The 109,718-nt window shown below is 73.2% G+C and carries 116 protein-coding genes, 4 tRNA genes and 6 pseudogenes (1 of these 126 running past the window's edge); 83 read left to right on the top strand and 43 right to left on the bottom strand.

Annotated elements, in window-relative coordinates; all coding sequences use genetic code 11:
* Window positions 1-557 precede the first annotated feature (557 nt).
* The 3 genes from ACIWVC_RS01190 to ACIWVC_RS01200 all read left to right on the top strand — a co-directional run bounded on the left by ACIWVC_RS01190 (window position 558) and on the right by ACIWVC_RS01200 (window position 2,449).
* A tRNA-Glu gene (locus tag ACIWVC_RS01190) sits at window positions 558-630 on the top strand.
* 117 nt (window positions 631-747) lie between these two features.
* Window positions 748-1,770 carry an NAD(P)-dependent alcohol dehydrogenase gene (locus ACIWVC_RS01195; RefSeq protein ID WP_396452496.1) on the top strand — a complete coding sequence of 341 codons (1,023 nt, stop codon included), beginning with the start codon at window positions 748-750 and terminating at the stop codon, window positions 1,768-1,770.
* A 37-nt stretch (window positions 1,771-1,807) separates the two neighbouring features.
* Window positions 1,808-2,449 carry a phosphatase PAP2 family protein gene (locus tag ACIWVC_RS01200; RefSeq protein ID WP_396452498.1) on the top strand — a complete coding sequence of 214 codons (642 nt, stop codon included), beginning with the start codon at window positions 1,808-1,810 and terminating at the stop codon, window positions 2,447-2,449.
* Here the strand turns inward: ACIWVC_RS01200 and ACIWVC_RS01205 are convergent.
* Window positions 2,424-3,254: a DUF6416 domain-containing protein gene (locus ACIWVC_RS01205; protein ID WP_396452500.1), complete on the bottom strand. Its 831-nt coding sequence runs from the start codon at window positions 3,252-3,254 to the stop codon at window positions 2,424-2,426. The genes ACIWVC_RS01200 and ACIWVC_RS01205 overlap by 26 nt on opposite strands.
* A 99-nt stretch (window positions 3,255-3,353) precedes the next feature.
* Window positions 3,354-3,986 (bottom strand): hypothetical protein, encoded by a 633-nt coding sequence (locus ACIWVC_RS01210; RefSeq protein ID WP_396452502.1) that lies wholly within the window; start codon window positions 3,984-3,986, stop codon window positions 3,354-3,356.
* Window positions 3,987-4,146: 160 nt separating this feature from the next.
* On the opposite strand from ACIWVC_RS01210, the gene ACIWVC_RS01215 reads away from it, so the two are divergent.
* Complete coding sequence (locus ACIWVC_RS01215; RefSeq protein ID WP_396452504.1) at window positions 4,147-4,608, top strand: hypothetical protein; 462 nt, start codon at window positions 4,147-4,149, stop codon at window positions 4,606-4,608.
* Between the two features lie 34 nt (window positions 4,609-4,642).
* Here the strand turns inward: ACIWVC_RS01215 and ACIWVC_RS01220 are convergent, their stop codons facing one another.
* The 3 genes and pseudogenes from ACIWVC_RS01220 to ACIWVC_RS01230 form a co-directional block, all read right to left on the bottom strand.
* A complete protein-coding gene (locus ACIWVC_RS01220; RefSeq protein ID WP_396452506.1) occupies window positions 4,643-4,846 on the bottom strand; it encodes a helix-turn-helix transcriptional regulator in 204 nt (67 codons plus the stop codon).
* A 181-nt stretch (window positions 4,847-5,027) separates the two neighbouring features.
* Window positions 5,028-5,126 (bottom strand): annotated as a pseudogene (locus ACIWVC_RS01225) (DNA-binding response regulator); the annotation flags it as partial.
* Window positions 5,105-5,320: a hypothetical protein gene (locus ACIWVC_RS01230; protein ID WP_396445837.1), complete on the bottom strand. Its 216-nt coding sequence runs from the start codon at window positions 5,318-5,320 to the stop codon at window positions 5,105-5,107. The pseudogene ACIWVC_RS01225 and the gene ACIWVC_RS01230, both read right to left, overlap by 22 nt.
* Window positions 5,321-5,430: 110 nt before the next feature.
* Between ACIWVC_RS01230 and ACIWVC_RS01235 the strand changes: the two genes are divergently transcribed.
* The 9 genes from ACIWVC_RS01235 (at window position 5,431) to ACIWVC_RS01275 (ending at window position 13,150) form a co-directional block, all read left to right on the top strand.
* The gene (locus ACIWVC_RS01235; RefSeq protein ID WP_396445838.1) at window positions 5,431-5,739 is read left to right on the top strand and encodes a hypothetical protein; all 309 of its coding nucleotides are present in this window, start codon (window positions 5,431-5,433) and stop codon (window positions 5,737-5,739) included.
* A gap of 63 nt (window positions 5,740-5,802) precedes the next feature.
* Window positions 5,803-6,147: an NADH-quinone oxidoreductase subunit A gene (locus tag ACIWVC_RS01240; RefSeq protein WP_396445839.1), complete on the top strand. Its 345-nt coding sequence runs from the start codon at window positions 5,803-5,805 to the stop codon at window positions 6,145-6,147.
* A complete protein-coding gene (locus tag ACIWVC_RS01245; RefSeq protein ID WP_396445840.1) occupies window positions 6,138-6,950 on the top strand; it encodes a hypothetical protein in 813 nt (270 codons plus the stop codon). Before ACIWVC_RS01240 ends, ACIWVC_RS01245 begins: the two co-directional genes overlap by 10 nt.
* Entirely contained in the window at window positions 6,943-7,806 is an 864-nt protein-coding gene (locus ACIWVC_RS01250; protein ID WP_396445841.1) for a complex I subunit 1 family protein, read from the top strand. The genes ACIWVC_RS01245 and ACIWVC_RS01250 overlap by 8 nt, the downstream gene beginning before the upstream one ends.
* A gap of 13 nt (window positions 7,807-7,819) precedes the next feature.
* Window positions 7,820-8,326 carry an NADH-quinone oxidoreductase subunit J gene (locus tag ACIWVC_RS01255; RefSeq protein WP_396445842.1) on the top strand — a complete coding sequence of 169 codons (507 nt, stop codon included), beginning with the start codon at window positions 7,820-7,822 and terminating at the stop codon, window positions 8,324-8,326.
* A complete protein-coding gene (gene nuoK / locus ACIWVC_RS01260) occupies window positions 8,316-8,621 on the top strand; it encodes an NADH-quinone oxidoreductase subunit NuoK (protein ID WP_396445843.1) in 306 nt (101 codons plus the stop codon). The genes ACIWVC_RS01255 and nuoK overlap by 11 nt, the downstream gene beginning before the upstream one ends.
* Before the next feature lie 52 nt (window positions 8,622-8,673).
* Window positions 8,674-10,290, top strand: coding sequence for a proton-conducting transporter membrane subunit (locus tag ACIWVC_RS01265; RefSeq protein WP_396445844.1), 1,617 nt, complete (start codon window positions 8,674-8,676; stop codon window positions 10,288-10,290).
* Between the two features lie 5 nt (window positions 10,291-10,295).
* The gene (locus ACIWVC_RS01270) at window positions 10,296-11,777 is read left to right on the top strand and encodes a NuoM family protein (protein WP_396445959.1); all 1,482 of its coding nucleotides are present in this window, start codon (window positions 10,296-10,298) and stop codon (window positions 11,775-11,777) included.
* Window positions 11,777-13,150 carry an NADH-quinone oxidoreductase subunit N gene (locus tag ACIWVC_RS01275; protein ID WP_396445845.1) on the top strand — a complete coding sequence of 458 codons (1,374 nt, stop codon included), beginning with the start codon at window positions 11,777-11,779 and terminating at the stop codon, window positions 13,148-13,150. The genes ACIWVC_RS01270 and ACIWVC_RS01275 overlap by 1 nt, the downstream gene beginning before the upstream one ends.
* On the opposite strand, the gene ACIWVC_RS01280 is transcribed toward ACIWVC_RS01275, so the two are convergent.
* On the bottom strand, window positions 13,140-13,541 hold the full coding sequence (locus ACIWVC_RS01280; RefSeq protein ID WP_396445846.1) for an NUDIX domain-containing protein: 402 nt from the start codon (window positions 13,539-13,541) through the stop codon (window positions 13,140-13,142). The two genes, ACIWVC_RS01275 and ACIWVC_RS01280, sit on opposite strands and share 11 nt — an antisense overlap.
* A gap of 5 nt (window positions 13,542-13,546) precedes the next feature.
* Entirely contained in the window at window positions 13,547-14,368 is an 822-nt protein-coding gene (locus ACIWVC_RS01285; RefSeq protein WP_396445847.1) for an S-adenosyl-l-methionine hydroxide adenosyltransferase family protein, read from the bottom strand.
* A gap of 39 nt (window positions 14,369-14,407) precedes the next feature.
* On the opposite strand from ACIWVC_RS01285, the gene ACIWVC_RS01290 reads away from it, so the two are divergent.
* The gene (locus tag ACIWVC_RS01290) at window positions 14,408-15,319 is read left to right on the top strand and encodes a LysR family transcriptional regulator (protein WP_396445848.1); all 912 of its coding nucleotides are present in this window, start codon (window positions 14,408-14,410) and stop codon (window positions 15,317-15,319) included.
* Between the two features lie 17 nt (window positions 15,320-15,336).
* Here ACIWVC_RS01290 and ACIWVC_RS01295 read toward each other — a convergent pair whose 3' ends face one another.
* The 6 genes and pseudogenes from ACIWVC_RS01295 to ACIWVC_RS01320 all read right to left on the bottom strand — a co-directional run bounded on the left by ACIWVC_RS01295 (window position 15,337) and on the right by ACIWVC_RS01320 (window position 19,557).
* On the bottom strand, window positions 15,337-16,563 hold the full coding sequence (locus ACIWVC_RS01295) for an NAD(P)-binding domain-containing protein (RefSeq protein WP_396445849.1): 1,227 nt from the start codon (window positions 16,561-16,563) through the stop codon (window positions 15,337-15,339).
* Window positions 16,564-16,642: 79 nt separating this feature from the next.
* Entirely contained in the window at window positions 16,643-16,948 is a 306-nt protein-coding gene (locus tag ACIWVC_RS01300) for a DUF202 domain-containing protein (RefSeq protein ID WP_396445850.1), read from the bottom strand.
* A complete protein-coding gene (locus ACIWVC_RS01305; protein ID WP_396445851.1) occupies window positions 16,945-17,331 on the bottom strand; it encodes a YidH family protein in 387 nt (128 codons plus the stop codon). The genes ACIWVC_RS01300 and ACIWVC_RS01305 overlap by 4 nt, the downstream gene beginning before the upstream one ends.
* A 98-nt stretch (window positions 17,332-17,429) precedes the next feature.
* Window positions 17,430-18,077 carry a MerR family transcriptional regulator gene (locus ACIWVC_RS01310; RefSeq protein WP_396445852.1) on the bottom strand — a complete coding sequence of 216 codons (648 nt, stop codon included), beginning with the start codon at window positions 18,075-18,077 and terminating at the stop codon, window positions 17,430-17,432.
* Window positions 18,078-18,246: 169 nt separating this feature from the next.
* A pseudogene (locus tag ACIWVC_RS01315) lies at window positions 18,247-18,822 on the bottom strand (glycoside hydrolase family 3 protein); the annotation flags it as partial.
* Window positions 18,823-18,837: 15 nt separating this feature from the next.
* Window positions 18,838-19,557 (bottom strand): IclR family transcriptional regulator, encoded by a 720-nt coding sequence (locus tag ACIWVC_RS01320; protein WP_396445853.1) that lies wholly within the window; start codon window positions 19,555-19,557, stop codon window positions 18,838-18,840.
* Window positions 19,558-19,655: 98 nt separating this feature from the next.
* Between ACIWVC_RS01320 and leuC the strand changes: the two genes are divergently transcribed.
* The 4 genes from leuC to ACIWVC_RS01340 all read left to right on the top strand — a co-directional run bounded on the left by leuC (window position 19,656) and on the right by ACIWVC_RS01340 (window position 22,426).
* Window positions 19,656-21,053, top strand: coding sequence for a 3-isopropylmalate dehydratase large subunit (leuC, locus tag ACIWVC_RS01325; RefSeq protein ID WP_396445854.1), 1,398 nt, complete (start codon window positions 19,656-19,658; stop codon window positions 21,051-21,053).
* Between the two features lie 14 nt (window positions 21,054-21,067).
* Window positions 21,068-21,655 (top strand): 3-isopropylmalate dehydratase small subunit, encoded by a 588-nt coding sequence (leuD, locus tag ACIWVC_RS01330; protein ID WP_396445855.1) that lies wholly within the window; start codon window positions 21,068-21,070, stop codon window positions 21,653-21,655.
* A gap of 146 nt (window positions 21,656-21,801) precedes the next feature.
* Window positions 21,802-21,990 (top strand): hypothetical protein, encoded by a 189-nt coding sequence (locus ACIWVC_RS01335; protein WP_396445856.1) that lies wholly within the window; start codon window positions 21,802-21,804, stop codon window positions 21,988-21,990.
* A gap of 157 nt (window positions 21,991-22,147) precedes the next feature.
* A complete protein-coding gene (locus ACIWVC_RS01340) occupies window positions 22,148-22,426 on the top strand; it encodes an HU family DNA-binding protein (RefSeq protein WP_026403810.1) in 279 nt (92 codons plus the stop codon).
* A 50-nt stretch (window positions 22,427-22,476) separates the two neighbouring features.
* Here ACIWVC_RS01340 and ACIWVC_RS01345 read toward each other — a convergent pair whose 3' ends face one another.
* A complete protein-coding gene (locus ACIWVC_RS01345; RefSeq protein ID WP_396445857.1) occupies window positions 22,477-22,716 on the bottom strand; it encodes a hypothetical protein in 240 nt (79 codons plus the stop codon).
* A 10-nt stretch (window positions 22,717-22,726) separates the two neighbouring features.
* Window positions 22,727-23,404 (bottom strand): 2-phospho-L-lactate guanylyltransferase, encoded by a 678-nt coding sequence (cofC, locus tag ACIWVC_RS01350; RefSeq protein WP_396445858.1) that lies wholly within the window; start codon window positions 23,402-23,404, stop codon window positions 22,727-22,729.
* 101 nt (window positions 23,405-23,505) lie between these two features.
* Here cofC and ACIWVC_RS01355 point away from each other — a divergent pair, with 101 nt between their 5' ends.
* The 3 genes from ACIWVC_RS01355 to ACIWVC_RS01365 all read left to right on the top strand — a co-directional run bounded on the left by ACIWVC_RS01355 (window position 23,506) and on the right by ACIWVC_RS01365 (window position 26,546).
* Window positions 23,506-24,354: a lysophospholipid acyltransferase family protein gene (locus tag ACIWVC_RS01355; RefSeq protein ID WP_396445859.1), complete on the top strand. Its 849-nt coding sequence runs from the start codon at window positions 23,506-23,508 to the stop codon at window positions 24,352-24,354.
* A 17-nt stretch (window positions 24,355-24,371) separates the two neighbouring features.
* The gene (locus ACIWVC_RS01360) at window positions 24,372-25,361 is read left to right on the top strand and encodes an NAD(P)H-dependent glycerol-3-phosphate dehydrogenase (protein ID WP_396445960.1); all 990 of its coding nucleotides are present in this window, start codon (window positions 24,372-24,374) and stop codon (window positions 25,359-25,361) included.
* Between the two features lie 63 nt (window positions 25,362-25,424).
* Window positions 25,425-26,546: a D-alanine--D-alanine ligase family protein gene (locus ACIWVC_RS01365; protein ID WP_396445860.1), complete on the top strand. Its 1,122-nt coding sequence runs from the start codon at window positions 25,425-25,427 to the stop codon at window positions 26,544-26,546.
* A gap of 31 nt (window positions 26,547-26,577) precedes the next feature.
* Here the strand turns inward: ACIWVC_RS01365 and ACIWVC_RS01370 are convergent.
* Window positions 26,578-27,090, bottom strand: a pseudogene (locus ACIWVC_RS01370) (beta-propeller domain-containing protein); the annotation flags it as partial.
* Window positions 27,091-27,106: 16 nt separating this feature from the next.
* Window positions 27,107-27,511 (bottom strand): beta-propeller domain-containing protein, encoded by a 405-nt coding sequence (locus ACIWVC_RS01375; RefSeq protein ID WP_396445861.1) that lies wholly within the window; start codon window positions 27,509-27,511, stop codon window positions 27,107-27,109.
* A 153-nt stretch (window positions 27,512-27,664) separates the two neighbouring features.
* Between ACIWVC_RS01375 and ACIWVC_RS01380 the strand changes: the two genes are divergently transcribed.
* The gene (locus ACIWVC_RS01380) at window positions 27,665-28,228 is read left to right on the top strand and encodes an acetamidase/formamidase family protein (RefSeq protein WP_396445862.1); all 564 of its coding nucleotides are present in this window, start codon (window positions 27,665-27,667) and stop codon (window positions 28,226-28,228) included.
* On the opposite strand, the gene ACIWVC_RS01385 is transcribed toward ACIWVC_RS01380, so the two are convergent.
* From ACIWVC_RS01385 to ACIWVC_RS01400, 4 genes are read right to left on the bottom strand one after another with little or no spacing between them, the layout of a single operon-like run.
* Window positions 28,225-28,632 carry a carboxymuconolactone decarboxylase family protein gene (locus ACIWVC_RS01385; protein WP_396445863.1) on the bottom strand — a complete coding sequence of 136 codons (408 nt, stop codon included), beginning with the start codon at window positions 28,630-28,632 and terminating at the stop codon, window positions 28,225-28,227. The genes ACIWVC_RS01380 and ACIWVC_RS01385 overlap by 4 nt on opposite strands.
* Window positions 28,625-29,464, bottom strand: a complete 840-nt coding sequence (locus tag ACIWVC_RS01390; RefSeq protein ID WP_396445864.1) for an NAD(P)-dependent oxidoreductase — start codon at window positions 29,462-29,464, stop codon at window positions 28,625-28,627. Before ACIWVC_RS01390 ends, ACIWVC_RS01385 begins: the two co-directional genes overlap by 8 nt.
* Window positions 29,461-30,195: an SDR family oxidoreductase gene (locus ACIWVC_RS01395; protein ID WP_396445865.1), complete on the bottom strand. Its 735-nt coding sequence runs from the start codon at window positions 30,193-30,195 to the stop codon at window positions 29,461-29,463. The genes ACIWVC_RS01390 and ACIWVC_RS01395 overlap by 4 nt, the downstream gene beginning before the upstream one ends.
* A complete protein-coding gene (locus ACIWVC_RS01400; RefSeq protein WP_396445866.1) occupies window positions 30,192-31,652 on the bottom strand; it encodes an aldehyde dehydrogenase in 1,461 nt (486 codons plus the stop codon). Before ACIWVC_RS01400 ends, ACIWVC_RS01395 begins: the two co-directional genes overlap by 4 nt.
* A gap of 130 nt (window positions 31,653-31,782) precedes the next feature.
* Here ACIWVC_RS01400 and ACIWVC_RS01405 point away from each other — a divergent pair.
* The 9 genes from ACIWVC_RS01405 (at window position 31,783) to ACIWVC_RS01445 (ending at window position 36,782) form a co-directional block, all read left to right on the top strand.
* Window positions 31,783-31,856 (top strand) — tRNA-Leu (locus ACIWVC_RS01405).
* Between the two features lie 5 nt (window positions 31,857-31,861).
* A tRNA-Leu gene (locus tag ACIWVC_RS01410) sits at window positions 31,862-31,934 on the top strand.
* A gap of 6 nt (window positions 31,935-31,940) precedes the next feature.
* Window positions 31,941-32,024, top strand: a tRNA-Tyr gene (locus tag ACIWVC_RS01415).
* 104 nt (window positions 32,025-32,128) lie between these two features.
* Complete coding sequence (locus ACIWVC_RS01420) at window positions 32,129-32,716, top strand: TetR/AcrR family transcriptional regulator (RefSeq protein ID WP_396445867.1); 588 nt, start codon at window positions 32,129-32,131, stop codon at window positions 32,714-32,716.
* A 10-nt stretch (window positions 32,717-32,726) separates the two neighbouring features.
* Entirely contained in the window at window positions 32,727-33,923 is a 1,197-nt protein-coding gene (locus ACIWVC_RS01425) for a cytochrome P450 (protein WP_396445868.1), read from the top strand.
* Window positions 33,924-34,703, top strand: coding sequence for an SDR family oxidoreductase (locus tag ACIWVC_RS01430; protein ID WP_396445869.1), 780 nt, complete (start codon window positions 33,924-33,926; stop codon window positions 34,701-34,703). It begins immediately after the preceding gene.
* Complete coding sequence (locus tag ACIWVC_RS01435; RefSeq protein WP_396445870.1) at window positions 34,700-36,040, top strand: cytochrome P450; 1,341 nt, start codon at window positions 34,700-34,702, stop codon at window positions 36,038-36,040. The genes ACIWVC_RS01430 and ACIWVC_RS01435 overlap by 4 nt, the downstream gene beginning before the upstream one ends.
* A complete protein-coding gene (locus ACIWVC_RS01440) occupies window positions 36,037-36,231 on the top strand; it encodes a ferredoxin (RefSeq protein ID WP_396445872.1) in 195 nt (64 codons plus the stop codon). The genes ACIWVC_RS01435 and ACIWVC_RS01440 overlap by 4 nt, the downstream gene beginning before the upstream one ends.
* Window positions 36,231-36,782: a nuclear transport factor 2 family protein gene (locus ACIWVC_RS01445; protein ID WP_396445873.1), complete on the top strand. Its 552-nt coding sequence runs from the start codon at window positions 36,231-36,233 to the stop codon at window positions 36,780-36,782. Before ACIWVC_RS01440 ends, ACIWVC_RS01445 begins: the two co-directional genes overlap by 1 nt.
* Here the strand turns inward: ACIWVC_RS01445 and ACIWVC_RS01450 are convergent, their stop codons facing one another.
* Window positions 36,783-37,268 carry a DUF3515 domain-containing protein gene (locus tag ACIWVC_RS01450; protein WP_396445874.1) on the bottom strand — a complete coding sequence of 162 codons (486 nt, stop codon included), beginning with the start codon at window positions 37,266-37,268 and terminating at the stop codon, window positions 36,783-36,785.
* 7 nt (window positions 37,269-37,275) lie between these two features.
* Entirely contained in the window at window positions 37,276-37,509 is a 234-nt protein-coding gene (locus ACIWVC_RS01455) for an Lrp/AsnC ligand binding domain-containing protein (protein ID WP_396445875.1), read from the bottom strand.
* Between the two features lie 135 nt (window positions 37,510-37,644).
* On the opposite strand from ACIWVC_RS01455, the gene ACIWVC_RS01460 reads away from it, so the two are divergent.
* From ACIWVC_RS01460 to thiD, 3 genes are all read left to right on the top strand, one after another.
* On the top strand, window positions 37,645-38,559 hold the full coding sequence (locus ACIWVC_RS01460; RefSeq protein WP_396445876.1) for a thiamine-phosphate kinase: 915 nt from the start codon (window positions 37,645-37,647) through the stop codon (window positions 38,557-38,559).
* A gap of 101 nt (window positions 38,560-38,660) precedes the next feature.
* Window positions 38,661-39,524: a cellulose binding domain-containing protein gene (locus tag ACIWVC_RS01465; RefSeq protein ID WP_396445877.1), complete on the top strand. Its 864-nt coding sequence runs from the start codon at window positions 38,661-38,663 to the stop codon at window positions 39,522-39,524.
* Window positions 39,525-39,567: 43 nt separating this feature from the next.
* Window positions 39,568-40,380, top strand: coding sequence for a bifunctional hydroxymethylpyrimidine kinase/phosphomethylpyrimidine kinase (gene thiD / locus ACIWVC_RS01470; protein WP_396445878.1), 813 nt, complete (start codon window positions 39,568-39,570; stop codon window positions 40,378-40,380).
* A gap of 123 nt (window positions 40,381-40,503) precedes the next feature.
* Here thiD and rpmB read toward each other — a convergent pair whose 3' ends face one another.
* A complete protein-coding gene (gene rpmB / locus ACIWVC_RS01475; RefSeq protein ID WP_030164391.1) occupies window positions 40,504-40,698 on the bottom strand; it encodes a 50S ribosomal protein L28 in 195 nt (64 codons plus the stop codon).
* 180 nt (window positions 40,699-40,878) lie between these two features.
* On the opposite strand from rpmB, the gene ACIWVC_RS01480 reads away from it, so the two are divergent.
* From ACIWVC_RS01480 to ACIWVC_RS01625, 30 genes and pseudogenes are all read left to right on the top strand, one after another.
* Window positions 40,879-42,462: a DAK2 domain-containing protein gene (locus tag ACIWVC_RS01480; RefSeq protein WP_396453727.1), complete on the top strand. Its 1,584-nt coding sequence runs from the start codon at window positions 40,879-40,881 to the stop codon at window positions 42,460-42,462.
* Window positions 42,463-42,495: 33 nt separating this feature from the next.
* Window positions 42,496-44,685 (top strand): ATP-dependent DNA helicase RecG, encoded by a 2,190-nt coding sequence (gene recG / locus ACIWVC_RS01485; protein ID WP_396445881.1) that lies wholly within the window; start codon window positions 42,496-42,498, stop codon window positions 44,683-44,685.
* A gap of 180 nt (window positions 44,686-44,865) precedes the next feature.
* Window positions 44,866-45,432, top strand: coding sequence for a 16S rRNA (guanine(966)-N(2))-methyltransferase RsmD (rsmD, locus tag ACIWVC_RS01490; protein WP_396445882.1), 567 nt, complete (start codon window positions 44,866-44,868; stop codon window positions 45,430-45,432).
* Window positions 45,433-45,531: 99 nt separating this feature from the next.
* Window positions 45,532-45,753 (top strand): annotated as a pseudogene (locus tag ACIWVC_RS01495) (hypothetical protein); the annotation flags it as partial.
* Between the two features lie 194 nt (window positions 45,754-45,947).
* Window positions 45,948-46,913 carry a penicillin-binding transpeptidase domain-containing protein gene (locus ACIWVC_RS01500; RefSeq protein WP_396453728.1) on the top strand — a complete coding sequence of 322 codons (966 nt, stop codon included), beginning with the start codon at window positions 45,948-45,950 and terminating at the stop codon, window positions 46,911-46,913.
* A 132-nt stretch (window positions 46,914-47,045) separates the two neighbouring features.
* Window positions 47,046-47,528 (top strand): pantetheine-phosphate adenylyltransferase, encoded by a 483-nt coding sequence (gene coaD / locus ACIWVC_RS01505; RefSeq protein ID WP_396445884.1) that lies wholly within the window; start codon window positions 47,046-47,048, stop codon window positions 47,526-47,528.
* Window positions 47,529-47,617: 89 nt separating this feature from the next.
* A complete protein-coding gene (locus ACIWVC_RS01510) occupies window positions 47,618-48,262 on the top strand; it encodes a YceD family protein (RefSeq protein WP_396445885.1) in 645 nt (214 codons plus the stop codon).
* 1 nt (window position 48,263) lies between these two features.
* Window positions 48,264-48,443, top strand: a complete 180-nt coding sequence (gene rpmF / locus ACIWVC_RS01515; protein ID WP_396445886.1) for a 50S ribosomal protein L32 — start codon at window positions 48,264-48,266, stop codon at window positions 48,441-48,443.
* A gap of 280 nt (window positions 48,444-48,723) precedes the next feature.
* On the top strand, window positions 48,724-49,488 hold the full coding sequence (gene rnc, locus ACIWVC_RS01520; RefSeq protein ID WP_396445888.1) for a ribonuclease III: 765 nt from the start codon (window positions 48,724-48,726) through the stop codon (window positions 49,486-49,488).
* The gene (gene mutM, locus ACIWVC_RS01525; RefSeq protein WP_396445890.1) at window positions 49,481-50,359 is read left to right on the top strand and encodes a bifunctional DNA-formamidopyrimidine glycosylase/DNA-(apurinic or apyrimidinic site) lyase; all 879 of its coding nucleotides are present in this window, start codon (window positions 49,481-49,483) and stop codon (window positions 50,357-50,359) included. The genes rnc and mutM overlap by 8 nt, the downstream gene beginning before the upstream one ends.
* 13 nt (window positions 50,360-50,372) lie before the next feature.
* The gene (locus ACIWVC_RS01530; protein ID WP_396453734.1) at window positions 50,373-50,684 is read left to right on the top strand and encodes an acylphosphatase; all 312 of its coding nucleotides are present in this window, start codon (window positions 50,373-50,375) and stop codon (window positions 50,682-50,684) included.
* Window positions 50,685-50,862: 178 nt separating this feature from the next.
* A complete protein-coding gene (locus ACIWVC_RS01535) occupies window positions 50,863-51,060 on the top strand; it encodes a hypothetical protein (protein ID WP_021598747.1) in 198 nt (65 codons plus the stop codon).
* 798 nt (window positions 51,061-51,858) lie between these two features.
* Window positions 51,859-55,515, top strand: a complete 3,657-nt coding sequence (smc, locus tag ACIWVC_RS01540) for a chromosome segregation protein SMC (protein ID WP_396445891.1) — start codon at window positions 51,859-51,861, stop codon at window positions 55,513-55,515.
* Between the two features lie 327 nt (window positions 55,516-55,842).
* Complete coding sequence (locus ACIWVC_RS01545) at window positions 55,843-56,256, top strand: globin domain-containing protein (protein ID WP_396453729.1); 414 nt, start codon at window positions 55,843-55,845, stop codon at window positions 56,254-56,256.
* 6 nt (window positions 56,257-56,262) lie between these two features.
* Window positions 56,263-57,408 (top strand): globin domain-containing protein, encoded by a 1,146-nt coding sequence (locus tag ACIWVC_RS01550; protein WP_396445893.1) that lies wholly within the window; start codon window positions 56,263-56,265, stop codon window positions 57,406-57,408.
* Window positions 57,409-57,413: 5 nt separating this feature from the next.
* Window positions 57,414-58,070: a DivIVA domain-containing protein gene (locus tag ACIWVC_RS01555; RefSeq protein ID WP_396445894.1), complete on the top strand. Its 657-nt coding sequence runs from the start codon at window positions 57,414-57,416 to the stop codon at window positions 58,068-58,070.
* A 59-nt stretch (window positions 58,071-58,129) separates the two neighbouring features.
* A complete protein-coding gene (ftsY, locus tag ACIWVC_RS01560; protein WP_396445895.1) occupies window positions 58,130-59,284 on the top strand; it encodes a signal recognition particle-docking protein FtsY in 1,155 nt (384 codons plus the stop codon).
* Between the two features lie 300 nt (window positions 59,285-59,584).
* Complete coding sequence (locus ACIWVC_RS01565; protein WP_396445896.1) at window positions 59,585-60,916, top strand: ammonium transporter; 1,332 nt, start codon at window positions 59,585-59,587, stop codon at window positions 60,914-60,916.
* 2 nt (window positions 60,917-60,918) lie between these two features.
* On the top strand, window positions 60,919-61,257 hold the full coding sequence (locus ACIWVC_RS01570) for a P-II family nitrogen regulator (protein WP_396445962.1): 339 nt from the start codon (window positions 60,919-60,921) through the stop codon (window positions 61,255-61,257).
* A gap of 8 nt (window positions 61,258-61,265) precedes the next feature.
* Complete coding sequence (locus ACIWVC_RS01575; protein WP_396445897.1) at window positions 61,266-63,638, top strand: [protein-PII] uridylyltransferase; 2,373 nt, start codon at window positions 61,266-61,268, stop codon at window positions 63,636-63,638.
* 130 nt (window positions 63,639-63,768) lie between these two features.
* Window positions 63,769-65,349 carry a signal recognition particle protein gene (gene ffh / locus ACIWVC_RS01580; RefSeq protein WP_396445898.1) on the top strand — a complete coding sequence of 527 codons (1,581 nt, stop codon included), beginning with the start codon at window positions 63,769-63,771 and terminating at the stop codon, window positions 65,347-65,349.
* Window positions 65,350-65,580: 231 nt separating this feature from the next.
* Complete coding sequence (rpsP, locus tag ACIWVC_RS01585; RefSeq protein WP_396445899.1) at window positions 65,581-66,030, top strand: 30S ribosomal protein S16; 450 nt, start codon at window positions 65,581-65,583, stop codon at window positions 66,028-66,030.
* 2 nt (window positions 66,031-66,032) lie between these two features.
* On the top strand, window positions 66,033-66,275 hold the full coding sequence (locus tag ACIWVC_RS01590; protein ID WP_067632131.1) for an RNA-binding protein: 243 nt from the start codon (window positions 66,033-66,035) through the stop codon (window positions 66,273-66,275).
* Window positions 66,276-66,286: 11 nt separating this feature from the next.
* Window positions 66,287-66,799, top strand: a complete 513-nt coding sequence (gene rimM, locus ACIWVC_RS01595) for a ribosome maturation factor RimM (RefSeq protein ID WP_396445900.1) — start codon at window positions 66,287-66,289, stop codon at window positions 66,797-66,799.
* A 92-nt stretch (window positions 66,800-66,891) separates the two neighbouring features.
* Window positions 66,892-67,017 (top strand): annotated as a pseudogene (locus ACIWVC_RS01600) (tRNA (guanosine(37)-N1)-methyltransferase TrmD); the annotation flags it as partial.
* A 261-nt stretch (window positions 67,018-67,278) separates the two neighbouring features.
* A pseudogene (locus ACIWVC_RS01605) lies at window positions 67,279-67,935 on the top strand (tRNA (guanine(37)-N(1))-methyltransferase); the annotation flags it as partial.
* A gap of 118 nt (window positions 67,936-68,053) precedes the next feature.
* Entirely contained in the window at window positions 68,054-68,404 is a 351-nt protein-coding gene (gene rplS, locus ACIWVC_RS01610; protein WP_396445901.1) for a 50S ribosomal protein L19, read from the top strand.
* Window positions 68,405-68,572: 168 nt separating this feature from the next.
* Window positions 68,573-69,442, top strand: coding sequence for a signal peptidase I (lepB, locus tag ACIWVC_RS01615; protein ID WP_396453730.1), 870 nt, complete (start codon window positions 68,573-68,575; stop codon window positions 69,440-69,442).
* Window positions 69,443-69,844: 402 nt separating this feature from the next.
* On the top strand, window positions 69,845-70,570 hold the full coding sequence (locus ACIWVC_RS01620) for a ribonuclease HII (protein WP_396445903.1): 726 nt from the start codon (window positions 69,845-69,847) through the stop codon (window positions 70,568-70,570).
* Complete coding sequence (locus ACIWVC_RS01625) at window positions 70,567-70,881, top strand: DUF2469 domain-containing protein (protein ID WP_396445904.1); 315 nt, start codon at window positions 70,567-70,569, stop codon at window positions 70,879-70,881. Before ACIWVC_RS01620 ends, ACIWVC_RS01625 begins: the two co-directional genes overlap by 4 nt.
* Before the next feature lie 91 nt (window positions 70,882-70,972).
* Here the strand turns inward: ACIWVC_RS01625 and dprA are convergent, their stop codons facing one another.
* The 3 genes from dprA to ACIWVC_RS01640 are packed head-to-tail and all read right to left on the bottom strand — an operon-like array spanning window position 70,973 to window position 74,066.
* Window positions 70,973-72,163, bottom strand: coding sequence for a DNA-processing protein DprA (gene dprA / locus ACIWVC_RS01630; protein WP_396445905.1), 1,191 nt, complete (start codon window positions 72,161-72,163; stop codon window positions 70,973-70,975).
* Entirely contained in the window at window positions 72,160-73,713 is a 1,554-nt protein-coding gene (locus ACIWVC_RS01635) for a YifB family Mg chelatase-like AAA ATPase (RefSeq protein ID WP_396445906.1), read from the bottom strand. Before ACIWVC_RS01635 ends, dprA begins: the two co-directional genes overlap by 4 nt.
* Complete coding sequence (locus ACIWVC_RS01640; protein ID WP_396445907.1) at window positions 73,713-74,066, bottom strand: YraN family protein; 354 nt, start codon at window positions 74,064-74,066, stop codon at window positions 73,713-73,715. Before ACIWVC_RS01640 ends, ACIWVC_RS01635 begins: the two co-directional genes overlap by 1 nt.
* 147 nt (window positions 74,067-74,213) lie before the next feature.
* Here ACIWVC_RS01640 and ACIWVC_RS01645 point away from each other — a divergent pair, with 147 nt between their 5' ends.
* Complete coding sequence (locus ACIWVC_RS01645; protein ID WP_396445908.1) at window positions 74,214-75,134, top strand: tyrosine recombinase XerC; 921 nt, start codon at window positions 74,214-74,216, stop codon at window positions 75,132-75,134.
* Between the two features lie 225 nt (window positions 75,135-75,359).
* On the opposite strand, the gene ACIWVC_RS01650 is transcribed toward ACIWVC_RS01645, so the two are convergent.
* Window positions 75,360-76,040 (bottom strand): murein hydrolase activator EnvC family protein, encoded by a 681-nt coding sequence (locus ACIWVC_RS01650; protein WP_396445909.1) that lies wholly within the window; start codon window positions 76,038-76,040, stop codon window positions 75,360-75,362.
* Between the two features lie 383 nt (window positions 76,041-76,423).
* Here ACIWVC_RS01650 and rpsB point away from each other — a divergent pair, with 383 nt between their 5' ends.
* From rpsB to ACIWVC_RS01675, 5 genes are all read left to right on the top strand, one after another.
* Complete coding sequence (gene rpsB / locus ACIWVC_RS01655; protein ID WP_396445910.1) at window positions 76,424-77,323, top strand: 30S ribosomal protein S2; 900 nt, start codon at window positions 76,424-76,426, stop codon at window positions 77,321-77,323.
* Window positions 77,324-77,406: 83 nt separating this feature from the next.
* The gene (gene tsf, locus ACIWVC_RS01660; RefSeq protein ID WP_396445911.1) at window positions 77,407-78,243 is read left to right on the top strand and encodes a translation elongation factor Ts; all 837 of its coding nucleotides are present in this window, start codon (window positions 77,407-77,409) and stop codon (window positions 78,241-78,243) included.
* A 150-nt stretch (window positions 78,244-78,393) separates the two neighbouring features.
* The gene (pyrH, locus tag ACIWVC_RS01665) at window positions 78,394-79,095 is read left to right on the top strand and encodes a UMP kinase (protein ID WP_396445912.1); all 702 of its coding nucleotides are present in this window, start codon (window positions 78,394-78,396) and stop codon (window positions 79,093-79,095) included.
* A gap of 74 nt (window positions 79,096-79,169) precedes the next feature.
* Window positions 79,170-79,727: a ribosome recycling factor gene (gene frr, locus ACIWVC_RS01670; RefSeq protein ID WP_396445913.1), complete on the top strand. Its 558-nt coding sequence runs from the start codon at window positions 79,170-79,172 to the stop codon at window positions 79,725-79,727.
* Window positions 79,727-80,776 carry a phosphatidate cytidylyltransferase gene (locus tag ACIWVC_RS01675; protein ID WP_396445914.1) on the top strand — a complete coding sequence of 350 codons (1,050 nt, stop codon included), beginning with the start codon at window positions 79,727-79,729 and terminating at the stop codon, window positions 80,774-80,776. The genes frr and ACIWVC_RS01675 overlap by 1 nt, the downstream gene beginning before the upstream one ends.
* Here the strand turns inward: ACIWVC_RS01675 and ACIWVC_RS01680 are convergent.
* Complete coding sequence (locus ACIWVC_RS01680) at window positions 80,773-81,918, bottom strand: suppressor of fused domain protein (protein ID WP_396445915.1); 1,146 nt, start codon at window positions 81,916-81,918, stop codon at window positions 80,773-80,775. The two genes, ACIWVC_RS01675 and ACIWVC_RS01680, sit on opposite strands and share 4 nt — an antisense overlap.
* Window positions 81,919-82,033: 115 nt before the next feature.
* On the opposite strand from ACIWVC_RS01680, the gene rlmN reads away from it, so the two are divergent.
* From rlmN to ACIWVC_RS01695, 3 genes are read left to right on the top strand one after another with little or no spacing between them, the layout of a single operon-like run.
* The gene (rlmN, locus tag ACIWVC_RS01685) at window positions 82,034-83,170 is read left to right on the top strand and encodes a 23S rRNA (adenine(2503)-C(2))-methyltransferase RlmN (protein WP_396445916.1); all 1,137 of its coding nucleotides are present in this window, start codon (window positions 82,034-82,036) and stop codon (window positions 83,168-83,170) included.
* A 44-nt stretch (window positions 83,171-83,214) separates the two neighbouring features.
* Entirely contained in the window at window positions 83,215-83,718 is a 504-nt protein-coding gene (locus ACIWVC_RS01690; protein ID WP_396445917.1) for a DivIVA domain-containing protein, read from the top strand.
* Window positions 83,719-83,777: 59 nt separating this feature from the next.
* Entirely contained in the window at window positions 83,778-84,593 is an 816-nt protein-coding gene (locus ACIWVC_RS01695; RefSeq protein WP_396445919.1) for a DUF1963 domain-containing protein, read from the top strand.
* A 19-nt stretch (window positions 84,594-84,612) separates the two neighbouring features.
* Here ACIWVC_RS01695 and ACIWVC_RS01700 read toward each other — a convergent pair whose 3' ends face one another.
* Together ACIWVC_RS01700 and ACIWVC_RS01705 are read right to left on the bottom strand one after the other, a co-directional pair.
* Complete coding sequence (locus tag ACIWVC_RS01700; RefSeq protein WP_396445920.1) at window positions 84,613-85,302, bottom strand: hypothetical protein; 690 nt, start codon at window positions 85,300-85,302, stop codon at window positions 84,613-84,615.
* A complete protein-coding gene (locus tag ACIWVC_RS01705) occupies window positions 85,299-86,021 on the bottom strand; it encodes an ATP-binding cassette domain-containing protein (protein WP_396445921.1) in 723 nt (240 codons plus the stop codon). The genes ACIWVC_RS01700 and ACIWVC_RS01705 overlap by 4 nt, the downstream gene beginning before the upstream one ends.
* A 157-nt stretch (window positions 86,022-86,178) precedes the next feature.
* Here ACIWVC_RS01705 and ACIWVC_RS01710 point away from each other — a divergent pair, with 157 nt between their 5' ends.
* Window positions 86,179-86,610, top strand: coding sequence for an HIT family protein (locus ACIWVC_RS01710; RefSeq protein WP_396445922.1), 432 nt, complete (start codon window positions 86,179-86,181; stop codon window positions 86,608-86,610).
* Between the two features lie 77 nt (window positions 86,611-86,687).
* Here ACIWVC_RS01710 and ACIWVC_RS01715 read toward each other — a convergent pair whose 3' ends face one another.
* Window positions 86,688-86,948 (bottom strand): DUF1778 domain-containing protein, encoded by a 261-nt coding sequence (locus ACIWVC_RS01715; protein WP_396445923.1) that lies wholly within the window; start codon window positions 86,946-86,948, stop codon window positions 86,688-86,690.
* A gap of 95 nt (window positions 86,949-87,043) precedes the next feature.
* On the bottom strand, window positions 87,044-87,505 hold the full coding sequence (locus ACIWVC_RS01720) for an Lrp/AsnC family transcriptional regulator (RefSeq protein WP_396445924.1): 462 nt from the start codon (window positions 87,503-87,505) through the stop codon (window positions 87,044-87,046).
* 166 nt (window positions 87,506-87,671) lie between these two features.
* Between ACIWVC_RS01720 and ACIWVC_RS01725 the strand changes: the two genes are divergently transcribed.
* The 6 genes from ACIWVC_RS01725 to ACIWVC_RS01750 are packed head-to-tail and all read left to right on the top strand — an operon-like array spanning window position 87,672 to window position 94,656.
* Window positions 87,672-89,105 carry a gamma-aminobutyraldehyde dehydrogenase gene (locus ACIWVC_RS01725; protein WP_396445925.1) on the top strand — a complete coding sequence of 478 codons (1,434 nt, stop codon included), beginning with the start codon at window positions 87,672-87,674 and terminating at the stop codon, window positions 89,103-89,105.
* A gap of 35 nt (window positions 89,106-89,140) precedes the next feature.
* Window positions 89,141-90,292, top strand: coding sequence for an ABC transporter ATP-binding protein (locus tag ACIWVC_RS01730; RefSeq protein WP_396445926.1), 1,152 nt, complete (start codon window positions 89,141-89,143; stop codon window positions 90,290-90,292).
* Window positions 90,289-91,533 (top strand): spermidine/putrescine ABC transporter substrate-binding protein, encoded by a 1,245-nt coding sequence (locus tag ACIWVC_RS01735; protein ID WP_396445927.1) that lies wholly within the window; start codon window positions 90,289-90,291, stop codon window positions 91,531-91,533. Before ACIWVC_RS01730 ends, ACIWVC_RS01735 begins: the two co-directional genes overlap by 4 nt.
* A complete protein-coding gene (locus ACIWVC_RS01740) occupies window positions 91,533-92,393 on the top strand; it encodes an ABC transporter permease (RefSeq protein WP_396445928.1) in 861 nt (286 codons plus the stop codon). Before ACIWVC_RS01735 ends, ACIWVC_RS01740 begins: the two co-directional genes overlap by 1 nt.
* Entirely contained in the window at window positions 92,390-93,217 is an 828-nt protein-coding gene (locus tag ACIWVC_RS01745; protein WP_396445929.1) for an ABC transporter permease, read from the top strand. The genes ACIWVC_RS01740 and ACIWVC_RS01745 overlap by 4 nt, the downstream gene beginning before the upstream one ends.
* A gap of 26 nt (window positions 93,218-93,243) precedes the next feature.
* Window positions 93,244-94,656: an NAD(P)/FAD-dependent oxidoreductase gene (locus ACIWVC_RS01750; protein ID WP_396445930.1), complete on the top strand. Its 1,413-nt coding sequence runs from the start codon at window positions 93,244-93,246 to the stop codon at window positions 94,654-94,656.
* A 16-nt stretch (window positions 94,657-94,672) separates the two neighbouring features.
* Here ACIWVC_RS01750 and ACIWVC_RS01755 read toward each other — a convergent pair whose 3' ends face one another.
* Entirely contained in the window at window positions 94,673-95,191 is a 519-nt protein-coding gene (locus ACIWVC_RS01755; RefSeq protein WP_396445932.1) for a PH domain-containing protein, read from the bottom strand.
* A gap of 136 nt (window positions 95,192-95,327) precedes the next feature.
* Between ACIWVC_RS01755 and ACIWVC_RS01760 the strand changes: the two genes are divergently transcribed.
* Window positions 95,328-95,915 carry a hypothetical protein gene (locus ACIWVC_RS01760; RefSeq protein WP_396445933.1) on the top strand — a complete coding sequence of 196 codons (588 nt, stop codon included), beginning with the start codon at window positions 95,328-95,330 and terminating at the stop codon, window positions 95,913-95,915.
* Here ACIWVC_RS01760 and ACIWVC_RS01765 read toward each other — a convergent pair.
* The 8 genes from ACIWVC_RS01765 to ACIWVC_RS01800 form a co-directional block, all read right to left on the bottom strand.
* Complete coding sequence (locus tag ACIWVC_RS01765; protein ID WP_396445934.1) at window positions 95,879-97,066, bottom strand: hypothetical protein; 1,188 nt, start codon at window positions 97,064-97,066, stop codon at window positions 95,879-95,881. The genes ACIWVC_RS01760 and ACIWVC_RS01765 overlap by 37 nt on opposite strands.
* A gap of 173 nt (window positions 97,067-97,239) precedes the next feature.
* A complete protein-coding gene (locus ACIWVC_RS01770; RefSeq protein WP_396445935.1) occupies window positions 97,240-98,091 on the bottom strand; it encodes a glutamate ABC transporter substrate-binding protein in 852 nt (283 codons plus the stop codon).
* Window positions 98,079-99,602 (bottom strand): hypothetical protein, encoded by a 1,524-nt coding sequence (locus ACIWVC_RS01775; protein WP_396445937.1) that lies wholly within the window; start codon window positions 99,600-99,602, stop codon window positions 98,079-98,081. Before ACIWVC_RS01775 ends, ACIWVC_RS01770 begins: the two co-directional genes overlap by 13 nt.
* On the bottom strand, window positions 99,599-100,432 hold the full coding sequence (locus tag ACIWVC_RS01780) for an FHA domain-containing protein (protein WP_396445938.1): 834 nt from the start codon (window positions 100,430-100,432) through the stop codon (window positions 99,599-99,601). Before ACIWVC_RS01780 ends, ACIWVC_RS01775 begins: the two co-directional genes overlap by 4 nt.
* A gap of 2 nt (window positions 100,433-100,434) precedes the next feature.
* Complete coding sequence (locus ACIWVC_RS01785; RefSeq protein WP_396445940.1) at window positions 100,435-101,769, bottom strand: VWA domain-containing protein; 1,335 nt, start codon at window positions 101,767-101,769, stop codon at window positions 100,435-100,437.
* Entirely contained in the window at window positions 101,766-103,034 is a 1,269-nt protein-coding gene (locus ACIWVC_RS01790; RefSeq protein ID WP_396445941.1) for a protein phosphatase 2C domain-containing protein, read from the bottom strand. Before ACIWVC_RS01790 ends, ACIWVC_RS01785 begins: the two co-directional genes overlap by 4 nt.
* Window positions 103,031-105,448 (bottom strand): tetratricopeptide repeat protein, encoded by a 2,418-nt coding sequence (locus ACIWVC_RS01795; protein ID WP_396445943.1) that lies wholly within the window; start codon window positions 105,446-105,448, stop codon window positions 103,031-103,033. The genes ACIWVC_RS01790 and ACIWVC_RS01795 overlap by 4 nt, the downstream gene beginning before the upstream one ends.
* Window positions 105,445-106,662 (bottom strand): hypothetical protein, encoded by a 1,218-nt coding sequence (locus ACIWVC_RS01800; protein WP_396445944.1) that lies wholly within the window; start codon window positions 106,660-106,662, stop codon window positions 105,445-105,447. The genes ACIWVC_RS01795 and ACIWVC_RS01800 overlap by 4 nt, the downstream gene beginning before the upstream one ends.
* Before the next feature lie 205 nt (window positions 106,663-106,867).
* Between ACIWVC_RS01800 and ACIWVC_RS01805 the strand changes: the two genes are divergently transcribed.
* Window positions 106,868-107,344: a helix-turn-helix transcriptional regulator gene (locus ACIWVC_RS01805; protein ID WP_396445945.1), complete on the top strand. Its 477-nt coding sequence runs from the start codon at window positions 106,868-106,870 to the stop codon at window positions 107,342-107,344.
* Between the two features lie 292 nt (window positions 107,345-107,636).
* Here the strand turns inward: ACIWVC_RS01805 and ACIWVC_RS01810 are convergent, their stop codons facing one another.
* Window positions 107,637-108,764: a glutamate--cysteine ligase gene (locus ACIWVC_RS01810; protein WP_396445946.1), complete on the bottom strand. Its 1,128-nt coding sequence runs from the start codon at window positions 108,762-108,764 to the stop codon at window positions 107,637-107,639.
* A 112-nt stretch (window positions 108,765-108,876) separates the two neighbouring features.
* Here ACIWVC_RS01810 and ACIWVC_RS01815 point away from each other — a divergent pair, with 112 nt between their 5' ends.
* Window positions 108,877-109,718, top strand: the 5' portion of a protein-coding gene (locus ACIWVC_RS01815; RefSeq protein ID WP_396445948.1) for a hypothetical protein. Its footprint extends 103 nt past the window's final position; 842 of the gene's 945 nt are visible here — the first part of the coding sequence; the start codon lies at window positions 108,877-108,879; its stop codon lies beyond the right edge, outside the window.

Here is a 109,718-nt window from a genome sequence, read left to right on the forward strand (position 1 = left end):
TTGGCCCGCAGTGTCTTCCCAGGGGGGCGACCCCCTGGAACCCCCGATGGCGGGCCCGCATGCTCGGTGCCTTCCGGCACCTTCGCCTTGGCCCGCAGTGTCTTCCCAGGGGGGCGACCCCCTGGAACCCCCGATGGCGGGCTCCCCTGCTCGGTGCCTTCCGGCACCTTCGCCTTGGCCCGCAGTGTCTTTCCAGGGGGCGACCCCCTGGAACCCCCGGTGTTCGGGCTTCGCCCGAACCTTTGGCTGGGGCGTACGCGCAGAGTCTTTGGGTGCGACGTCCAAGAGACTTCACCCGCATCCAGGCGCGCACGGAGATCGTTGCAGCAGCCTTTGGGTGCAAGACCATGCCTTGATATCCGACTCGTCGGCTGTGCGCGCCAGCGGCTTTTTTCGTGGGGCCGGGCATGGACCATGTCACGCGCGGAACCATCGGCGGTCAGTGGTGCCTGGGGTGGGCTGCTCGGCGGTCGTGGGCGGGGGCGAAACTGGTTCGAGGTGGGGGTGGGAGTCCGGTAGGCTTGGCGAGGTCCGGGCGGAGATCGCTCGGATGTCCGGCCCCCGTCGTCTAGTGGCCTAGGACGCCGCCCTCTCAAGGCGGTAACGGCGGTTCGAATCCGCTCGGGGGTACACGCGGCCGCAGATCCTGGGATCTGCGGTTTTTGTTTTGCGGCCGAAGCGCCGAACAGGCCCGCCGTTCGTGGGTATGGGCTCCGTCGACGAATCCCCGTCCACGAGGAGCACCTGATGCGAGCTGTGCAGGTCGTCGGATACGGCCAGGATCTGCGGATGGCGGACGTTCCGATCCCCGGGGTGGACGGGCCGCTGGACGTCGTCGTCCGGATCGGCGGAGCCGGGGTGTGCCGGACGGATCTGCACATCCTCGAAGGGCAGTGGGCCGAGATGTCCGGCGTCGAACTGCCCTACACGATCGGGCACGAGAACGCCGGGTGGGTCGAGGCCGTCGGGCCGGCGGTGACGAACGTCGCCGAGGGCGACAAGGTGATCCTGCATCCCCTCGTCACGTGCGGGCTGTGCCGGGCCTGCCGGTCCGGGGACGACGTCCACTGCGAGAACAGCAGGTTCCCCGGCATCGACTCCAACGGCGGGTACGCGGACTACCTGAAGACGTCCGCGCGGAGCGTCGTGAAACTCGACGAGTCGCTGGAGCCCGCGGACGTGGCGGCGTTCGCCGACGCCGGGCTCACCGCCTACCACGCGGCGGCGAAGGCGGCGCGGCGGCTGACACCGCGGGACCGGTGCGTGGTGATCGGGGCCGGCGGGCTCGGGCACATCGGCGTGCAGGTGCTCAAGGCGATCAGCCCGGCCGAGCTCATCGTCGTCGACCGCAAGGCGGACGCCGTGGAGCTGGCGTCCGAGATCGGCGCGGACCACGGAGTCGTCGCCGACGGGGAGCACGTCGGGAAGGTGCTCGACCTCACCGGTGGCGGCGCGGAGGTCGTCGTCGACTTCGTCGGCGAGGGCGGCACGACCGCGGAAGGGCTGCGGATGCTGCGGCAGGCCGGCGACTACCACGTCGTGGGGTACGGGGAGAACATCGACGTCCCCACGATCGACATCATCTCCGCGGAGATCAACATCATCGGAAACCTCGTCGGGTCCTACAACGACCTGTGCGACCTGATGGCCCTCGCCGCCCGCGGCGCGGTGACGCTGCACACGAAGAATTACGGGCTGGACGACTTCCAGTCCGCGATCGACGACCTGGACGCCGGACGGGTCCGGGGGCGCGCCATCCTCACCCCCTGACGTGTGGGAAACCCCGCGGACGGGGAATGCCGCACGCGTGCGGTGGGGGTCGAGGGGCTGGTACGCGCTGCTGTTCGCGGTCATGGTGCTGGTCACCGCCGACGTGCTGCTCGACGGCCCGCTCCGGCGGCTCGACTGGATCATCCACGAGTTCTGCGACGCGCACGTCCGGGACGGGACGCTGGCCGCCGTGCACACGATCACCAAGCTCGGTCAGCGCGGCGTCCTGGTGGCGATCATCGCGCCGCTGTCCGCCGCCGCGGCGGTCCGCCGCCGTTCGCTGCGGTACCCGGCCATGAGTCTGGCCATCGTCGTGCTGCTGTCGCTGCTGCAGTCCGGGTTGAAGGCGGCCGTACCCCGGCGGTTTCCCGCCGGCGGGACCGACACGCTGTTCACCTACGGGACGGCCTATCCGTCGGGGCACACGCTCAACGCGTTCGTCCTGGACTGGGTGATCCTCGAACTGCTGGTCGTCGCGCTGCCCGAGGTCCGGTGCCGCCTGCCGCAGCGCCGGCGGCGCGACATCGCCCTCGTCACCGGGACCGCCGCCGCCGTCGCCTTGACGGTGGCGGACGAGCATTGGCTCACCGACGTGCTGTTCAGTCTCGCCCTGGGGCCCGTCCTGCTCGCCGGACTCATCGCCGCGGCGCCGTTCAATCGTGGGGACGAACCTCGCTGAGGGGTCCGTGCGTCCACTCCTGCCACGAGTACTCGTCGTCGACGAGGGCCAGCGTGAACCAGCCGCCGCCGAGGCAGTACGGCCCGCCGCGGAGGGTCCCGGTGAGCTCGCGCCACACGTCGTAGTCCTCGTGCCTGAGCAGCCGGCAGGCGTCGGTGACGACGATGCATTGCCGCAGCGAGGCCGGGCGCTCGCCGAGATGTCCAAGGAACTCCGTCCAGCCCTGGGCGGCCGGGTAGGGGAGCTGCAGAGCGGCGACGAACTGCTGGACGGCCTTGAGCGCGGTCGTGCATGCGGAGCCCAGCACCATCCGCACGTCCGCACCGTCGAGTACGTGGTCCAGGCGCTGGACGAGCGGCCCCACCTCTTCGGCGGACGCGGTCAATGCGACCAGTCCGCCGCGAGATTCCACCACATGGGCGGCCTTCAGCGCGATATTGAAAATGCGGGCGGTCTCCGGCTTGACACCGTATGAGGCGCCGCCGTCCCCCTCCCGCCACGAGAAGGGATAGCGGCGGCCCGCCGCCTTGTTCCCCTCGCTCATGCTCGTGAGGGAGCCCGCCATCACGTTCGCCGGATTCTTCGTCCCTTCCGGATCGAGGCGGAGTTCCTTCACCAGCTCCGTGTGATGGATTTCGCGGCCCGGGTGCCGGATGAGGTAGCGCAGGATGTCGCGGCCCTTGCCGTCCAGCGCCTCCCAATAGCGAAGCGCCCGGTCCTCATCGCCCGGCACCCATTCGGGGTCGTAGTGGCCTGAACCGCCGCTGCGCTGCCGCCACCGCGGATCGTCGTCGCTGAGGTGCATGAACGGGAATCTCCTTGACCAGGGGGTGCCGCCGCCCATGCTGGCGGACGCCCGGCTCGCACCGCCCGGGAATCCGGGATGTGGCAAAAGGCGGCCTGCCTAGAAGAGGGCGGGGATGACGATCGCGGCCAGCGAGGCGACGAGCCCGGCGAGTCCGGCGGTGTCCCAGAAGTCGGCGGCGCCGGCCGCGCGTTCCCGCCGGGTGTCGCGGACGTCTCCGGCCGACTGCCGCAACCGGTCCGCGGCGGCGGTGACGGCATCGGCGGGAACCGCGAGAAGGTGGGCCTTCACGGCGATCGGCCCGCCGTACTGATCCGTGCTCGCCCGGATGACGAATCTGGCCAGCCCCCGCCGCCCCTCCAGAGCTTCGGCCGGTTCGGCCGTCCGCACGATCAGGTTCGGCTTTCCCGAGCCCTTGACGTTGGTGTCGACGTCCACCTCGGTCACCTGGGACCAGGGAATGAACAGTTCGACCTGGTGCCAGGTGATGCCGTCGGCGTCCAGCGTCAGGCCGCGCCGGGTCCGCAGCGCCATCACCAGCCCGCTGACGAGGAACAAAAGCGTTCCCGCCACCCAGACGACAGATGAGAAAGAGGAGGCGAAGGACGCCGCCCCGAAGAACCGGCTGCCGAGGATCACGACGATGAGCAGCACATTCCACCATATGCCGTAATCCCGATAACGGACGCGGAGGGTCGCTTCGCTAGAGCCGTCAATCCGTGCGGAATCCACTCGCCGTTCTCCCTCGGTGCCGTCCAAAAAGACGCTGAACTCTATGGGGAATCAGAGCGCCCTGACCACCCCTTTACCGAGCGGACCGCCCGGCACGCCCTTCCACCGGGTGCATGTCCTTGGCTGATGAGCCCGGATGTGGTCAACTAAAATCACTGACATGGGGAGGGGCATGATGCGTGAGCAGGTGGGCGGGATCTCGCCGGGGGCGTCACTGGCCGAGAAGGTCGAGTGGCTGATCCGCAACCTGTGGCCGGCGGACGCGGAGCCGCCGCGCAACAACGTCGAGACTGCCGCGGCCATCTCGCGCGCCACCGGGGAGGACATCTCCTCCACCACCGTCTGGAAGCTGCGCACCGGACGGCAGGAGAACCCGCAGCTCAAGACGCTGACCGCGCTCGCCACCTTCTTCGGCGTGCCGATCGGGTTCTTCGGCTTCGCCGGGGAGTCCGCGCCGATCGGCGACGACCTGACGATCAAGGCGCTGCAGCGGGACGTCGAGCAGGGCATCATCCGCCCGGAGGTGCTGCGCGCGCTGGTCGACCTGTCGCCGCGCGCCCGCTGGGTCGTCGACGAGATGATCCTCGCCGCCGCCGCGGCCGACCGCGAACGCAAGCCCTAGCACGACACGCAAGCCCTAGCACCACTCGCGAGCCTCAGCGCGACATGTAGGCGAGCACGGCCAGCACGCGGCGGTGCCGGTCCGCGTCGTCGGCGATGCCCCGCTTCTGGAAGATGCCGCGCATGTGGGTCTCGACGGTCCGTTCCGCGAGGTGGAGCCGGGCGACCACGCCCGCGTTGGTGTGCCCTTCGGCGACCAGGGCGGGGACGTCGTGCTCCCGCGCGGTGAGGCAGGCCAAGGGGGTCCCGCCGCCCGGCGGGGGCGAGGAGCGCCCCGACGACCTCCGGGTCGAGCGCCGAGCCGCCGGCGGCGACCCGGTCCAGCGCGTCCAGGAAGTCGTCGACGCGCAGCACCCGGTCCTTGAGCGGGTAGCCGAAGCCGCCGGAGGAGACCAGCGCCACGGAGTGCCGCGTCTCCACATGCTGCGACAGCAGGATCATCGGCAGGCCCGGCGTGGTCTGCCGCAGCCGCCGCGCGGCGCGGGCGCCGTCGTCGGTCATCTCCGGGGGCATCCGCACGTCGATGACGGCGAGGTCCGGGCGGTGGTCCGCGACGCCGGCCTCCAGCGCGTCCGCGTCGCCGCGAGCACCGGCGCGGGGTCGCCCTGCTCCGGACGCGCCGACAGCGCGACCTGCAGCGCGGCACCGAGGACGAACACGCCGGCGGGCAGGGCCACGCGGGGGCGCAGCGCGGTGCCGGCGCGGACGGGCATCCCGCCATCATGCGGCGTGGCAGGGCGTTCGCGCATCCGTGCCAGCACGTGCTTCTTCTCCAGGGCCCGCCTGGATGTGCGGATCCGCCGGGACGTCCACGCTGAGCGGCATGGAACTCATCGTCATGCTGCTGGTGCCCCTCCCGCTCGGCTACCTGGTCCGGGACCGGGTCGCCGCCTACCTCGCCTACGTCGCCGTCCACTCGTTCGTCTTCACCTTCCAGACCATGACCCTGACCAGGGCGTGGGTCGGCGGCGAAACCGGGGCGTTCGGGAAGGACGCCGACGCCGTCCCGTGGAGCTACGCGGCGGTCAACGCCGCCATCTACGCGGTCGGGCTGGGCCTGGTCACCCTCGGGGCGAGGCTGCGCCGCCGGCGCGCCGCCGCGCGGCGGGAGGGGGTGGACATCTCGGGCTGAGGAGATGTTTCGGGGGCGTCGTGATCAGGTAAAGGCGGACTAGCCGTCCGATCGGGAGCCGCCATGCCGCCCTACGCCGTGGTCCTGTCGGTGCTCGGGCTGGTCGGGGCGGCCGTCGCCGCCGTGTACGCGGTGTCGTTCGCGGTCGCGCCGCGGGCGTTCGAGGCCGGGCCGTTCCTGTCGGGGGCCCGCCCGGCCGAGCACGCGCTGTCCCGGTTCCACGTGCGCTGGTACGCGGTGTCGATGGTGTTCCTCGCCTTCGACATGGAGATGGTCTTCATGTACCCGTGGGCGCTCGTCGTCGCGTCCGTGGGCGTGAAGGCCGTGGTGGAGATGTTCGCCTTCCTGGCGCTGCTGCTGGTCGGCGTCCTCTACGCGTGGCGGGAGGGGGCGCTGGGATGGGCCTGAGAGGCGACCCGCGCCCGTTCGTCGTGTCCGCGGCCGACGGGACGCCGGACAGGCTCGCGGTGGAGGCCGAGCTGCGGCGGCGCCGGTGGCGGCCCGCGCTGTCCCCCGCGGAGACGGGCATGCTCGTCGTCTGTGGGACACCGGGGCCGGCGCTGGCGGAGGCCATCGAGACCGTGTGGCGGGACATGCCCGAGCCGCGCGTCCGCGGGCTGGACGGCGAAAGGGGAGGCGGCGAGCGGCCCGCGCTGCGGCTCGACGCGGAGATGGCCGGCCGGGGGGACGACCGGGACGGCCTGCGGCTGGACGTCCTGCACGTGCCGCTCGGCCCGGTGCTGCCGTACTGGCCCGCCGGGCTGCGCGTCGATCTGACATTGCAGGGGGACGTCGTCCAGGCGGCGGAGGTCTCCGTCGTCGATCGTGCGGACGGGACGTTCTGGACGGACGGCAGACGGGTCCCGGCCCGGCTCGACAGCCTCTCGCGGTTCCTGCGCATCGCCGGGTGGGAGGCGGCGGGGGAGCGGGCCGCCGTGCTCCGCGACGAGGTCCTGGCGGGCGCGGCGGGGGCGCGGCCGGGGGCGTTCGTCCGGAGGGTCCGGCGGTCGCCCGCCCTGCGGTGGATGACGCGCGGCGTCGGCGGCGTGCGGGCGCGGGTCGAGGGGTGGCTCCGCGAGATCGAGGGGGCGGAAGGGAGGCCGCCGGAGCCGCTCGAAGCTCTGCCGTCGCTTCTGGAGGGGGCCGGGCTCGCCGAGGCGCGGCTGATCGTGGCGAGCTTCGATCCCGACCTCGGGGCGATCGATGGTTGAGGTCGTCGTCCTCGGCGTGCTCGCGGTCGCGGCGGCGGTGCTGAGCGGGGCCTTCGCCGGGCGTCCCGCGGCGCCGTTCCAGGAGGCCGTGCGGCTGCTGACCCTGCAGCGGCGCGTGACGCCCGCGTCCGACCGGCCGCTGACGAAGATCGGCGTCGTCTCGCTGCCGGTGGCGGCGGCGCTCGCGGCGCTGGTCGTGCCGCTCGGCGGCCGGGCGGCGGTCGGGTCGGACGTCGGCGTCGTCTGGTTCAACGCGATGGAGGTCGTCGCATGGGGGTCGGTGTGGCTGGCGGGGTGGGGCGTCAACTCCGCGTACGCGCTGGCCGGCGGCTACCGGTACCTCGCGCAGGGCCTCGCCTACGAGCTGCCGCACATGTTCGCGCTGATCACCGCCGCGCTGGGCGCGCACTCGCTGGACCTGCGGGTCATCGCGGCGGCGCAGGACGGGCTGTGGTTCGCGGTCTGGATGCCGGTCGCGTTCGCCGTGTACCTGGTCTCGGCGGCGGCGATGGCGTTCTGGGGGCCGTTCGGCCATCCGGTGGGCGGCGACCTGGCCGGGGGAGCGGCGGCCGAACTGTCCGGGCCCGACCGGCTCGTCTTCCTGGCGGGGCGGTACGGGCTGCTCACGGTGGCGTCGGCCGCCGCCGTCCCGCTGTTCCTCGGGGGCGGCGCGGGGCCGCTGCTGCCGGACCGGGTGTGGTCGCTGGTGAAGGCGTGCGCCGTCCTCGCCCTCCTCGTGTGGACGCGGGGGCGGGTGCCGACGCTGCGCATGGACCGGTTCATGACGGCGGCGTGGACGGTGCTGATCCCGGCCGTGCTGCTGCAGATGCTCGTCGTCGGGATCGTCGTCGTCTGAAGGAGGGGGAGCCGTGCAGGCCGCCGCGTTCTGGGTGCTCGCCGCCGCCGCGGTCGGGTCCGGCATCGCCGTCTTCACCGTGGACTCGATGGCGCGGGCGACGTTCTCGCTGCTCGCGTCCTTCCTGTGCGTCGGGGGCGAGCTGCTGCTCGTCGGCCTGCACTACCTCGGCGTCCTGGTCATCCTGATGATGATCATGGAGATGCTGGTGATGGCGGTGTTCATGATCATGTACATGATGAACCCGGCCGGGCTGATGCCGATGTCGATGCTGCACAACAGGCGCGGCGCGCTCGCCATCTCGGGCGCGGTGTTCGCGGCGCTCGCGGCCGGGATCGTCGCGATCCCGTGGCCCGAGCGCGCGGGCCGCCCGCCCCGCGATCCCGCGTTCGCGCTCGGCGAGTCGATCATGGGGCCGAAGATGCCGGTCATGATGGTGATCGGCATCGCGATCCTGGCCACCATGATCGCGACCGTGGTGCTGGCGACGCACCGGGGGCGGTACGGCCATGACGCTTGAGGCGTTCCTGCTGCTCGCCGCCGCGCTGTTCTGCGTCGGCCTGTTCGGGGCGCTGTCCCAGCAGTCGATCGTGATGCTGATGATGGGCCTCGAACTCATGATCAACGGCGTGGTGGTCGCGGCGGCCGGGTTCTGGTACTGGGTGTCGCCCGCCTTGCCGGACGGGCAGGTCCTCATCCTCGTCGCGATCACCGCGATGGCGCTGGAGATGGCGATGGGCTTCGCCGTGGTCACCGCGCTGTTCCGCGCCCGGGAGGTCGACACGACCGACGACGCGGGGGAGCTCAAGGGATGAGCGGCGCGGGCGGGGCGGTGCGGGCGGCCGCCCCCGGGCGGGGGGCGGCCGGATGATCCGGCTGGCCGGGCCGGCGGTGGACGGGCTGTCCGCCGTGCTGCTGGTGACCCTGGCCGCCGTCCTCGCGGCCGTCCTCCTCTTCGCCGCCGGGGAGCGGTACGGCGCCCGCTTCCACGGGCTGATGCTGCTGTTCGCCGCGGCGATGGCGGTCACCGTCACCGCGACCGACCTGCTCATGCTGCTGATGGGCTGGGAGGTCATGGGCGCGATGTCCTACGCGCTGATCGCCTACGTGTGGCCGGACGCGGACCGGGTCCGGTCGGCGGGCGTCGCGTTCCTGACCACGCGGGCCGCCGACATGGGGCTCTACGCCGCCGCCGGGTTCGCGCTCGCCGGAGCGGGCTCGCTGCGGCTCGACGCGCTGGCGCGGGCGGACGGCCCCTGGCGGGACCTGGTCGCGGCCGGGATCGTGGTGTCCGCGCTGGGGAAGTCGGCGCAGCTCCCGTTCTCGTTCTGGCTGGCGCGGGCGATGGCGGGGCCGAGCCCGGTATCGGCCCTGCTGCATTCGGCGACCATGGTCGCCGCCGGCGCGTACCTGCTGATGCGCGTCCACCCGCTGCTGGCGGCCACGGGATGGGCGGAGGCGCTGGTGTCCTGGGCGGGCGCGGCCACCGCCCTGGTCCTGGGCGCCGTCGCGCTCGCGCAGCGCGACCTCAAGCAGCTTCTCGCCGCGTCCACGTGCTCGCAGATCGGCTTCATGGTGCTCGGGGCGGGGGCCGGTTCGGTGAGCGGCGGGACGGCCCAGCTGGTCGCGCACGCGGCGGTGAAGAGCCTGCTGTTCCTGTGCGCGGGTGCCTGGCTGAGCGCCCTCGGGACAGAGCGGCTGGACGGGCTGCGGGGCGCGGCCCGGCGGCACCGGGTCGCCGGGGCCGCGTTCGGGGCGGGGGCGCTCGCGCTGGCGGGCGTCCCGCCGCTGTCGCTGTGGGTGACGAAGGACGCGGTGCTCGCCGGCCTCCCCGCGGGGCTGCTCGCGGTCGGGCTCGCGGCGTCGGTGCTGTCGGCCGCATACGCGGCGAAGGCCCTGTTCGCGGTGTTCCGTCCCGCCGAGGGCGCGGCCGTGCGGGTGCCCGTCCTGGGGCAGGTTCCACTGGTCGTACTGGCCGTCGCGTCCGGCGTCCTCGGCGTGCTGGGCCTCCCGGCGGTGGCCGGAGCCTGGAACCGGATGCTCGGGGCGCCGGACGGCGGCGGGGCCGATGCCCGGCTGCTCGTCCTGTCCGGGGCCCTGGCGGTGGTCGCGGTCGCCGCGGTGGGCGCCGCCCGGCGGGTTCCGGCTCCCGCGTGGGCGGCGGAGTGGCTGTACCTGGAGCGGGCCGCCGTCGCCGTGGTGGTGCGCCCCGCGTTCGCGGCCGCGCGGGCGCTCGCGCGGTTCGACGACCGGATCGTGGACGGCGCCGTCCGGGGCGTCGCGCGGGGCGGCCGGCGGGCGGCGGGCCTGACCGGACGCCGGGCCGAGATCCGCGTGGACGGCGCGGTATCCGCGATCGGCCGCGCCGCCCGCGGTCTCGGCGCGCTGGCCCGGTACCCGCAGACCGGCCAGGTCCACGTCTACTTCGCCCAGGCCGCGGTGGTGCTCGCGGTGCTCGTCGCCGTCGCCCTCCTGGCCGGGTGACCCCCATGCTGACCGTCGCGATCTTCCTGCCGGCCGCCGCCGCGGTCGCGCTGCCGGCCGTCCCGCGCCGCGCGGTGCCGTGGACGTGGATCGCCGTCACCCTCGCCGAGGTCGCGCTCGTCACATGGATGTGGGTCTCCCACGGGACGGGCGCCGGGACGTCGTACGAGACGAACACGCGGTGGATCCCGTCCGTCGGGGCCGGCTACCACGTCGGCGTGGACGGCCTGTCGCTGCCGCTCCTCGCGCTGACCGCCGTGCTGTTCGCCGCCTGCGCGGTGTACTCGCTGCGCCAGGCGCGGCGGCCGCGGGCGTTCGCGGTGCTGTTCCTCTTCCTGGAGACCGTGTGCCTGGGGCTCTTCGCCGCCCTCGACCTCCTGCTGTTCTTCGTGTTCTTCGACCTGTCGATCGTCGGCATGTACTTCGTGATCCTGCTGTGGGGGCACGGCGACCGGTCACGGTCGGCGCTGAAGTTCTTCCTGTACACGTTCCTGGGGTCGCTGGTACTGCTGCTCGGCTTCATCGGGCTCTACCTCGGCGCCGACCCCAACACGTTCGACATGGTCGAGCTCACCCGCGATCCGCCGCTGCACGGGGGGCCGGCCGGGCTGACGCTGCTCGCCGTCGGGATCGGCCTCGGCATCAAGACGCCCGTCGTCCCCTTCCACACCTGGCTGCCGCCCGCGCACACCGACGCGCCCGCCGCCGGGTCGGCGATCCTCGCCGGCGTCATGCTGAAGATGGGCGCCTACGGGTTCGTCCGGATCGCGATGCCGATGCTGCCGGACGCCTGGCGCCGCTACGCGCTCGTCGTCCTGATCGTCGGGCTGGTCGGCGTCCTGTACGGGGCGCTGGTCGCGCTCGCGCAGGACGACGTCAAGCGGCTCGTCGCGTACACGTCCGTGAACCACATGGGGTACGTCGTCCTGGCGCTGGGCGCGGCCGGGTACGCGTCCGGCGACGCCGCCGCGCGGCGGCTCGCCGTCACCGGCGCGGTCACGCAGATGGTCAGCCACGGGCTCATCACGGGTGCGCTGTTCCTGCTGTGCGGCGTCCTGTACGACCGGGCCGGGAGCTACGGCCTCGGCCGGTTCGGCGGCATCGCGGGCCGCGCGCCCGCCTTCGCCGGGCTGACCGCGGTCGCGGCGTTCGCGTCGCTCGGGCTGCCCGGACTGTCCGGGTTCATCGCCGAGTTCCAGATCTTCGCCGGGACGATCGGCAGCGGCACGGCCGCCGCCGCCGTGGCCGGCGCGCTCGCCATCACCGGGATCCTGATCACGGCGGCGCTGTTCCTGCGCGTCCTGCACCGGGCCGTGCTCGGGCCGCCCGGCGAGCTGACCGGGCGGGTCACCGACGTGCGGCGGCCCGAACTGGCCGCGCTCCTGCCGCTGCTGCTCCTGTCGCTGCTCATCGGCGTCGCGCCGCGCGGCCTGCTCGACACGATCGAACCGCTGTCGGCCGCCGTGACCGCACTCGTGGGGCGCTGATGAACGAGAACCCCGCCGACCTCGCACCCGAGCTGTGCGTGCTGATCGCCGCCGTGCTCGGGCTGGTCGGCGGGCTGTTCCTGCCCCGCGAGCGGCAGTGGCGCGTCGCGGTGGTCTGCGCGGCGGGGCTCGCCGCGGGGCTGGCCGCCGCCGGCGCGGCGGCGACCCGCACCGACCTGGCGGTGTTCGACGCGTTCATGGTCGACCCGATCACGCACGTCACCCGGATCGCCGTGCTCGGCGCGACCCTCGGCGTGCTGGCCCTGGCGGCCGGGCGGGTGCGCGGCCATCCCCGGGAGAGCGAGCACTACGTCCTGATCCTGCTGTCGGCGCTCGGGACGGTCGTGCTGGGCGCCGCGTCCGATCTGCTGGTGCTGGTCGCCGCCTACCTGCTGGCGAGCATCCCCGCCTACGCGCTCGCCGGGTTCGGCAAGGACGCGCCCGGCACCGAGGCGGCGCTGAAGTACTACCTGATGAGCGCGCTGCTCGGCGTGTTCATGCTCGCCGGGGTGACGGTCCTGTCCGGGGTGGGGCGCGGCACCGCGTACCCGGCCCTGCGGGCCGGGCTGGCCGGGGCGCCTCCGGCGGCGGTCGCGGCCGGGACGGTCGCGCTGCTCGCCGGGCTGCTGTTCAAGGCGGGCGCCGTGCCGGGGCATTTCTGGGTCCCGGACGTGACCGAGGGCGCCCCGCCCGCGATCGCCGCGTTCGTCACGACCGTCCCGAAGATCGGGGCGTTCGCCGCCCTCTACCGGTTCGGCGCCGAGGCGCTGCCGCCCGGGACGTCCTGGCCCGCGCTCGTCGCCGTGGTCGCCGCCGCGACGATGACGCTCGGCAACCTGGCCGCGTTCGGGCAGGACAACGTGCGGCGGCTGCTTGCGTACTCGACCGTCGGGCAGGCGGGCTTCCTGCTCGTCCCCGTCGCGATGGCCGGCCGCACCGACCTGGCCGAGCCCGCGCTGCTGTACTACGTCCCGGCCTACGCGGTGACGAACCTCGGCGCGTTCGCGGTCGTGCTCGCCCGCGGGCGGGACGGCCTCGCCGGCTACGCCGGGCTGATGCGCGGCTCCCCGCTGCTCGGGCTGTCGCTCGTCGTCTGCCTGCTCGGCTTCGTCGGCACCCCGCCGACCGCCGTGTTCGTCGGGAAGGTCCTGATGTTCGGCGCGGCCCTGGACGGCGGCTACGCCTGGCTCGCCGCCGTCGCGGCAGTGAACACGGTCGCGAGCGTGTTCTACTACCTGCGCTGGATCGTCCCGCTGTTCCGCGGGGCGGACGGACGGCCGCGCCCCGCGCGCGGCGCCTCCGCCGTCGCGGTCGCCGCCGCCCTGTTCACCCTGGCCCTCGGGATCGGCAGCGGCCTCGCGCTCACGACGTGAGCAGGCCGCGCGATTCGGCGAGGTCGAGGGCGGCCCCGGCGGCGGGCGCGAGCAGGTGCCGGTCGCCGCGGCCCACGTAGACGTACTCGTCCACCTCGCCGGCCGCGGTCATGGCGCCCGCGTAGGCGGCGGTGAAGCAGGCCATCCGCACCCGGGCGAAGTCGGGCTGGTCGTGGGCGGGCGCCCAGACGACGCCCAGCTCCCGGAAGGACGCCCGGTCCAGCTCCAGGGCGAGTTCCTCGCGGACCTCGCGGGACAGCGCCGACCAGTCGTCCTCCCCGGGCTCCCGCTTGCCGCCGGGCAGGTACAGCAGGTCGCGGCCCCGGGACCGGACCGCGAGCATCCGGCCGCCGGACACCTGGACCCAGGCGACCACGTCGAGGAACGCCACGGCGGTCAGCCCGCCCTTCGCAGCGTGAGGGAGCCCGCGCCGGCGAGGCCGAGCGACTCGGCGGCCGAGCCCTGGTTGACGGCGAGGCCCAGCCAGCCGGACGAGTCGACCCACAGCAGCGGCTCACCCGGGGCCACGCCGCCGAAGGTCTCCTCGAACGTGAGCCGCACGGTGCCGGCCTCCCCGCCGGCGGACCAGGCGGCGGTCAGCGGGGTCCCCGGCGCCAGCTCGCCGAACGCGGCGGCCAGGTCGGCAGGCTCGGCGCCGAGGACCAGGCTGCCGAAGCGGTCGGTGTAGAGGACGGGGGCCGTGAGCGCCCCGTCCTCGATCGCGGGCGGCGGGACGTCCAGCGGTACCGGCTCGACCGGGGCGCCGAGATCGGCCGCGGCGGCGCCGTTCGCGACGTGCGCGGCGGCCGGTGCGAACACGTCGCGGCCGTGAAAGGAGGCCGACACCTCCGGCAGCCGGTAGGCGGGGTTCTCCAGCGCGTGCGCCCGGACGACGCCGCCCAGCTTCTCGGCCGCCGGGACCAGCAGGCCGTTGTCGGGACCGACCAGCACGTCCCCGCGGCCGGTCTCGATCGCGACGGGCCGGCGCGGCGTCCCGACGCCGGGGTCCACGATCCCCGTGTGCACGCCCACCGGCAGGTACGGGAGCGCCTGCCGGAGCAGCATCGCGCCCTCCCGGACGTCGAACGGCGTGATCTCGTCGCTCAGCACCAGGACTCTCGCCGCCGGGGCGATCGTGTGGATCACGCCCGCGCAGATCGCCGTGTACGCGGCCCCGAAATCGGTCGCCAGGCTGACGAACGGGCGGGTCTCGGGCATGGGCCCGAGCCTACCGAGGACCGCCCGTATCCTTCACGGGTGCGCGCCGAAGCCCTCGACCCCGTGCTGCTGCGGACGTTCGTCGCCGTAGCCGACCTCGGCTCGTTCACCGCGGCCGCCGCCGCCGGGGGGTACACGCAGTCGGCGGTGTCGCGGCAGATCGCGGCGCTGGAGGACGTCTGCGGCGTGGAGCTGTTCGCGCGCGGCGCCCGCGGCGTCCGCCCGACGCCGGCGGGGGAGTACCTGCTGCCGCACGCGCGCGCCCTCCTGGACCGGCTCGCCGACACCGCCCGCGCCCTCGACGGGCTGCGCCGCCTCGACACCGGGACGCTGCGGCTCGGGGCCTTCCCCACCGCCAACGCCGCGCTCGTGCCGCGCGCCCTCGCCCGGTTCCGGGCCCGCCATCCGGGGGTGCGGCCGGTGCTGCGCGAGGGGACGACCGAGCGGCTGCTGCCGATGCTGGACGCCGGCGATCTCGACATCGCCCTGGTCAGCACGCACAAGCACCCGTCGATCGACGCCGAGGACCTGGTGACCCTGCTGGACGACGCGCTCCTCGTCGCGCTGCCGAGCGGCCACCGGCTGGCCGGGCGGGACCGCGTCCCCCTGGGCGAGCTGGCGGACGAGCCGTGGATCGTCGCCGACGACCCGGAGGCGATCGCCGCGCTGCGCGCCCGGTGCGAGGACGCCGGGTTCGTCCCGCAGACACCGCTGCGGGTCGCCGAGTGGATCTCCAAGCTGGGCCTCGTCGCGGAGGGGTTCGGGGTCACGCTCGTGCCCGCGGTGGCGGCGTCCGCGCTGGCCCGGGACGGCGTCGTGCTGCGCGCGGTCGCGTCCGGCCGGCCGCGCCGCTCCGTCTACGCGGCGGTCGGGCGGCACGCGCGCAGGTCCCCGGCCGTCACCGCGTTCCTGGCGGACCTGCGGGACGCGGCCGGGGAACTGCGGCCCTGACCGTCACGGCCTTCGCGTCACGGAACGGCGGCGACGATCTCCACCTCGATCAGCGCGTCCGGGTGGAACAGACGGGGCACCTCCACGGTCGTGCTGGTCGGCGGAGCGCCGGTGAAGTACCGGCTCCGGACGGCCCCGTACTCGGCGCGCAGGTCCATGTCGGTGAGGAACGTGCGGATGTTGACGACGTCGGCGAAGCCCGCGCCGTGCGCGGCGAGGATGCGTTCGAGCAGCGACATGACGACCTCCGACTGGCGGGTCATGTCGCCGGGGGCGTCCACCTTGCCGTTCTCGTCCAGGGCGATCTGCCCCGACACGTACAGCATCGGACCCTGCGTGACGTACGCGGTGTGGGAGTAGGCGGGGTTCGGCGGCGCCGGGACGGTCGCCGGGTTGCCGAGCGTGACGCGCATCTGTGCGGTTCTCCTGGTGTGGTCTGCGAGTGCGGTGAGGTCGTGGCCGGCCAGCCCGGCGGCCAGCGCGCTCTCCGTCCGGGCCGCGACGGCGGACAGCACGCCGCCGCGGCCCGTCCCGCCGAGCGCGAGGGCGAGGTCCTTGGCGGCGAGGGCGAGGGTGAAGCGCGGCGGGCCGGGGCCGTCCAGCAGCCGCCGGGCCTGCGGGCTGGTGCGGGACAGGGCGTCCAGGGCCAGGCCGGCGTCGACGCCGAGCCGGTCGGCGACGGCCAGCGCCTCGCCGAGGACGGCGAAGTTCCCGACGAGCACGCTGTTCACCACCACCTTGAGCGCCGCTCCCGCGCCCGGCGGCCCGGCGTGCCGGACGGTGCCGAGCGCCGCGAAGGCGTCCGCGCAGCGGGCCAGGTCGGCGTCCGCGGCGCCCGCGAGGATCACCAGCTCGCCCGCCTCCGCCTGCGGGACGCTGCCGGACACCGGCGCGTCCACGTACCCGACGCCCTCGGGCAGCCGGTTCCGGATCCGGTGCACGGCGGCCGGGCCGATCGTCGACATGTCGGCGATCACGGCGCCCGGCTCCAGCGCGGCGGCGGCCCCGCCGGGGCCGAACAGCACGTCCTCGACCGCGCCCGCGTCGGCGAGCATGGTGATCACCAGGTCGCGGCCCGCGGCGGCCTCGGCGGGCGTGGCGCCGGCGGCGGCGCCGGCCCCCGCCAGCGGCGCGGCCTTGGCGGAGGTCCTGTTCCATACGGACACGTCGTGACCGGCGGCCAGCAGCCGCCCGGCCATGGGCAGGCCCATCCGGCCGAGTCCGAGAAAAGCGATTCTTGTCATGGCGGAATCGACGTTAAGCGCCGCGCCGCCATGACACCAGCGAAGACTTCGCAGGGCAGCCATGCGCGCCCAGCATGGCTCAGGGGACGGTGAAGAGCAGCGCGACGACGGCCAGCAGCATCGCCAGCCCGGTCGCCAGCAGGACGGAGACCGGGTCGGCCGCGCCCCCGGAGGCCGGGCGGCGCCGCCGGGCGTGCAGGCTCGCCCGGCTGCGGCGCAGCAGCAGTCCGGCGCCGCCGCAGACGACCGCCGCCGCGACGGCCGCGCCGGGCGCCGACGGCGCGAACCGCACGCACAGCAGCCCGGCGACGATGAGGGCGAGCGCGGTGCGCGACCAGGCGAGCGCCGTCCGCTCCGGCTGCGCCCCCCGGTCCCCGGGCCTCACCGCGCGACCAGGATCGCGACCAGCAGGGCGATCGAGGCGACCGCGACGCCGTAGGCCATGACCGGCGCGAGCGCGGGCGGCGGGAGGGGCTCCTCGCGGCGCAGCGCGCGCTCGGTGCGCAGCCAGCGGCGGAACGCCAGCGCCGCGACGAGCGCCCCGGCCGCGGCGAAGACCGTCGCGAGGACGTGCCGCAGCACCGTCTCGACGAAGTCGTCGGCGAGCGCGAGGGCGATGCCGCCCGCGACCAGCGCCAGCGCCGTCCGGATCCAGGCCAGGAACGTGCGCTCGTTCGCGAGCGTGAAGCGGGGGTCGGGGTCGCTGCCGTCCGCGAGCAGGCGGTCGGTCCACCTGCCGCCGGAGCCCGTGGGTTCTGTCGCGGTCATCACGATGAATATTAGGCGACGGAAATGAATGCGCTATTGCCCGGCCCTGAATATCAATTCCGATGGATTATCTGGGAAATGCCGGATGGGCGGGCGGGTCAGCGGGCGCCGAAGCGGCGGGCCGAGGCGTTCTCCTGGGCGAGCCGGTGCAGGGCCGTGAGGACCTGCTCGTAGAGGACGGTCGAGACGAGCAGCGAGTGGACGGCCCGGCCGCGCGGGACGCCGTCGGCGACCCGGCCGATCTCGTGCTCGGCGACCCCGGCCGCGGCCCGTACGTAGGGGCGCAGGTCCTTGAGGGTGATGGGGTAGCCGAGGCGGCGCAGCGCGACGAACGTGTGCGCGAGCAGGTCGCGGGCGGGGGCGTCCGGGCCGACCGTCCAGCCCAGCTCGCGCATGAGGGCGTCGACGTCCTCGCGGGCGGCGCGCCAGTGCGGGTCGTGCGGCGCGGCGACGTGCGGGCCGATCGCGTGCTGGACGGTGGCGAACAGGTCGTGGAGGCTGACCCGGTCGTCGTCGAGGGCCGCGATGATCTGCTGGATCGCCGCCACCGGCAGGTCGCCGACCTCGCGCAGCGCGCTGATCAGCCGGAGCCGCTCCAGGTGGCGCGCGTCGTACTCCGCGCGGGTCGCGCTCACCGCCGAGCCCTTCGGGAGCAGGCCCTCCCGGATGTAGAACTTGATCGTCTGGACCGTCAGCCCGCTCCGATCGCTGAGCTCGGAGATCTGCACCGTCGAAACCCCCTCCACCGGAGGCCAACGGTAGCGAGGCCGGGGGATTGGATACCGGCACTATCCAATGTCCGTCCGAGTTGTACTGGTTCCAAGGCGCGTGCCGATCCCCGGGCCGGTGAGCGAGCGCCTTGTCGTCGATCGATTCCTCGGCGACCCTCCCCGCCCGGACGGCTTCGACGAGCCTGCCCCGCCACGGGCTTGCGGGGAGGCCGGGCATCTCCACGTCCATCCCCGCGCGGGCGCTCTCCTCGGTCGAGCGGATCGCCGTCCAGTCCGAGACGACGACGCCGTCGAACCCCCAGCGCTCCTTCAGCACGCCCGTCAGCAGTTCGCGGTGCTCCGTCATGGGCGTGCCGTTGACCTTGTTGTACGCGGCCATCACCGCCCACGCGCCCGCCTTCACCGCCTCCTCGAACGGGCGCAGGTACAGCTCGTCCAGGGCCTCCCCGCCGATGCGCGCGTCGTAGGACATGCGCGCGGTCTCGGAGTCGTTGCCGACGAAGTGCTTCACCGCGGCCGCCACGCCCGCCGACTGGACGCCCCGCACGAACGCCGCGCCGATGCGGGCCGTGAGCAGCGGATCCTCGGAGTAGTTCTCGAAGTGCCGGCCGCCGAGCGGCGTCCGGTGCAGGTTGACCGTCGGAGCGAGCTGGACGTGCACGCCCCTGTCGCGCGCCTGGGCGCCGTTCAGCCGCCCGATCCGCTCGGCGAGCGCCGGATCCCACGTCGCGGCCAGCGCCGTCGGGTTCGGGAACAGCAGGCTAAGGCCGGGGGTTCAGGATGCGGTGCGGCGCATCCCCTCGGAGATCTTCTCGGCGGCGGCGGCGACGGGGCCGGCGTGCAGGCGGCCGGGGGAGCGGGTCAGCCGCTCCAGGGGGCCGGACACCGAGACGGCGGCGATCACCCGGCCGCCCGCGCCGCGGATGGGGGCGGACACGGACCCGACGCCCTGCTCGCGCTCGGCCACGCTCTGCGCCCAGCCCCGCCGCCGGACGGACGCGAGCGTGGTCGCGTCGAACTTGGCGTTGCGCAGCCCCCGGTGCAGCCGGTCGGGCTCCTCCCACGCGAGCAGGATCTGCGCGGCCGAGCCCGCCGTCATCGGCAGCGCCGCCCCGACCGGGACGGTGTCGCGCAGGCCGCTGGTCCGCTCGGCGGCGGCGACGCAGACCCGGACGTCCCCCTGGCGGCGGAACAGCGAGGCGCTCTCCCCGGTGAGGTCGCGCAGCTGCGCGAGGATGGGCTGGGCGATCGCGAGGAGGCGGTCCTCCCCGGCGGCGACGGCCAGCTCGGCGAGCCGCGGCCCGAGGATGAAGCGGCCCTGGGTGTCGCGGTGCACGAGGCGGTGGTGCTCCAGCGCGACGGCCAGCCGGTGGGCCGTGGGGCGGGCGAGCCCGGTCGTCTGGACGAGCTGGGCCAGGGAGGCCGGGCCGGCCTCCAGCGCGTTCAGCACGAGAACGGCTTTGTCAAGTACGCCGACTCCGCTAGAGTTGTCCATGTCTTGATATTGACGTCTCGTAATATGAGATTGCAAGTCGAGGTGACCGAGACCACGGCGCGACGGAGCGCCGCAGACCATCAGGTGAGGTGGGAGTGATGGGCCGAACACTGGCCGAGAAGGTCTACGACGCGCACGTCGTGCGTCGCGCCGAGGGTGAGCCCGACCTCCTCTACATCGACCTGCACCTCGTGCACGAGGTGACGAGCCCGCAGGCGTTCGACGGACTGCGGATGGCCGGCCGCAAGGTCCGCCGCCCCGACCTGACGATCGCCACCGAGGACCACAACGTCCCGACCACGGACCTGCTCAAGCCCATCGCCGACCCGGTGTCGCGCACCCAGGTCGAGACGCTGCGCAAGAACTGCTCCGACTTCGGGATCCGGCTGCACCCGATGGGCGACGACGGGCAGGGCATCGTGCACGTCATCGGCCCGCAGCTCGGCCTGACCCAGCCGGGCATGACGGTCGTCTGCGGCGACTCGCACACCTCCACGCACGGCGCGTTCGGCGCGCTCGCGTTCGGCATCGGCACCAGCGAGGTCGAGCACGTCCTCGCCACGCAGACGCTGCCGCAGGTGCAGCCGAAGACGATGGCCGTCACCGTGGACGGCGAGCTGCCCGAGGGCGTCACCGCCAAGGACCTCATCCTCGCGGTCATCGCTCGGATCGGCACCGGCGGCGGCCAGGGCCACATCATCGAGTACCGCGGCGAGGCGATCCGGTCCCTGTCGATGGAAGGCCGCATGACGGTCTGCAACATGTCCATCGAGGCCGGCGCCCGCGCCGGGATGATCGCGCCGGACGAGACGACGTTCGCCTATCTCAAGGGCCGCCCCCACGCCCCGCAGGGCGAGGACTGGGACAGGGCCGTCGAGTACTGGACGTCCCTGCGCACCGACGACGACGCGGTCTTCGACAAGGAGGTCGTGATCGACGCGGCCGAGCTGACGCCGTTCGTCACCTGGGGCACCAACCCGGGGCAGGGCCTGCCGCTCGGCGAGTCCGTGCCCGACCCGGCGTCGTTCGCCGACCCCGTCCAGCGCCAGGCCGCCGAGCGCGCGCTGGAGTACATGGGCCTCACCGCCGGGATGCCGCTCCGCGACATCGAGGTCGACACCGTCTTCGTCGGCTCCTGCACCAACGGCCGCATCGAGGACCTCCGCGCGGTCGCCTCCGTCCTGGAGGGCCGCCGGGTCGCCGACGGCGTCCGCATGCTGGTCGTCCCCGGCTCCATGAAGGTCAAGAAGCAGGCCGAGGAGGAGGGCCTCGACCGGGTCATCGCGGCCTCCGGAGCCGAGTGGCGCGAGGCCGGGTGCTCGATGTGCCTGGCGATGAACCCGGACAAGCTCACGCCCGGCGAGCGCAGCGCCTCCACGTCCAACCGCAACTTCGAGGGCCGGCAGGGGCCCGGCGGCCGCACCCACCTGGTGTCGCCCGCCGTCGCCGCCGCCACCGCCGTCACCGGCCGCCTGACCGCCCCCGCCGACCTCTGAGCCAAGGAACCACGATGGAAGCGTTCACCACCTACACCGGGCGCGCGGTCCCGCTGCGCCGCAGCAACGTCGACACCGACCAGATCATCCCCGCCGTCTGGCTCAAGCAGGTCAGCCGGACCGGCTTCGACAAGGGCCTGTTCTCCGCCTGGCGCGAAGACCCCGGCTTCGTCCTGAACCAGCCCCAGTACGAGGGCGCCGGCATCCTGGTCGCCGGCCCCGACTTCGGCACCGGCTCGTCCCGCGAGCACGCAGTCTGGGCGCTGCAGCAGTACGGCTTCCGCGTCGTCATCGCGCCGCGCTTCGGCGACATCTTCCGCAACAACTCCACCAAGATGGGCCTGCTCCCCGTCATCCTGACCGGCGAGCAGGTCGAGGACCTCCAGAGCCGCGTCGAGAAGGACCCCTCTCTGGAGATCACCGTCGACCTCGGTGAGCGCGAGGTCCGCTACGACGGCGTCGTCGCCTCCTTCGACATCGACGACTACACCCGCTGGCGCCTCATGGAGGGCCTCGACGACATCGGCCTGACCCTCCGCCACGCCGAGGACATCGGCGCCTACGAGGAGTCCCGCCGCCCCTGGTTGCCGACCACGGTCTGACCCGCGGCGGCGCCGAAGACACCCCCGGACGCACCGGCGAGCATGGGCACCAGGGACAATTTCCCTCGTGCCATGCTCGCCGAGCGTTTGGGGGAACGGAATTGGGCGCGGTCCCGTGGAGTGGGCCCGAGTGGGACGATCCCGCGTTGACGCTGCTCGCGCACCAGTTGCGTGACGCTCACAAGGCCGTCGCGCCGCTCCCGCCGGAGACGCGGCAGCGGCTCATCCGGCACCTGCTGGCGATCACCGATCTGGCGAAACGGGACGCCACGCTGGCGGCCCGCAGGCTGGAGGCGTTCCTCGCCGATTTCCAAGACGGGCCCGGCGTCGGTTAGCGTGCGCAGTGACCGGATCCGGTCCGGTCACCCGGCGAGACGGGGGCGAGGCCGACAAAAACGCCAGCGACACGCCAACTTCTGCGTGCAGGTGATTGTGTCCATGCAGCAGGTCCCTTAGTTTCGGTCGGGCAAGGGGGGAACAGAGGAGTAACCCATGAACAAGCGTGAGCTGGTCGACGCCATCTCTGACCGGCTGGGCAGCAAGAAGGCCGCAGCCGAGGCCGTCGACGCGATCCTGGAGGCGATCCAGACCGCCGTCGCCAAGGGCGACAAGGTCGCGATCACCGGGTTCGGTTCGTTCGAGAAGGCCGACCGGCCTGCCCGTACGGCCCGCAACCCCGCAACGGGCAAGACCATCGAGGTTCCCGCGACGTCCGTGCCGAAGTTCAAGGCCGGCGCCGACTTCAAGAACCTGGTGGCCGGCAAGAAGTAGCCTCACCGCGACAGCGCCCGGGACCGTCAGGGTTCCGGGCGCTGACGCGTTCAGGACGGCCCGCGGCCCTCGGGACGGCGGCGCGTTCCGGACGGCAGCGGGAACGTCGACAGCGTGATCGCGCGGACGCGGTCGCCGTCGAGGGCGAGGTTCACCCGCTGGCCGAACCGCAGCAGGCGCAGCCCGCCCGCCGCGAACGCGTCCGCGTCGAACGCCAGCTCCGTCCCGTCGTCGAGCAGCACGCTGCCCGACCGGGTCTCCGCGTCGAACGCCTTCACCGTCCCCTGCATGAGCGGAACTCTAGGCCAACGACGGCAGCCGGGCCGCGACCTCGGCGGTGCGGGGGCCGGCGCCGAGCGCGAGGGCGGCGCGGAGGTCGTCCGGGGTGTCGACGTCGCGGCGTACGCTGTCGGTGCCGGGCAGGAGGATCTCCGCCGCGCCGCGGGCGCGGTGCGCCTCGCGGGACCCGCCGCCGAACGCGGGCGCGAACGGCACCCCCGGCCGGACGGTGTACAGGGTCGTGCCGACGCCCGCCGCGTCCGGGACGAACGCCTCGGGCACGGCCGCGGCCGCGTCGAGCACGCGGGCGAGTTCGTCCGGCCGCAGCGCGGGCAGGTCCGCGGAGAGGGCGCCGACGCCGGCGTCCGGGGACGCCTCCCGGCCCCGGCCGGCGCCGTACACCAGGGCCGGGTTCAGCCCGGCGTCCGGCACGTCCGGCACCACGCGGGCGCCGAGGGCGGCGAGGTCGGCCGCCGGAAGGGGATCGTCGGTGACAACGATCACGTCGCGGACCCGGTCGCAGCGCAGCGCCGCGGCGACCGTGTCGGCCGCGACCGCGCGCGCGAGCGCCTCCCGGTGCGGGCCCGCCGCCGCGGCCATGCGGGTCTTCGCCCTGGCCAGGACCTTGACCGGGACGACGAGCGACCAGTGGAGATGAGGCCCGCCGTGCGCAGCGGCGGGCCGAGCTGTTGTAGACATGGCAACTCGACACTATGCGCACGCAACCGCGACACTTGAGGACACCCCATGTTCATCCGGGGGATGAACCGAGGAGGGGACGGAATGAGGAGGGGACGGGCATGAGCCACGGGTACTCGCCGGGCTGGCGGAAGCTCACGATCGTCATCCTGCGCCCGCTGCTTTTCGGGCTCCTGAAACGGGACTGGCGGGGCCGGGGCAACGTCCCGAAGAAGGGCGGCGTCATCATCGCCGCCAACCACATCTCCGAGTCCGACCCCCTCGCGCTCGCCCACTTCGTCTACGAGGCGGGCCGCTACCCCGTCTACCTGGCCAAGTCCACGCTGTTCGACGTGAAGTTCATCGGCACCGTGCTGCGCGGCACCGGCCAGATCCCCGTGTACCGCGACCGCGCCGACGCGGCACTCGCCCTCAAGGACGCGGAGAAGGCGCTGGTCGACGGCGAATGCCTGATGTTCTACCCGGAGGGCAGCTGCACCCGCGACCCGGAGCTGTGGCCGATGACCGGCCAGACGGGCGTCGCGCGGATGGCGCTGAAGACGGGCGCCAAGGTCGTCCCGGTGGCGAGCTGGGGCGCGCACGAGCTGATGCCGTACAAGAAGGGCGAGCAGACGGGCCTCGCGGGGAGCCTGAAGAAGGGGTTCCACCCGCTGCCCCGCAAGACGATGAAGGTGATCGCCGGGCCGCCCGTCGACCTGTCCAGGTACGAGGGGCTGCCGCTCAGCCGGGAGACGCTGCGGGCCGCGACCGACGACATCATGGACGCGATCACGAACCTGCTCGCCGAGCTGCGCGGCGAGGAGCCGCCCGCGGAGCGCTACGACCACCACCGGGTGCTGGAGGAGCGCCGCCGCGCGGCCCGCGCGGTCACGGCCCCGGTCCCGGAGCCGCCGGGGCCGCCCGCGCCGGAGGCCGGGTCCGCCGCGAAGCGGAAGGCGGCCGGCTCGTGACCTTCCGTACCGCGGTGATGGGCGCCGGCTCCTGGGGGACGACGTTCACCAAGCTGCTGCGCGACGCCGGCGGCGAGGCGGTCCTGTGGGGCCGCCGGCCCGAGGTCGTCGAGGCGGTCAACGAGCGGCACGAGAACCCCGACTACCTGCCCGGCGTCACGCTGCCGGTGGGCGTGCGCGCGACGCTGGACCCGGCGGAGGCGCTGAAGGGCGCCGACTTCGTCGCGCTGGCCGTCCCCGCGCAGACGCTCCGGCAGAACCTCCGCGAGTGGCTGCCGCACCTGCCGCCGGACGCGGTGCTCGTCAGCCTGATGAAGGGCGTCGAGATCGGCACCTCGCTGCGGATGTCGGAGGTCATCCGCGAGGTCGCCGGCGTCCCGGAGGAGCGCGTCGGCGTGTTCTGCGGCCCCAACCTGGCCCGGGAGATCGCGAGCGGGGAGCCGGGCGCCGCCGTCGCCGCGTGCGTGGACGAGTCCGTCGCGCAGCGCCTCCAGGCCGCGACGATGACCCCCTACTTCCGCGTCTACACCTCCACCGACATGGTCGGCTGCGAACTGGGCGGCGCGGTGAAGAACATCGTCGCGCTGTGCGTCGGCATGTCGGTCGGGCTCGGGTTCGGCGCCAGCACCCAGGCCCTGCTCATCACCCGCGGGCTCGCCGAGATCGCCCGGCTGGGCGCCGCACTCGGCGCCGACGAGCACACCTTCGCGGGCCTCGCCGGGATGGGCGACCTCGTCGGGACGTGCATCTCGCCGCTGTCGCGGAACCGGACGTTCGGCGAGAACCTCGGCCGCGGCATGACCCTGGACGAGGTCATCGCCGCCACCAAGCAGACCGCCGAGGGCGTCAAGTCGTCCGAGGCGGTGCTGGAGCTCGCCCGCAAGCACGGCGTGGAGATGCCGATCACCGAGGCGGTCACCGCCGTCCTGCACCACGGCATGCCGATCAAGGAGGCGGCCGTCTCGCTCATCTCGCGCTCCCCGAAGCCCGAGCGGTACGGGGTGTGATGTGCGGCCGCGCCCGGTTCGCTCATGGCCCGCGCGGGCTGATCAACGGTAGGGTCGGACGTCATGTCCCAGGTTTCTAAGATCCGCGTGGCCGTGGTCTTCGGCGGGCGCAGCTCCGAGCACGCGATCTCGTGCGTGACCGCCGGCGCCGTCATGGCCGCCATCGACCGGGACCGGTACGAGGTGGTGCCGATCGGCATCGCCCGCGACGGCCGCTGGGTGCTCCCGCCCGCCGACCTGCGGCTCGCGATCGAGGACGGCCGGCTGCCCGAGGTGACCGGCGGCGGCGGCGTCCTCGCCCTTCCGTTCGACCCCGGCAGCCGCGGGCTGATGGTCGTCCAGCCGGGCGAGATCCCCGAGACGCTCGCCGAGGTCGACGTCGTCCTGCCGCTGCTGCACGGCCCCTACGGGGAGGACGGCACCATCCAGGGCCTCCTCGACCTCGCGGGCGTCCGGTACGTCGGCGCCGGGGTGCTGGCGAGCGCCGTCGGCATGGACAAGGGGTACATGAAGCTCGTCTGGCAGGCGCGCGGCCTGCCCGTCGGCCCGTACGTCCTGGTCGGCGACCGGGAGTGGCGGCGCGAGCGCAAGCGCAAGATCGACGAGATCAAGGAGCTGGGGCTCGCCGACGGCACCCCGGTCTTCGTCAAGCCGGCCCGCGCCGGATCGAGCATGGGCATCACCCGCGTCACCGCTGAGGCCGACCTGGAGGCGGCGGTCGAGGCGGCCCGCGAGCACGACCCGAAGGTGATCGTCGAGGCCGCCGTCGAGGGACGCGAGATCGAGTGCGGCGTCCTCCAGGGCGAGGACGACGGCCCGGCCGAGGCGAGCCTGCCCGCCGAGGTGCTGATGGCGGGCGGCCACGACTTCTACGACTTCGAGACCAAGTACCTCGACGGCACCACCCGGCTGGCCATCCCGCCGGACCTGCCGCCCGCGGCGATCGAGGAGGTCCGCCGCGTCGCCGTGCAGGCGTTCGAGGCCCTCGACTGCGAGGGCCTCGCCCGCGTCGACTTCTTCCACACCCCCGACGGCCGCTGGATCCTCAACGAGATCAACACCATGCCGGGCTTCACCCCGGCGTCGGCGTTCCCGCAGATGTGGGCGGCGACCGGGCTGGACTACCCGGCGCTGGTCGACCGGCTCATCCAGACGGCGCTGAAGCGCCCGACCGGCCTGCGCTAGCCGGACCGGCCGCGCCGGGCGGGCGGCGCGGCTAGTCGAACGGGAGCCAGTCGCCGCCCTTGAGGGTGGACGCGTCGGTCGCGTGCGCGCCCGCCTCCGAGGTCGTCCAGAGGGTATCGCCCACGATCAGGGAGCGGGTGACGGCGTTGCCCGGGTACAGGCCGGGATGCCGGACCGTCCCGGCCTTCGTGATGCCGTCGCCGGTGACCTTGAGGGTGAGGGCCTCGGCCGTCCCGCCGCCCGGCCGCGTCACCGGGACGACGGTCAGGCCGGACTTCGGCCAGTACAGGAACGCGTGCGGGTCGAACTCCACCTGCGACGTGGTGCCCGGGACGGTGTAGGAGGCGATCCTGCGGGGCTCGCCGGAGACGTCGAAGAGGGAGGCCTGGAGGCCGGTCGTGCGGCCGGACGTACCGGCCTCCTGCCCGACGCCGAGGAGCCGGCCGCCGGCCGCAGGGTGCAGGTAGGCCGAATAGCCGGTGATCTTGAGTTCGCCGGTGAGGCGGGGGCGGCGCGGGTCCGTCAGGTCGAGCGCGTAGAGCGGGTCCGTCCGCCGAACGTCACGACGTAGGCGGCGGGTCGATGACCTCGAGCCGCTGTCCCGCGACCACCGCGATCCTGCGGCCGTCGGTCTTCACCAGATCCGGCTCGTCCGCGCCGGGCTCGTGGGCGTTGGTCGGGGAGTGCTCCCGCGGCGCGGGGGAACTGCCGGGCAGCCGGCCCCCGCCCAGCGCCCACACCTGGTCACCGGGCAGGACGGGGAGGCCCTCGAATCCGGTGGGGCCGACCTTCTCGGCCGTGGCGCTGCGCAGGTCCTCAAGGAGGGCGTCGCAGCCGCCGGACGCGATGAGCCGCGCCGCGGGCGCCCGGCTCGGCCGGTCTCCGGGACCGGACGGTCCGGAGCATCCGGCGATCCCGGCCAGCAGCAGAACCGTCGCGGCCGGTGCGGAGAGACGACCACGCATGGACGTTGGACGCGCGCACCGCCCACCCGGTTCCACGAGTGCCGCATTCGCGGTGATGCCGGGCTAACGCGGACGTCGGACCGTTGAAACCGCCCGGTAACAGCCGGTTGGCACGATCGAGCCATCGCCGTCCAGCCGAGAGGATCGCTCCCGATGACGTCAGCCGCCGTATTCGACCTCGACGACGACAGGACGCGGCCGGTCCGCGGCCACGACCACTGGCACCCCGACATCCCCGGCGTCGCCGAGGTCATCACCGGCGGCTCGGTCCGGCTGGAGTGCCCCGGCCGCGAGGCCGGGGGCACCCGGGTCCTGCTGTGCGGCCCCCTCGTCGTCGTCGGCGCGGAACCGGGCGACGTCGTCGTCGTGGACGTGCTCGGCGTCGGGCGGCCGGGCGGCCTGCGCGACGCCGGCGGGCATCCCGGGGTCATCGGCTGCGCGCCGTCCGCACCCGTGGCGGTGCCCGGCGGCGCGCGGGACCGCGACGTCGGCGGCTGCCGCATCGCCCGGCTCACCGCCGGGTCGCGCGTGCTGCTGCCGGTGCGGGTGCGCGGCGCCAAGCTGTCCGCCGGCGACCTGCACTTTCCCGCGCGCGGCAGCGTCGGCTGCGCCGGCGCCGGGCGGCCGGGCTGGATCGACCTGCGCGTCCACCTCACCCGCCGGGGGACCGAGCGGTTCGGGGTGACCGGCCCGATGCTGATGCCGAGCCCCTGCTAACCGCCCTCGCCCTCCGGCCGTCCGCCCTTCCTCTTCTCGTGCGCGGCGATCAGGGTGTCGATCTGGACGCTGAGCCGGGAGCCGAGCGGCCAGCCGATGTAGTGGGTGAGGAAGATGCCGATCTCGCGCAGCTCGTCCGGCGACACCTCCCCGTTGGCCAGCGCCGCCGGGATCTGGATGTCGAGGACGTCGTTGAGCCCCTGGCCGGCGAGCACGCCGATGAGCAGGAGGCGCCGGTCCCGCAGGGTGAGGCCCGGGCGGGTCCAGATGTCGCCGAAGAGGTGGTCGACGGTGATGCCGAAGAAGTCGCCGGGCGCGTCCCCGATCTCCCAGCCGTAGACCTGCCGCATCATCTCCAGACCGCGCTCGCGCCGCTCGCGCGGGCCGTCCGCGCCCTCAGTCATCGGTGTCTCCCACCAGGCCGAGGCCGGGGCCGAAGCGTTCCCGGGCGATGCGGGCGAGCGGCACGTCGACGCCCAGCTCGTCCGCCAGCTCCAGGGCGAGGGTCAGGTCCTTCTCGCCCAGGTCGCGGGTGTGGCGCAGGATGTCGTAGAGGTCGTCGTCCGGCCGCAGCGGCGCGGTCGTCGGGCGCAGCATGATCGAGCCGGCGCCGCCGGTGATCGCGTCGGTGTGCCGCACGACCCGGCCCAGCTTCCGCAGCGACACTCCCGACGCCTCCGCCAGCCGCTGCGCCTCGGCGGCGGCCGTGAACGAGACGAAGTGCAGCATGTTGCGGGCCAGCTTCGCGCGGGTGCCCGCGCCGACCGGCCCCATGTGCAGGACGAGCCCCGCCCAGGCGGCGAACGGTTCGCGGCAGCGCTCGAACGCCTCGTCCGTCCCGCCGACCATCACCGCGAGGCTGCCCGCGTTCGCGCCCATGAACCCGCCGCTGACCGGCGCGTCCACCACCTCGATGTCGTACCGCTTCGCCCGCGCCGCGAGGTCCTCGGCGGTCTTCGCGCGGATGGTGGAGTGGACGGCGAGGACCGTGCCGGGACGGGCGCTCGCGAGCACCTCGTCGCCCACCTCGTTCACCTGGGCGTCGTCCCGCACCATGACCGAGACGAGCTCGGCGTGCGCGGCGACGTCCGCGACGCTCCGCGCCGCCCGCGCGCCCGCCTCCACCAGCGGCGCCATCGCCTCCGGGCGCGCGTCGTACACCACCAGCCCCCGCCCGGCGAGGTGCCCCGCCATGGGGGCGCCCATCTGGCCGAGCCCGATGAATCCGACGGTCATGAGCGGAACACCTCGCCGCCGTCCACGTTGACGATCTGGCCGGTGATCCATGCGGCGTCGTCCGACAGCAGGAACAGGCACGCGCCGACGAGGTCCTCGGGGGTGCCCATCCGCTTCAGCGCCATCTTGTCCTGGACGATCTTCTGCGACATGCCGCCGGGGACGACCGCGCGGTTGGCCGGGGTGTCGATCGGGCCGGGCGCGATCGCGTTCACCCGGATGTTCATGCCGCCCAGCTCGTGCGCGAGCTGCTGCGTGAGCCCGTTGACGCCGACCTTGGCCAGCCCGTAGAAGCCGGAGTACTGCCAGGCGGCCGTGGACGACTGGTTCACGATGGAACCGCCCCCGCGCTCCTGCATGGACGGGAGGCAGGCGCGGGTGCACAGCAGCGCGCCGTCCATGTTCACGGACATGAACTTCTTGTAGTAGTCCCAGTCGACGGTGAAGAGGAAGTCCAGCTTCATCGTCCCGAAGACGGCGGCGTTGTTGACGAGGTGGTCGATCCCGCCGAACCGCTCCTTCGCGCCCGCCGCCATGGCCTCCACGGACGCCGGGTCGGAGACGTCCGTCCGGACGAACAGGCCCTTGACGTCGTCGGCGACGTCCTGGCCGCGCTCGTCCACGTCCGCGACGACCACGTGCGCGCCCTCGGCTGCGAGCGCCCGCGCGTACGCTTCGCCGATGCCCTGCGCGGCCCCGGTGACCACCGCGACCTTCCCCTCGAACCTCATGCGCCCTCCGCGATCGCCTTGGTCTCCAGGTACTCCTCGAACCCGGCCACGCCCATCTCGCGGCCGATGCCCGACTGCTTGTAGCCGCCGAACGGGACGTCCGCGCCGTACCAGACGCCGCCGTTCACGCTGACCGTCCCGGTGCGCAGCCGCCGCGCCACGGCGCGCGCCCGCTCGGCGTCGCCGCCGTGCACCGCGCCCGACAGGCCGTACGGCGAGTCGTTCGCGATCCGCACCGCGTCGTCGTCGCCGTCGTGCGGCAGCAGCACCAGCACCGGCCCGAAGATCTCCTCGCGCGCCGCGCGGGCGTCGTTCGACAACCCGGTGATCAGCGTGGGCTCGATCCAGAAGCCCCGGTCGCGGTCCCGCGGGCGCCCGCCGCCGCACGCGAACGACCCGCCCTCCTTGACGGCCAGCTCCAGGTAGCCCTCGATCCGCTCGCGCTGCTCGGCGGAGATGACCGGGCCGCAGACCGTCCGGTCGTCGCCGGGGTCGCCGGCGCCGAGCCTGCTCAGCGTGCCCGCCGTGATCTCGGCGGCCTCGTCGTAGCGGTCGCGCGGGACGAGGATCCGCGTCGTGATCGCGCAGCCCTGCCCGGCGTGCGCGACGCCGGAGAACGCCGCGTACGAGCAGGCGGCGCGCAGGTCGGCGTCGTCCAGCACCACGAACGCGGACTTGCCGCCCAGTTCGAGGAAGACCCTCTTGAGGGTGGCGGCGGCGCTCGCCATCACGTTCCGCCCCGTCGCGGTGGAGCCGGTGAACGACACCAGGTCGACGCGCGGGTCCCGCGCCAGCTGGGCGCCCAGCCCGTGGTCGGACGACGTCACGATGTTGACGACGCCGGCCGGGATGTCGGTCTCCTCGGCGATGACCTCGCCGAGCACGGCCGCGCACCACGGGGTGTCGGGCGCCGGCTTCAGCACCACCGTGTTCCCCGCCGCCAGCGCCGGCCCCAGCTTCGCCAGGTTGATCTGGTGCGGGAAGTTCCACGGCGTGATGGCGCCGACGACGCCCGCCGCCTCCCGGAGGATCCTCCGATCGCTGGGCATCCCCATGGGCTCGGCCCGCCCGAGGTCCCGTTCCCACTCGTAGGACTCGGCGAGGTCGGCGAACCACCCCAGATCTTCGACGGGCGCGTCCAGCTGCGCCCCGAACGTCAGGAACCGGGGCGCGCCCACCTCCTGGACGGTGAGCTCGCGCAGCTCGCCGGAGCGCCGCCGCAACCCGTCCCGGAGCTGGCGCAGGCACCGGACCCGGAACGCGTGGTCCGCGGCCCAGCCGGTCTCGTCGAAGGCGCGCCGCGCCGCGCCGATCGCGCGGTCCATGTCGGCGGCGGTGGCGTCGGCGGCGGTGCCGAGCACCTCCTCGGTCGCGGGATTGATCGTCTCGAAGGCGCCGCCCGTCCCGGGGACGAGCCGCCCGTCCAGCAGCAGCAAGCGATCGGTAGTTCTGGACACCTGTCCAGACTACAGTTCAGGGCACGCCGGAGCGCAAGACCCGGCGCCCGGAAAACCCGTTGCACCCCTTTTGCCGCCGGTGGCACCGTGGAGCACGTCACCGCGGGCGACACCTCCCACGCGATCCCGCGCGGCTCTACCCCAACCGGCAGAGGGACCACTCTCAGGAAGTGGACGCTCCGGGTTCGAATCCCGGGGGCCGCACGCACACCTCCGTAGTCCAACGGCAGAGACGGCAGCATGAGGTGCTGTGCGCTGGGGGTTCGAATCCCTCCGGAGGTACGACACGGGGCGGCGCCGACGCTCGGAGAGTCGGGCCTGGCTGTAACCCAGGCGCCTCGCGCTGAGTGGGTTCGAATCCCACCCGCCCCACCTTGCAGCGCCCCCGGCCAGGCGGACGGCGTCCGGGTCGACCCGGCGCCCTGATCGGGGCCGGCTGTTGCGCGGCGCGTGTTGCTGAACTAATGTCTGGACACGTGTCCGGTAATGAGCGGCTGACGACCGAGCCCACCCGCCGCCGCCTCACCGAGCGGCAGGCCGACACGGTGCGGCGGCTGACCGACGCCGCCGTGGTGGAGGTCGGCGAGACCGGCTACGAGGGACTGACCGTCCGCAACGTGGCCAAGCGCGCCGGCGTGGCCCCCGCGACCGCCTACACCTACTTCGCGTCCAAGAACCACCTGATCACCGAGGTGTTCTGGCGGCGGCTCAGCGCGCTGCCCCCGGTCGAGGCGGACGGCACGCTGCTCGACCGCGTGGTGGAGACGCTCCGCGACATCGCCCTGCTGGTGTCGGACGAGCCGGAGCTGGCGGCGGCGTGCACCACCGCGCTGCTCGGCACCGACCCCGACGTCCGCGAGCTGCGGATGCGGATCGGCGTCGCGATCCGCGAGCGGCTGCGGGCCGCGCTCCGCGAGCACGACGACCCCAAGATCCTCGGCGCGCTGGAGCTGGCCTACACCGGCGCGCTCGTGCACGCGGGCATGGGCTACACGTCCTACGCCCGCATGGCCGACCGGCTCGCCGAGATGGCGGAGCTCATCCTGCCCGACCCCCCGGAGTGAGGTGACGGCCGTGGACCCTGCCGCGCAGGTCTCCTACAGCCCGTTCGACTACGCCGTCCACGAGGACCCCTACCCCCTCTACGCGCGCCTCCGCGAGGAGGCGCCCCTCTACCGCAACGACGAGATCGGCTTCTGGGCGCTGTCCCGGCACGCCGACGTCGCGGCGGCGTTCCGGGACCACGCGACGTTCTCCAGCTCCCACGGCGTCTCGGTGGAGCCGAGCGCCTGGGGGCCGCACGCGCACCGGACGATGTCGTTCCTGGCCCTCGACCCGCCGCGGCACACGCGGATGCGCGCGCTCGTGTCGAAGGGCTTCACGCCGAGGCGCGTCAAGGAGATGGCGGACGACATCCGCCGGCTGACTCTGCGCCATCTTGAGCCCGCCCTGGAAAAGGGGGAGTTCGACTTCGTCGCCGACTTCGCCGGGCTGCTGCCCATGGACGTCATCTCCGAGATGATGGGCGTCCCCGAGGCCGACCGGGCGGAGGTGCGGCGGCTCGCCGACACCGTCGTCCACCGGGAGGAGGGGCTGAACGACGTCCCGCCCGCCGGGATGGACGCGGCGCTCACCCTGGTCGGCTACTACCAGGACATGGTCGCCGAGCGCCGCCGCAAGCCGACCGGCGACCTGACGTCGGCGCTGCTGGACGCCGAGATCGACGGCGACCGGCTGGACGACACCGAGATCATCGCGTTCCTGTTCCTGATGGTCGTCGCCGGCAACGAGACCACGACGAAGCTGCTCGCCAACGCGCTGTACTGGGGCGCGCGGAACCCCGCGCAGGCGGCCAAGCCGCTGCGCGACCCGGCGCGGGTGGACGACTGGGTGGAGGAGACGCTCCGCTACGACACCTCCAGCCAGATGCTGGCCCGCAGGGTCGCCGAGGACGTCGAGCTGCACGGGGTGCGGGTCCCCGCGGGCGACCGCGTGCTGCTGCTGGTCGGCTCGGCCAACCGCGACCCGCGCGTGTTCCCCGAGGCCGACGCCTACGACCTCGACCGCGACACCTCGCAGCTCGTCAGCTTCGGCGGCGGGCGGCACTTCTGCCTCGGCGCGAACCTGGCCCGGCTGGAGGCCCGCATCGCGCTGACCGAGTTCGTGCGGAACGTCGCCTCCTACGAGGTCGACTTCGCGAACGCCGAGCGGGTGCACTCGGTGAACGTCCGCGGGTTCGCGGCCCTGCCCGTCAGCGTGGAGGTGCGGTAGATGCCCAGGTTCGACCCCCACCCGGAGCGGCGCCCGGCCGTGGTGGCGGGCGCGTCGTCCGGCATCGGCGCGGCCACCGCGACGGCCCTGGCGGCGGCCGGGCACCCGGTGGCGCTCGGCGCGCGGCGCGCCGGGAGATGCGCGGAGCTGGCCGCGACGATCCGCGCGGGCGGGGGAGAGGCGTTCGCGCACCCGCTGGACGTGAGCGACTCCGACTCGGTCAAGGCGTTCGCGGCGGCGGCCGGCGACGCGCTCGGCCCGATCGAGATCGTGGTGTCCAGCGCCGGAGACCTGTCCGCGCGGCGCCTCCACGAACTCGACCCGGACGACTTCCTCGCGCAGGTGCAGGTCCACCTCGTCGGCGCGCACCGCCTCGTGTCGCACTTCGTCCCGCCGATGGTGGCGCGGCGGCGCGGCGACATCGTGTTCATCTCGTCCGACACCGTCCCCGCCCCGCGCTCCTGGACGGGCGCCTACGCCGCGGCGAAGAACGGCGTGGAGGGCATGGCCCGCACCATGCAGATGGAGCTGGAGGGGACGGGCGTGCGGGCGTCCATCGTCCGGCCCGGCCCCACCGCCACCGGCATGGGCATGACCTGGGACGCGGACACCACCGGCGCCGTCCTTGAGGACTGGGTGAAGTGGGGCCACGCCCGCCACCCCTACTTCCTGCGCCCGTCCGACGTCGCCGCCGCAGTCGCCGCGATCGTCGCGACGCCGCGCGGCGCCCATCTCCGGCTCGTCGAAGTCCAGCCCGAAGCCCCCCTGGAGGATTCATGACCGCTTTGGTGGAGCCGCGCGTCGTGTCGGGCGGTCCCGACCACCTGGAGGAGCTGCGCACCGACCCGATCGGGCTGATGCGCCGCGTCCGGGACGAGTGCGGCGACGTCGGCGAGTTCCGGCTCGCCGGGCGGCGCGTGGTGCTGCTGTCCGGCGCCGAGGCCAACGAGTTCTTCTTCCGCGCCCCCGACGAGGAGCTCGACCAGGCCGAGGCGTACCCGTTCATGACGCCGATCTTCGGGGAGGGCGTGGTGTTCGACGCCACCCCCGAGCAGCGCCGGGAGGCCCTGCACAACCAGGCGCTCAAGGGCTCGTTCATGAAGGGGCACGCCGCGACGATCGCCGCCGAGGTCGACCGGATGGTCGCCGGCTGGGGCGACGAGGGCGAGATCGACCTGCTCGACTGGTTCGCCGAACTGACGATCTACACCTCGTCGGCGTGCCTGATCGGGCGCAAGTTCCGCGAGCAGCTCGACCGCCGGTTCGCCGACCTGTACCACGACCTGGAGCGCGGCACCGACGCGATCGCCTACGTCGACCCGTACGCCGACATCGAGAGCTTCCGCAAGCGCGACGCGGCGCGCGCGGCGCTCGTCGAGCTCGTCCAGGGGATCATGGACGGCCGGGAGCCGAACCCGCCCAAGGAGGACCGGGACCTCCTCGACGTCCTGATGTCCGTGAAGGACGCGGACGGCGCGCTGAGGTTCGACGCCGACCAGGTCACCGGCATGTTCATCTCGATGATGTTCGCCGGGCACCACACCACGTCCGGCACCGCCGCCTGGACGCTCATCGAGCTGCTGCGCCACCCCGGCGTGCTGGACGGCGTCGTCCGGGAGCTGGACGAGCTGTACGCCGACGGCCGCGAGGTGTCGTTCCAGGCGCTGCGCGCCATCCCCAGGCTGGAGTCGGCGATCAAGGAGGCGCTGCGGCTGCACCCGCCGCTGATCCTGCTGCTGCGGGTCGCGAAGAACGACCACGAGGTCCTCGGCCACCGCATCCCCGCGGGCACCATGGTCGGCTGCAGCGTCGCGGTCTCCAACCGGATCCCCGAGGACTTCCCCGACCCCGACGCCTTCGACCCGGACCGCTACGTCGCACCCCGCGAGGAGGACCTCCTGCACCGCTGGACGTGGGTGCCGTTCGGCGCCGGACGGCACCGCTGCGTCGGCGCGAACTTCGCGATGATGCAGCTCAAGGCCATCTTCTCCGTCCTGCTCCGGGACTGGGAGTTCGAGTTCGCGCAGCCGCCCGAGACCTACCGCAACGACCACTCCAAGATGGTCGTGCAGCTCGCCCGGCCGTGCGCGGTCCGCTACCGCAGGAGGCGCCGGTGAGGATCGAGGCCGACCTGGACCTGTGCCAGGGACACGCCATGTGCGAGCTGGAGGCCCCCGACGTCTTCGAGGTTCCGCGCAAGGGCAAGGTGCGCGTCCTCGACCCCGAGCCGCCCGAGGACGCGCGCGCCGAGGTGGCCGCCGCCGTCCGCTACTGCCCCACCCAGGCCCTCAGACTGCTGGAGACGTGATGCCGTCCTTCCCCCGAGAAGAGCTCGACGCGATGGTGGAGCACTGGCTGGCGGAGAACCGCCGGTGCGAGGAGCTCGGCGACTGGCGCCCGCTCGCCGACCTCTACACCGAGGACGCCACCTACGGCTGGAACATCGGCCCGAACCAGGACTTCATGGCCGTCGGCCGCGACGAGATCCGCGACATCGCGCTCGGCCTGGAGATGGGCGGCCTCGACGGCTGGACGTACCCGTACCAGAGCATCCTCGTCGACGAGGTCAAGGGCGAGGTCGTCGGGTTCTGGAAGCAGGTCGCCGACGCCGTGCGCCCCGACGGGACGCCCTACGAGGTGCCCGGCATCGGCGGGTCCTGGTTCCGGTACGCGGGGAACCGGCAGTGGTCGTGGCAGCGCGACTGGTTCGACCTCGGCAACGTCACGTCGGTGTTCGTCGAGATGATGAAGGCGGACGTGCTGTCGGACGGGATGAAGCGCCGCCTGGAGCGGGCCTCGTCCGGCGAGCCGGTCCCCGGCTACTACCCGCGCGGGGAGAGCCCCGTCCCCATCTGGTGATCAGATCTGGCCCTCGGGCTTCGCCGGGATCGTCGCCTCGATCGACGGCCCCAGCTCGATCAGCACGTCCCCGGCCGGGTTGTACTTCGGCGGCACCGTCACCTCGACGTACGCCTGCCGTCCCACCGCCGTCCAGGTCACCGGCCGGTCGGCGGGCGTGCCGAACCAGTCGATCCCGTTGATGGTCACCAGCTCCGACGTGGGCCGGAGCGCGGCGGGCCGCGGCACGCCGCAGCGCAGCGCGATCGGGGGCGACCCCCACGCGGCGGTCAGCGGCGAGTCCGGGGAGGTGTCGCGGCGCTCCTGGCCGTGCACCTTCTCGGGCAGCCGCAGGCCCGCGCAGAGCCGCGCGCCCGCCGCGTCCGGGCTCGGCACGGGCACCTGCACGGCCCCGTCGCCGCACCCCGCCGCCGGCGCGGCCAGCGCCGCCGCCCAGACCAGTGCGAGGAACCGCGCGCCCCGCCCGCGGGAACGACCTCCCGGCACGAGCCCTCTAGATGTGGACAATCGGACAGGTGAGGGTGCGGGTGATGCCTTCGACCGCCTGGATCTGCGCCACGACGAGCTTGCCCAGCTCGTCGACGTTGCGCGCCTCCGCCCGGACGATGACGTCGTAAGGCCCCGTGACGTCCTCAGCCAAGGTGACGCCGGTCACGCCGCGGATGTGGCCCGCCACCTCGGCGGCCTTACCGACTTCGGTCTGGATGAGGATGTAGGCCTGCACCATCACGTCCTCCCCAAGCGGAGAATCAACCGTCGGACGGTTCACCGTATCGTGTTACGCGCCGTCGCGGGGCCCCCGGGGTGCCGGGTGCCGCCGCGACGCGTGCGGATCAGGCGGAACACGGGGGAACGGGCGCGGATGGGCACGATCGGCGAGCTTGGCGAGTTCGGGTTGATCGGCCGGCTGACGCGGCGGCTGCCGCCGGGTCCGGCGGTCCGGCTCGGCCCGGGCGACGACGCCGCCGTGGTCGCCGCGCCGGACGGCCGCGTCGTCGCGACCACCGACCTGCTGGTGGAGGGGCGCCACTTCCGCCGCGACTGGTCCGGCCCCTACGACATCGGACGCAAGGCCGCCGCGCAGAACCTCGCCGACGTCGTCGCGATGGGCGCGCGGCCGACCGCCCTCCTCATCGGGTTCGCGGCGCCGGCCGAGACCGGCGCCGGCTGGGCCGAGCGGCTCTACGACGGGTTCGCGGACGAGTGCCGCGCCGCCGGGGCCTCCGTCGCCGGCGGCGACGTCGTCTCCGCACCGCAGGTCACGCTCGCGGTCACCGCGCTCGGCGACCTGGGGGGCGAGGCGCCGCTGCTGCGGTCCGGGGCCCGGCCCGGAGACGTCGTGGCCGTGCGGGGCAGGCTCGGGTTCGCCTCCGCCGGGCTCGCCCTGCTCACCGAGGGGCGCGACGGGCCCGCAGAGCTGATCGCGGCGCACCGGCGCCCGGAGCCGCCCTACGGCGCGGGGGACGAGGCGCGGGCGCACGGCGCCACCGCGCTGCTGGACGTGAGCGACGGGCTCGTCCAGGACCTCGGGCACATCGCGGACGCGAGCGGCGTCCGGATCGAGATCGACTCCGCGGACGTCCCCGTCCCGGACGTCCTCGGCCCGGACGGGCTGCGGCACGCGCTCACCGGCGGCGAGGACCACGCGTTCGCCGGCACGTTCCCCGGCGCGCCGCCGCCGTCCTGGTCGCGGATCGGCGTCGTGGCAGCGGGTTCGGGGGTGCGCGTGGACGGACGCGAACCGCCGCCCGGCGCATGGGATCACTTCGCCGTCTGAACGGCGCCCTCACGGACCGCGTACAGCCGAGTGCGTTGAAGCATCCGGTAGGCAGGTTTGGTACGGGTTTGGTATACATCCTGTGATCGAAGAGGGATGGGATGGGACGACACACGAGGCACGAGCACCCGGACGACGAACCCCTGCCGGGCGTCCCCGCGTCCCAGGGTCCGTACTACGGCGCTCCCGCCGACCCGTCCTACGACGCCTTCTCCGGGCCGACCGACGACCGCGTGTTCGTGTCGTCGTACGAGCGCCCCCGGCCGGGGCCGCCGCCGCCCGCCGAGCGCCAGCACGGCCCTCCCCGCGGCTACCGGTTCGACCCGCTCCCCGGCGACTATCCGGGCGACTACCCCGGCGCCCCCTCCGCCGCCCCGGCCCCCGAGAAGCCCCCGGAACGCCCGCGCGACCGGCCGGACCCCCGCACCGAACCGTCCGACGGGCGCGGCTGGACGAAGTTCATCTCGATGCTGCCGCTCCCGATGCTGCCGATCGTCGCGCTCGTCGTCGCCGTCGGCATCGTCTCCTACGCGCTGAGCACGCAGCAGATCTCGCTCAACTTCGCGGGCGGCACTCCCCGGGACACCGTCACCAACCCGCGCGACAGCCAGGTCTCCCAGCGCGGCCCTGGCGAGCGCGCGGGCCGCGGCGCCGCCCGCGACGACGGCCTCATCATCGCCTTCCGGGTCGCGTCGAGGACGCCCGGCGGTTTCAAGGCCACCGCCACCATCGCCAACAAGGGCCCGCGGCCCGTCACCGCGTGGGCGCTCGCCTTCAAGATCCCGAACGCCTCGGTCACCGCGATCAGCGGCGCCGCCGTCGTCCGCACCGGCAGCGTCGCCTTCGTCCGGGGCCGCAGCGGCATCGCGCCCGGCGACAAGGTCCGCATCGTGTTCACCGCGCGCGGCACCGCGTCCCGGCCGTCCTCCTGCATCCTCAACAAGCTTCCCTGCGCGCTGGTCTGAGGCCGGATCGCCGAGCCGGTCGGATCACCCTAAAGTGGGCGGTATGTCGCGTATTCCGTCCTCGTCCACGACCCCGCCCCTCGTCCTCACGATCGCGGGCTCGGACTCCGGCGGCGGCGCCGGCATCCAGGCCGACCTGAAGACCATGCTCGCCCACGGCGTCCACGGGATGAGCGTCATCGCCGCCGTCACCGCGCAGAACTCCCTCGGCGTCCAGGGCTACTGGGAGCTGCCGCCCGAGGCGGTGCGCGCGCAGCTCGACTCGGTGCTGTCCGACATCGGCGTGCACGCGATCAAGACCGGGATGCTCGCGTCCACGGTGCTGGTGGAAATCGCCGCCGAGGCCATCGCCGCGTCGGACGCGCCGGCCGTCGTCGACCCGGTGGGCGTCTCCAAGCACGGCGACTCGCTGCTCGCCCCCGAGGCCGTGCACGCCGTCCGCTCGGCCCTCGTCCCGGCCGCGACCGTCGTCACGCCCAACCTCTACGAGGTGGAGCAGCTGACCGGCGTCAAGGTCGTGGACGAGGCCGGCCTGCGCGAGGCCGCCGAGGCCGTCAAGGCGCTCGGCCCGGAGTGGGTGCTGATCAAGGGCGGCCACCTGCCGGGCGAGCCCGCCGACCTCCTGTTCGACGGGGAGAACGAGCACCACTACACGGCCCCCCGGCACGACAACCGCCACACCCACGGCACCGGCTGCACCCTGGCCTCCGCCATCGCGTCCAACCTGGCCCTGGGCGACGACGTGCCGACGGCCGTCGCCAAGGCCAAGGAATACGTGACGGGCGCGATCGCCGCGGGGTTCCCCCTCGGGGCCGGCATCGGCCCGGTCGACCACGCCTGGCGCCACCGCTCCTGATCAACGCGCGCGTCCGCGATCGCGGGGGAAGGCCCGGACATGCGAAAGCCGGCCCATCGGAGCGAACCGATGAGCCGACTCGGAGTCCAGCGGGGCGTGCCGCTCCGGCGGCGGCCCGGGAGGTCAGACCGTGGGCTTGACGACCTTGCCGGCCTTGATGCAGGACGTGCAGGCGTTGATGCGCTTGGTGCTGCCGTTCACGACGGCGCGGACGCGCTGGATGTTGGGGTTCCAGCGGCGCGGGGTGCGGCGGTGCGAGTGGGAGACGCGCATGCCGAAACCGGGTCCCTTGCCGCAGACGTCGCAGACGGAAGCCACGGGAAACTCCAAGTGGTGTCGATGCTCTGGCCGGAGCGCCGCCCGGTGCCGCCGGCGGGCGGGCCGGGCATCATGGGTGCTCACTGATGGGCGCCCCGGGAAGAGGCGCGCGGACCAGACTAGCCGACAGCCCGCCGGTAGGCGAATCGCCGGCGGCCGGACGAGCAGGGGAGCGGGTCTGTGGGCGAGGTGCTCGACGGCGCGGCGGTGCGGCGCTGGTGCAGGCTGGCGGCGGAGGCGCTCGGCCGCACCCGGGGCGAGATCGACGCGCTCAACGTGTTCCCCGTCCCCGACGGCGACACCGGCACCAACCTGCACCTCACCGTGATCGCGGCGGCGGACGCGCTGGACGAGCTGCCGGACGTCGCGGGCCCCGCCGAGACGTGGCGGGCGCTCGCGCAGGGCGCGCTGCTCGGCGCGCGCGGCAACTCGGGCGTGATCCTCAGCCAGGTGCTCCGCGGCCTCGCCGACGTCCTCGGCCCGCTGGAGGCGCCGCCGGACGGCGCGGCGTTCGCGGGGGCGCTGCGGCACGCGTCCGGGCTGGCCCGGGGCGCCGTCGAGCATCCCGTGGAGGGGACCATCCTGAGCGTGGTCGCCGAGGCCGCCGCGTCGAGCGCGGGATCCGGGCTCGCCGACGCGTGCCGGACCGCCGCCGCGGGCGCCCGGCGGGCGCTGCGCCGCACCACCGGGCAGCTCGACGTGCTCGCCCGCAGCGGCGTCGTCGACGCGGGCGCGGCCGGGCTGTGCGTGGTGCTGGACGCCCTGACCGCCGTGATCACCGACGAGTACCCCGAGCGGTACGAGGTGCCCGCCCGCGCGGCGGGGACGCCCGCGGCCGCGCCGGCGCGCCCGGCGCCGCAGGGGCCCGGCTACGAGGTCATGTACCTGCTGGACGCGCCGGACGGCGCCGTCCACGCGCTGCGGGAGACGCTCGACCGCCTCGGGGACTCGCTCGTCGTGGTGGGCGGCGACGGGCTGTGGAACGTCCACGTCCACGTGGACGACGCCGGCGCCGCGATCGAGGCGGGCATGGCGGCGGGCCGCCCGCACCGGATCCGGGTCGGCTGCCTGCACGCGGCCCCGGAGGGGCCGCACGCGCCGCACATCGGCCGCGCGGTGATCGCGGTGACCGCCGCCGACGGGCTGGCCGCGCTGTTCGAGGAGTGCGGCGCGCGGGTCGTCCGCCGGGAGCCGGGCGCGGCGCCGCCGCTCGCGGTGCTGGCGGAGGCGATCCTCGCCGCGGGCGACGAGGTGGCCGTCCTGCCGAACGAGCCGGGGGTGCTGGCGCTCGCCGAGGCCGCCGCGGAGCGCGCGCGGGAGGGCGGCGCGCGGATCGCGGTCGTGCCGACGAAGGCGTCGGTCCAGGGGATGGCGGCGCTGGCGGTGCACGACCCGCTGCGCCGCTTCGGCGAGGACGTCATCGAGATGACCCGGGCCGCCGGCGCGACGCGCTTCGGCCATCTGGAGATCGCCGCGCAGGAGGCGGTGACGAGCGTCGGGCTGTGCCAGCCGGGCGACGTCCTCGGCCTCATCGAGGGCGATGTCGCGACGATCGGCGCGGACGTCGCGGACGTGGCCCGCCGCCTCCTGGACCGGATGCTCTCCGGCGGCGGCGAACTCGTCACGCTGATCGCCGGCGCGCACGCCCCGCCCGGCCTGGCGGAGGCCCTCGAAGAGCACCTCCGGCGGGAGCACCCCGATGTGGAGGTCGGCGTCTACGACGGCGGGCAGGAGCGGTACCCCCTGCTCATCGGCGTCGAGTGATTCCCGTCGTCCCCATGGGCTAGAAAAGAGTGCGTGGCGAACCTCGACGAGCCGTTGCGCAGGGTTCTCGGCGACAAGACGGCCAAGGCGCTGGAGAAGGGCCTCGGCCTGGGCACGGTGGGCGACCTGCTGCACCACTACCCGCGCCGCTACGCCCACCGCGGCGAGCTGACCCAGCTGAGCGGGCTGCAGGACGGCGAGCACGTCACGGTCATGGCCGAGGTCGTGAAGGTGCAGGGCCGCACCCTGACCCGCAGCCCCGGCTACGTCCTGGAGATCACCGTCACCGACGGGACGGGGCAGCTCAAGCTGAGCTTCTTCGGCCGCAAGGGCTCCTACAAGGCGGAGAAGGAGCTGTCGCCCGGCACCCGCGGGCTGTTCGCCGGGAAGATCAGCACCTACCGGCCGCGCAGCGGGAGCGCCGTCCGGCAGCTGACCCACCCGCAGTACAAGGTCGTCCACGAGCGGAGCGCCGAGCAGGCCGCGCAGGAGTGGGCCGACGAGATCATCCCGATCTACCCGTCCACGAAGACGCTGCCCATCGAGACGATCGGCACGTCCGTCGCGACCGTCCTGTCGCAGCTCGACCTGCCCGCAGACCCGATGCCCGCGGCGATCCTGCGCCGCCGCGGCCTGATCGGCCTGCGCGAGGCGTACGAGGGCATCCACCGCCCGAAGAGCTGGGACGAGCTGGGCCGCGCCCGCAAGCGCCTCAAGTGGGACGAGGCGTTCGTCGTCCAGGCCGCCCTGGCCCAGCGCCGCCTCGCCGCCGCCGCGCTCCCGGCCAAGCCGCGCCCGCCGGTCTTCGGCGGCATCCAGGCGGAGTTCGACGCGCGCCTCCCCTTCGAGCTGACCAAGGGCCAGCGCGAGGTGGGCGAGGAGATCTCCGCGGACCTGTCCGGGGAGCATCCCATGCACCGCCTGCTGCAGGGCGACGTCGGAGCGGGCAAGACGGTCGTCGCGCTGCGGGCCATGCTGCAGGTCGTGGACGGCGGCGGGCAGGCGGCGCTGCTGGCGCCGACCGAGGTGCTCGCGCAGCAGCACTACCGGTCGATCACCGGGATGCTCGGCGACCTCGCGCAGGCGGGGCAGCTCGGCGGCGCCGAGCACGCGACCCGCGTCGCGCTGCTGACCGGGTCGCAGGGGGCCAGGGCGCGCAAGGAGGCGCTGCTGGACGCCGCGTCCGGCGCGGCCGGGATCGTCGTCGGCACCCACGCGCTGCTGCAGGAGAGCGTCCAGTTCGCCGACCTCGGCCTCGTCGTGGTGGACGAGCAGCACCGCTTCGGCGTCGAGCAGCGGGACGCGCTGCGCGAGAAGACCGGCGGCGGGCGCCCCCACGTGCTGGTCATGACGGCGACGCCGATCCCGCGCACGGTCGCGATGACCGTCTTCGGCGACCTGGAGACCTCGGTCCTCGGGCAGCTCCCGGCGGGGCGGTCGGAGATCCAGACCCACGTGGTGCCGCCCGAGAAGCCCGCGTTCTTCGCCCGCATCTGGGAGCGCATCAAGGAGGAGGCCGCGCAGGGCCGGCAGGTCTACATCGTGTGCCCGCGCATCGGCGAGCAGGAGGGCGACGAGGGCGACGCCGTGGCCGTCGAGGAGGGGGAGCGCAGGTCGCCGCTCGGCATCATGGAGGTGCTGCCCAAGCTGGAGGAGCTCCTGTCCGGCCTGCGCATCGGCGTCCTGCACGGCAAGCTCCACCCCGACGAGAAGGACGCGGTGATGCGCCGCTTCACCGAGAAGGAGCTGGACGTCCTGCTCGCCACGACGGTCATCGAGGTCGGCGTGGACGTCCCCAACGCCACCGTCATGGTCATCATGGACGCGGACCGGTTCGGCGTCTCCCAGCTCCACCAGCTGCGCGGACGCGTCGGGCGGGGGTCGCTGCCCGGCCTGTGCCTGCTCGTCACCGAGGCCGAGCCCGGCAGCAAGGCCCGCGAGCGGCTGGACGCCGTCGCGTCCACCACCGACGGGTTCGAGCTGTCGCGCCTCGACCTGGAGCAGCGCCGGGAGGGCGACGTGCTGGGCGCGGCGCAGGCCGGCCGCGCGTCCAGCCTGCGGCTGCTGACCCTGCAGCGCGACGAGGACGTGATCCGCGACGCCCGCGAGGAGGCGACGGCGCTGGTCGAGGACGATCCCGAGCTGGCGGACCACCCCGGCCTGGCGACCGTGCTGGCCTCGCTCCTGGACGACGAGCGCGCCGACTTCCTGGAGAAGGGCTGACCCGCCGACGCGCTATGCCTTGAGCGATTCCAGGGCGTTCCGCACCGTCCGGTCGAGCGCGCGGGGGTCGGCGCCGCTCCGGGAACGGAGGTTGACGCCGCGCTCACCTGACGCGCGCGCGGGGCGCCGGCGGGGCCGACCCGTGCGCGTCGAGCCGGGGAGGGCCCCGATACTTGGAGGGTGAGCAGGGTCATCGCGGGCAGCGCGGGCGGGCGGCGGCTGGCCGTCCCTCCGGGACGGGACACCAGGCCGACCAGCGACCGCGCCAGGGAGGGGCTGTTCTCCACCGTCCTGGCCCTCCTCGGCCCGCTGGACGGGCTGCGCGTCGCCGACCTGTACGCCGGGTCGGGCGCGGTCGGGTTCGAGGCGCTGTCCCGCGGCGCCGCGCACGCGCTGCTGGTCGAGTCGCATCCGCGCGCGATGCGGGTGATCCGGCGGAACGCCGAGGCGCTCGGGCTGCCCGGCGCCGTCCCGTGCCCGGAGAAGGTCGAGCGGCTCGTCCGCAGGAAGCCTGGCGAGCCGTACGACCTGATCTTCGCCGACCCGCCGTACGCGCTGGCGGACGCGTCCGTCACCGGCCTCCTGGAGGCCCTGCGCGACCAGGGCTGGGCCGCGCCAGGCGCCCTGGTCGTCGTGGAGCGGGCGGCGCGCGGGCCCGCGCTGCGGTGGCCGGACGGGTACGAGGCGGAGCGCGACCGCCGCTACGGCGAGGCGATTTTCTGGTACGGACGGGCGGAAGGCCGTTGACACGAGAGGAGATCGGGTAGACGCATGCGCATGAAGCCCGGGATCGACCGCGCGGTGGGACGTACCTGGGTCGTCGCCCTGGTGATGGCCGTGGGGCTGATGGCGAACATCACCTACGTCCAGGGCTTCGAGGCGCAGGACCTGCGCGACGATTCGCTCAACGCGCGCCGGCTGCAGGACCGCTTCAAGGTCGACCGCGGGCCGATCACCGCGGACGGCGAACGGCTCGCCTGGTCGGAGAAGACCGGCGACGACCGCTACCAGCGCCGGTACAAGGACGGCAAGGTGTTCGCGCCGATCACCGGCTACTTCTCGGTGTTCTCCCAGACCGGCATCGAGGACGCCGAGAACCACTTCCTGGACGGCACCGACCCCGCCTCGCCACCACGAACCTCGTCGACAAGCTCATCGGCAAGCACGTCCCCGGCGGGACGGTCGAGGCGACCGTCGACCCCGAGGCGCAGCGCGTCGCCTACCGGGCGCTGGCGTCCAGCGGCGCCCGCCGCGGGGCGGCGGTGGTCCTGGACGCGGAGACCGGCGCGGTGCTGGTGCTGGCCTCGACGCCGTCCTACGACCCCGGGGACGTGTCGATGCTCGACGGGGAGAAGGCGGAGAAGGCGTTCGAGCGGCTCAACCGCGAGAAGCTCAAGCCGCTGCTCGACAAGGCCACGCGGGAGCTGTTCCCGCCCGGCTCCACGTTCAAGACCATCGTCGCGGCGTCGGCGCTGGAGGCCGGTGCGAGCGCGGACACGAGGGTCAGGGCGGGGCGCACGTACCAGCCGCCGCGGGGAGGGCAGCCGATCAGCAACGACGCGGGCGACATCGGCGGCTCCTGCGACCTCGGCCGGATCCCGCTGATCGAGGCGTACGCCCAGTCGTGCAACACCACGTTCGCGTACATGGGCGCCGAGGAGCCCGGGAACGCCGCCGTCCGCAAGGAGGCCGCCGGGTTCGGGTTCGGCGACCGGATCGAGTACGCCGAGGGACTGCGGAGCGCGCCGAGCTCGTTCCCCACGACGGACCAGCCGGTGCTCAGCGCGCTCGGCTCGATCGGGCAGGGCAGCACGGTCGCGACCCCGCTGCAGATGGCGATGGTCGCCGCGGGCGTCCTCAACGGCGGGGAGGTCATGCGGCCGCACATCGTCGACAAGCTGCGCGCCCCGAGCGGCGTCACCGTGGACACCATCTCGCCGAAGCGCCTGTCGCGTGCGCTGACGTCCGGCCAGGCGAAGCAGATGCGGGACATGATGAAGGCCGTCGTCGACAGGGGCACGGGCAAGTCGCTGCGGGGCACGTCCGTCCTCGGCGGCAAGACCGGCACCGCCGACGTCGAGGGCGCCTCCTACAACGACCGCTGGTTCATCGGGTTCGGGCCGCGGAACGACCCGAAGTACGCGGTCGCGGTGATGACCGAGGCGCCCGGCTACGGCATCGAGTCCGGCCCGATCGCCGCCAGGATCATCGACGCGCTGGGCGACTGAACCGGGGGCCGGGCGGGAACGCATCGGGAATGGACCGGGAGCGGTTTGCCGATCCCGGGTGAAACCGGGCCGAATGGGATTTGGTACGTTCACCGCCGCAGGTCAGAAACCGGGACCGAGGGGGTTCGCGTCGTGCGCCGTGTCGTCTGTCCGGGATCGTTCGACCCCGTGACCAACGGGCATCTCGACATCATCAGCCGCGCCTCCCGTCTGTACGACGAGGTGGTCGTCGCGGTGCTGATCAACAAGAACAAGAAGAGCCTGTTCACCGTGGACGAGCGGGCCGACATGATCACCGAGGTCACCCGGGAGTACGGCAACGTCAAGGTCGACACGTTCTACGGGCTGACCGTCGACTACTGCAAGGAGCAGGACATCCCGGTCATCGTCCGGGGGCTGCGGGCCGTCAGCGACTACGAGTACGAGCTGCAGATGGCCCAGATGAACCACCGGATCGCCGGCGTGGAGACGCTGTTCATGGCGACGAACCCGGAGTACGCGTTCCTGTCGTCCAGCCTCATGAAGGAGGTCGTGAAGTTCGGCGGGGACATCTCCGGCCTCGTGCCCGACATCGTCCACGACCGGCTGGTCGAGCGCCTCCAGCGGCAGGGCTGACCCCCGCCCGGCCGGGGCGCGCGAGTTGGGCCAGTGCTCCGGGGGCGGTACCCTGGGACATCGGCCATCACAGGCGGCCGCCGTTCACCATGCCTCACGAAAGCAGGAATCCGCTGACTCGCCTCGACCCCAACGCCCCTCTCGTGCTCGACACCCGAGCTCTGGGCAGGCAACCCGGGTCGTCGCGGGAGGAGCGCCTGACCGTGCCGGCACCGGAGAATTTCGGCGTCGAGATGGTGGGCGTCCCCGAGGGCGCCGCGATCGGGCTGGACCTCCGGCTCGAAGCGGTCCTGGAGGGGGTGCTCGTCACCGGCACGGCGACGGTCTCCCTCACGGGGGAGTGTTCCCGCTGCCTCGACCCGATCGCCTCGTCCTTCGAGGCGGACTTCCAGGAGCTCTTCGTCTACGACGACACCCGCTCGGGCGGGAACGCCGACGACGACGAGCTCCGCCTCGAGGGCGACCTCATCGACCTCGAACCGGTCCTGCGGGACTCGGTGGTGCTCGCGCTGCCGCTGTCCCCGCTGTGCCGGGACGACTGCCCGGGCCTCTGCCCGGACTGCGGCGCACGGCTCGCGGACGTCGAGCCGGGGCACCGCCACGACGTCGCCGACCCCCGGTGGGCGGCGCTGAAGGACCTCGCCGGCGGCATGGCGCCGGCCTCCCCCGAACGGGGGAACGGGAGCTCCGGCTCCCGTGGATTCGACCGACGAGAAGGAAAGCAGGAGGGCTGACGTGGCCGTCCCCAAGCGGAAGAAGTCGCGCAGCAACACGCGGCACCGGCGCGCGCAGTGGAAGGCCGCGGCGCCGAACCTGGTCGAGTGCCCGACGTGCCGCGACCACAAGCTGCCGCACACCGCGTGCGCGACATGCGGAACCTACGACCGGCGGCAGGTCATCACCCCGTCGGCCTGAGTCTTCTCGCATCCCGGGGGGCGGATCCGCGCACGGCGCGGCCCGCCCCCCGAGGTGCGGGACCGACGTTCCACCCCGACCACCCCGGCGCGACGTCGGCGTGGTGACCGGTGGGAGAGTGCGCCCGGAGCCGTGGTGCACGCCGGGAACAGGCAGACCGGCGCGCACCTCGTCTTCGCGGACATCCTCCTCGCCGCGCGTCCTCGCCGTCCCGGCCTCCCGGCCGCGCGCCGCACCAGCGACCGCGCCATGCGCGGTGCACGGCCTGCGAGGAGGGCCCGTGAGCGCCAGGAAGAGCGCACCCCAGCCGGACCGCGCGGAACTGACCGCCGCGCTCGGCGTCGACGTGGACGGCGAACTGCTGGAACGCGCGCTGACGCACCGGTCGTACGCCTACGAGAACGGCGGCCTGCCCACCAACGAGCGCCTGGAGTTCCTCGGCGACTCGGTGCTGGGCCTCGTCGTCACCGACACCCTGTTCCGGGGCCACCCCGACCTGCCCGAGGGGCAGCTGGCCAAGCTGCGCGCCGCCGTGGTCAACATGCGCGCCCTCGCGGGCGTCGCCCGCGGTCTCGGCGTCGGCGCCCACATCCGGCTCGGCCGCGGGGAGGAGGGCACCGGCGGCCGCGACAAGGCGTCGATACTGGCCGACACCCTGGAGGCGCTGATCGGCGCCGTCTACCTGGACCGCGGCCTGGACGAGGCGTCCGCCCTCGTGCACCGCCTCTTCGACGCGCTGATCACCCGGTCGGCGGGCCTCGGCGCCGGGCTCGACTGGAAGACCTCCCTGCAGGAGCTGACCGCCGTCGAGGAGCTCGGCGTCCCCGAGTACCACGTCGCCGAGAGCGGCCCCGACCACCAGAAGACGTTCCGCGCGTCGGTGCGGGTCGGCGGGAAGACCTACGGGTCGGGTGAGGGGCGCAGCAAGAAGGAGGCCGAGCAGCACGCCGCCGAGGCCGCCTGGAACGAGATCCGGGCGATCGTCGTGCGGCGGGAGGCCGAGGAGCAGGGCGGCGGCGTCCAGGAGGCGCAGACCGGTGCCTGAGCTGCCGGAGGTCGAGGTCGTCCGCCGCGGTCTGGACCGCTGGACCACCGGCCGGACCGTCGCGTCCGCCGAGGTCCTGCACCCCCGCTCGGTGCGCCGCCACGAGGCAGGCCCGGCCGACTTCGCCGCCCGCCTCGCCGGCCGCACGATGCAGGCCCCGCGCCGGCGCGGCAAGTACCTGTGGATACCCCTCGACGACAAGTCCGAGGCGCTGCTCGCGCACCTCGGGATGAGCGGGCAGCTGCTCGTCGGCGAGCCCGGCCGCGAGCGGGAGAAGCACCTGCGGGTCCGGATGGCCTTCGAGGACGGCGGCCTCGACCTGCGCTTCGTCGACCAGCGGACGTTCGGGCACCTGATGCTCGCCGACCTCGTCCCGGACGCGTTCGCCGCCGGTTCGCTCGTCCCCGAGCCGATCGTGCACATCGCCGCCGACCCGCTGGAGGACGCCTTCGACGCGGAGGCGTTCTTCCGCGCGCTGCGCCGCCGCAGGACCGGGATCAAGCGCGCGCTGCTCGACCAGTCGCTGATCAGCGGGGTCGGCAACATCTACGCCGACGAGGCGCTGTGGCGGGCGAGGCTGCACTGGGCGCGCCCCACCGAGACGATGACCCGGGCCGAGGCCGCGCGCCTGCTGGAGGCCGCGCGGGACGTCATGGGCGCCGCACTCGCCGTCGGCGGCACGTCCTTCGACAGCCTGTACGTCAACGTGAACGGCGAGAGCGGCTACTTCGAGCGCTCCCTGGACGTCTACGGCCGCCGCGGCGAGCCGTGCCGGCGCTGCGGGACGGCGATCCGCCGCGACGAGTTCATGAACCGCTCGTCCTACAGCTGCCCGGTGTGCCAGCCGCGCCCCCGGCGCGCCCGCCGCTAGGGTCCGGAGCGTGATGGACGGCGAAGACGGCGAAGACGGCGACGAGGAGATCGTGCGGCTCACGGCCTGGGTGCGCGGGCGCGTCCAGGGCGTCGGGTTCCGCTGGTGGGTGCGGTCGCGGGCGCTGGAACTCGGCCTGGCCGGCAGCGCGACGAACCTGAGCGACGGCCGCGTCGAGGTCGTGGCGGAGGGGCCGCGCGGCAAGTGCCTGCGCCTGCTCGGCATGCTCCGCGGCGACGCCGCCGGGCGCCCGGGCAAGGTCACCGGCGTGACCGAGCGGTGGAGCCCGCCGCGCGGCGAGGCCGCCGGTTTTCTGGAGCGCTGACCGGGTAGGGCGTTCCGGTTCGCACCTGCTAAACTAGTAGAGGAAGGTTGTTACCGGCCCGTGATGTGCGTCTTGACCAGGACACTGGCCGGTGCGACTCTAGACGATACGCGCACCGACTTCAGCTGATAATCGTGCGCGATCCCTGCTGGTTACTCAGCGTGGAGGACCCTTAGTCATGGCGAAGGCTCTACTCGGCCACGTCGGCGGTCCCGACCCCCGGATGGTCGCGGAGATGCGGCGCCTGCAGCAGCGCGTACGTGATCTGGAAGCCGAGCTGGTACGGCTTCAGGCGGAGAACGACGCGCTTGCGACGGCGACGGACGACGATGTGATGTCCCTCGCGGTGAAGGACCGCGAACCCGCGCTGACCTGACTTCGGCGCTGTGTGTATCGCTTCGCTCTCGGCGGTCGGGCCCCGCGGGCCCTCCCATCAGCGGGCAAAGCGGCGTTCGCCGGCATCGCGTGACTCGCCCGGCGCCCGCCGCGCGATCAAGTTCCCGGAGGATCACACCGGCCTCCGGACGCGATCGCGGCGCTGAGGTCGCCGCAGAGCGGGGCTCAGAACCCACCAGGCCCAGACGCCGCCGCATGGTGGCGCTGGGCCTCTGACGTGCCCGGCCGCGGGCGCACCGCCGCACAGGCGGCGGGTCTCCGACGCCCACGGCCGAGGCGTTCGCTCCGTCGCGCTCGGCACCGGCGGCGGGCGCGGCGTGCCGGCGTCCGAGCCCCTCGGATCGTTCGGCGGCCAAGTGAACCGAACCGTCGCCGATGGGGCGTCGCAGACAGGTCTTATCCATTGCCGGTCCGGCGCTGAATTGCTGGTCAGAAGCCTGCGGGCATTGGCCGCGGTTCCGGAGACCGTCGCCATTTGCTCGTTCCGCGCAGTTGCGGTGGCGGAGCGTCCGTTGGACGGCGGGAGTGCCGCCGGTTCAAGATGCGGTAAAGGTTTGACCGTTTTCGGGTCGCCCGAATCTGCGCGTTACGTGTTGATCTATGGAATTGCGGCATCTGCCGGACGGGGCGGCGGACGGCGCGCCCCGGCCGGAGGGACCGGGCGGCGGAACGGATCGTCGGCGCAGGTACGCGATAGCCTCTAGCGTTGCCGCCGGGCGCGGAACGGGCGGGCGCCCGGCGCCCGGCGCCGGCGCGGAGCAGGGAGGATGGCGAAGGTTTGTACCTGAAGACCTTGACGTTGCGCGGCTTCAAGTCCTTCGCGTCCTCCACCACGCTCAAGTTCGAGCCGGGGATCACGGCCGTCGTGGGGCCCAACGGGTCGGGCAAGTCCAACGTCGTGGACGCGCTGGCCTGGGTGATGGGGGAGCAGGGCGCCAAGTCGCTGCGCGGCGGCAAGATGGAGGACGTCATCTTCGCCGGGACGGCGAACCGGGCGCCGCTCGGCCGCGCCGAGGTCGTGCTCACCATCGACAACTCCGACGGGGCGCTGCCCATCGACTACACCGAGGTGACGATCAGCCGGCTGATGTTCCGGTCGGGGTCCAGCGAGTACGCGATCAACGGCGACCCGTGCCGGCTGCTGGACATCCAGGAGCTGCTGTCGGACTCTGGCATCGGCCGCGAGATGCACGTCATCATCGGGCAGGGGCAGCTCGACCGCGTCCTGCACGCGGGCCCGGAGGGGCGCCGGGCGGTGATCGAGGAGGCGGCCGGCGTCCTCAAGCACCGCAAGCGCAAGGAGAAGGCCCTCCGCAAGCTGGACGCGATGCAGGGCAACCTCACCCGCGTCCAGGACCTCACCGGCGAGCTGCGCAGGCAGCTGAAGCCGCTCGGCAGGCAGGCCGAGATCGCGCGGCGCGCCGCGGTGATCCAGGCCGACCTGCGCGACGCGCGGCTGCGGCTGCTCGCCGACGACCTCGTCACGCTGCGGACGAAGCTGGAGCAGGAGGCCGCCGACGAGGCCGCGATCCGGGAGCGCCGCGCCGAGACGGAGCGGGCGCTGGCCGAGGCGCAGCGGCGCGAGGCCGTCCTGGAGGCGGAGGAGGCCGAGCAGGCGCCGCGGCTCGCGCGGGTGCAGGACACCTGGTTCCGGCTGTCGGCGCTGAAGGAGCGGCTGAACGGCGTCGCCGAGCTCGCCGCCGAGCGGCACCGCAACGCGGCCGAGGCGCGCGAGGAGGAGCGGCGCGGGCGCGACCCCGAGGACATGGAGCGCGAGGCCGCGGAGATCCGCGAGCAGGAGGAGATGCTCCGCGCCGCGCTGGACGAGGCGCAGGACGGGCTGGCCGACGCCGTCCAGGAGCGGACGGGCGTCGAGGAGGCCCTCGCCGCCGAGGAGCGCCGCCTGCAGGCCGCCGCGCGCGCCGCCGCCGACCGCCGCGAGGAGCTGGCCCGGCTGCGCGGCCGCGTCGAGGCGCTGCGCAGCAAGGCGCAGGCCGGGCGGTCGGAGATCGGCCGGCTCGCCGAGGCCCGCGAGGAGGCCGAGCAGCGCGCAGAGGACGCCCGGGTGGAGTTCGAGGCGTTCGAGGCCGAGGTCGTCGAGGACCCGGCGCTCGCCGCCGAGCATGAGGCCGCGCAGGAGGCGCTCGCCACCGCCAAGGACGCCGCCGAGGCCGCCCGCGCGGCCGTGGACGGCCCGCGGCGGGCGCTGAAGGAGGCGCGGTCCGCCGTCGGGGCGGCGCGGTCCGCCGACCAGGCCGCGCAGAAGAGGGTCGCGGCGCTGCAGGCCCGCATCGAGGCGCTGAACCTGACGCTGTCCAGCGCCGCCGAGGGCGGGGAGGCCCTGCTGTCGGCGGGCGCGGACGGGTCGCTCGACGGGGTGCTCGGCACGGTCGCGTCGCTGCTGAACGTGCGCCCCGGCTACGAGACGGCGGTCGCCGCCGCGCTCGGCAACGCCGCCGAGGCCATCGCCGTCGGCTCCCTGGACACCGCCGAGGCCGCCCTGGCGCTGCTCCGCGCGCGCGACGCCGGGCGCGCCGGGCTGCTCATCGGCGGCGGAGCGGCGGCGCCGGCCGCGCGGGTGCCCGGCGTCGACTACGCGGTCGACGCGGTCAGCGTCCCCGGCGCGGTGCGCCCGGCCGTCGAGCATCTCCTGCGGGACGTGGCCGTGGTGGACGACGTGCCTGCCGCCGCGTCCCTCGTCCGCCGCGAGCCGTCCCTGCGCGCCGTGACCCGCGACGGCGAGCTCGTGGGCGCCCACTGGGCCCAGGGCGGCGCGGCCGGCGGGGGCCAGAGCCTGCTGCAGATGCGCGCGGCGCTCGACCAGGCCGCCGAGGAGCTCGCCGCCGCCGAGACCGCGGCCGCGGCGGCCGCCGGAGAACTCGGCGCGGCGGTGGAGCGCGAGCACTCCGCCCAGGCGGCGCTGGAGGCCGCGGAGGCGGCCGCCGCCGAAGCCCAGTCGGCCGTCAACCGGGCCCAGAGCGACCTGGACCGCGTCAGGGCCCGCGTGCGCGAGTTCGACGCGCGGGCCGCGCAGGAGGCCAAGCGCGCGGCGCGCCTGGAGGCCGACGTCCGGGCGGCGCGGGGCGAGGTGGAGCGGCTCACCAAGGCCCTGGACGCCGCGAACGAGTCGCTGGAGCGCGACACCGAGGCGGCCGAGGAGCTCGCGATGCGGCTCGCCGAGTCGGAGGAGGCCGCCGAGGTCGCCGACGAGGCCGGGCACGACACCGCCGCGCGCGACGAGCTGAACGCCCGCTGCCAGGAGCTGCGGTCCGCCGAGATGGAGGCGCGGCTGTCGGTCCGCACCGCCGAGGAGCGGGTGCAGGCGATCGCCGGCCGCGCCGACGCCCTTGAACGCGGCGCCCGCCGCGAGCGCGAGGAGCGCGCCCGCGCCGCCCGGCGCCGCGCCCGCCGGGAGGAGCAGGCGCGCGTCGCCAAGGCCGTCCACCGCGGCGCCCGCACGGCGCTGGAGCGCATCGAGCACTCCCTCGCCGCCGCCGTCCGCCGCCGCGAGGCCGCCGAGCAGGCCAAGGCCGCCCGCGAGGCCGAGCTGAAGGTCGTCCGCACGCAGGTCCGCGAGCTGTCGGCGACCCTGGAGCGCCTGGTCAACGTCGTGCACGGCAACGAGGTCGCGCGCGCCGAGCAGCGGCTCCGGCTGGAGCAGTACGAGCAGCGCGCCCTGGACGAGTTCGGCCTGGAGGTCGAGTCGCTCGTCGCCGAGTACGGGCCCGACCAGCCCGTCCCGCCCGACCCCGAGAAGGGGGAGGACGCGCAGCCCGCCCCCTACGACCGGGCCGTCCAGGAGAAGCGCGCCAAGGCCGCCGAGCGGCAGCTCAACCAGCTCGGCAAGGTCAACCCGCTCGCCTTGGAGGAGTTCGCCGCGCTGGAGGAGCGGCACGCGTTCCTCACCTCGCAGCTGGAGGACCTCAAGAAGACCCAGCGCGAGCTGCTCGGCCTCGTCAAGGAGGTCGACGACCGCGTCCAGGAGGTGTTCGCCGCCGCCTACGAGGACACCGCCCGCGAGTTCGAGCGGATCTTCGCGCGGCTGTTCCCCGGCGGGGAGGGCGCCCTCTCGCTGACCGAGCCCGGCGACATGCTCACGACCGGCGTCGAGGTCTCCGCCCGCCCGCCCGGCAAGAAGGTCAAGCGGCTGTCGCTGCTGTCCGGCGGCGAGCGGTCCCTGGTCGCCATCGCCTTCCTCGTCGCCGTCTTCAAGGCGCGCCCCTCGCCGTTCTACGTCCTGGACGAGGTCGAGGCCGCGCTGGACGACACCAACACGCAGCGGCTCATCACCGTCTTCGAGGAGCTGCGCGAGTCGTCCCAGCTGATCGTCATCACCCACCAGAAGCGCACCATGGAGGGCGCCGACGCCCTCTACGGCGTCAGCATGCGCGGCGACGGCGTCACCCAGGTCGTCAGCCAGCGGCTGCGCGACTGAACCCGGCCGACGCCGTCCGATTCGAGTGGGTTGCGGATTTCATATGTCCGTAATATCCACTCATTTTTCTTCTTGGAACGTTGCACCGCCCATCCGTCTGCATTTCGGGCAGACGAAAAAAACATGGCGCGTCCAATAACTGATGGATCACGATGCATTTTCGCCGGTGAGGAGTAATGGGCGCGGCCGGACCGCACCGACCGTGACGCCGCGGCTACGCTGGCGGACTTGTGCGCCCCGTGGGCATCGGCTACCCATGTGCACCGTGGTTCTCCGGCCTCCCCTCACCCGGGCCTCCCGCCCGGGACGGAGAACCGGAGAGGTCCGATGCCCGTGGACGCCCAGAAACTCAAAGACAATTTCGCGCTGGTGGGCGCGAACGGCGTGGACGTCGCCGAATTCTTCTACGCCGACCTTTTCGCGCGTTCCCCGCAGCTCAGATCGATGTTCCCGGCCGCGATGGCCAAGCAGCACGAGGTGCTGCTCGCCGCGCTCTCCCAGATCGTCTCGTCGGTCGACGATCCGGACTCCCTCGTCCCGTTCCTGCGGGACCTCGGCCGGCGCCACCACGGCTTCGGCGTCGTCCCCGACCACTACGGCCCCGTCGGGGCGAGCCTTCTCGCGACCCTGGCCCACTTCAGCGGCCCCGCGTGGACCGAGGACCTCGAACGCGACTGGACGGCCGCCTACGGCGTCGTCGCGAGAGTCATGACCGAGGCCGCCGCGGAGCCCGTCGCCTGATCCCGCGTGGACGCCCAGCGACTGAAGGACAGCTTCGAGCGGGTCGCCGGCCAGGGCGACGCCGTCCCCCTGTTCTTCTACTCCGACCTGTTCGTGCGCAACCCGCACCTGCGCGACATGTTCCCGGTCGGGATGAGCGGGCAGCGCGACAAGCTGCTGCGCGCCCTCGGCCACATCGTCGCGCGGGTCGACGACCTCCCCGCCCTCGTCCCGTTCCTGCAGCAGCTCGGCCGCGACCACCGCCGGTTCGGGATCGTCGCCGAGCACTACCCGCACGTCGGCGCCAGCCTCATCGCCACCCTCCGGCACTTCGCCGGGGACGGCTGGACCGACGACGTCGAGAGCGACTGGAACGCCGCCTACAGCCTGGTCGCCAAGGTCATGCTGGAGGCCGCCGACGAGAACGCCCTCACCAGCCCCGCCTGGTGGAACGGGCTGGTCGTCGCGGTCGAGCGGCGCCGGTTCGACATCGCCGTCCTGCGCGTCCAGCCGGACCGGCCGCTGCCCTACCTGCCCGGCCAGTCGGTCGCGCTGGAGGTGCCGTCCAGGCTGCGGCACTGGCGGTACTACTCGATGGCGAACGCGCCCCGGCCCGACCACACTGTCGACTTCCACGTCCGCCTGGTGGACGGCGGGCCGGTGAGCCCGGTCCTGGTGCGCGCCACCGAGACCGGCGACCGGATCCGCATGGGCGCGCCCGTCGGCACGCTCACCCTGGACGAGGAGTCGCCGCGCGACGTCCTCCTCGTCGCGGGCAGCACCGGCCTGGCGCCGCTCAAGGCGATCCTGGAGCAGATCGCGCGGAGACCCGTCCCGCCGCGCGTGCACCTGTTCTTCGGCGCCCGCACCCGCGACGGCCTGTACGACCTGGAGCACCTGACCAAGCTGGCCGGCGAGTTCCCCTGGCTCACCGTCGTGCCCGCCGTGTCGGACGAGCCGGGCGGCCACGGCTTCTCGGCGTTCCTCCAGTCGGGCGACGTCGAGTACGGCGGCCTGTCGGACATCGTGGCGCGGCACGGCCCCTGGGACGGCCGCGACGCCTACGTGTGCGGGCCGTCCGCGATGGTCGGGCACACCGTCGAGCAGCTCGCGCGGCTCGGCGTCGCGCGCGACCGCATCCGCCTGGAAACCTTCGCCGACGCACAGAGGTGAGCGCGTTGAACTCCCCGAACCTTCCCGTCGTGTCCACGGGGTCGCGGCTGACCCCGGGCGAGCTCCACTCGGTGGTGTTCGCCCGGGCCGCCCTCGGCCGCCGCGGATACGACGAGGACGAAGTCCGCAACTTCCTGGCGTACGTCGAGCGGGAGCTCGTCCAGATCCTCAACGACAAGGCCGCTCTCGCCAACGAGGTGAACCGGCTGCGCGCCCAGGCGGCCAAGGGGGGCGGCTCCGGCGTGCTGGCTCCCGAGGACGCCCACTTCCAGGCCGTCCGGATCCTGTCGCAGGCCCAGCAGACCGCCGACCTCTACGTCGCGGACGCCGAGCGCTACACCCGCGAGCTGGCCCACGAGGCGCGCCTGCACCGCGAGGCGATCATCTCCGACGCCAAGGGCCGCGCGGAGCACCTGCTGGAGGACGCCCACCGCAAGGCCGCCGCCGTGGCCGACGCCGCCGTCCGCTCCGCCGGGCAGGCCCCCGCCGCGCCCCTCCCGCCCGACGAGCGCCGCGCCATGGAGCGCGAGATCGCCTACCTGCGCACCTACAGCGACGTCTACCGCACCCACCTGCGCTCCTACTTGGAGGCCCTGCTCCGCAACGTCGACGAATGGGAGTCCTCCGAGCGGGCATCGCTGCCCCGGGGAGCGCCGGACTGATCACCCGGACCGGTCACCCGGACCGTCCCCCGGGGTGAGCATGGAAAACTGGGGGCGCTATGGAATATCTGATCGTCATCGCCGCGCTGGCCGCCGTCGCGCTGATCGTCGGCGGCATCACCCTGCTGCGGCCCCGCCGCACCCGCCCGCGCCCGCCGGTTGAGCGTCCGACGGAACGGACCGGCGGCGCGACCGCCGCCGACGAGGCGGAGGCCGGAGCCCCCACGATCGAGCGGGCGCCGCCGGCCGAGGTGCCGGCGCCGCGGCCCACGGTCGAGATCGAGAAGCCGCCGCCGGGCGCGGGCCGGCTGGTCCGGCTGCGGGCGCGGCTCGCGCGCTCCCAGAACACGTTCGGCAAGACCCTCCTCGGCCTGCTGTCGCGCGACACGCTCGACGAGGACGCCTGGGAGGAGATCGAGGACACCCTCATCACCGCGGACATGGGCACCGCCGTGGCCCGGCAGGTCACCGACGACCTGCGGACCCGCGTCCAGGTGCTCGGCACCCGCACCGCGGCGGAGGTCCGGGAGCTGCTCCGGGAGGAGCTGATCAAGCAGATCGGCCCGGACCTGGACCGCTCGCTGCGCACCGAGGCGGCCGGCGACCGCCCGGCGGTGCTCATGGTCGTCGGCGTCAACGGCACCGGCAAGACCACCACCTGCGGCAAGCTCGGCCGCGTCCTCGTCGGCGACGGCAACACGGTGCTGCTCGGCGCCGCCGACACCTTCCGCGCCGCCGCCGCCGACCAGCTGGAGACGTGGGGGGCGCGCGTCGGGGCGCAGGTCGTCCGCAAGGACGAGGGCGCCGACCCGGCGAGCGTCGCGTTCGACGCGGTCCGGCAGGGCATCGAGAGCAAGGTCAACGTGGTGATCATCGACACCGCGGGCCGGCTGCACACCAAGACCGGGCTGATGGACGAGCTGGGCAAGGTCAAGCGCGTCGTGGAGAAGCAGGCCGCCGTGGACGAGGTCCTGCTCGTCCTGGACGCGACGACCGGGCAGAACGGCATGCAGCAGGCGCGCGTGTTCGCCGAGGTCGTCAACGTGACGGGCGTCGTGCTGACCAAGCTCGACGGCACCGCGAAGGGCGGCATCGTCGTCCAGGTGCAGCGGGAGCTGGGCGTCCCGGTCAAGCTGGTCGGGCTGGGGGAGGGGCCGGACGACCTCGCCCCGTTCGAGCCGGAGGCGTTCGTGGACGCGATCCTGGGCGACTGAGAATCCCTGGCGGCGGAGAGTCCGGGCCGCGGAGGGTCCGGGCGGCGGAGGGTCCGGGCGGCGCAGGGTCCGGGCGGCGCAGGGTCCGGGCGGCCGGGGACGCCGGCCGCGCGGGGTTTGCGGGGGCCGGGACCGCCCGCCGATCAGCGAATTACGACATGTGAGGATTTAGAAACACCTGCGAAACACGCCGGTGTCGGTTTTCACACCGTGGAAACGTGGGGGTCCCGCGGGCGAAACCGCCGAGGTCGAGTCTCTGAGCAGTTCGAAGTTCCCTGGCGAGGAGGGGCTCTCAGAGAGATGAAGATCGACAGCGGTAGTACCGCCTGGATGCTGACGAGTACCGCGCTCGTCCTGCTGATGACACCCGGGCTGGCCTTCTTCTACGGCGGCATGAGCCGCGCGAAGAGCGTGCTCAACATGATGATGATGAGCTTCGTCAGCATCGCCGTGGTGGGGATGGCGTGGGTCGTCTACGGCTACTCCCTCACCTTCGGCGACGGCGGCCCGCTCAGCTCGTTCGTCGGCGGCTTCGGCGACTGGGGGCTCGTCGGGCTGGAGAACGCGGCGACGGCCGACGACGGCACGGGCATCCCGCAGCTGGTGTTCGTGGCGTTCCAGGCGACGTTCGCCATCATCACCGTCGCGCTGATCAGCGGCGCCGTCGCCGACCGCGCCAAGTTCGGCGCCTGGGTCGTGTTCGCCCTGGTCTGGGCCACGCTCGTGTACTTCCCGATCGCGCACTGGGTGTGGTGGTCGGACGGCCAGGACGGCGGCAAGGCGGGCTGGCTGTTCGACCTCGGCGCACTCGACTTCGCGGGCGGCACGGTCGTCCACATCAACGCCGGCGTCGCGGCGCTCGCGCTGGCGATCGTCCTCGGCAAGCGCAAGGGCTGGCCGAAGGAGCCGATGCGCCCGCACAACCTGCCGTTCGTGCTGCTCGGCGCCGGGCTGCTGTGGTTCGGGTGGTTCGGGTTCAACGCCGGCTCCGCCCTCGCGGCCGGCGAGACCGCGGCCGTCGCGTTCATCAACACGCTCGCCGCGACCTGCGCCGCCGCGTTCGCCTGGATCGTCGTGGAGAAGCTGCGCGACGGCGCCTCCACCACGCTCGGCATCGCCTCCGGCGTCGTCGCCGGGCTGGTCGCCATCACCCCCGCCTGCGCGTTCATCACCCCGCTCGGCGCCATCGTCCTCGGCCTCGTCGCCGGCGCGGTGTGCGCGTTCGCGGTGGGCCTCAAGTACCGGCTCGGGTACGACGACTCGCTCGACGTGGTCGGCGTCCACATGGTCGGCGGGATCGTCGGCGCGCTGCTGATCGGCCTCCTGGCCACCACCGCGGTCAACGACGGCGGCGCGGACGGGCTGTTCGCCGGCGGCGGGCTCGGGCTGCTCGGCAAGCAGGCCGTCGCCGTCCTGGCGACCCTCGCCTACTCGTTCGTCGTGACCTTCCTGATCGCGAAGGTCATCGACCTGACGATGGGCTTCCGGATCAGCGATGACGACGAGGCCGCCGGCATCGACAGCACGGCGCACGCGGAGACCGCCTACGACTTCGGCACCATCCGCGCGGGCATCGGCTCCGGGGCGACCGCGGCGGCGCCCGCCGCCCCCGCGAAGAAGGTTGAGGCGTGAGGATGAAGCTCATCACGGCGGTCATCAAGCCGTTCAAGCTGGACGAGGTCAAGAAGGCCCTGGAGACCTTCGGGGTCAAGGGCATGACCGTCAGCGAGGCCAGCGGCTACGGGCGGCAGAAGGGCCACACCGAGGTCTACCGGGGGGCCGAGTACCAGGTCGACCTCGTGCCCAAGCTGCGGGTGGAGATCCTGGTCGACGCCGAGGACGCCGACGACATCATCGACGTGATCGTCCGCGCCGCCCGCACCGACAAGATCGGCGACGGCAAGGTGTGGGCGGTGCCGGTCGACACCGTCGTCCGCGTCCGCACCGGCGAGACCGGCCCGGAAGCCCTCTAGGACGCCCCGTGCCCATCACCGAGGCCGGCGGTGCGCAGGCGGCCCGCGACGCCCTGGCGGCGGCGCGGGCCGCACGCGCCGCCGACCTGGACCGCCGCCTCGCCTCCCTCCTGGCCGCCGCCTGCGACGCGGACGGGGTGGGGGTCGCGCTCGTCGCGGTCGGCAGCCACGCGCGCCGCGAGCTGACCCCCGGCGGCGACCTCGACCTCGTCCTGCTGCACCGCGGCCGCCCCGACATCGCCGGGATCGCGGACCGGGTCTGGTACCCGCTCTGGGACTCCGGGACGCGGCTCGACCACTCCGTCCGCACCGTCCACGAGGCGCGGACCGTCGCGCGCGGCGACATGAAGGCCGCCCTCGGCCTGCTGTCGGCGCGGCGCATCGCGGGCGACCACACCCTCGTGGACGAACTGCGCGCCGCCGTCCTCGCCGACTGGCGCGCCGACGCCGCCGTCCGGCTGCCCGAGCTGTCGGCGATGTGCCGCGACCGCTGGGAGGCCAAGGGGGAGCTGGCCTTCCTCCTGGAACCCGACGTCAAAGAGGCCCACGGCGGCCTGCGCGACGTCCATGTCATGCACGCGGTCGCCGCGTCCTGGGTGGCGTCCGGCCCGGACGGCCGCGTCCGCGCCGCCCACGACCTGCTCCTCGACGTCCGCCACGCCCTGCACGAGACCACCGGCCGCGCCACCGACCGGCTCGTCCTGCAGGAGCAGCAGGCCGTGGCCCGCGCCCTCGGCCTGCTGGACGCCGACGCCCTGCAGCGCTCGATCGTGGAGGCCGCCCGCACGATCACCTACGCGGGCTCCAACATGTGGCGCCGAGTGGACCGCGTCACCCGGCCCCGCGGCTCCCAGGGCGTTCCCGGCCGGCTCCCCACCCCGGCCACCGGGCGCCGGCGGGCGATCCAGCGGCGCCCCGTCGGGGACGGCGCCGTCGAGCACGAGGGCGAGGTCGTCCTCGCGCGCAACGCCGACCTCGGCGACCCCGTCCTCGTCCTGCGCGTCGCCGCCGCCGCCGCGCAGGCCGGCCTCCCGCTCGCTCCCGCCACGGTCGCGAGGCTCGCCGAGCACGCCGCGCTGCCGCCCGCGCCGTGGCCCGCCGGCGCCCGCGACGCGCTCGTCTCCCTGCTCGGCGCCGGTCCCGCCGCCATCGCCGTCTGGGAGGCCCTCGACCAGGCCGGGCTGATCGTCCGGCTGCTGCCCGACTGGGAACGCGTCCGCAACCGCCCGCAGCGCAACCCGATCCACCGCTTCACCGTCGACCGCCACCTCGTGGAGACCGCCGCCGGCGCCGCCGCCCTCACCCGCGAGGTCGCCCGCCCCGACCTGCTCCTCGTCGGCGCCCTCCTGCACGACATCGGCAAGGGATGGCCCGGCGACCACTCGGCCGGCGGCGCCGTCGTCGTCCGCGACCTCGGCGCCCGTCTCGGCTTCCCCGACGACGACGTGCGCGTACTCGAAACGCTCGTCCGCCACCACCTGCTGCTCCCCGAGACCGCGACCCGCCGGGACATCGACGACCCGGTGACCGTCCAGACCGTCACCGCCGCCGTGTCGGAGGTGCCGGGCCGCGAACGCGAGATCCTCGACCTCCTCGCCGCCCTCGCGATCGCCGACGGAACCGCGACCGGGCCCGCCGCCTGGGGCGCCTGGAAGGCCGGCCTCGTCGCCGAACTCGCCCGCCGCGCCGCCGCCGCCCTCTCCGGCGGCACGCCCCCGCCCGCCCCCGACCCCTCACCGGACCACCTGGCCCTGGCCCGCCACGACGGCGCGGCGGTCCGCGTCGCGGGCTCCCGCATCACCATCGCCGCCCCCGACCGCCCCGGCCTCCTCTGGCGCGCCGCCGGCGTCCTCGCCCTGCACCGCCTGGCCGTCAAGACCGCCCGGACCACCTCCTCCCCGCACGCCGCCGCGCCCGCGGACACCGGGGCGGGGGAGGCCGGGGACGGCGCGGGGACCGCGGTGCTCGACTTCACGGCGGTGCCGGAGTTCGGGGCGCCGCCCGATCCGGCCGGGCTGGAGGCGGACCTGCGGCTCATGCTCGCGGGGCGGCTCGACGTGGCGGGGCGGCTGGAGCGCAGGGCGCGGTCGGTGCGGGTGCGGCCCGGGGCGGCGGCGCCCCCGCCGCGGGTCATGATCGTGGACGACGCCTCGCGGACGGCGACCGTCATCGAGGTGCGCGCCCACGACCGCCCCGGCCTGCTGTGGCGGGTCGGGCAGGCGCTCGGGGCGTGCGGGCTGCAGGTGCGCGCGGCCCAGGTCGACACCCTCGGGGCCGAGGCGGTGGACGTCTTCTACGTGGTGGACGGGGCGGGGCGCCCGCTCGACGACCCCGCCGCGCTCGCCGCCGTCCGGGAAGAGGTCCTCGCCGCCCTGCGTTGAAGCGGCGGCGGCTCCGGCGCGGGCGCGTCGCGGAGCCTCCGGGAACGGGTCCGGCGAGGCGGGCGGGCCGGGCCGGTGACCCTATACGCTGATAGCGATCCCAGAAGCTTTCCAAGGACGGTCCAGACACGTGTTCGAGACGCTCTCCGACCGGTTGACGACGGTCTTCTCGTCCCTGCGCAGCAAGGGCCGGCTCTCCGAGGCCGACATCAACGCGACGGCCCGCGAGATCCGGATCGCGCTGCTCGAGGCCGACGTCGCGCTGCCCGTCGTCAAGGACTTCATCGCGCAGGTCAAGGAGCGGGCCGCCGGCGCGGAGGTCTCGCAGGCGCTGAACCCGGCGCAGCAGGTCGTCAAGATCGTCAACGAGGAGCTCATCGAGATCCTCGGCGGCGAGACCCGCCGGCTCCGGCTGGCCAAGACGCCGCCCACGGTGATCATGCTCGCGGGTCTGCAGGGCGCAGGCAAGACCACCCTCGCCGGCAAGCTCGCCCGGTGGCTGAAGCAGGAGGGCCACACCCCGATGCTGGTGGCCGCCGACCTGCAGCGGCCCAACGCCGTCCAGCAGCTCCAGGTCGTCGGCGAGCGGGCCGGGGTGCCGGTGTTCGCGCCCGAGCCGGGCAGCGGCGTCGGCGACCCGGTCGACGTGGCGCGCCGCTCGCTCGACCAGGCCCGGCACGCCCAGCACGACATCGTCGTCATCGACACCGCGGGCCGCCTCGGCGTCGACGCGGAGATGATGCAGCAGGCCATCGACATCCGCGACGCCGTCCAGCCCGACGACATCCTCTTCGTCGTGGACGCCATGGTCGGCCAGGACGCGGTCAACACCGCCCAGGCGTTCATGGACGGCGTCGGCTTCGACGGCGTCGTCCTCACCAAGCTCGACGGCGACGCGCGCGGCGGCGCGGCGCTGTCGGTCCGGCACATCACCGGGCGCCCGATCATGTTCGCCTCGACGGGCGAGAAGCTGGAGGACTTCAGCGTCTTCCACCCCGACCGCATGGCGGGCCGGATCCTCGACATGGGCGACATCCTCACCCTGATCGAGCAGGCCGAGCAGGCGTTCGACGCCGAGCAGGCCGAGAAGATGTCCACCAAGTTCGCGTCGGGCGAGGACTTCACCCTCGAGGACTTCCTCGAGCAGATGATGATGATCCGCAAGCTCGGCCCGATCGGGAACCTGCTCGGGATGATGCCGGGCATGGGGCAGGTCCGCGACCAGATCAGCCAGATCGACGACAAGGACCTGGACCGCATCGCCGCGATCATCCGCTCGATGACCCCGCAGGAGCGCGCCCAGCCCAAGATCATCAACGGCTCCCGCCGCGCCCGCATCGCCAAGGGCTCCGGCGTGTCCGTCGGCGAGGTCAACAGCCTCGTCACCCGGTTCTTCGACGCGCAGAAGATGATGCGCCAGATGGCCGGCGGCATGGGGCTGCCCGGCATGCCCGGCGGGCGGAAGAAGGCGGCGAAGGCGGCAGCCAAGAAGAACCGGAAGGGCAAGCAGCGCAGCGGCGACCCGCGCAAGCGCGCCGCCGGCAAGAACCGGCAGCCCGCCGCGGACGGCATGCCCCAGTCGCTCCCGCCGGGCCTCGGCGGCCCCGGCGGCGCCGGCCAGGACGGACTTCCCCCCGGCCTCGCGGGCCGGCTCCCGCCGGGCTTCCAGATGCCCGACCTGGGCAAACTGCAGAACCGCAAGAAGAAGTGACCGCGGGCCCCGCGGTCCCCGCGGCGCCATGGCGGGCGAGTCGGGGACACGGGGCCTTGCGATTGCACCTTCGCGCCGAACGTCTGGCAGAATGACAGGCTGGAAACCCGGAACCGCGAGGCGCCCTCTCTCGTCCTGCGCGGCCGGAGTCCATCGGGCGGCCGTGAGCCGGTGTTCCCCACCTGGCGCGGGCTCGTCCACCCAGTTATGAAATCGGAGTACACCACACCCGTGGCAGTCAAGATCAAGCTCAAGCGTCTGGGGAAGATCCGGAACCCGCAGTACCGGATCGTCGTGGCCGACGCCCGCACCAAGCGGGACGGGCGCGCCATCGAGGAGATCGGCCTCTACCAGCCGAAGCAGGAGCCCTCGCTCATCAAGATCGACTCCGAGCGGGCGCAGTACTGGCTCGGCGTCGGCGCGCAGCCGACCGAGCCCGTCCTGAACCTGCTGAAGATCACCGGCGACTGGCAGAAGTTCAAGGGCGAGCCGGGCGCCGAGGGCACCCTCAAGGTCGCCGAGCCCAAGCCCGACAAGAAGGCCGCCTTCGAGGCCGCCGTCAAGGAGTCCCTGGGCGAGGACGAGGCCGCCGGCACCGCGACCCGCGGCAAGAAGAAGGCCGAGCCGAAGAAGTCCGAGGCCAAGGCCGCCGAGACCGACGAAGCCAAGAGCGAGGGCTGACAGTGCTCGAAGAAGCGCTCGAGCACCTGGTCCGCGGGATCGTCGAGAACCCGGACGACGTCCGGGTCCGCGCCCGCCGGATCCGGGGCGGCCGGGTCCTGGAGGTGCGCGTGCACCCCGAGGACCTCGGGAAGGTCATCGGCCGCGGCGGCCGCACCGCCAAGGCCCTCCGCACGGTGATCAGCGCCCTCTCCGGGGGCCGCTACGTGCGCGTTGACCTGCTCGACGTCAACGAGGTCCGCTGAGTGGCGTTCCGATGAGCGAACCGCTCGTGGTGGGACGTATCGGACGGCCGCACGGGGTCCGCGGCGAGGTGACCATCGACGTCCGCACGGACGAGCCGGACATCCGGTTCGCCGCGGGCACCGAGATCGCCACCGACCCCGGCGCCGCTGGTCCGCTCACCGTCGAGCGGACCCGCTGGCATTCGGGACGCCTGCTCGTGCGCTTCGCCGGGATCGGCGACCGCGACGCCGCCGAGGCCCTGCGCGGCACGTGGCTCGTCGTCGACCCCGGTGACATCCCCCCGTCCGCCGACCCGGACGACTTCCACGACCAGGAGCTGATCGGCCTCGCCGTGGTCACCGCGGACGGCGCCGACGTCGGCGCCGTCGCCGACGTGCTGCACCACGGCCAGGACCTCCTCGTCGTGCGCGGCCCCGGCGGGGAGAAGCTCGTGCCGTTCGTGGCCGCGCTCGTCCCCGAGGTGGACGTCCCCGGGGGGCGGCTCGTCATCGACCCGCCCCCCGGACTGCTCGACGAACCATGAGAATCGACATCGTCACGATCTTCCCCGAGTACTTCGCCCCCCTCGACCTCTCCCTCCTGGGCAAGGCCCGCCGCGCCGGCCTGCTGGACGTCCGCGTCCACGACCTGCGCGACTGGACCCACGACCGCCACCGCACCGTCGACGACACCCCCTACGGCGGCGGCCCCGGCATGGTCATGAAACCCGACCCCTGGGGCGAAGCCCTGGACGCCATCGCCCCACCCCCTCCCGAAAACCACGGGCGGCCGTCGGCCACCGAGGCCACACCCGCCGCCGGACACGCGTCACTCTCCAACACCCAGTCACCCGGCGCCCCGGAGCCCGCCGGACCAGGTGGCCACGCGTCCCCCACCGACACCGCGTCGGGCCCCGGGGACGTGCCGACCGGCGGGCACCAGTCGCCCGGCGGCGTTTCGCCGGATCCTGGGGATGTCTCGGCCGGTGGGGGGCAGTCGCCTGGCGGCGTTTCGTCGGGCCCCGGGGACGTGTCGGCCGGCGGATCCGCGTCGGCCGGTGGGGATCAATCGGCTGGCGGTGCCGCGTCGGCGACTGAAGAGGCGTCAAATGGGGGCGGAGCGTCTGGGGCGGTGCCGCGGCTGATCATTCCGACGCCGAGCGGGCGGCCGTTCACGCAGGCCGACGCGGTGCGGCACGCGGAAGAGCCTTGGCTGGTGTTCGCCTGCGGACGCTACGAGGGCATCGACTCCCGCGTCGCCGAGGAGGCCCGCACCCGCATGCCCGTGGACGAGGTCAGCCTCGGCGACTTCGTCCTCGCCGGCGGCGAGGTCGCCGTCCTGGTGATGATCGAGGCGATCGCGCGGCTCGTGCCCGGCGTGCTCGGCAACGCCGACTCCGTCGCGGACGACTCCTTCGCCCCGGGCGCCATGGAGTCGCTCCTGGAGGGCCCCGTCTACACCAAGCCCCCCGTCTGGCGGGATCGGCCGGTTCCGGACGTCCTCCTGTCGGGCCACCACGGCGCGATCGCCCGCTGGAGGCGCGACGAGGCGCTCCGCCGGACCGCCCGGCACCGCCCCGAACTGCTCGCCCGCCTCGCACCGGAGGACCTCGACGACCGGGACCGCGCGGTCCTGCGCGAGGCCGGTTTTCCGGTTGACTCCGAAGGTATGGCAGACTAGAGCGTCCGTGCCTCCACAGCGCACGGCACCCCAAGACCACTTCCCGCGGCGCGACGCCCCCATGAACATCCCACCGGGGCCTCTCGACGCCCGCGTTCGACCACGAGGAACAGCTGCGATGCACACCCTGATCCAGGAGATCGAGAAGAAGGCGATGCGCACCGACGTCCCGGACTTCCGTCCGGGCGACACGCTCAAGGTGCACGTGCGCGTCACCGAGGGAAACCGTAGCCGTATCCAGGTCTTCCAGGGCGTGGTGATCCGGCGGCAGGGCGGCGGCGCGCGCGAGACGTTCACCGTCCGCAAGGTCAGCTACAGCGTCGGCGTCGAGCGGACCTTCCCGATCAACAGCCCGTCGATCGACAAGATCGAGGTCGTCACCCGCGGCGACGTGCGCCGCGCCAAGCTCTACTACCTGCGCAACCTCCGCGGCAAGGCGGCCCGCATCAAGGAGAAGCGCGAGCACTGAGCCGATGGACCACGACGCCCCGGGAACCCGCGAGGGTGCCCGGGGCGTTGCCCGTTCCGGACCGGCGCGAGCGCTGCTGACGCCCGCGACACGCCCGCGGGCGGCGTCCCGCAGGCCCCGCGGCGCTAGGCTTTCGCTCTGATGACTGACGAGGACGATCGGAGAGACGTGCGATCCGAAGCCGAGGGCGCGGTGCCCGAAGAGAAGGAGCCAGTGGACTCGGCCGAGGACTCCGAAGACGGCGGTAAGAAGCAGAAGAAGCAGGGATCGTTCTGGAAGGAACTCCCCGTCCTCATCGTCGTCGCCGTCGTGCTGGCCCTCGTCATCAAGGCCTTCGCGGTCCAGGCGTTCTACATCCCGTCCGGCTCCATGGAGAACACCCTCCAGGTCGGCGACCGCGTCCTCGTCAACAAGATCGTGTACCACACCCGGGACATCGCCCGCGGCGACGTGATCGTCTTCAACGGCCTCGACTCCTGGGACCCCGAAGTCCAGGTGGACGAGCCCGGCAACCCGGTCTCCAAGGCGCTGCGCGCCGTCGGCACCGCGTTCGGCGTGGCGCCCAACGAGAAGGACTACATCAAGCGCGTCATCGGCATCCCCGGCGACCACGTCAAGTGCTGCGACGCCCAGGGCCGCGTCACCGTCAACGGCGTCCCCCTCGACGAGAAGTCCTACATCTTCACCGACCCGATCACGCACGAGCAGAACAAGCCGTCCAACGACCCGTTCGACGTCACCGTGAAGCCGGGCCAGCTCTGGGTCATGGGCGACCACCGCGAACTCTCCTACGACTCCCGCTCCCACCGCGGCGACCCGGGCGGCGGCACGATCCCCATCGACCGCGTCATCGGCCGCGCCTTCGTCATCGTCTGGCCCCTCGACCGCATCAGCACCCTTCCGATCCCCGGCACCTTCAAGCAGCGCGGCCTGGAGAAGCCGGCGGCCGCCGCCCTCCCCGCCACTCCGTACGCCCTCGGCGCCCTCTGCACCCTCCCCCTCGCCTACCTGCGCCGCCGTCGGCTGAAAGCCACCTGACCGAGGTCCCAACCACCGCAAGCACAAACGGCCCCGGCCACGCACGGCCCCACGCACGCCCCACGCACGCCCCACGCACGGCCCCACGCACGGCCTGCGCACGGCCGGCCGCCGCCCCGGCGGAACTGCGGCAGCCCACACTCCGCGACCACAACGGCCCGGGCCGCCTCCCAGGTGCCGCTTCCAGCTGCCTGCCACCCGCCCGCCCACAAATGGGGGTCGGGCGCACGGCACCCGGAGAGCGAGTCGGACAGGCGAGGGCGCTTGGTCGTGTGTTCGCGCCGCCTGTTGCCTCGCGTGCGCTGGTGTTTCGCGAAGTCTGTCGTGGTTCGGGAGTGGACATGGTGGGCTATCGCGGGCAATCGGAGCGAGGCGTCGGTGCGTGGACGTACGCTGCGGAGCATGAAGGGACGTCCTCTCCGCTTCACCCCCCGCCGGGACGCAGGGCTGTTCGCGTTCGAGCGCGCCTTGGCCCATGGCGGGTTCAGCCCCGTGGCCGGCGTCGACGAGGCGGGGCGCGGGGCCTGCGCGGGGCCGCTCGTGGTGGCAGCGGTGATCCTGCAGGGAGGACGCGGAAGGATCGACGGTCTCACCGACTCCAAGCTGCTCACCCCCGCGCGTCGCGAAGAGCTGTACGCGGAGATCACCGAGCGCGCGTACGCGTGGAGCGCGATCGTCATCCCGTGCCACGACATCGACCGGATCGGCCTCCACCGGTGCAATGTCACCGGGATGCGGCGGGCCCTGGCCGCCCTGGACAAGCGGCCCGCCTACGTCCTCAGCGACGGCTTCCGCGTGCCGGGGCTGGACGTCCCCGGCCTGGCGATGATCAAAGGCGACCAGGCCGCGGCGTGCGTGGCGGCGGCGTCCATCGTCGCCAAGGTCACCCGGGACCGGATCATGGTGGAGCTCCACGAGCGGTACCCCCAGTACGGTTTCGACGTCCACAAGGGCTACGTGACCCGCGCGCACGGCGAGGCGCTCACCGCGCACGGTCCGTGTCCAGAGCATCGGTTCTCCTACGTCAACGTCGGGCGGGCCTTGCGCAACAATGGAGATGTGGGCTTGGGGGAGGAGACCGAGGGGGAGGTCTCCGGCGAAGGCCGCGCGGAAGGGGCACGAGCGTGAGCGCCGAGGAGCTCGAGAAGTACGAGACCGAGATGGAGCTGCAGCTCTATCGCGAGTACCGCGACGTCCTCGGCCTGTTCAGCTACGTCGTCGAGACCGAGCGCAGGTTCTACCTCACGAACTCCGTCGACCTTCAGGTGCGCAACACCGATACCGGCGATGTCTTCTTCGAGGTCACGATGCAGGACGCGTGGGTCTGGGACATGTACCGCCCTGCCCGCTTCGTCAAGAATGTGCGTGTTGTCACGTTCAAGGACGTGAACGTCGAAGAACTCGCCAAGAGCGATTTCGAACTCCCCTCTGAGGAGTAGCCCGCGATCGGTGGACGTCCGCGGCTTTCTCCGAGTCCCGTGGCCTCGGTGCTCGCCGGCGCGGATTTCTCTTCCTGAAGCGGGCTCGGGGTCATTTCGGCTCCTCGGGCGGAGAGTCCGGGATGTTGGGTTCTTCGGCTGGGCCATTGGGGGATTTCCCGGACTTCGTGAGGCGCCAGCCGGAGGGGGCGCGTTCGATGAAGCCGGCCGCCGACAGGAGGCCCAGTTTCGCGTTGACCGTGGTCAGGTCGACGCCCGCCTTGACGGCGAGCTGCGCGGGGCCGGCCGCGCCGCGGGCCGGGAGCGCCTCCAGGACGGACCTGGTGACCGGTTCGAGGCGGTCGCGGGCGAGGACGGGGGTGCTGGGCGGTGGCGCCAGGTCGGCGCCGATGCGCCCCACCGCCTCGATGATCTCCTCGGGGCGCGTGACCAGCGTGACGCCCTCCTCCCGCAGGAGCCGGTGGCAGCCGACCGAGGAGCGGGACGTGATCGGCCCGGGCACGGCCATCACCACCCGGCCGAGTCTGGACGCCCAGCCGGCCGTGTTCAGGGCGCCGCTGCGGGCCTCCGCCTCGACGATGACCGTGCCGCGGGACAGCGCCGCGATCACCCGGTTGCGGACGAGGAACCGCAGCCGGTGCGGGTGGGTCCCCGGCGGCGACTCGCTCACCAGCAGGGACCGCCGCGCCATCTCGGCGAACAGCCCCTCGTTGGACGCCGGGTAGGGGACGTCCACCCCGTTGGCGAGGACCGCGACGGTCGGGCCGTCCGCGGCCAGCGCACCCCGGTGGGCGGCCGCGTCGATCCCGAGGGCGCCGCCGGAGATCACCGTCCAGCCGCCGTCGGCGAGGTCGGACGCGAAGTCGGCGGCGGCGCGCAGTCCGTAGGGGGACGCGGCGCGGGAACCGACGACGGCGACCGAACGCAGGCAGGAGTAGCGCAGGTCGCCGGGACCGCGCAGCCACAGCGCGTAGGGGCGTCCGGTGCCGAGATCGTCGAGGGTCGTCGGCCATTCGGGATCTCCCGGGCAGATCAGGCGGCCGCGGAACTGGGCGCAGACCGCCATGTCCTGGTCGGGTTCCGCGGCGATGAGGCGGATCCGCCATTGGCCGAGGCGCCGGACCTCCTTGGGAGTGGCGTCGATGGAGCTGGGGAGCCGAGCCGTGCGGACCGCTTCGAGGGCCCCCTCCGGGCCGCAGTGGTCGATGATGCGGTTGAGGAACGCGTCGCCGGGCTCGGCGACGGCGGTGAGGGTGGCGCGGGCGGTTCTCTCGTCGCTCATTGGCGCCCCGCGGACCACAGGGCGAGCGCGCCGCCGACGTCGTCCGGCCCGGGTTCGTCGTGGCCTGCCAGGTCGGCGATGGTCCAGGCGACCCGCAGGATGCGGTCGAGGCCGCGTGCGCTCAGCGTGCCCCGCTGCAGGGCCTCGTCGGCCGCCCGCATCGCCTCCGCGGAGGGGGTGAAGCGCTTGCGCAGCTCCGGGCCGGGGACCTCGGAGTTCGAACGCCACGGGGTGCCGGCGAGGCGGTGGCGCGTCCGTTCCCTGGCGAGCTGGACGCGTTCGGCCACCACCTTGCTGGACTCGGCGAACTCCAGGTCGTAGCGGAGTTCGGCCCGGCTGGCCGGTGTCAGCTCCAGTTTCAGGTCGATGCGGTCGAGGAGCGGGCCGGTCACGCGGCCGGCGTACTTGCGGCGGACGCCCGGGGCGCAGGAGCAGTCGATCTGCTTTGCCGCGGCGCACGGGCACGGGTTCGCCGCGAGGACGAGCGTGAACCGTGCGGGGAACTGCGCGATGCCCTCGATGCGGGAGATGCGGACGACGCCCTCTTCGAGGGGCTGGCGCAGGGCGTCCAGCGTCCCCAATTGGAACTCCGGCGCCTCGTCCAGGAAAAGGATCCCCCGGTGCGCGAGGGACACGGCGCCCGGCTGCAGAACCCGGCCCGACCCGCCGCCGACCATCGCCGCCCGCGAGGCGGTGTGATGCGGGGCATAGAACGGCGGCTGGGTGATCAGCGGCTGACCCGGGCGGAGGGTTCCGGCGACCGAGTGGATCGCGGTGACCTCCAGCGCGATCTCGGGTTCCAGGGGCGGCAGCAGCGTCGGCAGCCGCTCCGCCAGCATCGTCTTGCCGCAGCCCGGCGGCCCGGCGAAGAACAGGTGGTGCCCTCCCGCCGCGCTGATCTCCAGCGCGCGGCGGGCCTCGGCCTGCCCCCGGACGTCGGCCAGATCCAGATCGGGCGAGATCTCCTGCCGCCTGATGGCGTACCCGTCGGGGGGAAGGGCGAAGTCGTCCTCCTCGTCCTCCTCGATGGGCGGCGGCTCGTCGCGCAGGGTGCACAGCAGCCCGCGCAGCGTGCTCGCCGACACCACCTGCATGCCGGGGACGAGTTCGGCTTCCGCGGCGTTCGCCTGGGGGACCACGACCGTCCGGCAGCCCCGGTTGGCGGCGGCCAGCACGGCGGGGAGTATCCCCTGGATCGGACGTATGCGGCCGTCCAGGCCGAGTTCGCCGATCAGCACCATCCCGGCGCAGCTTCGCGCGGGGATGACCTCCGCCGCCGCGAGCAGCGAAATGGCGATGGCGAGGTCGAACGTGGAGCCCTTCTTCGGCATGCTCGCCGGGAACAGCGACACCGTGACATGGCGGTTGGGCCAGTCTTCTCCGGAGTTGAAGATGGCGGCGCGGACGCGGTCGCGGGCCTCGCTGAGCGCCGTGTCCGGGAGGCCGACCAGATGCAGGCCGGGGACGCCGCTGGTGATGGCCGCCTCCACGTCGACGACGAAGCCGTCCACCCCGACGAGCGACACCGAGCGGGTCTTCGCGAGCGTCATCAGCACACCTCCCGCAGGTGGTCGATCGAGAATCCGTCGCCGTCCCCGGTCAGGCCGAGGACGTCGACCCGCATGGGGGCGCCGCCGACCCCGTGGGCGGCGGCCCACCGCCAGGCCAGCCGCCGTAACCGCGCCGCCTTCTCGGTGGTGACCGCTTCGACGGGATCGCCGAACCGGGCGGATCTGCGCGTCTTCACCTCGCAGACGACGTGCCTGCGCCCGTCGTGGGCCACGATGTCCAGTTCGCCTTCGCGGCATCGCCAGTTGCGGTCGAGGATCGTCCAGCCGAGGCCGACGAGGTAGTCGACGGCGGCGTCCTCACCGCGCCGGCCGAGACCGATATGAGCGTTCACGGGTTCCTCACCTCCGGCTTCGACACTGCCGGGAGGTGACGACGCGTAGCCATGAAACGACAATCTGTGGATAACCCGCCTGGAGATTTGCGGCGATTCGTGGGCCACCCCCGTCGGTGCTTGCGCCGGCCGGATCGTTGGCGCAGCGTGGCGGATGTGACGAACGCGCTGGAGGACGCCGTAGCCGACTTCGGACGCCATCTCAGCGCCGAACGGGACGTGTCGCCGCACACGCTGCGGGCCTATCTGGGCGATTTGGCCGACCTGTGCGCATATGCCGCCGTCATCGGCGTCACCGAACCCGCCGACCTGGACGTCTCGTTACTGCGGGCCTGGCTCGCACGCCAGCACGCCCTAGGCCGTTCCCGCGCCACCCTGGCCCGCCGGACGGCGGCCGCCCGCGCATTCACCCGGCACCTGCACAGGACGGGACTCCTTCAGGACGATCCAGGGCTGCTCCTGGGCGCCCCCAAGCGGCAGCGTGACCTCCCTGACGTCCTCAACCAAGAGCACGCGGCGCGCCTCCTCGACACCATGGACGCCCAAGGCCCTCTCGGCCTCCGTGACCTGGCCGTCCTGGAGGTGCTCTACGGCACGGGCGTCCGTGTCAGCGAACTCTGTGGACTCGACATCGACGACCTGGACACCGGGCGCAGGACGCTCCGCGTCCTCGGCAAGGGCGGACGGGAACGCATCGTCCCGATAGGCGAACCGGCCGTCCGCGCCGTCCAAGACTGGCTTCGCGCGGGGCGCCCTTCCTTCGCCACCGGGGACAGCGGCCCCGCGCTCTTCCTGGGCGTCCGCGGGGGACGCCTCCACCCGACCACCGCGCGCCGCATCGTCCACGACCGGATCTCCGAGGTCGGCCAGGTCCCCGACCTGAGCCCCCATGGGCTCCGCCACAGCGCAGCCACACACCTGCTAGAGGGCGGCGCCGACCTGCGCAGCGTCCAGGAGATCCTGGGCCACGCCTCCCTCCAGACCACCCAGCTCTACACCCATGTCTCAGCCGAACGGCTGAAGCAGGTTCACCGCCAAGCCCACCCCCGCAGCACCCACCCGGACTGAGGGTGATGGAGGAGTCGGACGCCCCCGGCATCTCCCCGACTGGCTGACCAAGGCTCATCAACGGGATCCGTCGATCATGCCTGGAGGTGCTCGTATCCCCCGCCGCCCCCAGCAACGGCACGTCCGCCGCGTGACCGTACTGCCCAGGCGCGAGAAATCCGGGGCTGGTCGTGACGTTGGAGGGGGCCGCCGCCCCCCGCGTGCGGGGGGCGGCGGCCTCGGGTGTCAGGGGGTTCGGCGCAGGCGGCGTTCTTGGGACAGGTTGATCACGCCCGGTGGGTGACGGCGGCGGCGGTGGAGGCGGAAGCGGATACGGGTACGGCGCCAGACGAAGGCCGCGGTCAGTGTCAGGAGCATGCCCGTCAGCGCTCCGCCCGTCGCCGTGGTCGCATCGCGCAGGGCCATTCGGGGCTCCGGCGGTTCGGGCGAGGGGCTCGCAGAGCGGCGCGGCCACTGGGGGAGGAGGCGTACCCGGTGCTGGACGAGGTTGAGCGGGTCGAGGTAGAGGGCACCGCGGCGCAGCCCCCAGTGAAGGCACGGGACGCGGCAATGCCGGCCGCGCTCCAGGACCCCGATGCGCGTGCCGGACGCGACCAGGCGTCCCACATGCACGCTCGGGCGGACGGGAAGATACGTCGTGCGCAGCGGCCCGTGGTCGATCGCCACGACGCCGCGCCCCGCCAGGCGGTCGGCGTAGGAGACGCGCCCCGGCCCGGTGGCGTAGACGGCCTGCCCGGGGCGGCCGGCGAGATCCACCCCGCGATGGCCCGGCCCCCACGGGCTGGACGGCGGCGAGAAGCCCCGGAGCACCCGCGGCGCGGGCGGGCCCAACGGCCAGCGCCATGCGTCCAGACCGGGTCCGCCGACGGCGATCACGCAGGTGAGCAGCAGGCTGAGCAGCGTCATGCACCGCAGCCTGCCGGGCCCGCGGCGCCGCGTCGACGGGGTCGGCGAACTGTGGATAACCCCGCGGACCGTTGATGCCCGGACGCGTCGGCGCCCTGATAATCTGTGGGGGTGCCCGGAAGGACACCGGCCAGGGCCAGGCCGTCATCGATCCGCCTCCGGGTGGGGAGACGAGAAGCCGCTCCCGGAACGACAGGCTCAGACCCGGCAACGGGCCGGCCGCGTGGGACGCCCCACGGCGGCTGATTTCACGCGTCCGCATGCCACCGCACTCGGTGGGGCGCAGTCCCTAGGTCCGTCGCACGGCGACGGTGGGGCCGCACCCGGGCGCAGGCAGACAACCGAATGCGGCCCGGCAGGGCCAGAGAAGGAGAGCACGGGCAATGGCACCCGTCGTCACCATGCGGCAGCTCCTTGAGAGCGGCGTCCACTTCGGCCACCAGACCCGCCGGTGGAACCCGAAGATGAAGCGCTTCATCCTCACCGAGCGCAACGGCATCTACATCATCGACCTGCAGCAGTCGCTGTCCTACATCGACCGCGCGTTCGAGTTCGTCAAGGCCACGGTGGCCCACGGCGGCACGATCCTGTTCGTCGGCACCAAGAAGCAGGCGCAGGAGTCCATCGCCGAGCAGGCCACCCGGGTCGGCATGCCCTACGTGAACCAGCGCTGGCTGGGCGGCATGCTCACCAACTTCTCCACCGTCCACAAGCGGCTCACCCGGCTCAAGGAGCTGGAGGAGATCAACTACGACGACGTGGCCGGCTCCGGCATGACCAAGAAGGAGCTGCTCGGCCTGCGCCGCGAGAAGGACAAGCTGGAGCGCACCCTCGGCGGCATCCGCGACATGGCGAAGGTTCCGAGCGCCATCTGGATCGTGGACACCAAGAAGGAGCACATCGCGGTCAACGAGGCCAAGAAGCTCGGTATCCCGGTCGTGGCGATCCTCGACACCAACTGCGACCCCGACGAGGTCGACTACCCGGTCCCGGGCAACGACGACGCCATCCGCAGCGTCAGCCTGCTGACCCGCGTGGTCGCCGACTCCGTCGCCGACGGCCTCCTCGCGCGCGCGGGCGCCGCGACCGGAGGGGACGAGAAGCCCGCCGAGGGCGCCGCCCCCGCCGGCAACGCCGAGCCGCTGGCCGAGTGGGAGCGCGACCTGCTGGAGAACAAGCCGTCCGAGGGCGCCGAGCCGCAGGCTGCGGCGGAGGCCCCCGCGGCCGCGCCGGCCGACGAGGCCGCCGAGGCGCCGAAGCCCGCCGAGGCCGAGCAGGCTTGATCCCGCGGTCCCGGCGGCCCCGCACGGGCGCCGCCGGGACCGTCGCGGGTCCACGACCAACGACGAGAGAAGCGAAGAGAGCGATGGCCAACTTCACCGCCGCTGACGTCAAGCGGCTGCGCGACCTGACCGGCTCCGGCATGATGGCCGTGAAGAACGCCCTCACCGAGGCGGACGGCGACTTCGAGAAGGCGACGGAGCTGCTGCGCCTCAAGGGCGCCAAGGACGTCGGCAAGCGCGCCGAGCGCACCGCCGCCAACGGCCTCGTCGCCGAGCACTTCAACGGCTCGGGCGACGGCGCCCTGCTGGAGCTCAACTGCGAGACCGACTTCGTCGCCAAGAACGCGCAGTTCATCGAGCTGGCCCAGCGCCTTGTCGAGTTCGCCGCCGGCAGCGGCGCCGCCGACGCGGCCGCCCTGCTGACCGCCGAGATCGAGCCCGGCAAGACCGTCCAGGCCCTGATCGAGGAGAACAGCGCCAAGATCGGCGAGAAGCTGGAGCTGCGCCGCTTCGCCCACTTCACGGGCGCCTACGTGGCCAGCTACCTGCACAAGTCCGACCCGTCCCTGCCGCCGACCACCGGCGTGCTGGTCGAGCTGGACAAGGAGAACCCCGAGGTCGCCAAGGACGTCGCGCAGCAGATCGCCGCGATGGCGCCGAAGTACCTCACCCGCGAGGAGATCCCCGCCGAGGTGATCGAGAAGGAGCGGGCGCTCGCCGAGCAGCTCACCCGCGACGAGGGCAAGCCCGAGAAGGCCATCCCCAAGATCGTCGAGGGCCGGGTGAACGCCTACTTCCGCGACTTCGTCCTCGTGGAGCAGGCGTTCGTGAAGGACAACAAGAAGACGATCGCCAAGGTCCTCGACGAGGCCGGTGTGAAGGTCGTCCGCTTCGCCCGGTTCAAGGTCGGGCAGGCGTAGGGGCACTCTGGAGACAGGGACCCGAGAGATACCGCGACGAACGAGGAGGCCGCCGACGTGCCGGACAAGACGACCACTAGCGCGACGGCGGCCTCGTCGTCCGACGGGCACGGCGCCCGCGGGCACGCGCCCCGGGACGGCTGGAAGCGGGTGCTGCTGAAGCTCTCGGGCGAGGCCTTCGCCGGGCGCGAACCGCTCGGCATCGACCCCGAGGTCGTCCAGCACGTCGCCGAGGCCGTCGCCGAGGCCGTCCGGGACGGCGTGCAGGTCGCGGTCGTCTGCGGCGGCGGCAACATGTTCCGCGGCGCCGTGATGGCCGAGCGCGGCATGGACCGCGGCCGCGCCGACTACATGGGGATGATCGGCACCGTCATCAACTGCCTCGCCCTGCAGGACTTCCTGGAGAAGCTGGGGCTGGACACGCGGGTGCAGACCGCCATCACCATGAGCCAGGTGGCCGAGCCGTACATTCCGCGGCGCGCCATCCGGCACCTGGAGAAGGGCCGCGTGGTCATCTTCGGCGCGGGTCTCGGGCAGCCTTTCTTCTCCACCGACACCACCGCCGCCCAGCGCGCCCTGGAGATCGGCGCAGAAGCGGTACTGAAGGCCACCCAAGTGGACGGTGTGTACGACGCCGATCCACGGAAGAATCCAGACGCGGTCAAGTTCGACCATTTGGATTACGGTGAAGTCCTACAGCGGGGCCTGAAGGTCATGGACGCCACGGCCATCAGTCTCTGCATGGACAACGCTCTCCCCATCGTGGTCTTCGACCTCATGGGGCAGGGCAATATCGTCCGGGCCGTCCGGGGTGAGAAGATCGGCACGCTGGTCAGCCCGGCACAGGGCTGACCGCAGCCCCCGCGGCGCTCCGGCGCGCCGCGGAACCGCACAACCAGGGCCGACCAGATGACATGGGAGTCACAGTGATCGACGAGACCCTCCTCGAGGCCGAGGAGAAGATGGAGAAGGCGGTCGCGGTCGCCAAGGAGGACTTCCAGGCCATCCGCACCGGCCGGGTAACCCCCGCGATGTTCAACAAGATCACCGCCGAGTACTACGGGACGCCGACGCCGATCAACCAGCTCGCGTCGTTCACGCTGCCGGAGCCGCGGATGGTCATCGTCCAGGTCTTCGACAAGTCGTCCATGCAGGCGGTGGAGAAGGCGATCCGCGAGAGCGACCTCGGCGTGAACCCCACCAACGACGGCAACGTCATCCGGGTCGTGTTCCCCGAGCTGTCGGAGGAGCGCCGCAGGGAGTTCATCAAGGTCGCCGGGAGCAAGGCCGAGGAGAGCCGGGTCTCCATCCGCAACATCCGGCGCCGCGCCAAGGACACCCTCGACAAGCTCGCCAAGGACGGCGAGGCCGGCGAGGACGAGGTACGGCGTGCCGAGAAGGAGCTCGAAGACATGACGCACCGCTACGTTGCGCAGATCGACGAGCTGCTCGAGCACAAGAAGGCCGAACTGCTCGAGGTTTGATGGAACTCGACGATGCCGGGGAGCCCTCGGGTTCCCCGGACGAGCCGGAGGTCGACATGGCCGGCCCGCCCCCCGGAGAAGCGCTCGACTCGCCCTCCGAGCAGGACGGTCCCTCGAAGGACGTCCCCGCCGAGGAGGCGCCGCCGGTCGGTGCCACCGCCGCGGCCCCGCCCCTGAGGCAAGGGGCCTCCGAGGCGTCCGCGGATGCGCCGGCTGGGGCTTCCGAGGGGAAGCGGGAGAGCAGGACCGGCCGGAACCTGCCGCTCGCCATCGGCGTGGGCGTCGCGCTGGGCGCGCTGGTGCTGGTGTCGCTCTACACGGTCAAGGAGATCTTCCTTGCCGTGATGATCGTGTTCCTCTTCCTCGGCATGCGGGAGCTGACCGAGGCGTTCAAGAGCCGCGACATCCGCGTCCCGTTCATCCCCGTCGCCACCGGCATGGTGGGCACACCGGTCGTCTCGTATGTGTGGGGGCCCACCGCCACGGTGGCGGCGGTGTCCCTGACGGTGCTGGCGCTGCTGATGGTGCGGATGACCGAGGGCGCCGCCGGATACGTGCGGGACGTCGCCGCCGGGTCGTTCGTGGCCGGCTACCTGGTGCTGATGGGCGGCATCGTCGCGCTGCTCATGCGGCCTGACGACGGCGACCACCGCATCGTCATCTTCATCGCGACGACCGTCGCCAGCGACATCGGCGGCTACTTCGCGGGGTCGTTCCTGGGCAAGCACAAGCTCGCCCCCACGATCAGCCCCAAGAAGACATGGGAGGGCGTCACCGGCTCCGCCATCACGTGCATGGCCGTGGGCGGGTGGCTCGTCTGGTGGCTGCTGGACGGCGGGCAGGTCTGGCAGGGCGTCGTCATCGGGCTCGCCGCCGTGGTCACCGCGACCGCAGGCGACCTCGTCGAGTCGATGATCAAGCGGGATCTCGGCATCAAGGACATGGGAACGCTCCTACCGGGCCACGGCGGGGTGATGGACCGCCTCGACTCGCTGGTCGCGACGGCCCCCGTCGTGTGGCTTTTCCTGGAGCTGTTCCTCCCGACCTAAGAGATGACCCAGGAGCGGCCCTGCTGCGCCAGGCGCCGGATCAGCGCGTCCGATCCCTCGCTCTTCGCGTAGCGGTGCTCCTCGCCGGTGATGGGGACGAGCCACAGCCACCGGACGGCATCCCCGTTGAGCGTGAACCCGCCCATGGCGGGGGCCTCAGGGCCAGCCAGACGGCTCGGGTCGTCCAGGAGCAGCACGCCCTCCCAGGACGACTCGCCGCTGCTCAGGGGGAACGTGCGGGCTTCGTGGTACCACTTGACGACGTCCCCGGGGGCGAACCACGTCACCGACCGCCACGGGTACTGAGCCAGCCAGGGGAAGATGCTGCCGGCCTTCTGGCTGGGGAGCGTGCTGGCGACGGCGAGTTCGATCCGCGCGTAGGGCGCGACATCGTCCTCGTACAGCTCGACCGTGGGCATGCGTTGGCGGCTCATCCCGACCGTGCTCAACACCGTGAAATCGCGGCCGCTCCTCGCAGGACGCTCCGAAACCCCGACCGTGGGGGCGACACCCGTCCTCCCGCCGGCCAGCTGCCGTCCGACGTCGTGCCAGTAGTGGCCGCTCGGGCCGAGCCGCTGCAGCAGGTGTCCGAGCACCGACTGCTGGAACTCCGCCCAGGAACCGTCGGCCCTGCACCGCTTCCAGTGCTCGCGCGCCAGGTCGATGCGGGGGCCGAAGTCCTCGATCTCCTCGTCCAGCGGGAACGCGAAGGGGCTCTGGCGCACGGCGTCGCGCGCGTACCCGGGGATGCCGCGCCCCATGTCCGACCAGCCGGGTATCACGAACAGGGGGTCGCCCGCCTCCAGGACGGCGACGCCGTCGCCCTCCTCGAACCACACGACTTCCAGGGACTCGGCGTCCAGCGCCTTGCGTCCCGACGGATCGCGCAGGTGGGACGCCGGGAGGAGGGGCGGGCGGCCCGCGTCCAGCCGGGACTGGTCCAGCTCCGGCGGGGCCTTGCGGTGGTTCGCGACCCATGTCGCGCCGACCACCGAGTCCCGCGCGTCCTTCAGGTAGGCCACGGTGACGTCGCCGTCGGTCTCGACGACGAGCCGCCGGCTGCCGTACGGGCTCGCCGCGGCGTGGACGACCTTGGCCGCGGACCCCCGGGACGAGACACCGCCCTTACGCAAAACCGACATGATCGAGACCTTAGTCGCAGACAAGGTCATGTGCAGGAATGTCGCCCTACCGGGACGGGCGTCCTTGCCGCGGACGGACGATGCACGGGCCGGTGTTTGCGACACTGGAAGGACCATGTCTGCGACCCAGCCCGCCACCGCGCCCGAGAAGACCCCGGCGAAGCTCGTCTTCGCCGCGCCGAGGCGCGCCAAGCCGCCGAGGCACCTCGCCGACCTCACCGCGGCGGAGCGCCGCGAGGCGGTCGCCGAGCTGGGGGAGAAGCCGTTCCGCGCCGACCAGCTGTCCAGGCACTACTTCGCCCGTCTGGTGGACGACCCGGCCGAGATGACCGATCTGCCCGCCGCCGTCCGCGAGCGCCTGGTGTCGGAGCTGCTGCCCACGCTGCTGACGCCCGTCCGCGAACTGGACTGCGACGGCGGGACGACGCTCAAGACCGTCTGGAAGGCGTTCGACGGCGTCCTGTTCGAGTCGGTGCTCATGCGCTACCCCGACCGGGCCACGATGTGCGTCTCGTCCCAGGCGGGGTGCGGCATGAACTGCCCCTTCTGCGCGACGGGTCAGGCCGGGCTCACACGTAACCTCTCCACCGCCGAGATCGTGGAACAGGTCGTCGCGGGCGCGCGCGCACTGGCGCGCGGACGCATCCCGGGCGGGCCCGGACGCGTCTCCAACATCGTCTTCATGGGCATGGGCGAGCCCCTGGCCAACTACAAGGCCGTCATAGGCGCGGTGCGCCGCATCACCGATCCGGCACCCGCCGGGCTGGGCATCTCCCAGCGTTCTGTCACCGTGTCCACGGTGGGGCTCGTCCCTGCGATCGAGAAGCTCGCCGCGGAGGACATGTCGGTCCGGCTGGCGGTGTCCCTGCACGCGCCCGACGACGAGCTGCGGGATGACCTCGTCCCCATCAACAACCGGTGGAAGGTGTCCGAGGTCCTGGACGCGGCCTGGGCCTACGCCGACCGCAGCGGGCGCCGCGTCTCGATCGAGTACGCCCTCATCAAGGACGTCAACGACCAGGCGTGGCGGGCTGATCTTCTCGGAAGGCTCTTGCGCGGGAATCTCGTTCACGTCAATCTGATCCCGTTGAACCCGACGCCGGGGTCCAAGTGGACCGCCTCCCGGCCGGAGGACGAGCGCGAGTTCGTCAGGCGCCTGGAGGCCCACAGAGTCCCGGTCACGGTGCGCGACACTCGGGGCAGGGAGATCGACGGGGCCTGCGGGCAGCTGGCCGCGTCGGCGAAGGACTGAGCCGCGGGCGTGCCCTGCGCCCCGCGGGCGCGAGCGGAGGAGTGGTGAGGACGGGCGCGCGGTTGCCGGTGGTCATGCGCGGCTATGACCGGCACCAGGTCGACACGCTGCTGAAGCGGGTCTCCCAGGCGCTGGACGGCGGGCCGCCGATCACCGTGGACGAGGTGCGCGAGACCCGCTTCGACGTCGTCCTGCGCGGCTACGACCACCGGGCGGTGGACGAGCTGCTCCGCGAGTGCATCAGGGAGTTGCAGGCTAAGGGGCCGGTCGCGGAACGCGCCGGGAGGCCGCGTGCACGACCCGACTGGCTGATCAACTGGATCCAGAACGCCCGGTTCGCCAGCAGCGGCCTGCGCGCCGGCTACGACGTCCGGGACGTCGACGCCTTCCTGGACCGCGTGATCGCCGGCCTGCGCGGGACCGCCCCGCCGGTGACGGCCCGCGACGTGCGGGAGACCGTCTTCCGCGTCGTCCGGCTGCTGCCCGGCTACGAGGAGCAGGAGGTCGACCGCTTCCTGGTGCAGCTCGCGAGCGCACTGGAACGCTGAGTTATCCACAGTTTCGCGGACCGCTGCACGCAGCGTCCCGTTAGCGCGACGCTACGTGCATGGATCTCATCGCGCACTTCCGCCGGCTCCGCCTCCTGCTCGACGCCTTCCTCGCCCCGGAGATCACCGCCCTCCTCCTGCCCCTGGCCAGGCCGGCGCTGCGCCTCGGCGCCGGCGACGGCGCCCCCGTCCGCCTCGGCGGCGCGCCCCTCCTCCCGCCGGACGAGCCCTGGCCCGAGTGGAACGGCCGCCCCCTCGACTTCCTGGGCGCGATCGACTTCGCCGACCTGGCGCGCTTCGGCGACATACCGGGCCTGCCCACCTCGGTCATCGCGTTCTACTACGCGGCGGAGACGCCCCGCCCCTGGGGAGACGAACCCTCGCACTGGGGCGGCTGGCGCGTCTTCACCGGGCCTCTCCGACCCGCCGCGCCCGAGAGGGCCCTGTATCCCGAGACCGCGCTGGCCGCGACCCCGTTCCTCTCCCTGCCCTCACCTCAGGAGCCCGCCGTCCAGCGCCTGGAGACGATCTACAGCGGCGTCCTGCCGGTCTACGCGCAGCTCCACGCCGCCTGGACGCGCCACACCTGGGCGGAGAACGCGCCGGCGCACCAGCTGGGCGGCTGGCCGGTCCTCGTCCAGCGCCCGCTCGGCCCCGACTGCGTCTACGCCTCGACGGGCCGCACCCTGGTCTCCCCGAACTCGCCGGCCCTCACCCCGGACGAGCAGCGCACGGCCGAAGAGTGGCGCCTCCTGCTCCAGCTCGACTCCGACCCCCGCCTCGGCTGGTACTGGGGCGACCCGGGCCGCCTCTACTTCTGCAACCGGCAGAACACCCCTCCGGAGGAGACCTGGCTGACCCTCCAAGCCGCCTGACCCCCGGTGGCTTGAGGGGCTAGGGGCGGTGGCGCGACGTCGCGACGTAGAGCGCGCCCACGATCAAGGACCACAGGACGAGGTGGAGAGCGATGGCGGGGAAGTCCGAGGTGAAGGCGCCGGGCCCGTCGTGGGCCGCGCGCAGCCACTCGATCATCGGCACGGAGAGCCGGGCGAGGGGGCCGATGCCGAGAAGGAGCAGCGCCAGAGCCCCGCCCAGAAGCACGAGCAGCGAAACACCGGGGTCGGGGATGACCGCCCGGCTCGTCCACGCGCCGAGCAGCGTCCCCGGGACGGCGACGAGGAGGTTCAGTGCGCAGCCGGTCAGGATCGCCGAGCCGGGCGAGCCCGCCTGCACGGCCTGCAGGAGAGGAACGGCCAGCACGACAACGCCCAGGCAGAGGTTCATCGCATACGCCGCGAGCAGCCCCGCCCAGACCGGCGTGAACGGGCCACGGACCGCGGTGGCGGTGAGCGCGCGCTGCTCATCGGGTTGCGTATCCAGCAGAGCGCGCGCCGCCCACGCCCACACGGGGAACATGAACGCCGCCACGTCCGCGAACGTCCTGACCGCGAGATCGGAGGCATCGGGCCCGCCCGGCCCCTGGATGAGGATCAGCGCCACGAACAGCACCACGACGATGAACGGCGGCAAGACGCGCAGCGAACGGACATACCCCGCCATCTGGAACCGGACGACAGCGATCATCGCTCGCGCCTCCGCACCCGGTAGCCGTCCGCCCGGAGCTTGCTCTCCAGACTTTCAGCCTCGTCCCCGGACACCTCAACCTCCAGGGTGACCCGCTCCTCAGTCGTGGGGGTGTCGGAGGTGAGGCGGGTGACGGAGGCGTCGGCCACCCTCAGGCGGTCGACGCCCGGGAGGGCCTCGATGCAGCGCTGATGGTCGCTGACGACCACGGTCGTGCCGGCCGCCGCCAGTTGGGAGATCAGTTCTGGCAGTGCGTCGCGGGTGGCGGCGTCCAGGCCCGCGAACGGCTCGTCCAGGATGAGGAGTTCCGGATCGGCCATGAGGGCCTGGGCGAGGCCGACCTTCTGAGCACTGCCCTTCGACAGTTCGGAGAGCCGGACGTCAAGGAGGTGATCGAAGCGGAGCCGCTCCGCCCACGTGGCGACCGGGTCTCCGGGCACCTGGCGGATCGCCGCCATGTGACCCAGATAGGTCCGGACGCTGAACGGCTGGTCCACGGGGAACCGCTCTGGCGCGTACCCGACCCTGGACGGACGGCCGTGGACGGCGCCGACGCGCGGTCGGCGCAGACCGGCGATGACGCGGAGGAGCGTGGACTTCCCCGCGCCGTTGTGCCCTGTCACCTCGGTGACGGTGCCCGCCGCCAGAGACAACGAGACGTCCCTGAACACCCAGGGATCCTTCCGCCGATAACGAAAGGCCACGTTCTCCAGCCGCATGATCACCAAACGGTAGGCCCAGCGCCGTAAGCCCGGCGTTAACCACCGCTGGCTCACGAGTCCGGCCACCCGGAGGTGCCCATGAACCCAGCCACTCGCGGCTGCCCTTACCAGCGCTTCGCACCGTCGAGCGCAGGGGGTGCGGGAGGATGGGGGGATGGGTGAGTCGGCGGGCAAGGCGTGTGTGTTCTGCGAGATCGTCAAGGGGGAGCGGGCAGCGCATGTCGTGCTGGACACGGCGGACGTGATGGCCTTCCTCGATATGCGGCCCTTGTTCAAGGGGCACACGCTGCTCGTTCCGCGTGCGCATGTCGAGACGCTCATGGATCTGCCCGAGGAGTTCCTGGGGCCGTTCTTCGGGCATGCGCAGCGGCTCGCGGGTGCGATGGAGTCGGTGCTCGGCGCGGCGGGGTCGTTCGTGGCCATGAACAACCGGGTGAGCCAGAGCGTGCCGCACCTGCACGTCCATGTGGTCCCCCGGAATCGCAAGGACGGGCTCCGCGGGTTCTTCTGGCCGCGGCAGAAGTACGAGTCGGAGGCCGAGGCCGCCGGCTATGCCGCGCGCCTGGCGGAGGGCCTCAGCGGCTAGGGGCGGGTGGTGCGTCCGTGGCGCGGGACGGCCGGGAGGCGTTGCCCCGGCCAGCCCGCGCCAGAGCGGTCATGGAGTCAGGCCATGGCCGTGAGGAGGGCCACGAAGGGGGCGGACGGGTCCGGGGCGGCGGGGTCGGCGGGGGCGGTGGCCTCAAGGGCGGCGGCGTGTTCGTAGAGGTCTCGTTCGGCGCGGTCCAGGGCTGCGGACAGGACGTAGTCGGTGATGGTCCAGCCGACCAGTTCGGCCGCCTTGCGGATGACGAGGAATTGGTCGGCGGAAGCGGGGAAGGCGATGTGCTCGGTGGCGGGAAGGTCCTGGCGGACCGACTCGGGCATGGCCGGTCTCCCTCCTTGCGGCATCTAAAAGTACGCCGGGAGGTGTTGCCAGGGCATCCCCACTGAGAACGAGAATCGTCGGGTGTGCGGAGGAGTCAGCGCGTCCCCCAGGAGTAGGTCTGTTTGCGCAGTTTGAGGTAGACGAAGCTTTCCGTGGAGACGACGCCCGGGACGGCGCGGATACGGCCGAGAAGTTCCAGGAGGCGCTCGTCGTCCTCGCACACGAGCTCGACCAGGATGTCGAACGACCCGGCGGTGATGACGACGTAGTCGATCTCGGGGAGGTCGGCCAGCTCGTCGGCGATCTTCTCCAGGTCGCCCTCGCACTTGACGCCGATCATCATCTGCCGGGAGAAGCCGAGCATGAGGGGGTCGGTGACGCCGACGATCTGCATCACGCCGGCGTCGAGGAGCTTCTGCACGCGCTGCCGGACGGCGGCCTCGGACAGTCCCACGGCCTTGCCGATCGCGGCGTAGGAGCGGCGCCCGTCCTGTTGGAGCTGCTCGATGATGTGCTTCGCGGTCTCGTCGAGCTGGACGCGGGCTGCGCGTTCCATCGATCGTCTCCTAGGTGCGGCATCGGGGGTGTGAGGCGTCTGGGTCAAGTGAATCAGTCGTGAAACTGGATCGTAACAACGGAATCACTTGTATTGGGCGGGATCCTCTGTAAGGGTCTGGGCCTACAGGACACAACGGGCGACGGTGCCCAGGAGGGACCTGAGGATGAGCGGCGAGCGGCTGCGCAACTTTATCGGTGGCGAGTACGTGGACGCCAAGGACGGGCGGACGCTGGAGGTGGTCGACCCCAGCACCGGCGAGACGTACGCGGAGGCGCCCGTGTCCGGCGCCGAGGACGTCGACGCCGCGTTCCGCGCGGCGGCGGACGCGTTCCCGGCCTGGCGCGACGCCACCCCGGCGGAGCGGAGCCTCGCGATGCTGCGGTTCGCGGACGCGGTCGAGGCGCGGGCCGAGGAGCTCGTGCGGGCCGAGGTCCGCGACACAGGAAAGCCGGTCCAGCTGACCCTGGACGAGGAGATGCCGCCCATGGTGGACAATCTCCGCTTCTTCGCGGGGGCGTCCAGGGTGCTGGAGGGCAAGGCGACCGGCGAGTACATGGCGGACCACACGTCCTCGATCCGGCGGGAGCCGATCGGGGTGTGCGCGCAGGTGACGCCGTGGAACTACCCGATGATGATGGCGGTCTGGAAGTTCGGGCCGGCGCTGTCGGCGGGGAACACCGTCGTCCTGAAGCCGTCGGAGACCACGCCGGCGAGCACGCTGCTGCTGGCGGAGATCGCGGCGGAGTTCCTGCCGCCGGGCGTGTTCAACGTGATCTGCGGCGACCGCGACACCGGCCGCGCGCTGGTCGAGCACCCGACGCCGCAGATGGTGTCGATCACCGGGAGCGTCCGGGCCGGCATGGAGGTCGCGGCCTCCGCGGCGAAGGACCTGAAGCGCGTCCACCTGGAGCTCGGCGGCAAGGCCCCGGTCGTGGTGTTCGACGACGCGGACGTCGAGGCGGCGGCGACCGGCATCGCCGAGGCCGGCTACTTCAACGCCGGGCAGGACTGCACCGCCGCCACCCGCGTCCTCGTCGCCGAACGGCTGCAGGGCGAGTTCACCGAGGCGCTCGTCGAGGCCGCCAAGGGCACCGCGGTCGGCCCGCCGAGCGACACCGACGCCTACTACGGGCCGGTCAACAACGAGAACCAGCTCGCGCGCGTCCAGGGGTTCCTCGACCGGGCGCCCAGCCACGCGAAGGTCCTGACCGGCGGCGAGCGGGTCGGCGACCGCGGCTACTTCTTCGCGCCCACCGTCGTCAGCGGGCTGAAGCAGGACGACGAGATGGTGCAGAACGAGGTGTTCGGCCCGGTCATCACCGTGCAGAGCTTCTCGGACGAGCAGCAGGCCATCGCGTGGGCGAACGGCGTCAAGTACGGCCTCGCCGCGAGCGTCTGGACGCAGAACCACGGCCGCGCCATGCGCATGAGCAAGGCCCTCGACTTCGGCGCCGTGTGGGTCAACACCCACATCCCGTTCGTGTCGGAGATGCCGCACGGCGGCTTCAAGCACTCCGGCTACGGCAAGGACATGTCGATGTACGGCATCGAGGACTACACCCGCGTCAAGCACGTCATGCACTACATCGGCGGCTGACCACCGCAGGACGAGCCCGTGAAGGAAGACCGGCCATGACCGAGACCCAGCAGGCCCCGGCGCGCGACGACCCGGGTCGCGTAGTCCCCGCCATCGAGCTCACGGGAGTGGAGAAGGACTACCACGCCCATGGCGAGACCGTGGCCGCGGTCCGCGGCATCGATCTGGAGATCGCGCAGGGCGAGTTCTTCTCGCTGCTCGGTCCGTCCGGCTGCGGCAAGACGACGACCATGCGCATGATCGCCGGCTTCGAGGAGCCGACGGCGGGCAAGGTCCGACTCCTCGGGCAGGACGTCACCGGCGTGCCCCCGAACCGGCGCGACGTGAACATGGTGTTCCAGTCGTACGCGCTGTTCCCGCACATGAGCGTCTTCGAGAACGTCGCGTTCGGCCTGCGCCGGCGCGGCGTTCCGAAGGCCGAGATCGCCGAGCGGGTCGGGGGCATGCTGGGCATCGTCGACCTGGCGGGACGGGAGAGGCGCCGTCCCGCCGAGCTGTCCGGCGGCCAGCAGCAGCGGGTCGCGCTGGCCCGCGCGCTGGTGAACCGGCCGCGCGCCCTGCTGCTGGACGAGCCGCTCGGCGCGCTCGACCTGAAGCTCCGGCAGGCGATGCAGGTCGAGCTGAAGCGCATCCAGCGCGAGGTCGGCATCACGTTCGTGTACGTGACGCACGACCAGAGCGAGGCGCTGACGATGTCGGACCGCATCGCGGTCATGAACGACGGGCGGATCGAGCAGCTCGGCACGCCGCGGGAGATCTACGAGCATCCCGCGTCCCGGTTCGTGGCCGGGTTCATCGGGACGTCCAACCTGCTGGGCGGCGAGATCGCCGAGGTCGGCCGGGGCACCGCGGTGATCTCCTACGGGCCGGACGGGCGGATCGAGGTCCCGATCCGCGACGGGCTGAAGGTCGCTGCTGGGGAGCGGCTGGAGCTGACCGTCCGCCCGGAGAAGATCGGCATCGGCCTGGACAAGCCGGCGGACGAGCTGTGCGGCGTCCGCGGCACCGTGACCGAGGTCGTGTACCTCGGGACGGCGACGAACTACAACATCACCACTTCCGCCGGGGCCGACGTCGTCGTGTTCCTGCAGAACGCCACGTCCGCCGACGATATCGCCACCCGCGGCGACACCGTCTGGCTGTCGTGGGAACCGCGTCACTCTTACGCCATAGGAGCCCCCCAGTGAGCAACATCGACCCCGCTTTCCTGCGCGGACTCACGCGGCCGCGCATGGCGCGTTCCACCTTCGCCCGCCGGGACGTCCTCCGGATGATGGGCGCGGCCGGCGCCGGGCTCGCGCTGTCCGCCTGCGGCGTGCAGGGCCAGGGCGGCAAGGAGAAGGTCAGCCAGACCGACGTGCAGAAGTACTGGGCGGGCAAGGTCAAGAACGGCAGGCTCAACTGGGCGAACTGGCCCGGCTACATGCAGGACGACCGGGAGACCATCAAGGCGTTCGAGAAGGAGACGGGCATCAAGGTGACCTACAAGGAGGTCATCCAGGAGATGGGCCCGTGGTTCGGCAAGATCCAGGCGCCGCTGTCGGCGGGCCAGTCCATCGGGTTCGACCTGATGATCATGACGAACGGCATCCAGCTGGAGCAGTGCCGCCAGCTCGGCTACCTGGCCCCGCTCGACCTCTCGAAACTGCCGAACTTCCAGAAGAACGCGGGGGAGTCGTTCAAGAACCCGTCCTACGACCCCGGCAACGCGCACACGATCCCCTACGAGTCGGGCGTCACCGGCATCGCCTACAACACCAAGTACGTGGACGAGGAGATCACCAGCATCGCCCAGCTCTTCGACGCGAAGTACAAGGGCAAGGTCGGCATGATGGGCGACTCCCAGGAGCTCGGCAACTTCGGGATGTTCCTGCTCGGCATCGACCCGGAGAAGTCGACGAAGGCCGACTGGGAGAAGGCCGCCGCGAAGCTCCGCGAGCAGCGCGACAAGGGCATCGTCCGCAAGTACTACAGCCAGGACTACGTGGACGCCGTCAGCAAGGGCGACGTGTGGCTGACGATGGCCTGGTCGGGTGACGTCTACAGCCTCACCAGCCCGGACGTGAAGTTCGTGGTGCCCAAGGAGGGCGGCACGATCTGGACCGACAACATGTGCATCCCGAAGACCGCCGAGAACCCGGTGGACGCGCTGACCCTGATGGACTGGCTGTACGTCCCGGAGAACAACGTCCCGCTGACCGAGTTCATCAACTACATGCCGCCGATCCCGTCCACGCAGGAGATCCTCAAGCAGAAGGCGGCGCAGGCCACCGGCGACGAGAAGAAGGACCTGACGCGGCTGGCCACCAGCCCGCTCATCTTCCCGTCCGAGGCCGACCTGGCCCGGCTGCGGCACTACCGGCGGCTCACCCAGGCCGAGGAGCAGGAGTACCAGAAGATCTTCGAGCCCATCGCCAAGGGGTCGTGATGGCGCGAGGACGGGGGCGGCTCACGCCGTACCTCATGATCCTGCCGAGCGGGCTGTGGATGGCGGCGTTCTTCCTCATCCCCATGGTCCTGATGGTGTCCCTGTCGCTGCAGACGGGGAACCTCATCGACGGGTTCCGGCAGACGTTCCACTGGCAGAACTACCTCGACGGGATCGACACCTACGGCGACAAGTTCGTCCGGTCGCTGTGGTACGGGTTCCTGTCGACGGTCCTGTGCATCGCGATCGCCTACCCGGCCGCGTACTGGATCGCGTTCCGCGGCGGGCGGCACAAGTCGACGTACCTGTTCCTGATCCTGCTTCCGTACTTCGTCTCGTTCATCCTGCGGACGGTGGCGTGGAAGCTGGTGCTGACCGACAACGGCCCGATCCTCGGGCCGCTGCGCGGCACGATCCTCCCGAACGACTTCCACATCCTCGACACCGGCGTGGCGGTCGTGTCCGGGCTCACCTACAACTTCCTGCCGTTCATGGTGCTGCCGATCTACGTCGCGCTGGAGCGGATCGACCCCCGGGTGGTCGAGGCGGCCTACGACCTGTACGCGAGCCGGGTGCAGGCGTTCACGCGGGTGATCCTGCCGCTGTCGCTGCCCGGCGTCTTCGCCGGCGTGATCATGACGTTCGTGCCGGTGTCGTCGGACTACGTCAACGCCGAGGTCCTCGGCGGCCCGCAGAACACCATGATCGGCAACGTGATCCAGACCGAGTACTTCAACAACAGCGCCTACCCGATGGCGTCGGCGCTGTCGTTCTCGCTGATGGCGATCCTGCTCGTCGGGATCTTCGCCTACGCGCGCACCCTCGGCACGCAGGACGTTCTGGAGGCGGCGGGACGATGACGACGCTCACCACCGAGACCCCGGCGAAGCGGGGCCCCGCCCGGCCGCGCCGCCGGGTCTCCGGCCTGCACGTCTACACGCTCGTGCTGATCGCCTGGCTGATCCTGCCCATCGCGATCATGATCCTGTTCGGGTTCAACGACACCCGCAGCAAGCAGAACTTCGAATGGCAGGGCTTCACGCTCAAGTGGTACAGGCACCTGTTCGACAAGAGCGACCTGACCACCGCGGTCGTGAACTCGCTGACGATCGCGCTGCTCAGCACGCTGATCACCACGGTCCTCGGGACGTTCGCGGGCCTCGCGCTCGGCCGCTACCGGTTCCGCGGCAAGGGCTCGACGAACCTGGTGCTGTTCATGGCGATCTCCTGCCCGGAGATCGTGATGGGCGCGTCGCTGCTGTCGATGTTCGTCACGTTCAACCTGCCGCGCGGCTACCTGACGATCCTCGTCGCGCACGTGATGTTCTCCATCGCGTTCGTCGCGGTGACCGTCCGGGCCCGCGTCGTCGGCCTGGACCCGGCGGTGGAGGAGGCCGCGCAGGACCTCGGGGCCGGGCCGTGGACGCGGTTCCGCCTGGTCACGCTGCCGATGATCATGCCCGGTGTGCTGGCCGGGGCGCTGCTGGCGTTCGTGCTGTCCATCGACGACTTCATCATCACCAACTTCACCAGCGGCGCCACCGTGACGTTCCCGCTGTGGATCTACGGTTCCACCCGGACGGGTACGCCTCCGCAGGTGAACGTGATGGGCACGCTCATCTTCGCGGTCGGCATCCTGATCGCCGTCATCTCGGCGCGGCGCAGCATCCGCGCCTCCCGCTGACCGCGCCTGGAGAACGGGGGGACGAGATGGACATCGCGAAGGCGCTCGCGGACGCGGAGCCGGCGCCGTTCTGGCTCCGGGACGAGGGCCGCCCGGCCGCGACGCCCCCGCTGGACGGCGCGCGGACGTGCGACCTCGCCGTCGTCGGCGGCGGCTACAGCGGCCTGTGGACGGCCCTGCTCGCCAAGGAGCGCGACCCGTCCCTGGACGTGGTCGTGCTGGAGGCCGGCCGGATCGGCGCGGCCGCGTCCGGGCGCAACGGCGGGTTCTGCTCCGCCAGCCTCACGCACGGGCTGGAGAACGGCGCGGGGCGCTGGCCGGACGACATGCCCGTGCTCGAACGCCTGGGCCGCGACAACCTGCGGGCCATCGGCGACACCCTCGTGAAGTACGGGATCGACGCCGAGTGGGAGCTCACCGGCGAGATGGACGTCGCCACCGAGGAATGGCAGGTCCCGGCGCTGGAGGAGGCGGCGGAGACGGCGGCCGGGCTCGGGTGGGAGCCCGTCCTGCTCGACCGGGACGCCGTCCGCGCCGAAGTCCGCTCGCCGACCTACCTCGCCGGCCTGTGGAACCGCGAGTCCACTGCGATGGTGCACCCGGCGAAGCTCGCCTGGGGCCTCGCGGACGCATGCCGCTCCCTCGGCGTCGGCGTCTACGAGAAGACCCCCGTCACGGGCCTGCGCGCCGAGGGCGGCGGCCTCCGCCTCACCGCCCTCAACGGGGCGGCGGTCACCGCGCGCAGGGTCGCGCTCGGCACCGGAGCGTTCCCGCCGCTCGTGAAGCGGCTGCGCAGCTTCGTCGTCCCCGTCTACGACTACGCGCTGATGACGGAGCCGCTCGACGCGGCCCGGCGCGAGGCCATCGGCTGGCGGAACCGCCAGGGCATCGGCGACACCGCCAACCAGTTCCACTACTACCGGCTCACCGCCGACGACCGGATCCTGTGGGGCGGCTACGACGCCGTCTACCACTACGGCAACGGGATACGGCGCGAGCTGGAGAACCGCCCCGCCACGTTCGAGATCCTCGCCCGGCACTTCTTCGAGACGTTCCCCCAGCTCGAAGACGTCCGCTTCACCAACGCCTGGGGCGGCGTCATCGACACCTGCAGCCGCTTCTGCGCCTTCTTCGGGACCGCCTACGGCGGCAGGCTCGCCTACGCGGCCGGCTACACCGGCCTCGGCGTCGGAGCCACCCGCTTCGGCGCGGACGTCATGCTCGACCTCCTGCACGTGGGCCTCGCGCCCGGCGAGGAGACCGAACGCACGCGGCTGAAGATGGTGCGGACCAAGCCCGTCCCGTTCCCGCCGGAGCCGCTCCGCTACGGCGTCATCGAGCTGACCCGCCGCGGGATGGCCCGCGCGGACCGCAACGCGGGGCGCCGCGGCCTCTGGCTGCGCACCCTCGACCGCCTCGGCCTCGGCTTCGACTCGTGAGGGGCCGGACGCCCGGTCAGTCGGGGGATGCCTCGGTGGAGCCGAAGATGACCGAGGAGACCTCCAGGTAGAGCTGCTCCGGGTACGGCATGTACGGGATGCTCTGCAGCCACTGCTTCTGCCCGGCGGACTCGGTGCGGAACTCGCCGTAGCCGAGCATCCGCCCCGCCATGGACCGGTTCAGCGTGATGTCGGTGACCTTGGACAGCGGCATCATCACGACGTTCCGGTTGAGCACGCCGCTGACGATCATCACCCGGTGCTCGGTGACCAGGAAGAACTCCACGGACCAGGCGACGACCTTCCAGACCAGGTAGCCGATCGCGATCAGCCACAGCCACCAGACCCAGGCGACGCCGGTCACCGCGCTGACCGCGGCGCACGCGATCAGCCCGGCCACGACGACCGCGACGGGCAGCAGCAGGACGGCGGGGTGCTTGCGCACCGCGATGACATGCCCCTCGTGGGCCATCAGGTACTTGTCGACGGTGCGCGACGAGTTGTCGCGGCGCACCATCATGTCCTGCAGATTCACGGCGGCGTCCTCGTCATGATCCGGTCGCTACAACGGTAGCCGACCCGCCGCCCGCCGCGCAGAGGCCGCGCGGTAAGGGCTCTGGCTCCCGGAAGGATCTTGTGGACGGGAGCCGCCGCGCCGGATGATGGAACCCATGGAGTTCGCGCCGGACGTGACGGGACGTCCCATCTGGCGGCTGCTGCTGCGCGGCCTCGGCGTGTACCTGCCGGGCTGGGAGATGCCGTCGGGCGCGCTGCGCGTCCGGCCGGGCGCGGCGGCCGGCGGCTTCGGACCGCCCGCCTACCTGGACGGCGACGCCGGGTTCGGCGTGCAGATCCCCGACCGCAGGCGCGGCCTGGAGCCGGACCGGGAGATCTACGTCCGCGGCCGGGAGAACCCGAGCTTCGGCATCGTCGTCGCGGGCCCCGCGGCGGCGATCGGCAGCCGGGTCGTGGACGCGGCCGCGCTGATGCGGTTCGCGCGCCGGCTGACGTTCGAGGAGCTGTTCGACACCGGCGACGCCGACTCCGTCCCGTACGCGGTGCGCGGCGCGCGGGCGGTGGAGAACGCGGTGTTCCTCGACCGCGCGGCCGGGATCGGGCTGTGCGCCGAGGTCGACCCGCTCACCCGCACCGCCGCCTGCCCGCTCTACGTGCGCATCGGCGGCCCGGCGGAGCGCACCGTGCGCGTCTACGGCCTCCCCGCCTACACGCCCGCCCAGGCGGTGAGGTCCCACAGCTGATGGGACGGCAGCCGCCGCAGCCGGACGGTCGCGGCTGCCGGGTCCCAGAACACCTCGTCGCTCTCCAGTTCCAGCGACTGCGCGGCCGTCAGCACCGCGCACAGCAGCTCGTCCCGCGTCCGGACGGCCATGAGCGGCCCGATCTGCGCGACGGCGCCGGAGCATTCCGAGAGCGTCCGGAGCAGGGACTTGAGGGCCGCCTCGTCCTCCGGCGGCCGCACCGGCTCGACCCCCGGCGGGACGCCCGGCTCCACCCGCGCGAGCCCGCGCTTGGACTCGTGGACGCCGTTGTACGGCAGGTCGGCGCCCGTCGAGATGAGCAGCGCGCTGAACACCCCGGCGAGGTCCTCCGACGCGTGCCCGCCGAGGAAGTAGCGGCGCCGCTCGGGGGAGCCGGGCGCGGAGCCGTCCGGCCCCTCCGCGGTGCGGAACCGGACGTTCAGCCGGCTCGCCCGCACGCACCGCTCGTACATGTCGCAGAGGATGTCCTCCATCTGGCCGTCGCGGGTCCAGAGCCGCCCGGTGGCGGTGACGGCGTCGCCGTGGGCGCGGGGGCGGCCGGTGAGCGCGGCGGTGACGGTGTCGTCCAGCTCGCCCTCGGTGAACTGGAGCAGCTCGGCGACGACGTCCTCGACGTCCTCCAGGGTGCGGGTGAGGGTGCGCTGCAGCTCCAGCATCTCCGCGCCGCCGCGCTCCAGGTCGGCGAGCCGCTCCAGGGCCGCGTCGACCTTCCCGGAGGCGGACTCGCCGTGCGCCCGGGTGACGGCCCGCACCGACGTCTCGACCTCGCCGAGCTTGCGGCGCAGCGCGGCCAGGGTGATCCGCTGCTGCTCCAGCTCGCGCAGCCGGCCGGCCTGCGTGCGCAGGTAGTCGTCGGCCTGGTGGACGAGGCCCGCCAGCTCCTCGACCTGCCCGGTGTTCTGCCGGAGCCGGTTGTCGAGCGCGGGCAGCACGTCCTGCTTCACCCGCGACAGCTCGGCGGTGAGCTGCTCGCCGACCGTGACCAGCACGTTGTTCTGCTTGGTGACCTGGTCGTTCAGCTCGTCGATCCGGCGGGTGAACGCGTTGGCCTGGTCGCGGCTCTGCTTGCCCGCGTAGAGTTCGAGCGCCCCCACCACGACGCACATCACCACCAGGATGACCGTCGTCATGGCACCCCTCATCCCTGACGGTTATTGCCGGACCGGGTTTTGATCGCGACCATAACTTACGATCACGCGCGCCGACCGGAACTTACGCAACCGACTGATCTCCGTACCATCCGGTCTCAAGTGGCGCGTTCGCGTCATTGCGTGACCGGCTCCCCGCTGTGCGTGGCGGCCGTTCAGACGCAGCCCTCGAACTGGGGGACGGTGGTGGTGAGCTTCAGCCCGGTGTCGCCGAACCACTTCCCGAGCAGTTTCGGCACGGTACCGTCCTGGTACATGCCGGTGATCGCCTTGTTCACCGCCTCGCAGCCGTCCACGTCGCCCTTCCGGATGCCGACGCCGTACGGCTCGTCGGTGAAGGGCGCGTTCACGACGCGGAGCCTGTGGCCGCTTCCGGACGCCTTGGCGGCGAGGCCCGCGAGGATCAGGTCGTCGGTGGAGACCGCGTCCAGCCTGCGTTCGACGAGATCGGTGAGGCAGGCGGAGTAGCCGTCCTCCTCGACCGGCAGCGCCGCGATGCCCTGCTCGTCGTGGATGCGCGGGAACGACACCGAGCCGCGCACCTTGCAGAGCCGCCGGCCGGCCAGGTCGTGGATGCTCAGGATCTTCCGGGCGTCCGCCGCGCGGACGAGGATGTCCTGGTGGGCGACGTAGTAGGGGCCCGCGAACGAGACCTTCACCTTGCGCTCCGGGGTGACGGAGTAGCTCGCCACCACGAGGTCGACGTCGCCGTTCTGGAGCATCTCCTCGCGCGTCGCGGACCGCACCCGCTTGAACGCCACGTCCGGGCCGGTGACGCCGAGCCGCCTCGCGATCTCCCTGGCGATGTCGATGTCGAAGCCCGCGTAGCCGCCGCCCCCGCGTTCGCCGACGCCCGGCTGGTCGCCGTTGACGCCGATGACGAGCCGGTCCTTGCCGGCCACGGAGCCGGCTTCGGCGCCGGCGATGCCGCACGCCGCGCCCGCGCCGAGGACGGCCACCGCGGCGGCGACGGCCGCCCGCACGCGCCGCGCCCTCACTTCGACCACCGGTACTCGGCGAGGCGCGGACGCACCCCGGCGAGCACGAGCAGGGCGATCACGGCGCCCGCGGCGGGCAGGACGGCGTACCAGCCGCTCGTCCCGCCGCCGCCGTCCGCGACGGCCTCGTCGAACGCCTTCTGGTGGATCTGCGCCAGCCGCTGCAGGGACCGGTCGTACCGGGTGAAGTCCGCGGCGGCGGCGCCGCGCGCGGCGACGGCCCGGTCCCGCTGCCCGGCCTTCACGAGGTCCCTCATCCGCCGGTCGTTCGCCTGGACCTTCTGGTAGGCGCTCAGCGCCTGGTCCATGCCGTCCTTCAAACGCGCCCTCTGCTCGGGCGACTCCGCCGGCCGGTTCGCCTCCGTGCCGAGGAACCCGAGGAACGGCGCCCGTCCGGGCTCGAACGACAGGCCCTTCTGCACGGCGTCGTTGTACTGGGTCAAGTTGCCCGCCTTCAGGTACAGGACGGTCTGGGACTTGCTCAGATACACCTGCTCGTAGGCGTCGGCCCGGCCGGGATCGAGCAGGAAGCGGGTCTCGTCGGCGTTCGCGCTGTTGCTGATGGCGCGCGTGCGGGAGAGCGCCAGGATCGAGTCGAAGCCCTCCTCCTTGGCCTTCCGCAGATGGTCCGCCTGCCCGGACAGCATGAGCGCGCCCGCCCCGGCAAGGGCGAGCGTGCCGAGGGTCGCCAGCGCGAGCGGCACGTTCAGCAGGCGGCGGAAGCGCCTGGCGAGGTACAGCTGGAGACCGGCCAGGGTCGCGAGCAGCGCCAGCCCGGCGGCGAGCAGCCAGGTGCGGCCCGCCAGGACCGCCGACCGCTTGTCCTCGTAGGTGTGCCGGACGAGGGTCCCGTTGTCGAGGGTCAGGTTGTACGCCTTGGGCAGCAGGTCGAGCTTCATCAGGTCGGTCGCCCGCCGGTAGAGGTCGATGACCTTCTGCGACGGCGGCCCGGACGCGTGCGGCTCCTGCCGGTCGAGCAGCAGCGCCTGCCCGGCGAGCCGCTCGTAGCGGGCGAGCGCGTCCAGCAGGTCCCGGGCGGTGTTGGTCTCCGTCGTCTCGTCGGCGAGCTTCGCGGCCTTCAGCAGCGCGTCCCCGGCCCTGCGCCGGTCGTCGTCGTAGCGCGCGAGCGCCCGCTCGCGCCCGCCGCCCGGCGCGTTCCCGATCAGCAGCGCGTCGGCGAGCTGCGCGTCCATGTCGCTGAGCTGGAAGTAGAGGTCGCCGGTCGCGACGACCTGCGGGCCCGCGTCGTGGCCGATGACCCGCACGCCCTCGCGGGCGTCCGCGATCGCCGCCCAGCCGATGCCGAGCACGGCCAGGAGCAGGACGAGCGACAGCGCGGTCAGCGTCCGGACGCGGGCCGCGACCGTGCGGGGCAGCAGCCGCGCGGCGCCGGCGGGCGGGCCGCCGTCCGTTCGCCGGAGCCGTCCGGCGGACCCCCGCCGGGCCGGCGGCGCGGGCGGCGCCGGCGGCGCGGAGGCCGGGGACCGCCCCGCCGGGGGAACTTGCCGAACGGCCGTCATGTCGCCTCGCCTCGGGTGAGCGTGATGGTGGTCCAGGCGCCCACGTGGATGCGGTCGCCGTCGGAGACGGGAACCTCCACGTTGTAGGGAATGGGGTCGAGGGACCCGTTCATGCAGGTCCGGTTGGTGGAGCCGGGGTCGACCAGCGTCCAGGTGCCGTCCGGCTTCGCCAGCAGCACCGCGTGGACGTGGGAGACGCCGGGGTCCTCGGGCGGCTCGCGCAGGTCGATCTCGGGCGGGGACGGCTGCGCCGAGCCGCGCCGCCCGATCCTGACCTGCCGGCCGGTGAGCGGGATTCGCCGCTCCGGCGCGTACGGCGGGAAGGAGAGCGCCGCCGAGTCCGGCCCCTCCTCGGCCATGATCGAGTCGAAGTACTCGCGGTCCGCCGTCACCACGGCCGTCCACACCGCCCCGGGAACGGGCGGGGACGGCACCGGAGGCGCCGGGACTGGCGGCTGCGGGACGGGCGGGGACGGCACCGGCGGGTCGGGTTGCGGCGCGGGCCGGGGGTCGGACGGCCCCCGGAGCGGCGGATCGGGCGGCGCCGGCCGCCCGGCCTGTGCGGGCTGCCCGGCCTGCGCGGGCTGCGCGGCCTGCGCGGGTGCGGTCCGCGGCGTGGGCAGGCCGCCGCCGGTCGCGAAGTCGTAGCCGCACGCCTCGCAGAAGCGGTCGGTGCCGGGCGTGCCGCAGTCCGGGCACGGCGTCCCGGCGGCGGGCGCCGGCGCCGCGGCCGCGCCGCCCCCTTCGGCAGGCGGGCCGCCGATGCGCTCGCCGCAGACGTCGCAGTAGTCCGCCGACTGCGAGGTGTGTCCGCTCGGGCAGCTCGCCATGCTCAGCCCTCGCCTCGCCGGGTGGTCACGGTCTCGTCCTTGCGGGTCCGGACCGTCTTGCTGGACCGGGTGTCGAGCTCCATCTCGGCGACCTTGTCGACGTTGCGCTTCAGCCGGACGGTGCCCGTCGCCGGGTCGACGACGTCCACCACCTTGCGCAGCATCGCCGTGATCGCGTCGTTGCCCGCCTCGTCGGCGAGCACCACGGCCCGGCCGAGCAGCGCCGTCGCGGTGTCGACGTCGCCGTCCCGGTTGGCCTGCAGCCCCTTCTGGATGGCGTCGGCCAGCTCCGCCTGCCCGGTGTAGTCCGCGACCCTCGGGTTGATCTTGGTGGACAGCGCCTCGTCGTCGGTCCACTGGGCGAGCACGTTGCCGGTCGCGAGGACCTTCGCCTCCTCGCCGGGCGCGCCCGGCACGACCAGCTTCACCCATGCGGCGCGCAGCTCCCTGCCGCCCACCTGGCCGGGCTCCACCTCCACGCAGATGTGGTAGTCGCGGCTCTCGGCGCCCCACGCGCCGAGCGGGTAGTCGCCCGCCTGCGGCTCCGACCCGACGCGCTTGCCGGTGAGGTCCTCCACCGTGGGCATCACCTGCTTGACGAACCGCAGCTTCGCGGTCCGCGGCGTCCAGACCCGCAGCGCGACGTCGGCGACGGACTTGCCCATCGCCGCCTCCGTCATCGCCTGGAAGTCGGCGACCAGCCCGGCCGGGTCGGCGACGATGTCGACGCCGCCGAGCAGCGCGGACGCGACCTTGCGCAGCTCGGCGACCTCCCAGTCGGTGCCGACGCCGCGGCAGTCGCACACGAACCGGCCGCCGCAGGCCGCCAGCGCGGCGTCCAGCTCCTCCGGCGTCTCATGCTGGTTCTTGCCGTCGGTCAGCAGGATCGCGTGCCGGATCCCGCCCTGCACCGTGTCGAACAACCGGCCCGCCAGCCGCAGCCACGACCCGATCGCGGTGCCGCCGGACGCCGTCAGCCGGCTCAGCGCGAGCTTGGCCTCCGCGCGGGTCTCCGGCGTCGCCGGGACCAGCCCCGGATGCCGCGGGAAGATCATCGAGGCGGTGTTGGAGCCGGAGACGACCGCGAACTCCACGCCGTCGCGCAGCGTGTCCACCGCGACCTGCGCCGCCGCGACCGCCGCGCGCAGCTTGGTCTCCGGGTAGGACATCGAGCCCGAGGTGTCGATGATGACGACCTCCGACGCCCTCGCCGCTGAGGCGGCGGGCGGCCCGTCCGCGGCGGACGCCTCGACGGACACGATGGCGTGCACCTCGCGGCCGCCCTCGGGCAGGTACCGGTTCTGGTCGATCTTGATGCTGAACTGCGGCTCGCTCATCGGGGCTCCGTGCTCTGCGGGGTCTCGCGGCTCTCGGCGTGGCGGTGGGAGGCGGGGGAGGGGAGCGGGATCACGGCGACGGTGATGTTGTCGCGGCCGCCGGCGTCGAGGGCGTGCCCGACGAGCGTCCGCGCCGCGCCGAGCGGGTCGGCCGCCGGGTCGGGCGCGCCGTCCGCGCCGCCGGGCCCGCCCAGCAGCGCGGCCAGGTCGCCCGCCGCGGGGAAGTAGTTCCACAGGCCGTCGCTGCAGACCAGGAGGGTGCCGGGGCCGGCCGGGCGGAACGTCGCGACGTGCGGGCGCACCTCACCGGCGTCCACGCCCAGCCACGCGGTGATGACGTGCGCGTTCGGGTGCGCCTCCGCCTCCGCCTCGCTCAGCGAGCCCTCGGCGACCATGAACGCCGCCCACGAGTCGTCCTCGGTGAGCCGGCGGGACGGGCCCAGCTCGGCCATGTCGCCGGTGCTGACCTCGGCGGCGTCCAGGGCCGTCCCGCCGGGGTCGCCGTCCGCGGCGGGCTCCGCGGCGCCGCCGGCGGACAGCCAGTAGGCGCGGCTGTCGCCGACCCAGCCGACGGTGACGGTCGCGCCGCGGGTCACCGCCGACACGTACGTGCAGGACGGCGCGTCCGCCGGGGAGGTGGCCAGCGCGGCGACGGCCTCCGCCGCGCGCAGCGCCGCCTGCCGGGTGGCGTCCTCGGGGTCGTCGCCGGCGTCCAGCCGCGCCACCAGCTCGGCGGCGCCGGTGTCGGCGGCCGTGCGGGAGGCGTCCTCGGGCCGCTGCGACGACCCGACGCCGTCGGACACGACGGCCGCGACCCCGGCGGCGTGCGCGGCGAGGGCGAGCGCGTCCTCGTTGCGGCTGTAGCGGCGGCCGCGGTCGCTGGCGCCGGCCGCCGGCGCCGGACCGCCGCCGTCGCCGGGCGCCGGCAGCGCGAGCTCGACGTGGTCGTGCTCCGCGGGCTGGCGCAGCCCGCAGTGCTCGCAGTAGCCGTCGGCGTCGACCGCCGTCCCGCCGCAGCCGGCGCACGGCCGCGCGGCGGACGGCTCCTGCGCCGCCGTCCCGCCCGGCGGGGGCTGCGCGGCGGGGGCCTCGCCGAGCCGGTGCCCGCACTTCTCGCAGAAGAGCTCTTCCGCGTAGACGATCTCGCCGCACTCGGGGCACGACAGCTCCGCCGCCTTGGCGTGGTCGGCGGAGGCGGAGCCGGCGGGAGCGGCGGGAGCGCGGCCGGCCGCGGCGGGCCCGGCTCCGGTCTGGTCATCGGTCACAGCAGCGTCCTCGGGCGTACGGCGTTGGCGGAGTCGACGAGCCGGCGGCACTCGTCCCGGTCGTGGGTGCGGCGCGCGAGCTCCCGGTACGTCGCCTCCAGCAGGCGGCGCAGCGCGGTCTCGGTGAACGGGGCGCCGAGCAGCGACCCGCCCGCCGGGCGGCCCGCCGAGCCGCCCCCGGCGAGCAGCCGGCCGAGCGCGGCCTCCAGCACCTCGGCGGCGAGCCGGTCGCGGCGCTCGGCGTCCAGGTCCAGCGCGGCGAGCCGGTCCCCGGCGGCGACCAGCTCGGCCGCCGACAGCTCCGCGGGCGGCCGCCCGCGCACCGCCGTCGCCACCGCCGCGACCTGCGCGGGCACGTACCGGATGGAGATCCTCGGCACCGAGTCGAGCGCGGCCACCGCGGCGGCGCGGTCGCCCGCCGCGAGGCGCACCCGGGCCAGGCCGAACGCCGCGGTCAGGTAGCTCTGATCGGTGCGCCACACGGTCTCGTACAGGCGGGCCGCGTCGCCCGGAGCGGTCCGCTCCCTGCAGCACGCGAGGGCCAGCTTCGGCGCCGCCTCGCCGGGCAGCAGCCCGTACAGCCGGTCGAACAGCGGCTCCGCCTCGGTGATCCGGCCGCGCGCGAGCAGCCCCGCCGCGCGGTACCAGTCGACCCGCCAGTCGCCGGGCCGCTCGGCGGCCAGCTCGGCGAGCAGCGCGCCGGCCTCGTCCACCGCGCCCAGCTCGATCTTCACGCGGGCGAGCGCCAGCCGGACCTCGGGGGTGCGCGCCGGCGCGTTCGCCGCCGCCTCCGCGACCTGCGCGGGCTCCAGCGCGGACAGCCCGGACACGAACGCGGCGGCGGGGTCGGTCCCGTCCACCAGCGGAACCGGCAGCGCGGCCGCGGCCGCGTCCGGCGGGACGGGCGGCAGCGCCGGCTCCTCCGCGTCCCCGCCCGCCATCCGGGCGGTGAACCGCTCCGGCCCGAACAGCCCGGACGGGGCGGGCCGCGGGGCGCCGTCCTCGGCGGCGAGGACCTCCCGGAGCACGCCGGTGAGCTGCTCCGCCATCTCCGCCGCGTCCTGGAACCGCTCGTCCGGCTCGGGGTGCGTCGCGCGCAGCAGGAACCGGTGGAACGACTCGAACCGCTGGAACACCGGGACGTCCTCGCGCGGCGGCAGCGAGTGGGCGTACCGGCGGGTGTAGCCGCGGAACGGGAAGCTCAGCACGGCCAGCGTGCGGCCGACCGTGTACAGGTCGGAGGAGACCGACGGCCCGTCGTCGGCGATCTCGGGCGCCTGGTAGCCGACCGTGCCCCAGACGGCGCCGTCCGGGTCGTCCAGCCGCCGGACGCCGCCGAGGTCGATCAGCCGCAGCTGCTCCTCGGACTGGATCACGTTGTCCGGCTTGAAGTCGCAGTAGACCAGGCCCTGCGCGTGCAGGTACTCGAACGCCCGCAGCGACTCCAGCCCGTACGCGATCGCCTGCGCGAGCGGCAGGTGCTTCTCGCCGGGCGGCTGCGGCTGGCGCAGCAGGATGTCCTTGACCGACTCGCCGCCGACGTACTCCATCACGATGTAGCCGTCGCCGCCGTGCTGGACGAAGTTGTAGATCTTGACGATGTTGGGGTGCTCCACCTCGGCGAGGTAGGCGCGCTCGGCGGCCGCCGCGGCCATCGCGTCGGCGTCGCCGCTGTCCAGCAGGCCCTTCAGCACCACCCAGCGGTCGCTGACGTTGCGGTCCTTGGCGAGGTAGATCCAGCCGAGCCCGCCGTGCGCGAGGCAGCCGAGCACGTCGTACTGCCCGCCGACCAGGTCGCCGGGGCCGAGCTTCGGGGTGAAGGAGAACCGGGTGCCGCACTTCGGGCAGAAGCCCTCCGTCCGGCCGGGCCGGTCGCCGCGGCCCCGGCCGACGGGCTCGCCGCAGCTGCTGCAGTACCGCTTGTTCTCCGCGACCTGCGGGTCGCTCATCACCGCGCTCGACGGGTCCCGGTACGGGACGCGCGGCACCTCGACCAGCCCCGCGCCGAGCATCCCGCGGCGGCCGGACGAGCGCGACGACCCGGTGCGGGTGCTGCCGGTGCGGGTGCTGCCGGTGCGGGTGCTCGCGGTCGGGACGCGGGACGTCCGCGCGGGCGGCGAGCCGCACACATCGCAGTAGCCGTCCATGACCGTCCCGGTGCAGCCGGCCTGCCCGCACGCGTCGGCGGGCCGCTCGGCGGGCGGGCGCGGCGCGGGCACGGCGGGCGCGGCGCTCTCCGGCGGGCTGCCGCAGACGTCGCAGTAGCCGTCCGAGATCGTCCCGCCGCAGCCGGGCCGCGCGCACCCGGCCGCCGCGGACGGAGCCGGGGTTCCGGAGGAGGCCGCCACGCCGCATAGGACGCAGTAGCCGCCGTCGACGGTTCCGCCGCAGCCGGGCTCGGTGCACTGGCTCATCGTTGCGCTCCCTTCGCCCGCGCCATGATGGCCCGCTGGTATCCGGACAGCGACACGGTCGCGCTCCGCAGGTCGCACGGCGAGGTCCACAGCAGCTCGCGGGCCTGCTCGTAGATCCGGGCCAGTTCGGCGTCCTCGGCGTGGCCGAGCCGCGCGGCCTTCACCCGGTAGGCCTCCAGCCGGCCGCGCAGCTCCTCGCGGCGGTCCAGCAGCCCGCGGATCACCCCCGCGGCCTCGCGGGCCCGCTCCAGCGCCGCGGCCGCCGCCCGCTCCAGGCCCGCGACCCGCTCGGCCAGGTCGTGCCAGCCGCCGCGCCCGGGCGCGGCCACCGCGGCCAGCCGGTCGGCGAGGCCCGCCGCCATGTCGGGCAGGTCGGGCAGCACCGGGGAGGCGATCTTGGCGAGCACCTCGTCGCGGACCGCGCGCGCCTCGGCCTCCGCCTCGCGCAGCGACTCCAGGACGGCGGAGATCCCGCGGATCCGGTCGGCGAACCCGTCGCGCAGCCGCTCCGCCTCCTCCAGCCGGCGGCGCACCCCCGCCAGGCCGGTCAGGACCGCGTCGAGCCGCGCGGTGTCGGCCCGGCCGTCCCGGGCCAGCGCCAGCGGGTCGGCGCGCACGACGGCCGCGACCGACTCCAGCTCCTCGCACAGCCGGTCGAACTCGGGGTCGGCCCCGCCCAGGGATTCGAGCAGCCCGGCGGCCGTCCGCCGCTCCGCCTCGACCTCCGCGAGCCGGGACAGCAGCGTCGACCAGACCGCGTCGAGCGCCGCGACCGACCGGGCGACCTCCTCGTACAGCGGCGTCATCCGGTCGACCGCCGCCCGCAGCGTCAGCCGCTCCCCGGACGGGACGGCCAGCAGCGTCCGCCGCTCCAGCGGCACCTCCCGGACCGGCAGCTCCACCGACGGCCCGGCCAGCAGCCGGCTCAGCTCCGCGAGCTGCGCCTGCCCCGGCCTCGGATGCCGGGCCCGCAGCTCCCCGGCGGCGTCGACCACGCGCCCGTACAGGTCGAACAGCGTCCACAGCGACGCCATGCGGGACCGCACGCCGGACTGCACGCGCCGAGTCTCGCCGGTCAACGTCGCCCCCTCCAGCAGCTGGTACCCCTGGTGGGACTCCAGTTCGAGCAGCGCGGCGGCGATGCGCTCCTTCTCGTCCCGGAGCCGTGCCAGCGTCCGGTCGACCTCCTCGCGGCTCATCGGGGGGCCGGTCACGCGCGCGTCACTCAACGCCGGTCCGCGGTCGACCCATGTTCGCCCCCGATTCCCCCGAATAGAGCACTTTTGGAGCCTCAGTTTTCCCCATGCGAGGCCGCCTTCTCAACCGCGCGGCGATCTCCGTCCCGCCCTGCGTCACACGACGCGATCCGGCCGTCCCCCGACCCTGCAAAATGTCAGTGTTCGAACGTATGATCGAACCATGGCGAACGTTGCGACGCACCCCCAGACCGCGCCGGCCCCCCTCACCGCCGCCGAGATCGCCGCCCTCGCGCTGTCCCTCGCGCACCTCGGCACCGGCCCGCAGGCCACGACCGCGCGCCGCGCCCTCCACACCCTCCTCGACACCGCCCCCCACGACGACGTCGTCACCACCACCCTCGCCACCCTCACCACGCCCCTCGACGCCTCCACCTCCGACCGCGCCCGCGTGATCGCCGCCGCCATCACCGACCACCGCGTCGTCCGGCTCTGCTACGGCGACGCCGGAGCCAACGTCACGATCCGCGAAGTCGAACCCGTCACCTGCCTCGTCCACCGCGACCACTGGTACCTCGTCGGCTGGTGCCGCATGCGCCGCGGCGTCCGCGCCTTCCGCTTCGACCGCATCCTCGCCGTCGAATCCACCGGCCTCCGCGCCCGCCCCCGCCGCGCAGACCGCTACCTGCCCTGGCAGTGACTTCCAGGGGGGCGACCCCCTGGGACCCCCGTTAGCGACGCAGGCGATCCTCGCGCCGCCGTTGCGGTCTGTCGTGCCTGTGCGGGCGTGTGTGGCGTCGCTGCGGTCGCCTGCGTCGCCGGGCATGCCCGTGACCGCCGCTTCGGTCGGTGGTCACGGCGCGGGTCTGGCCCAAGAGGGTGTGAATCGTGCTCGTCCAAGTGGCGGTCGCTTTTTAGGCACATGCTGGGGGTGAACTCCTGTTGGCGACGGAGGCCGCTCTCTCGCGGGGGGTGGGGTGAGCGCGGTGTTGTTAGAGCGTCATGGTTTTCGTTATTGCGTCGGCTACTACGGCTTTTATGTCGTGGGTTCGGGTGTGGGCGGTGCGTTGGTGGTGGGCGCCGTTGCCTCGGTCCAGGAGGTTGTGGAGGAGGGTCTCGGCGGTTTCCAGGTCGCCCGCGTCGTCCAGGGCCGGGGTCAGGTGGTCCAGGAGGGCGGCTACGACCGTGGTGGCGGGGGCGGCTCGGCGGGTGCGGGGGTGGACCAGGTCGTTGCGCAGGCCCGAGCGGCCGGCGCGCCACATGGCCAGGCGCATCAGGTCCGCGCGCACCGGGTCGGGCGGCTCGCCGGCGTGCCAGGCCGCTGCGGCCGTGTCGACCAGTGCCCGGACGAGCGCGGCCATCAGCACTGCGTCGTCGGCGTGCAGGCACACGTCCGCCACGCGGATCTCGACGGTCGGGTAGTGGCGGGACAGCCGGGCGTCGAAGTAGATCATGCCCTCGTCGACGAGCGCGCCGGTCGCGAGCAGCGCGTCCACCGTCGCCCGGTAGCCCGCGGCGTCGCCGAACAGCTCCGTCGGGCCGCTGGACGGCCAGCGGCTCCACACCTGGTGCCGCCAGCTGTCGTAACCGGTGTCGGCGCCCTGCCAGAACGGCGAGTTCGCGCTGAGCGCCAGCAGCGGCGGCAGCCACGGGCGGATGCGGTCCAGGACGGCGACGCCCTCGTCGGGGGAGCCGATGCCGACGTGCACGTGGCAGCCGCAGGTGAGCTGCTCGTCGGCGGTGCGCCCGTAGGCGTCCGCCATCCGCAGGTAGCGGTGCGACGGGGTGAGCGACGGGCGGACGCTGACCGGGGACGTCGCCAGGGCCGCCACGGCGGCGCCCACCCCGGCCGCCGACTTGGCCGCCGCCAGCCGCGCCGACCGGACGTGGTCCGACAGCTCGCCGAGCGACGTGCACACCGGTGTCGCCGTCTCGAGCTGCTCGCGCTGCAGCTCGGTGTTCAGGGGGGTCGACCGCCGGCCGCCCGTCAGGAACAGCTCGTCGTGGCGCCGCGAGTAGCCGATGACGGAACCGGAGACCGCCTGCGGCGCACCGCTCACCGGGTCGACGAGGAGCAGCTCCTCCTCCACCCCGAACGTGCGGCCCGTGTGCACAGTCACCAGTGTCTACTTCCCGGGAGTGCACCGATGTACATCGCGGGAAGGGATCGTCCTGGTCACAGGGGCGTGCCTAGGGTGAACGTGACCGAGCGCTTGGTTGAAAGGTGGTGGTATGTCGTATCTCGTCGGCCTATGGGCCAGTGGAGCCGCCGGCGGGCTGATGCTCCGGGCCATCACCGAGCACCCCGAGCTGGAACTCGCCGGCGTGGTGACCGCCGATCCCCGGCGGGCGGGCCTGGCCGCCACCGAGGACCCGGCGGGGCTGCTGGCCAGGCGGCCCCACGTCATCTGCTACACCGGCGGTTCGGCCGACGATCTGCGCCTCATGCTCCAGGCGGGCGCGAGCGTGGTCTCGAACGCCGTGCCCGAGCTGGTGGACCCGGCGTCGGCCGATCCGGTGCTGGTCCGGCGGCTGCGATCGGCCTGCGCGACGGGCGGGTCCGCGTGCCTCACCATCGGGCCCGGCATGGTCGGCGACGTGCTTCCGGTGCTGCTCAGCGGTGTCTGCCGGAGCGTCGACGGCATCACTGTCACCGAGTTCCGTACTTCGCCGGACGGCGGGTTCGGCGGGCCAATCGGGCGGAGGCCGCCGGTCGTCCGGGCGGGCGCGCCGGGGCGGAAGTGGGGGCCGGTCGTCCGGCTCCTCGCCCGGCACCTGGCCGTTCCCCTGGACGGCATCGCCGAAGCGCACGAGGTGTGCGCGGCGCCGGAGGAGATCGACGGGCCGTGCGGGCCGATCGGGAAGGGGACCCTCGCGGGGCTGCGCTACCGCGTGTCGGGCATGCTGCGCCGCCGTCCCGTGATCACCGTGGAGCGGGTGGTGCGGGCCCGCGGCGACCTCGCCCCGCACTGGCCGGCGCCGCCGCTCGGCGGGCCGGGCCACCGCGTCGAGATCGCCGGCGAGCCGCCCGTGCGGATGGACCTCGCCGCGCCCGGCGGCTCCCACGCCGCGGC

Origin of the sequence: Actinomadura sp., from assembly GCF_044508335.1 — a bacterium.
GTDB lineage: Bacteria > Actinomycetota > Actinomycetes > Streptosporangiales > Streptosporangiaceae > Spirillospora.

Coding starts and splice junctions, on each gene's coding strand:
- ACIWVC_RS01245 (WP_396445840.1), top strand. CDS start 6,138: ATGGGCCTGAGAGGCGACCCGCGCCCGTTCGTCGTGTCCGCGGCCGAC.
- ACIWVC_RS01570 (WP_396445962.1), top strand. CDS start 60,919: ATGAAGCTCATCACGGCGGTCATCAAGCCGTTCAAGCTGGACGAGGTC.
- ACIWVC_RS01635 (WP_396445906.1), bottom strand. CDS start 73,713: ATGACGCTCGCGAAGACCCGCTCGGTGTCGCTCGTCGGGGTGGACGGC.
- ACIWVC_RS01320 (WP_396445853.1), bottom strand. CDS start 19,557: ATGGACAACTCTAGCGGAGTCGGCGTACTTGACAAAGCCGTTCTCGTG.
- ACIWVC_RS01460 (WP_396445876.1), top strand. CDS start 37,645: ATGGGCACGATCGGCGAGCTTGGCGAGTTCGGGTTGATCGGCCGGCTG.
- ACIWVC_RS01725 (WP_396445925.1), top strand. CDS start 87,672: ATGAGCGGCGAGCGGCTGCGCAACTTTATCGGTGGCGAGTACGTGGAC.
- ACIWVC_RS01430 (WP_396445869.1), top strand. CDS start 33,924: ATGCCCAGGTTCGACCCCCACCCGGAGCGGCGCCCGGCCGTGGTGGCG.
- ACIWVC_RS01385 (WP_396445863.1), bottom strand. CDS start 28,632: ATGACTGAGGGCGCGGACGGCCCGCGCGAGCGGCGCGAGCGCGGTCTG.
- ACIWVC_RS01250 (WP_396445841.1), top strand. CDS start 6,943: ATGGTTGAGGTCGTCGTCCTCGGCGTGCTCGCGGTCGCGGCGGCGGTG.
- ACIWVC_RS01270 (WP_396445959.1), top strand. CDS start 10,296: ATGCTGACCGTCGCGATCTTCCTGCCGGCCGCCGCCGCGGTCGCGCTG.
- ACIWVC_RS01340 (WP_026403810.1), top strand. CDS start 22,148: ATGAACAAGCGTGAGCTGGTCGACGCCATCTCTGACCGGCTGGGCAGC.
- ACIWVC_RS01275 (WP_396445845.1), top strand. CDS start 11,777: ATGAACGAGAACCCCGCCGACCTCGCACCCGAGCTGTGCGTGCTGATC.
- ACIWVC_RS01510 (WP_396445885.1), top strand. CDS start 47,618: ATGCCTCACGAAAGCAGGAATCCGCTGACTCGCCTCGACCCCAACGCC.
- ACIWVC_RS01805 (WP_396445945.1), top strand. CDS start 106,868: ATGGCGAACGTTGCGACGCACCCCCAGACCGCGCCGGCCCCCCTCACC.
- tsf (WP_396445911.1), top strand. CDS start 77,407: ATGGCCAACTTCACCGCCGCTGACGTCAAGCGGCTGCGCGACCTGACC.
- ACIWVC_RS01235 (WP_396445838.1), top strand. CDS start 5,431: ATGGAACTCATCGTCATGCTGCTGGTGCCCCTCCCGCTCGGCTACCTG.
- thiD (WP_396445878.1), top strand. CDS start 39,568: ATGTCGCGTATTCCGTCCTCGTCCACGACCCCGCCCCTCGTCCTCACG.
- ACIWVC_RS01775 (WP_396445937.1), bottom strand. CDS start 99,602: ATGACGGCCGTTCGGCAAGTTCCCCCGGCGGGGCGGTCCCCGGCCTCC.
- ACIWVC_RS01465 (WP_396445877.1), top strand. CDS start 38,661: ATGGGACGACACACGAGGCACGAGCACCCGGACGACGAACCCCTGCCG.
- ACIWVC_RS01445 (WP_396445873.1), top strand. CDS start 36,231: ATGCCGTCCTTCCCCCGAGAAGAGCTCGACGCGATGGTGGAGCACTGG.
- ACIWVC_RS01545 (WP_396453729.1), top strand. CDS start 55,843: ATGCCCGTGGACGCCCAGAAACTCAAAGACAATTTCGCGCTGGTGGGC.
- ACIWVC_RS01740 (WP_396445928.1), top strand. CDS start 91,533: ATGGCGCGAGGACGGGGGCGGCTCACGCCGTACCTCATGATCCTGCCG.
- ACIWVC_RS01715 (WP_396445923.1), bottom strand. CDS start 86,948: ATGCCCGAGTCGGTCCGCCAGGACCTTCCCGCCACCGAGCACATCGCC.
- ACIWVC_RS01785 (WP_396445940.1), bottom strand. CDS start 101,769: ATGAGCGAGCCGCAGTTCAGCATCAAGATCGACCAGAACCGGTACCTG.
- dprA (WP_396445905.1), bottom strand. CDS start 72,163: ATGAGCGACGAGAGAACCGCCCGCGCCACCCTCACCGCCGTCGCCGAG.
- ACIWVC_RS01195 (WP_396452496.1), top strand. CDS start 748: ATGCGAGCTGTGCAGGTCGTCGGATACGGCCAGGATCTGCGGATGGCG.
- cofC (WP_396445858.1), bottom strand. CDS start 23,404: ATGTCTACAACAGCTCGGCCCGCCGCTGCGCACGGCGGGCCTCATCTC.
- ACIWVC_RS01720 (WP_396445924.1), bottom strand. CDS start 87,505: ATGGAACGCGCAGCCCGCGTCCAGCTCGACGAGACCGCGAAGCACATC.
- ACIWVC_RS01285 (WP_396445847.1), bottom strand. CDS start 14,368: ATGCCCGAGACCCGCCCGTTCGTCAGCCTGGCGACCGATTTCGGGGCC.
- ACIWVC_RS01265 (WP_396445844.1), top strand. CDS start 8,674: ATGATCCGGCTGGCCGGGCCGGCGGTGGACGGGCTGTCCGCCGTGCTG.
- rplS (WP_396445901.1), top strand. CDS start 68,054: ATGCACACCCTGATCCAGGAGATCGAGAAGAAGGCGATGCGCACCGAC.
- ACIWVC_RS01455 (WP_396445875.1), bottom strand. CDS start 37,509: ATGGTGCAGGCCTACATCCTCATCCAGACCGAAGTCGGTAAGGCCGCC.
- ACIWVC_RS01700 (WP_396445920.1), bottom strand. CDS start 85,302: ATGATCGCTGTCGTCCGGTTCCAGATGGCGGGGTATGTCCGTTCGCTG.
- ACIWVC_RS01535 (WP_021598747.1), top strand. CDS start 50,863: ATGGCGAAGGCTCTACTCGGCCACGTCGGCGGTCCCGACCCCCGGATG.
- ACIWVC_RS01760 (WP_396445933.1), top strand. CDS start 95,328: ATGGAGTTCGCGCCGGACGTGACGGGACGTCCCATCTGGCGGCTGCTG.
- ACIWVC_RS01675 (WP_396445914.1), top strand. CDS start 79,727: ATGGAACTCGACGATGCCGGGGAGCCCTCGGGTTCCCCGGACGAGCCG.
- ACIWVC_RS01215 (WP_396452504.1), top strand. CDS start 4,147: ATGGGGAGGGGCATGATGCGTGAGCAGGTGGGCGGGATCTCGCCGGGG.
- ACIWVC_RS01435 (WP_396445870.1), top strand. CDS start 34,700: ATGACCGCTTTGGTGGAGCCGCGCGTCGTGTCGGGCGGTCCCGACCAC.
- ACIWVC_RS01705 (WP_396445921.1), bottom strand. CDS start 86,021: ATGCGGCTGGAGAACGTGGCCTTTCGTTATCGGCGGAAGGATCCCTGG.
- rlmN (WP_396445916.1), top strand. CDS start 82,034: ATGTCTGCGACCCAGCCCGCCACCGCGCCCGAGAAGACCCCGGCGAAG.
- ACIWVC_RS01680 (WP_396445915.1), bottom strand. CDS start 81,918: ATGTCGGTTTTGCGTAAGGGCGGTGTCTCGTCCCGGGGGTCCGCGGCC.
- rimM (WP_396445900.1), top strand. CDS start 66,287: ATGAGCGAACCGCTCGTGGTGGGACGTATCGGACGGCCGCACGGGGTC.
- ACIWVC_RS01380 (WP_396445862.1), top strand. CDS start 27,665: ATGACGTCAGCCGCCGTATTCGACCTCGACGACGACAGGACGCGGCCG.
- ACIWVC_RS01695 (WP_396445919.1), top strand. CDS start 83,778: ATGGATCTCATCGCGCACTTCCGCCGGCTCCGCCTCCTGCTCGACGCC.
- ACIWVC_RS01295 (WP_396445849.1), bottom strand. CDS start 16,563: ATGACAAGAATCGCTTTTCTCGGACTCGGCCGGATGGGCCTGCCCATG.
- ACIWVC_RS01765 (WP_396445934.1), bottom strand. CDS start 97,066: ATGACGACGGTCATCCTGGTGGTGATGTGCGTCGTGGTGGGGGCGCTC.
- ACIWVC_RS01620 (WP_396445903.1), top strand. CDS start 69,845: ATGAAGGGACGTCCTCTCCGCTTCACCCCCCGCCGGGACGCAGGGCTG.
- ACIWVC_RS01530 (WP_396453734.1), top strand. CDS start 50,373: ATGGACGGCGAAGACGGCGAAGACGGCGACGAGGAGATCGTGCGGCTC.
- ACIWVC_RS01730 (WP_396445926.1), top strand. CDS start 89,141: ATGACCGAGACCCAGCAGGCCCCGGCGCGCGACGACCCGGGTCGCGTA.
- ftsY (WP_396445895.1), top strand. CDS start 58,130: ATGGAATATCTGATCGTCATCGCCGCGCTGGCCGCCGTCGCGCTGATC.
- ACIWVC_RS01375 (WP_396445861.1), bottom strand. CDS start 27,511: ATGCGTGGTCGTCTCTCCGCACCGGCCGCGACGGTTCTGCTGCTGGCC.
- leuC (WP_396445854.1), top strand. CDS start 19,656: ATGGGCCGAACACTGGCCGAGAAGGTCTACGACGCGCACGTCGTGCGT.
- ACIWVC_RS01240 (WP_396445839.1), top strand. CDS start 5,803: ATGCCGCCCTACGCCGTGGTCCTGTCGGTGCTCGGGCTGGTCGGGGCG.
- ACIWVC_RS01390 (WP_396445864.1), bottom strand. CDS start 29,464: ATGACCGTCGGATTCATCGGGCTCGGCCAGATGGGCGCCCCCATGGCG.
- ACIWVC_RS01710 (WP_396445922.1), top strand. CDS start 86,179: ATGGGTGAGTCGGCGGGCAAGGCGTGTGTGTTCTGCGAGATCGTCAAG.
- ACIWVC_RS01650 (WP_396445909.1), bottom strand. CDS start 76,040: ATGACGCTGCTCAGCCTGCTGCTCACCTGCGTGATCGCCGTCGGCGGA.
- ACIWVC_RS01205 (WP_396452500.1), bottom strand. CDS start 3,254: ATGCACCTCAGCGACGACGATCCGCGGTGGCGGCAGCGCAGCGGCGGT.
- nuoK (WP_396445843.1), top strand. CDS start 8,316: ATGACGCTTGAGGCGTTCCTGCTGCTCGCCGCCGCGCTGTTCTGCGTC.
- ACIWVC_RS01795 (WP_396445943.1), bottom strand. CDS start 105,448: ATGAGCCAGTGCACCGAGCCCGGCTGCGGCGGAACCGTCGACGGCGGC.
- ACIWVC_RS01345 (WP_396445857.1), bottom strand. CDS start 22,716: ATGCAGGGGACGGTGAAGGCGTTCGACGCGGAGACCCGGTCGGGCAGC.
- ACIWVC_RS01395 (WP_396445865.1), bottom strand. CDS start 30,195: ATGAGGTTCGAGGGGAAGGTCGCGGTGGTCACCGGGGCCGCGCAGGGC.
- ACIWVC_RS01230 (WP_396445837.1), bottom strand. CDS start 5,320: ATGCCCGTCCGCGCCGGCACCGCGCTGCGCCCCCGCGTGGCCCTGCCC.
- ACIWVC_RS01565 (WP_396445896.1), top strand. CDS start 59,585: ATGAAGATCGACAGCGGTAGTACCGCCTGGATGCTGACGAGTACCGCG.
- ACIWVC_RS01360 (WP_396445960.1), top strand. CDS start 24,372: ATGGGCGCCGGCTCCTGGGGGACGACGTTCACCAAGCTGCTGCGCGAC.
- leuD (WP_396445855.1), top strand. CDS start 21,068: ATGGAAGCGTTCACCACCTACACCGGGCGCGCGGTCCCGCTGCGCCGC.
- ACIWVC_RS01305 (WP_396445851.1), bottom strand. CDS start 17,331: ATGACCGCGACAGAACCCACGGGCTCCGGCGGCAGGTGGACCGACCGC.
- ACIWVC_RS01745 (WP_396445929.1), top strand. CDS start 92,390: ATGACGACGCTCACCACCGAGACCCCGGCGAAGCGGGGCCCCGCCCGG.
- ACIWVC_RS01355 (WP_396445859.1), top strand. CDS start 23,506: ATGAGCCACGGGTACTCGCCGGGCTGGCGGAAGCTCACGATCGTCATC.
- rpsB (WP_396445910.1), top strand. CDS start 76,424: ATGGCACCCGTCGTCACCATGCGGCAGCTCCTTGAGAGCGGCGTCCAC.
- ACIWVC_RS01365 (WP_396445860.1), top strand. CDS start 25,425: ATGTCCCAGGTTTCTAAGATCCGCGTGGCCGTGGTCTTCGGCGGGCGC.
- ACIWVC_RS01750 (WP_396445930.1), top strand. CDS start 93,244: ATGGACATCGCGAAGGCGCTCGCGGACGCGGAGCCGGCGCCGTTCTGG.
- ACIWVC_RS01780 (WP_396445938.1), bottom strand. CDS start 100,432: ATGGCGAGCTGCCCGAGCGGACACACCTCGCAGTCGGCGGACTACTGC.